Below are 94982 nucleotides of genomic sequence, written 5' to 3'. Positions count from 1 at the left end.
GGCGCGCCCCGCGGCGGGGCGGGCGCGGGGGGGGGGGGGCGGCCCTCCCGCGCCCCGGCCCCCGCCCCCCCCCCCGCCCCCCCCCCCCCCCGCCCCCCCCCGCCCCCCCCCCCCCCCCCCCCCCCCGGCGAGCGGGGCGACCGCCCGCCGGGCGCCGGGTCAGGCGGGGACGGCCACCGGCCCGGTGGCGACCGCGGCGGAGGTGGCGACCGCGACGTCGGTCAGCTGCTCGGCCAGCGCGCGCCCGTGGGCGGCGGGGCCGTCGGGGCCGAGCAGGCCGCCGGAGAGGTACATGCCGTCGATGACCAGGTGGACCTGGGCGGCGAGGTCCTCGCCGAAGCCGGGGGCGACCTGCTCGGCCAGCCGCTCGAGGCGGGCGTGCAGCTCGAACTTGTAGTCGGCGGCCGCGCTGCGGGCCGGGTGCGCCGGGTCGTCGTACTCGCTGCTGACGTTGGTGAACGGGCAGCCGCGGAAGCCGGCGCGGGTGACGTCGGCGTCGACGTACTCGACGACGGCGAGCAGCGCGGCGCGCGGGTCGTCCTCGTGCAGCAGCAGGAGCTCGTCGATGTGACCGAGCACCGTGGCGGCCTTGCGGGCCAGGTAGGCGCCGACCAGCTCGTCCTTGCTCTTGAAGAGCCGGTAGACGGTCATCTTGCCCAGGCCCGTCTCGCGGACGAGCTCGTCCATGCCGACGCTGCGCGAGCTGCGGGCGGAGAACAGCCGCTCCGCGGTGTCGAGGACGATCGCCTCCCGCTCCGCGCGGCTGCGGCGGACCGGGGAGGGGCTGTCGGCGTCGGCGTCGGCGTCGGCGAAGGAGAGGGCGGCGGCGGTCACACGGGGGATCGTGCCGCCTGCCGTGACGGATCAGTTCGCGGCACGCCGGGCACCCGGCACGGCTGCGCGCTCGTGGGTGCCGAGGGGCGAACGCGCAGGTCGGGGCGGTGGTGAACGGTGGGACCGCTGTGACGACGCGTCCGGTGCGACGTCAGGCGCGGCGGGTGCGGCGCGGGTTGGCCAGCAGTCGGACGACGCGCTCGGCGGCCGTCCGGTCGGCGCCGGACCCCGGGGCCGGCGGGGTGCCGGGGGCGTCGTCGGGGGTCCGGTCCTCGGGCTGCACCTGGTCCATGCGGGCCAGCCTGCCCCTCCCCGGCCTGCGGAGACAGCCCCGGACGGAGGCCACACCCACCCGGGCGGTGAGACGTGCGTCACCCCGGGGCGCGGCACGGCCGGGTCGCCGGGCCGCGCCGCGCCCCCGGGTGGGACGGGTCCGTCCGGTCAGACGTCGGGGCTCTCGGCGGGGCCGTCGCCCAGCGGCCGGCCCTCGGCGGGCTCCTCGGAACGCGGGGTGCGCCCGGCGTCCCCCTCGTCGCCGGGCGGGTCGCCCTCCGCGCGCTCGGGCGTGCGCGGCGGCCGTTCGGGCTCGGTCACGGCGTCCTCCTCGGGATGCGGCGGTGCGGTCGGGGAGGCCTTGCCCACCTGCGCGCCCGCCAACCCCGGCTCAGTCCACGCGGGTCGCCGCGGGCACCCGCGGCAGGACCGCCCGGACGGCGTCGGCGTCGGGCAGGGCGCCCCGCGCCCCCGGCCCGGTCGTCGACAGGGCCGCCGCCGCGACCGCCTCGCGCACCGCGCCGGCCAGGTCTGCGCCCCGCGCCAGGGCGGCGCCGAGCGCGCCGCACAGGCAGTCGCCCGCGCCGGTGGTGTCCACGGGCTCGACCGGCGGCGGCGCCTGCAGCAGCACCGGGCCGTCCTCCGGCACCACCAGCGCCCCCCGGGCGCCGAGGGTCACCACGGTGGCCGCCGCGCCGAGGGTGCGGGCGAGGGAGGCCAGCTCCGCCGGCGTCCGCGGCCCGGGGTCCGCGCCGGCCAGCTGCACCAGCTCGTGCTCGTTGGGCACCAGCACCGCCACCCGCCGCAGCAGCTCCGGCGGCAGCGGCTGCGGCGGCGCGGGGGTGAGCACGACGGTGCCCGACGCCGCGTCCGCGGCCGCCTGCACGGTGGCCAGCGGCACCTCGAGCTGCAGCAGCACCACCGCGGCCCGGTGCACGGCCGGCACGTCGACGTCGTCCGGCGTCAGCTCCCCGTTGGCCCCCGGGACGACGACGATGAGGTTCTCCCCGCTGCCGTCCTCGACCGGGATCGTCGCCGAGCCGGTCGGCTGCCCCGGCGTGGGGAGGACCAGCGCCGTGTCCACCCCGGCGTCGGCCAGCGCCGCCCGCTGCCGCTCCCCGGCCGGGTCGTCGCCCACCCGGCCGACCATCGCCACCCCGGACGCGGCCAGCCGCCCCGCGGCCGCCGCCTGGTTGGCGCCCTTGCCGCCCGGGGCGCGCACCGCCTCCCGCCCGACGACGGTCTCGCCCCGCCCGGGCAGCCGCCCGACCGCGACCAGCACGTCCTCGTTCAGGCTGCCGACGACGGTGACGGACACGGGCGACCTCCGGGAGCGCGGCGACGACGGCGCTCAGTCTGCGGGCCGCTCCCCCTCGTACCGCGGGCCGGGCTCCGAGGCGGTGTCCGCGCGCCGCGCCCACAGGGGCAGCCCGTACCAGGTGGCCGTCCCGACGAGCAGGACGCCGACCCCGGCGACGACGCCGGGCCCGCGGCCCAGGACGACGTCGAGGACGAGCAGCACGCCGGAGCTGATCGCCAGCACCAGCAGCGCCAGGCCGACCAGGAGCAGCCGGTCGCCGACCACGATGAGCACCGCCTTGCGCCGCCGGCGGAACACCAGCCGGTGGAAGGCGACCGGGGCGATGAGGGCGACCGTCGCCAGCGCCGAGGCCAGCAGCGTCACGGTGTAGACGGTGAGCTGGAAGCCGTCGAGCTCGGTGAACCGCTGGGTGAAGGCCAGGCCGAGCAGGAAGGCGAACAGCACCTGGACGCCGGTGATCGCGACGCGCAGCTCCTGCAGCAGCTCGGCGAGGTTGCGGTCGAGGACCTGGTCGAGGCTCTCCCCGCGGGCCGCGGCGTTCTGGGTCGCGGTGGAGACGTCGAAGCCGCCGGCGCGCCCGCGCGTCGTCGTCCTCCCGTTGCCGTCCTCGCCCGGCCCCACGTCCCCCGGGTACCCGGGACGGCGGCCGCCTACCCGGGCCCGTGCGCCGTTTCCCGAGGTCCGGCCCGCGGTACCGCCCGGGGAGGACCGACCGAGGAGGGGCCGTGGCCGAGGACGACCGGGACGCGATCAGGGAGGGCTTCGACGAGGCGGTCAACATGAGCGCCTCGGAGCTGGAGAGGTGGCTGGACACCGACGAGTCGCGGTCCGTGGGGCAGAAGAGCGGCGGGTCGGGGGAGTCCACCGGGCACGAGTCCGGCCGGCGGATCGTCGAGCTCCTGCACAAGGAGGAGGGCGACCTCACCGACGACGACTACGCGCACATGCGGAAGGTCCACGGTTACGTCCAGCGACACCTGGCCCAGGAGCCGGCGAAGGAGGACGTCGAGGACTCCAGGTGGCGGTACTCGCTGATGAACTGGGGCCACGACCCGCTGAAGAAGGGCTGACCCCGCCCCGTGCGCATCGACGACCCCCGCCGCAACGACCCGGCCCAGTACGACGACCTGGCCGACCAGTGGTGGGAGGTCTCGGGCGGCTTCGCCATGCTGCACTGGCTGGCCGCCCACCGGGCCCGGTACATCCCCCCGGCGCCGGCCCCCGGCGCCCTGCTGGTCGACCTCGCCTGCGGCGGCGGGCTCATGGCGCCGCACGCCGCCCGCCTGGGCTACCGGCACGTCGGCGTGGACCTGGGTGCCGCCGGGCTGGCGGTGGCCGCCCGGCACGGGGTGTGCGCCGTCCGCGGCTCGGTGCTCGCGGTGCCGCTGCGGGACGGGTGCGCCGACGTCGTCGTGGCCGGGGAGATCCTCGAGCACGTCGCCGACGACGTCGCGGTGCTCGCCGAGGCCGCGCGGCTGCTCCGCCCCGGCGGCACGCTGGTCATCGACGCCATCGCCGCGACCCGGCTGGCGGAGCTGATCGCCGTCCGGCTCATGGAGCGGGTCCCCGGCGGGCCGCCGCCGGGCATCCACGACCCCGCGCTGTTCGTCGACCGGCGCCGGCTGCTCGCCGCCGCCGACGGCCTCGGCCTGGACCTGCGGCTCGTGGGGCTGCGCCCGTCGGTGCGCGACCTGGTCGCCTGGCGGCTCGGCCGGCGCGACGTCGTCCGGATGCGGGAGCTGCCCACGACGGCGGTGCTGTTCGCCGGCCACGGCCGCCGGCGCGACGCTGCGCGTCCGCCGGGTGACGGCACGCCACCCGAGGAGCGCCGCACCGCCTCCGCCCGTACGGTCGGGGCGTGATCACCTCGCTGAGCAGCGCGTTCCCCCGGGAGCCCCGCGGGTGAGCGCCGCCGTGCTGACCGGCGCCGGGGCCGCCCTCCCGGCGACCCTCGACCAGGACGCGGCGTGGGAGGGCTTCTTCGCCCGGCACTACGAGGGCGTCCGCGCCGCCCGGCGGATCTGGGCCAGTGCCGGCGTGCGCACCCGGCACGCGGTGGCCAACCCGGTCGACGAGGACCTCAGCCGGTGGAGCACCGGCGCCCGGATGGCCCGCTACGTGGAGGAGGCGCTGCCGCTGGGGAAGCAGGCGGTCGCCGGGGCGCTCGACGACGCCGGCCTCGCGCCGGGCGACGTCGGCCTGTTCGCCGTCGCCACCTGCACCGGGTACGCCACCCCCGGGCTGGACATCCGGCTGGCCAGCGACCTGGGCATGCCCGCGGGCCTGCAGCGGCTGCTGGTCGGGCACATGGGCTGCTACGCCGCGCTGCCCGGGCTGGCCGCCGTCGGTGACTTCGTGACCGCGCGCTCCCGCCCGGCCGTGCTGCTGTGCTGCGAGCTGACCAGCCTGCACGTGCAGCCGGCCCAGCGGGACCTGGACCAGGTGGTCGCGCACGCGCTGTTCTCCGACGCCGCGGCCGCCGTCGTCGTCGAGCCCGGCGCCGGGCGCGGGCGGCGGCTGGCCGGCGTGGTCGCGCGCACCGACCCCTCCACGGCAGACCACATGACCTGGGACGTCACCGACCTCGGCTTCCGCATGGGCCTGTCCCCGCGGGTGCCCGACGTGCTGTCCCGGCACGTGGGCGACGTCGTCGCGGAGCTGCTCGACGGCGCGGGACTGCGGGTCGAGGACGTCGCCGGGTGGGCGGTGCACCCCGGGGGCCCGCGGATCATCGACGTCGTCCGTGACGAGCTCGGCCTCGCCGAGTCGCACGTCGCCGCGTCCCGCCGGGTGCTGGCCGAGCACGGCAACTGCTCCTCGGCGACCGTGCTGCTGGTGCTGCAGGAACTGGCCGACGTCGAGGGCCCGGTGGTCGCGATGGCCTTCGGTCCGGGGTTGACCCTGTACGCAGCGTTGCTCCTGCCGACCTGACCTCCCGGAACCGCCTGTTCCCGCACTACCCTCTGTGATCGCGATCACGATCGAGGAGGGGGTTCGGTCATGGTCACCGGTGCGTCCGTCCGCGTGTTCCTCGTCGACGACCACGAGGTGGTGCGCCGCGGCGTGGCCGAGGTCCTCGAGGACGACCCCGGGCTCGCGGTGGTCGGCGAGGCGGGGAGCGTCGCGGAGGCCCTGGCCCGCTGCCCGGCGGTCCGGCCCGACGTCGTCCTCGTGGACATGCGGCTGCCCGACGGCGACGGCGCCGAGCTGATCCGCCGACTGGCGGAGCGGCTGCCGGGCGTCCGCTGCCTGGTGCTGTCCAGCTACGCCGACGAGGCGGCGGTCGCCGCGGCCGCGTCGGCGGGGGCGGCCGGCTACGTCGTCAAGCAGGTGCGCGGCGCGGACCTGGTCTCGGCGGTGCACACGGTCGCGGGCGGCGGCACGCTGGGCGGCTGGCCGGGGCGGCGGCCGGCGGCCGGGCCGGACGGCGACCGGCGGCTGGCCGCGCTCACCGAGCAGGAGCGCACCGTGCTCATGCTCATCGGGGAGGGGCTGACCAACCGGCAGATCGGCGAGCGGATGGGCCTGGCCGAGAAGACGGTCAAGAACTACACCAGCCACCTGCTGGCCAAGCTGGGGCTGGAGCGGCGGACCCAGGCCGCGATCCTGGCCACCGAGCTGCGCGGCCGCCGGTCCTCCTGACCGGGGGCCGCGCGCTCAGGACCGCTGCGCCCGCCCCGGCACCGTCCAGCTCACCTGGGTGCCGGCCGGGCCCCCGGTCGCGGTCAGCCGCCCGCCGCGGCGCTCGGCCCGCTCGGCCAGGTTGGCCAGCCCGCTGCGGCGAGTGACCTCGGGCAGCCCGCGGCCGTCGTCGGTGACCCGGACGGACACCGGCGCGCCCGGCCCGTCCTCCCCGACCTCGACCGACACCTCGACCCGGCTGGCGCCCGCGTGCCGGACCACGTTGGTCACGAGCTCCCGCACCACCGCCAGCAGGTCGGTGGCCAGGCCCGCGGGCAGGCCGTCGAGGTCCCCGCGCAGTCGCAGCCCCGGCTGCACCGGGGAACCCTCGGTGGCCTGCCGCACGGCGTCGGCCACCCCCGCGGCCAGGCCCTCGGGGACGACGTCGTCGTGGAGGCCGAAGATCGCCGAGCGGATCTGCGCCAGCGTCCCGTCCAGCTCGTCGACGCTGCGCCCGATGCGGCGGGCGGCGTAGGGGTCGACGTCCTCCAGCGTCCGGCCGATGCGGTCGAGCGTCAGCGCCGTCGCGTAGATCCGCTGGACGACGTGGTCGTGCAGGTCGCGGGCGATCCGGTCGCGGTCGGCCTGCACCTGCAGCCGGCGCTCGCGCCGCTGGCTGCGCGCCAGCTCCAGTGCCAGCCCCGCCTGACCGGCGAACGCGGACAGCGCCTCGAGGACCTCGGCGTCGAACGGCTCGCGGTCGGCGCGGCGCAGGCAGACCAGGGTCCCCAGGGCCGGGCCGAGCGGGGCGATGACCGCGGAGCGGGCGCCGCGGACGAGCTCGACGGCGACCTCGGCGTGCCGGCCCAGCACGGGGTCCGCCGCGACGTCCTCCACCAGCTCCCCCAGCCCGGTGCGGTGCACCCGGCCGACGTGGGTGTCCTCCAGCGGGACCCGCACCCCGTCGAGCTCGCCGGCCATGTAGCCGGCCGAGGCCACGATGGTCAGCGCCTCGGGGTCGCCCTCCTGCGCCATGAGCAGCGCCCCGGCCTCGGCGTCGCTCAGCGCGACGGCCCGTTCGGCCACCGTCAGCAGCACCTCGGCCGGGTCCTCCCCCGAGAGCAGCTCGGTCGCCACCTCGGTGCCGGCCTGCACCCACGCCCGGCGGCGCTCGGCGGCCTCGGCCAGCCGCGCGTTCTCGATCGCCAGGCCCGCGGCGGCGGCCAGCGCCAGCACCGCCTCCTCGTCGGCCGCGGTGAAGGGGCCGCCGGTGCGCTTCTGGGTCAGGTAGAGGTGACCGAAGACGGCGTCGCGGACGCACACCGGCACCCCGAGGAAGGACTGCATCGGCGGGTGGCCGGCCGGGAAGCCGACGGAGGCGGGGTGGGACCCCAGGTCGTCGAGGCGCAGCGGCTCCGGGTGCTCGACCAGCAGGCCGAGGATGCCGGCGCCGGCCGGCAGGCGGTCGATGCCGCCGCGGGTCTCCTCGTCCATGCCGACGATGACGAACCGGTCCAGCCGTCGCCCGTCGCGGGTGAGGACGCCGAGCGCGCCGTAGCGGGCGTCGGCGTGCGCGACCGCCGCCTCGACGATGGCGTGCAGCGTGGCCTCGAGGTGCTCCCCGGCCGCGGCCGCCCGCACGCCGGCGGCGAGCGCCGGCGGTGCGCCCTCCGGGCCGGGCGGGGTCACGGCCCGTCCGGAGGGTCCCTGGTGTGCGCCGGGCTGGTCGCCCGCCGGGGGAGTCACGCCACGGGGCTCACGCACCGTGGGCGAGGCGGCGGGCGGGTGAGCGCGGCGTGACCTGCCGCAGGAGGGCGCGTCCCGATCCGTTCACCAGCACCAGGTCACCGCCGCGGCCGGCCCCGACCAGGGCCTCGAGCAGCGGCCGCTCCAGGGTGGCGATGCGGACGCGGCCGGTCACGCCGGTCTCGCCGATGGCGCGGACGACCTGGGCCTCGATCCGCTCGAGGGCCACGGCGCGGGCCTGCTCCGCGGCCGCGCGCTGTCCGCTCAGCGTCCGCTCCCCACCGTCGACGACGTCGACGGCGAGCACGGTCCCCTCGCGCCGGGCCGCCTCGCGCAGCGCCCACACGAGCGCGCCGTAGCCGGAGGCCGAGCCGTCGACGTGGACGACGAGCGAGGGGGCGGGGCGGCGGGACAGCTGGGGAACGAGGCGGACGGGCTCGACGGGCGGAACGGACCGGTCCCCGGGCGGAACTGGAGCGGTCGAATCTGCCATGTAGTGATCCTCGCGACACGCGGCGCATCCGGACAGGGACCAAGGGCCCGGTCAGCGCCTGCGGGCCCCCGTGACGACGGCGGTGCCGTCCTCCCCTGGGCCGTGGACGTCGGCCCGCAGCCCGGCGGCGGCGAGCACCGCGGCGAGCACGGGCGCCTGGTCATCCCCGGCCTCGGCCAGCAGGACCCCGCCCGCGGCGAGCCAGCCCGGGGCGCCCGCGGCCACGCGGCGGTGCACGTCGAGGCCGTCCGCGCCCCCGTCGAGCGCCGTCCGCGGCTCGTGCAGGCGGGCCTCGGGCGGCAGGAGGGGCAGCGCCGCGGTGGGCACGTAGGGCGCGTTGACCACCAGGACGTCGACCCGTCCGCGCAGCCGCTCCGGCAGCGCGCCGAACAGGTCACCGCCGTGCACCTGCCCGCCCACGGGCGCGAGGTTGCGCCGGGCGTGGTGCAGCGCGGCGGGGTCGACGTCGGCGGCGTGCAGCTCGGCCAGCTCGACGGCGGTGGCCAGCGCGAGGCCGACCGCGCCGCAGCCGCAGCACAGGTCCACCGCGACCGGCGCCCGCCCGTGCCGGTCCCGGGCCGCCCGCGCCACCTGCACCGCCCGCTCGACCAGGGCCGCGGTGCGCCGGCGCGGCACGAAGACGCCGGGGCCGACGGAGACCCGCAGGCCGCAGAACTCGACCTCGCCGAGCACGTGCTCCAGCGGCTCCCCGGCCACCCGCCGTCCGGCGAGGGCGTCGAGCTGCTCCGGGGTGGCCGCGGCGGCGGTGAGCAGGCGCGCCTCGTCCTCGGCGAAGACGCACCCGGCGGCGCGCAGCCGCGCGACGAGGTGGTCGGATGCCGCGGGGGAGGGCTCCGCGCTCACCCCCGGCCTCCGCGGGACGGGTCCACGGGCAGACCCTGGCACGGCCGCCGGTGCGCGGCCGTGCCGGGCGGTCAGCGCGGGGACGCGGCCGGGACGTCCTCCCCGGCGGCGCGGGGCACGGGGGCGGCCCGCAGAGCGGCGCCCGGGGAGTCCGGCCGGCGGCGCTCGGCCCCGGTGGCCGCCTCCTCGTGCGCCGCGGCGGGCAGGGGGCGGCCGAGGTGGTACCCCTGCCCGTACCCGACGCCGAGCCCGCGGAGCGCGGCCAGCTCGTCGGCGGTCTCGATGCCCTCGGCCACGAGGTCCAGGCCGAGCGTCTGGCCCAGCTGCACGATCGCGCCGATGACGGCGTGGTCCTCCGGGCTCGTGGCCACGCCGTCGACGAAGGACTTGTCGATCTTGAGGACGTCGATGGGGAACCGGCGCAGGTAGCCCAGGGACGAGTAGCCGGTGCCGAAGTCGTCGAGGGCGAGCCGGACGCCGAGGTCCTTGACCTCCTCCAGCTTGCCGGTGGTGGCGGCGGCGTCCTGCACGAGCAGCGACTCGGTGATCTCGAGGGTCAGCCGCCGCGGGTCCAGGCCGGAGCGGTCCAGCGCCTCGGCGACGTCGCCGACGAGGCTGGGGTGCTGGAACTGGCGCACCGACACGTTGACGCTCATCCGCGGGCCGCTGCCGTCCGGGCGCTGCCACGCGGCGGCCTGGCGGGTGGCCTCCCGGAGCACCCAGCGGCCGATCGGGACGATCAGGCCGCTGTCCTCGGCCAGCGCGATGAACCGCGCCGGCGGCACCAGCCCGTGCGTGGGGTGCTGCCAGCGCACCAGGGCCTCGTAGCCGCTGGTCGTGGCCGACGCCAGGTCGACGATCGGCTGGTAGTGGAGGACGAGCTCCTGCCGGTCCAGCGCCTGGTAGAGGTCGGCGAGCAGGCGCTCGCGCTCGAGGTGGGCGGCGTGGTGGCTGGGCTGGAAGGTCTCGTAGCGCCCCTTCCCGCCGGACTTGGCCACGTACATGGCGATGTCCGCCGCGCGCAGCAGGCCCAGGCCGCTGGCGGCGCAGGTGGCCGAGGTGGCGATGCCCATGCTGACGCTGGCGCGGACGGCGCGGTCGGCGACGTGGACCGGCTGGGCGAGGGCGGCCAGCACCCGTTCGGCCACCTGGGGCGCCAGCTCGCCGCTGCGCGCGCCGCTCATCAGCACGGCGAACTCGTCGCCTGCCAGGCGGGCGAGCGTGTCCTCGGGGCGCAGGCAGCCGCCGACCCGCTGGGCGACCACCCGCAGCAGGGCGTCGCCGCCGTCGTGGCCGAGGTTGTCGTTGACGGTCTTGAGGTTGTCCAGGTCCAGGAACAGCACCGCCGCGGCGGTGCCGGTGGCCCGCTCGCGCGCCTCCGCCGCGCGCAGGCGCTCCATGAACAGCGCCCGGTTGGGCAGGCCGGTCAGGGGGTCGTGGAAGGCCTGCACGCGCAGCTGGTCCTCGAGCTCCTTGCGGTCGCTGGTGTCGCGCGTGGTGAGCACGATGCCGCTGACGGCGGGGTCGTCGAGCAGGTTGCGGGCGGCGGTGTCGGTCCAGCGCCAGGAGCCGTTGCGGTGCCGCATGCGCGCGGCCGGCCAGGTCGCCGGCGGCTCCCCGGCGACCACGCGGGCGAGGTGCCCGCGGAAGACCTGCACGTCCTCGGGGTGGACCAGGTCGTGGACGTCGGTGCCGATCAGCGTCCCCGGCGGATAGCCGAGGACCCAGCCCACCGACGGCGTCTGGTACGTGACGGTGCCCGCGGGATCGACGACGGTGATGACGTCCGAGGCGTTGCGGACCAGCGACCGGAAGTGCTCCCCCGCCTCGAGGGCGTCGAGGAGGCTGTTGAAGGCGCGGGCGGTCTCGCCGAGCTGGTCGTCGGAGTCCACGGTGATCCGCTGCGAGGTCGAGTGCGACCAGTCCCCGGTCCGGCTGGCGTGCGAGATGGTCTGCGCCACCGAGTGCAGGTGGGTGCTGAGGACGGCCAGCCGCCCGCCGACCAGGCACCGGCACAGCGCGTAGCTCAGCCCGCCGACCAGGAAGCCGGCACCGAGGCAGGCCGCCCGGAACACCGGGCGGTCGGCGTACTGGGCCGGGACCCCGAGGCCCGTGGCGAAGGGCGGGAACACCAGCCCGACCGCGATGCCGAGGCCGACCATCCACACCGCGAGGTCCCAGAACACCCGCGAGGTGAGACGGAAGCCCCGCGGCCGTCGCCGGTCGCCGTCGACCCGGAGCTGGAAGGCACTCATGCCCAGGACGTCGTCACCGTGCCCGGGCGCTTGAGGCCGGTGCCCGGAGATCACCCTCAGGGGGGTGCGCGGGCAGGAGGCGCGGCGCCGGACTCGATTCCGGCCGAACCGTGCCGATGGGGATCCCATGCGACTGGTTCCCGACACCTCCCCGGGCCGGCTCGTCGGCGAGGACGTCCGCGTCCCGACGGCCGGCGGGGGGCTCACCCGCTACGTCGACCTCGACGCCGCGGCCACCAGCTCGTCGTCGGTCCGGGTGGCCCGCGCGGTGCAGGAGTTCCTGCCCCGCTACTCGAGCGTGCACCGCGGCGCCGGCGCGAAGTCCCGGTACACCAGCGCCCGCTACGAGGCCGCCCGCGAGACCGTGCTCTCCTTCGTCGGGGCGGACCCCGCCACGCACGAGGCCGTCTTCGTCCGCAACACCACCGAGGCGCTGAACACGCTGGCGTTCCGGCTCGCGCTCGAGCCGGACGACGTGGTGCTCACCACCGCGGTCGAGCACCACGCCAACCTCCTGCCGTGGCGGCGCGCCGCGCGGCTGCGGGTGGTCGAGGTCGGCGCCGGGGGGACCTTCACGGCCGAGGACGTCGTCGCCGCGCTGGACCAGCGCCCGACCCCGCGCGTCCTGGCCCTCACCGGCGCCTCCAACGTCACCGGCTGGCTGCCCGACCTGGCCGCGATCACCGCCGCCGCCCGGGAGCGCGGCGTGTTCGTGGTGGTGGACGCCGCCCAGCTGGCGCCGCACCGGCCGATCGACGTGACCGCCCTCGGCGTCGACGCCCTCGCCCTGTCGGGGCACAAGGCGTACGCGCCCTTCGGCGCCGGCGCGCTCGTCGCCCCGCGGAGCCTGCTCGGCCGCGGCGAGCCGCTGCTGGTCGGCGGCGGCGCGGTCCGGGCGGTCTCCTTCGACGACGTCGTCTGGGCCGGCGCCCCCGACCGGGACGAGGCCGGCTCGCCCAACGTCGTCGGCGCGGTCGCCCTGGCCGCCGCGGCCGAGGAGCTGGCCGAGGACTGGCCCGGCCTGCTCGCCCACGAGCGCGCCCTCACCGCCGCGCTGGACGCCGAGCTCGCGACGGTCCCGGGGCTGCGCCGCCTCGGCCCGGCGACGGGGGACCGGCTGCCGGTGGCGGCCTTCCTCCTCGACGGCCTCCCGCACGGTCTGGTGGCCACCCGGCTGTCCGCGGAGTTCGGGATCGGCGTGCGCAGCGGCTGCTTCTGCGCCCACCCGTACATGGCCCGCCTGCTGGAGCTGAGCGAGGAGCAGGTCCGCGCCTTCCACGACGCGGCCCGGGCCGGCGAGGTCCGGCTGCCCGGCGCCGTGCGCGCCAGCGCCAACCGCGGGACGACCCTCGACGACGTCGCGGCGCTCGGGGCCGCGCTGCGCACCGTGGCGGCGACGCCGGAGGAGAGCGCCCGCTACCGCGTCGACGAGCGGGGCGAGTACCTGCCCGGCGACGCGCGGACGCCGGTCCTGCTGGGGGCATGACCCTGTGCCGCGTCCGGCAGCTGCCCGTGCGGCGGACGCCGGTCGTCCGCTGCCGCCCGTGGCGGCGCCGGGCAGCTCAGACGCGGTCCAGCAGCGAGCGCAGCGGCGGCGGGACCGCCGCGGGCTCCAGCCGCTCGACGAGGGCGTGCGCGTAGCGGGCCTTGCGCCCGCTGGTGGTGCCGAGGAAGCGGCGCAGCTGCGCCTCGGCCGGCCGCCCGCGCTGCGCCGGCTGCCGCCGGAAGGTGGCCAGCGCGTGGGCCTCGCGGTGCTCGGCGACGGCCGCCTCGACCCCGGCCGTCCCCACCGCCCGGATCAGCTCGTCCTCGAGGTCGGCGACGCAGGCGAAGAACCCCGCCGCCGCCGGGTCGGGCACCCCGAGCGCCCGGCGGACGACGTCCCGCTCGGCGTGGTCGTAGAGGCCGGCCACGCGGACGCCGGGACCGGTCGCGGCGAGGTGGCGGCGCACGGCGTGCACCCCGCCCATGGCGACGACGTCCACGCCCTCGGCGGCCAGGTGCCGGCCCCGGCCCCGCGCGGCGGCCAGCACGGCCTCGCGGTCACTGACCCCCTCGACGAGCACCACGGTGCGGAGGACGGGCGGGAGCGGCACGGGCGGACGGTCCCACGCGGGGGGCGGGGAGGCCACCGGGTTGCCGGGCGGAGCGGAGGAGAGCGGGTGACGGGAATCGAACCCGCACTGTCAGCTTGGGAAGCTGATGTTCTGCCATTGAACTACACCCGCGAGGGCCTGACGGCCGGACGCCAGCGTAGCAAGGACGGCCGGATCGGTCGGCAGGCCGGGGGTCAGCCGGCGGGCCGGGGGCTGCGGATGGTCACCGTGGTCCCCTCCGGGCCCGGCACCGCGGTGATGTCGGCGAACGCGCTCATGAGCATCGACCCGCGGCCGCGGTCCATGCTCGACGTCCGCTCCTTCCACTGCCCGTGGTCGCGCACCGCGATCTCCACCGCGCCGTCGTCGACGGCCACCCGGACGTCCACGTACGGCTCGCGCGGGTCCTGCGCGTGCTCCACCGCGTTGGTGGCGGCCTCGCAGGCGGCCAGCACGAGGTCGTAGACGCGGTCCTCGTCGAGGCCGGCGTCGGTGAGCAGCGCCCGCAGCCGGCGGCGCAGCGGCGGGATCGCCGCCGCGCTGGAGGGGAACCGCCAGGCCGTCGTCGTCGCGCCCGGGAGGTGCGCCGGGGCCGGCGCCGCGGGGACGGCCGGGACGACGTCGGCGGCACGGGGGTGCGGCGGCGCGGGAGCGGGGACGGCCGGGGCGGACGGCGACGGCGCGGCCGGGGGCGCCGGCTCCCGCCGTCCCCGCGCGCGCTCGAGGACCGCGCGCAGCCGGCCGAGCAGCTCCGCGGACTCGAAGGGCTTGGGCAGGTAGTCGTCGACGCCGGCGTCGAAGCCCTCGACGGCGGCCTCCTGGCCGGCCCGCGCGGTGAGCATGACCACCGGGACGGCGCGCGTCCCCGGGTCGGCCCGCAGCGCGCGCAGCAGCCCGAACCCGTCCAGGCGCGGCATCATCACGTCGGTCAGGACGACGTCGGGGAGCACCCGGGCGACGTCGTCCAGGGCCGCCTCGCCGTCGGCCGCCGTCCGCACCGTCCACGACGGCGACAGCAGCCGGGTGAGGTAGGCGCGCATGTCGGCGTTGTCGTCGACCACGAGCACGGTGCCCAGCGGGTCGGACGGCGGCGTGGGCCGGCGCGGGTCGTCGTCCCACGGGGTGAGCGCGGCCGCGCGGACCGCGGGCGCCGACGCGGGCGGCGGGGTGTCGGTGTCGGGCTCGCCGAAGGGCAGTCGCACGGTGAAGGTGCTCCCGGTGCCGGGCTCGCTCTCCGCCGACACGGTGCCGCCGTGCAGCGCGACCAGCTCGCGGACCATCGCCAGGCCCAGGCCGGTGCCCTCCCGGCTGCGCGCGGGGGAGCCGGCCACCCGGTGGAACCGCTCGAACAGCGCCGGCAGCTCGGCGGCGGGGATGCCCACGCCGGTGTCGGCCACCCGCAGGACCACCGCGTCGTCCTCGGCGCGCAGCGAGACGGTGATGCCGCCGACGAAGGTGTACTTGACCGCGTTGGCGACCAGGTTGAGGACGACCTTCTCCCACATCCCCGGGTCCACCGCGGCAGGGCGGGGCAGCGGCGGGCAGTCGACGTCGAGGGTCAGGCCGGCCCGCTCGGCCGCGGCGCGCAGCACGCCGGCCAGCTCGGTGGTGCAGGCGGCGAGGTCGGTGGCCACCCGCACCGCCGCGGTGCGCCCGGCCTCGATGCTGACGAACTCGAGCAGGTCGTCGACCAGGCGCTTGAGCCGCTGGCCGTTGCGCAGGGCGAGGGCGAGCTGCTCGCGCACCGGCTCCGGCAGCTCCCCGCCGGACGCGGCGAGCGCGTCGGCGATCGGGGCCAGCAGCAGGGTCAGCGGGGTGCGCAGCTCGTGGCTGACGTCGGAGAAGAACGTCGTCTTGGCCCGGTCCAGCTCGGCCAGGGCCTCCGCGCGGGCGCGCTCGGCGGCGTAGGCCCGCGCGTCGGTGACCGCGCCGGCGACCTGCGCGGCCAGCAGCTGGTGGAAGGTGCGGTGCTCCTCGTCCAGCGCCCGGTTGGGGCTGACGCCGACCAGCAGCGCGCCCACCGTCTCGCGGCCCGCCCCGCCCGACAGCGGCAGCGCGACCGCCCGCTCCACCTCGTCGCCGAACGGACCGCCGGGCACCTGCAGGGCGGCGACGTCGACCGCGCCGAGCTCGGCCGCCGCGCCCACCGCGGCCGGCAGCGCCGCGGCGTCGACGCCCGCGGTGGCCACCCGGTGCAGCCGGCCCTCGTCGTCGGCCAGGTAGACCGCGGCCAGCGGCACGTCGAGCGGGTCGGCCTCCAGCGCCCCGCACACCCGGACGGCGAGGTCGCGCTCGTCCTCGCGCCGGCCCGCCGCGGTGGCCACCCCGTGCAGCAGCCGCTGCCGCCGCTCGGCCACCACCTGGCGGGTCACCTCGGTGCACACCGCGTGCATCCCGGCCACCTCGCCGTCGTCCCCGAACGCGGGGGCGTGCGAGACGGTGAAGTAGGTCTCCTCGCGGTAGCCGGCGCGCTCGAGCAGCAGCAGGAGCTGGGGGATCCACGAGGCCTCGCGGGTGGCCATGGCCCGCTCGACCGGCTCCTGCAGCGCGGCCCAGCCCTCGGCGAGGGTGATCCGCAGGTCGTCGCCGATGGCGCTGGGGTGCTTCGCGCCGATGAGCGTGGCGTAGGCGTCGTTGTAGAACTGCGTGTACTCCGGACCCCAGGTCAGGATCATGGGGAACCGGGAGGCCAGCACGGTGCGGACGGCGTAGCGCAGGCTCGCCGGCCACGTCTCCACCGGGCCGAGCGGCGTCGTCGACCAGTCGAAGGCGGCCATCAGCCGCCCGTTCTCGCTGCCGCCGGCGAAGACGTCCTCGGTGCCGGGACCCGGCGCGACGTCGCGGACCCGACCGCCCACGACGGGTTCGGCAGCCACGCACACCTCCCGGCACAGCCGTGCGGACGCGCGGGCGGGACCGCCGCCACCGCGTCAGGACCTCGGGAGCCGAGCTGCTCCCCGCTGCTCGCACGGTACATCCGTGACCTGGGACCCCACCGGCGGTGCCGGGGTCAGCGCCGCATCTCGGCCAGGAACCCGGTGGCCTCCGAGCGCAGCCGCTCGGCCATCTGCGACAGGCCGGTGACGTCGGTGTCCGCGGTGCCCAGCGACGCCGAGCCGTCGACCGCCGCGGCGATCCCGTCGACCAGGCCGTTCATGTCGGTGACCGTGGTGCCGACCGAGCCGATGACGGCGGTGACGTCGTCGCAGGCCGCGCGGATCGCCTCGACCTGCGCGGTCACCCGCTCGGTGGCCTGCGCGGTCTGGTCGGCGAGGTCCTTGACCTCGGAGGCGACGACGGCGAAGCCCTTGCCCGCCTCCCCGGCGCGGGCGGCCTCGATGGTGGCGTTGAGCGCCAGCAGGCGGGTCTGCGCGGCCACCGACTCGATCAGGGCGATGACCTCGCGGATCTCGGCCGAGGTGCGGGTCAGGGAGGCGAGCGTGCCGGTCGCGTTGCCCACCTCGGCCGACGCCGCCGACGCCGCGCTGGTCAGCCCGGCGGCGGACGCGCTCATCTCCGTGGCCGCCGTCGCGACCTGCTCGCTCATCGCCAGCACCACCGACTCGAACGCGTCGGCCAGCCGCAGCCGCGAGGTCTGCGCCTCGGTGACCCGCCCGGCGGTCTCGCGCATGGCGTCGCGGGCGGTGTTGATGTCGGTGGCCGCGTGCCGGTAGGCGCCGTGCAGCCCGGTGCGCAGCACGCTGCGGTGGAAGCGGCCCTCGGCGGCGGCGGCCAGCGCCGCCCGGGACTCGCGCACGAACGCGTCGCTGACGTCGAGCGCGCGGTTGACGCCGTGCCGCAGCGCGACCAGCTCCGGCACGGCGTCCGAGCCGTCGACCGGCACGGCGCGGGCCTCCAGGTCGCCGCGCGCGGCCGCCTCGCAGGTCTCGGTCAGCCGCCGCACGAACGCGCGGTAGACCTCGAGCTCCGCGGCGTCGGATCGGGTGCGGGAGCGGGCCATCTCAGTCCTCCTCCTGGGCGACGACCGACCACACGAAGTCCTCGTAGGACGCCGCGTGCTCGGCGATCAGCCGGTCGAACAGCTCGGACGACGCCGCGACGGCCGCGCGGGCGTTCGGGTGCCGCCGCTCCTCGGCCAGGAGGCGCTCGTAGATCGGGCGGACGCGGTCCACCGCCCGCCGGGAGGGCCGGCGGCGGTTGGAGTGGTAGCCCACGACCGACCCGTCGGCGCCGTAGGACGGCGTCACGTGCGCCAGCACCCAGTAGTGCGCGCCGTCGGCGGCCAGGTTGTTGATGTAGGCGAACAGCTCCTGGCGGGCGGCGAGGGTGTCCCACAGCAGCCTGAACACCGCGCGCGGCATCTCGGGGTGCCGGATGAGGTTGTGCGGCTGCCCGATGACCTCGTCGAGGGAGTAGGCGCCCACCCGCAGGAACACGTCGTTGGCGTACGTGATCACCCCGCGCGGGTCGGTCTTGGAGACGATGAGCTCCTCGGCCGCGAAGGTCCGCTCCTCACCCGTCGGCCGCACGGCGAGGCGGCCGGCGCGCGGGGCGGTCCGGGGGTGGGTGTCCAGCACGCGGTGTCCTCCTGCGTCCGGTGGGTCGTCCCGGCAGGTATCGGCAGGATCCGTCCGGACGCGACCCGAGAGGGGCGCTCCGGGACCTTGGTCCCGCGGGAAGCGGGGGGCGCGCCGGGCGGCCTCCCTAGACTCCGCGCCATGCTGCTGTCCGACCGCGACATCCGCGCCGCGATCGCCGAGGGGCGTCTCGGCATCGAGCCGCACGACGCGGGGCTGGTGCAGCCCTCGAGCATCGACGTCCGGCTCGACCGCTACTTCCGGGTGTTCAACAACGCCCGCTACACCCACATCGACCCCGCCCAGCAGCAGGACGACCTGACCACCCTGGTCGAGCCCGACGGCGACGAGCCGTTCGTCCTGCACCCCGGCGAGTTCGTCCTCGGCTCCACCCTCGAGGTCGTCACCATCCCCGACGACCTCGCCGCCCGGCTGGAGGGCAAGAGCTCGCTCGGGCGTCTGGGCCTGCTCACCCACTCCACGGCGGGCTTCGTCGACCCCGGCTTCTCCGGCCACATCACGCTGGAGCTGTCCAACGTGGCCAACCTGCCGATCACGCTGTGGCCGGGCATGAAGATCGGCCAGCTGTGCCTGTTCCGGCTCACCGGCCCGGCCGAGCACCCGTACGGCTCGGCGGTGTACGGCTCCCGCTACCAGGACCAGCGCGGGCCGACGCCGTCGCGCTCGTTCCGCAACTTCACCCGCGCGGAGACCCGGCGGCCGCAGGGCTGACGGCCGCGGGGGACCAGCCGGGCACCTCGTCGTCGACGAACCGGTCCCGGGTGACCAGCCACCCGGTGACCGTGAGCCCGACGGTGGCGACGGCGACGAGCACGAACATGCCGGTGTAGCCGCCGGTCGCACCGCGCAGCACGCCGACCAGCAGCGGCCCGGCGCCGGCCAGCACGTAGCCCCAGCCCTGGGTGACCGTGGACAGCGCCGCCGTCGTCTCCGGCGTCCGGGCGCGCAGCCCGATCAGCGCCAGCACCATGCTGAAGGTGCCCATGCCGACGGCGAGCACGCTCATCCACAGCCACGGCAGCGTGCGCGGGGCCAGCCACAGCCCGGCCCAGCCGACGACGTAGCAGGCCATGAAGCCCAGCAGCAGCGGCCGCTGCCACCGCTGGCGGACGGTGAGCGACGGGGTGACCGCGTTGACCGGGATGACGACGACCGAGTTGATCCCCAGCAGCAGCCCGGCGGTGGCCGCGCTCAGGCCGGAGTCGCGCAGGTACTGCGCCGACCAGCCCATGACGACGTAGGCCTGCGTCGCCTGCAGGCCGAAGAAGGCGGCCAGGGTGAGCGCCAGCGGGCTGCGGGCCAGCGGCGCCATCCGCACCGCGCGGTGGGTGCCCCGGCCCGCGCCGGGCGAGCGCGGGGCGAGGAGCCACGGCACCGCGGCGACCAGCGCCAGCAGTGCCCACACGCCGATCGCCCACCGCCAGCCGCCCGGGCCGACGGCGGCGGCGATCGGCGCGGTGGAGATCGCCGCGACGGCGCCGCCGATGGCCATGGACGCGCTGTAGGCGCCCACCAGCAGGCCGGTGCGCTCGGGGAACCAGCGCTTGACCAGGCCGGGCAGCAGCACGTTGCCGAGCGCGCCGCCGACCATCGCCAGCACGGTGCCGGCGACGAACAGCGGGAACGAGTCGACGACCGCCCGCAGCACCAGCCCGGCGGCCATGGTGAGCAGCGCGCCGGCCAGCACGTGGGCGTCCCGGAACCGCGCGGCCAGCGGCGGCCCGGCGAAGCCGATCGCGGCGAAGCACAGCACCGGCAGCGTCGTCACCACACCGGCCGCGGCGCTGGAGACGCCCAGCCCGCGCTCGAGCTCCTCGAGCACCGGGCCGACGGTGGTCACCGCCGTCCGCAGGTTCGCGGCGGTCAGCACGATGGCGACCCCGACGAGCGCGAGACCGCGCCGTCGCTCGCCGGCCGTCGGGATCGGGGGAGCGTCGTCGGCCGTGCGGGTCACCCGTCGATGGTCCCCCGCGCGCCGGCCCGACCCCGAGGCGGGTGCACAGGCCAACCGTTCAGGTGCGCAGGCCCGTGCGCGGCGTCGGCTCGAAGCGCGGCAGCACCTGGGGGACCCGCCGCCACAGCACCCGCTGCAGGAGCAGGGTGGTCACGGCGGCCAGCAGGATGCCGGCGAGGTTGATCCCCAGCTGCAGGGCCGCGCGCCAGAACTCGGCGCCGCCGCCCAGGGCCAGCGACACGGCCATGTCCGCGGCGGCGGGGACCGTCGTCACGGAGATGAAGACGCCGACCAGCGCCCCGCTCTTCGCCGACGTCAGGGACAGCACGCCGGCGATCCCGGCCAGGACCGCCACCACCACCGACCAGTGGTCCGGCGCGGTGATGAACCCGGTCTGCGGGCGGTCCACGGCGAGCACCTCGGGACCGACCCACCCCAGCCCGCGGGCGGCGAGCGCGGCCAGCGCGGTGACCGCGATCGCCAGGGCGAAGCCGACGACCAGCGCGCGGACCGCCGCCCGGGCGACCCCGCGCCGGCGGGCCACCAGGGCGACGGCCAGCCCCGCCAGCGGGCCGAACTCCGGGCCGAGCACCATCGCGCCGATCACCAGGATCGCCGAGTCGTTGACGATCCCGATGCCCGCCAGCAGCGTCGCGATGGTCAGGAACGACAGGTACGCCACCGACAGCGACGAGTCCGCCGCCGTGGTCCGCACCACCTGCTCCCAGACGACGGCGTCCGAGCCGTCGCCCGGCGCGGCCTCCTCCGCCCGCTCGGCGACGGCGGAGACGGCGGTGTCCACGGCCTCGATCGCGATGCCGCCGTCGCGGTCGACGTGCAGCTCGCGCAGCGCCCCGACGAGGGCGTCGGCGGACTCGCGGGCGACGTCGGCGAGGACCAGGTCGCCGGGCGGCTCGACCGAGGCGCCGGGCAGCACGGCCAGGTGCGCGGTCCCGGGGCAGCGGACGAGCAGGTCGCGGACGGCGCCGGTCCGGTCGGGCGGGACGGTCACCCGCAACTGCAGCAGCACGCGCGGTGTTCTACCGGAGGACCTCCCCCCGGAGACGACGGACGCCGCCGGCGAGGGGGTGCCTCGCCGACGGCGTCCGTCGGGGTGGTGCGGGACCGGGCGGTCAGGCCTGGCCGTGGCCGGTGGCGGCCGAGCCGGTGCCCGCGACGTCGTCGTCCGCGGTGCCGACCTCGGCGCCGTGCTCGGTGCCCGGGGCGCCGACCGGCGCCATCGAGCGCAGCAGGATCTGGCTGACGTCGAGGACCTCGACGTGCTCGGCGGCCTCGCCGTTCTGCTTCTTCGCCGTCAGGGCGTCCGACAGCATCGTGATGCAGAACGGGCACGCGGTGGAGATGACGTCCGGGTCGAGGCCGAGGGCCTCCTCGGTGCGCTCCACGTTGATCCGCTTGCCGATCTTCTCCTCCATCCACATGCGCGCGCCGCCGGCGCCGCAGCAGAAGCCGCGGTCCTTGCAGCGGTGCATCTCCTGGGTGGAGAGGCCCTGCACGCTGTCGAGGATCTCCCGCGGCGGCGTGTAGACCTTGTTGTGCCGGCCGAGGAAGCACGGGTCGTGGTAGGTGACCTTGCGGTCGACCGGGGTCACCGGGGTGAGCCGGCCCTCCTCCACCAGCTGGTTGAGCAGCTGCGTGTGGTGGACGACCTCGTACTCGCCGCCGACCTGCGGGTACTCCCGGCCGAGCGAGTTGAAGCAGTGCGGGCAGGTCGTGACGATCTTGCGGGTGCCCGGCACCCGGCCCTCGAAGACGCCGTTGAGGGTCTCGACGTTCTCCTGGGCCATCATCTGGAAGACGAACTCGTTGCCCATGCGGCGGGCCGGGTCGCCCGAGCACGTCTCCCCGGAGCCCAGGACGGCGAACTCGACGCCGGCGGTGTGCAGCAGTTCCGCGACGGCCTTGGTGACCTTCTTGGCGCGGTCGTCGATGGCGCCGGCGCAGCCGACCCAGAACAGGTACTCGACGTCGTAGGGCAGCGGGCCGTCGGCCATGCGGACCTCGAAGTCGACCTCCTTGATCCAGTCCTCGCGGGTGCTGGGGCTGACGCCCCAGGGGTTGCCGCGGTTCTCGAGGTTGCGCAGCATCACGCCGGCCTCGGACGGGAAGTTCGACTCGATGAGCACCTGGTAGCGGCGCATGTCGTCGATGTGGTCGATGTGCTCGATGTCCACCGGGCACTGCTCGACGCAGGCGCCGCAGTTGGTGCAGCTCCACAGGACGTCGGGGTCGATGACCCCGCCCTCCTCGAGGGTGCCGACCAGCGGGCGGTGCGCCTGCGCGTCGTTGGTGCCCTCGATGCGGGCGTAGCCGGAGGCCCAGACCTGCTCGTCGCTGGGCTTCAGGACGTCGTAGTCGGGCGCGGTCTCCGACGCGGTCTTCTCACCGAGCAGGTACGGGGCCTTGGCGTACAGGTGGTCCCGCAGGTCCATGATCACCATCTTGGGAGACAGCGGCTTGCCCGTGTTCCAGGCAGGGCACTGGCTCTGGCACCGCCCGCACTCGGTGCAGGTGGTGAAGTCGAGCATCCCCTTCCAGGTGAAGTCCTCGATCTTGCCGCGACCGAAGACGTCGTCCTCGCCCGGGTCCTCGAAGTCGATCGGCTTGCCGTTCGAGGTCATGGGCTGCAGCGGGCCGAGGGCCGGGGCGCCGCTGGTGCCCTCGCGCTTGAAGTAGATGTTGAAGAAGGCGCTGAACCGGTGCCAGGCCACGCCCATGTTGAGGATCCGGCTGATGACCACCAGCCAGGTCAGCGAGACGACGATCTTCACGAACGCGACGGTGCTGAGCAGGTCGGGGCTGTCGGGCAGCACGGTGGCCAGCAGGCCCGAGAACGGGTGCGACCAGGCCGGCGCGTCGGTGAGGTCCGAGGAGATCTTCAGCGCGCGGATCAGCAGGATGCAGACGCCGACGGTGAGGACGACGGCCTCGACGAAGTAGCCGCGGCCCTCGTTGGAGCCGGCGAAGCGGCTGGTGCGGCCCTGCCGGCGCGGGTGGTCCTTCTGGCGCCGGTAGATCAGGTACAGGATCCCGACGATCGTGCCGGTGCCGATGACGTCGGCGAAGAGGTTCCACAGGCTCCACTCGCCGATGAGCGGCAGGTGGAAGGCCGGGTTCCAGACCTCGCCGAAGGCCTCGACCAGTGTGAGGAACAGGCCGTAGAAGCCGACGAAGACGAACCAGTGGGCGGCGCCGATGGCCGACCACTTGAGCATCCGGGTGTGGCCGAGCGACTCGACCACGAGCGTCTTCAGCCGCGGGCCGACCGGCCCGTTCCGGCTCGAGTCCGGCTGGCCGGTGCGGATGATCCGCACCATGGCGCGGACGGCCCGGTAGGCGAGGACGACCGAGACGATGAGGAACAGCACGCTGATCGTGCCGAACACGATCTGCAGGGGGCCCGTCATGATTCCCTCTCCCCACGCCACGCGGCGTCGGTTGACTCCGTCCGCACCGGACGACGAGAAGGGTCCCGCCGCCGTCTCCGGCCCTGGGGACCGGGGGCGGATCACGCGCGGGCGGCAGTGCCCACGCAGCCCAGCACGATAGCCGGGGTGCGCTCAGGTTACTCGGCAGTAACCAGAGGCGCGGAGCCCCGATCCGGGGCGGCCCGATGGTGCTCTCCGCCCACCGGTCGGCGTCCTGACGTGCGGTTTCGTGACGCGCCGGTGTCGCTGGAACACGACGAGGGCGTGTTTCCGGACGGGTTCCGGCCGGCCGGTGAGTGCCGGGGCTCCCGCCGCCGGGACACGCCGCGGTCACCGCGTCCCGGGCCTGATCCGCGCACGCCCCACCACCGACCTCGCCGTGCGGTGCCCGACCCCCCTGCGGCGCGAGGTCGGGCACCGCGCGGTGAGGACGGGCGGGCGGGGACGCCACTCGACGTCGAGCACCCCTCGGGAACACGGCCGGGAGGGCTGCCGTTAGGGTGGGCAGGAAAGTTGAGCGGACCCCGCGCAAGGCAGGCGGTCCCTCGACCGACCCCCACGACACCCAGCACCACCCGAGCACACGGAAGAGGAGCCAGCTCCATGGCACGAGCGGTCGGCATCGACCTCGGCACCACCAACTCCGTCGTCACCGTCCTGGAGGGCGGCGAGCCGACGGTCATCGCCAACAGCGAGGGCTCGCGCACCACGCCCTCGGTCGTCGCGTTCGCCAAGAACGGCGAGGTCCTGGTGGGCCAGTCGGCCAAGAACCAGGCGGTCACCAACGTCGACCGCACCATCCGGTCGGTCAAGCGCCACATGGGCACCAACTGGCAGACCGGCGAGATCGACGGCAAGAAGTACACGCCGCAGGAGATCAGCGCCCGCATCCTGCAGAAGCTCAAGCGGGACGCCGAGACCTACCTGGGCGAGCCGGTGACCGACGCCGTCATCACCGTCCCCGCCTACTTCGAGGACGCGCAGCGCCAGGCCACCAAGGAGGCCGGTGAGATCGCGGGCCTCAACGTCCTGCGCATCGTCAACGAGCCGACCGCGGCCGCGCTGGCCTACGGCCTGGACAAGGGCGAGACCGAGCAGACGATCCTCGTCTTCGACCTCGGTGGCGGCACGTTCGACGTCTCGCTGCTCGAGATCGGCGAGGGCGTCATCGAGGTGAAGGCCACCGCCGGTGACAACCACCTCGGCGGTGACGACTGGGACGAGCGGATCGTCAAGCACCTGGTGCAGACGTTCAACGCCCAGAACGGCATCGACCTGTCCAAGGACAAGCTGGCCATGCAGCGCCTCCGCGAGGCCGCCGAGAAGGCCAAGATCGAGCTGTCTGGCGCGCAGTCGACCAACGTCAACCTGCCCTACATCACCGCCGGCGCCGAGGGCCCGCTGCACCTCGACGTCACGATGACCCGCGCCGAGTTCCAGCGGCTCACCCAGGACCTGCTCGACCGCACCCGCGCGCCGTTCAACCAGGCAATCCGCGACGCCGGCGTCTCCGTCGGCGAGATCGACCACGTCGTCCTGGTGGGTGGCTCGACCCGCATGCCGGCCGTCACCGAGCTGGTCCGCGAGCTGACCGGCGGCAAGGAGCCCAACAAGGGCGTCAACCCGGACGAGGTCGTCGCCATCGGCGCGGCGCTGCAGGCGGGTGTCCTCAAGGGCGAGGTCAAGGACGTCCTGCTGCTCGACGTCACCCCGCTGTCCCTCGGCATCGAGACCAAGGGCGGGATCATGACCAAGCTCATCGAGCGCAACACCACGATCCCGACCAAGCGCTCCGAGATCTTCACGACGGCCGACGACAACCAGCCGTCCGTGCAGATCCAGGTCTTCCAGGGCGAGCGCGAGATGGCGATGTACAACAAGAAGCTCGGCATGTTCGAGCTGACCGGTCTGCCGCCGGCGCCCCGCGGGGTCCCGCAGATCGAGGTCGCCTTCGACATCGACGCCAACGGCATCGTGCACGTGTCCGCGAAGGACCTGGGCACGGGCAAGGAGCAGTCGATGACCATCACCGGCGGCTCGGCCCTCCCCAAGGAGGACATCGAGCGGATGATGCGCGACGCCGAGGCCCACGCCGAGGAGGACAAGCGCCGCCGCGAGGAGGCCGAGACCCGCAACCTCGCCGAGTCGCTGCAGTACCAGACCGAGAAGTTCCTCGCGGAGAACGGCGAGCGCATCCCGGCCGACAAGAAGGAGGAGCTCGGCGAGGCCCTGACCGAGCTGCGCTCCGCCCTCGGCGGCTCGGACATCGCCGCGATCAAGTCGGCGCAGGAGAAGGTCGCCCGCGTCTCGCAGGAGGTCGGCGGCGCGCTCTACGCGCAGCAGGCCCAGGCCGGTGCCGGTGACGGCGCCGGTGCCGCCGGTGCCGCCGGTGCCTCCGGTGACGGGTTCGGCGCGTCGGCCCCGTCCGGCGACGACGACGTCGTCGACGCCGAGATCGTCGACGAGGACTCCGACCGCCGATGAGCCAGGGGGACGAGCAGCCGCGGGTCGTGATCCGGGACAAGCGGCGGATCGACCCCGTCAGCGGTGAGGTGCGGACGCCGGCCGGCGAGCAGCCGGCCGGCGTCCCGCCCCGCCCGGCTCCGGCACAGACACCGGCCCACCCATCGCCAGGGGAGCAGATGACCGAGAACCAGACCGCCGTCCCGGAGGCCCCGGCCGCGCCGGTCGGCGACAGCGCCGCGGACGGCGACCTGTCGCGCCAGCTGGCCGAGCGCACCGAGGACCTGCAGCGGGTCACCGCCGAGTACGCCAACTACCGGCGGCGGGTCGACCGGGACCGGCAGCTCGTCGTCGACCAGGCGGCCGAGCGGTTCGCCGCCCAGCTGTTCCCGATCGTCGACGACATCGAGCGGGCCCGGGACCACGGCGACCTGACCGGCGCCTTCAAGGTGGTCGCCGACCGCGTGCTCGGGCTGCTCGACGGCCTGGGCGTGGAGGCCTTCGGCGTCGCGGGCGACCCGTTCGACCCGGCGCTGCACGAGGCCGTCCTGCACGACACGTCCGACCAGGTCGCCGTGCCGACCGCGACGACGGTCCTGCGGCAGGGTTTCCGCCGGGGCGAGCGCGTGCTGCGCACGGCCATGGTGTCCGTGACCGAGCCGGCGGGCGGCGCGGCCGCCCCCGAGCAGGAGGCGGCCGGCGGCGGCGTGCCGGGGGAGACCCCGGCCGCCGGCTGACCGGTCGCCACCAGACGCAGAGAGGAGGCGTCCGATGAGCACCCGGGACTTCATCGAGAAGGACTACTACGCCGCGCTGGGCGTCTCCCAGGGCGCCGACGCCGCGGAGATCAAGAAGGCCTACCGCAAGCTCGCCCGCGACCTGCACCCGGACAAGAACCCGGGCAACACGCAGGCCGAGGCACGCTTCAAGGAGGTCTCCGAGGCCTACGACGTGCTGTCCGACCCCAAGCGGCGGGCCGAGTACGACGACGCCCGCCGGCTGTTCGGCTCCGGCGGCGCCGGGGCGCGCGCCGGGTTCCCCGGGGGCTTCCCCGGTGGGGCCGGCGGCGGTCAGCCGTTCGACCTGGGCGACCTCTTCGGCGGCGCCGGGGGCGCCGGGACGCGCGGCGGGGGCGGCGGGCTCGGCGACCTGTTCGGCAACCTCTTCGGCGGTGGCGCGCCGGGCTCGGCCCGGGCCCGCTCCCAGGCGGCGTCCGGGCCGGCCCGCGGGCAGGACGTCGAGACCGAGGCGACCCTCTCGTTCGAGGAGGCCGTCCTCGGCGTCACCGTGCCGCTGCGGATGCAGAGCCCGGGCACCTGCCCGACCTGCGCCGGCAGTGGCGCCCGCCCCGGCACCGCGCCGCACACCTGCGAGGTGTGCGGCGGCGCCGGGGTCACCAGCCGCAGCCAGGGCGCGTTCGCCTTCTCCGAGCCGTGCCGCAACTGCCGCGGCACCGGCCAGGTGGTCGACGACCCGTGCCCGACCTGTCAGGGCGACGGCGTCACCACCCAGACCCGCACGATCACCGTGCGGATCCCGGCCGGCGTCAAGGACGGGCAGCGGATCCGGCTGGCCGGCAAGGGCGCGCCCGGACGACGCGGCGGACCCGCCGGCGACCTGTTCGTGGTCGTGCACGTCAGCGAGCACGAGCTGTTCGGCCGCAAGGGCGACGACGTCACGATCACCGTGCCGGTCACCTTCCCGGAGGCGGTCCTCGGCACGACGCTGACCGTGCCGACCCTGGACGGCAACGTCACGCTCAAGGTGCCCGCCGGCACCGCGAGTGGCCGCACGCTGCGGGTCCGGGGGCGGGGCGTGCCCGGCCGCGGCCGCACCGGCGACCTGCTGGTGACCGTGGAGGTCGCCGTCCCGAAGCGGCTCTCGGCCGAGGCCGAGCGGGCGGTGAAGACCCTCGACGCCGAACTGGGTGACCCGCGCCCGCAGATCACCGCGGCCACCCAGCGCAACGCCGACCGCGGGAGCACCCGGTGAGCGCCGCGGGGACCGAGGGCCGCGACCGCGCCGACGCGAGCCGCGCCGTCGCCGACGACGCACCGGTCTTCGTCATCTCCGTGGCCGCGCAGCTGGCCGGCATGCACGCCCAGACGCTGCGCCAGTACGACCGGCTCGGCCTGGTCACCCCTGGCCGCACGGCGGGCGGCGGGCGGCGCTACAGCCCGCGCGACGTCGCGCTGCTGCGCGAGGTCCAGCGGCTGTCCCAGGAGGACGGCGTCAACCTGGCCGGCATCAAGCGGATCATCGACCTGGAGTCCCAGGTCGAGGCGCTGCAGCAGCGGGTGCACGAGCTGGTCGCCGAGCTCGAGGAGTCCGAGCACCGGCGGATCGCCGCGGAGACGGCGATGCGCAGCGGCTACGGCCGCGACCTGGTCGGCACCGACCTCGTGCCGGTGCGGCGGCAGAGCACGGCCGCGCTGGTCGTCTGGCGCCCGAGGGAGCCGCAGCGGTGAGCGGGAACCCCGGCGGCGCCGTCGTCGTCCAGGGAGACGTGACCAGCACGCGCCAGGAGCAGCACGAGTCCTTCGTGCGGCTGGAGCGCGAGATCGGCCTGCTGCTGCGCCGGTCGCGGGCCATCTCGGCCCGGCTCGCCCGCGAGCTGCACCCCGACCTCGACGGCGCGGCCTACGGCCTGCTCGCGCTGCTGGCCGACGCCGGCCCGCTGCGCGCCAGCGACCTGGTCGCCCGGCTCGGCCTGGACAAGAGCACGGTCAGCCGCCAGGTGGCCTCCCTGGTCGCGCTCGGCATGGTCGACCGCGAGCCCGACCCCGCCGACGGGCGGGCGCAGGTCCTCACCCCGTCGCCCGAGGGCGCGGCCCGGCTCGCCCGCATCCGCGACGCCCGCCGGGAGCGCTGGGAGGCCGACCTGTCCGGCTGGCCGGCCGAGGACGTCGCCCAGCTCGGCGAGCTGCTGGCCCGGTTCAACCGGCTCGGTGAGGCCCGCGAGGCGGGGGACGCCGCGGTTACCGCGACCTGACCCGCCCTCCCGCTCCACCTCCGACGGCGCCCGGACCCCTGCGGTCCGGGCGCCGTCGTCGTCTGCGGGGAACACGCCGGGCGGGTGTGCGGTTGTAGACAGCAACCAACTGGATGTATGGTTGTGGTCTGCAATCACCTGGTCCACGAGGACGCCATGCCCATCACCTCCCAGACGCGCGAGCGGCTCACCGCCGGCATCGCGCGCCTCGTCCGGGCCGGCCGGCACGTGTCCGGCCGGGCCGCGGACTCCGTCTACGGGGGGCTGCCCTCCTTCGGCTGGGCGCTGCTCGTCCCGCTCCAGCGCGACGGCGAGCAGCGCTGCAGCGCGCTGGCCGTGCAGGCCGGCGTCGACGTCTCGGTCGCCAGCCGTCAGGTCGCCGCCCTCGAGCGGGCCGGCCTCGTCGAGCGCAGGCCCGACCCGGACGACGGCCGCGCCAGCCTCATCCGGGTCTCCGCCGCCGGCGTCGCCGCCCTGGCCCAGACCCGCGCGCTGCGCTCGGAGTGGGCCACCCGGGCCCTGGCCGGCTGGGACGAGGCCGACGCCCACCGGCTCACCGAGCTGCTGGAGCGGCTGGCCGACGACCTCGACCGCGCCGCGCCATCGGCCGCGGTCCGCGCCTCCTCCGCCGGCTCCCCGCACGCCGTCGGGGCCGCCTCGTGACCGCCACCCGCCCGTCCGGGCCGCCGTCCACACCCGCACCCGCACCGACCAGGAGCACCGTGACCGCCACCCGCGAGCCCGCCGTCGCCGCCCCAGCGGCGGAGGCGCCCGCCGAGCAGCAGGGCCGCATGACGCACCGGCAGATCCTCGAGGCCCTCTCGGGGATGTTGCTGGCGATGTTCGTGGCGTTCCTGTCCTCGACCGTCGTCTCCAACGCCCTGCCCACGATCATCACCGACCTGCGGGGCAGCCAGAGCCAGTACACCTGGGTCGTCACCGCGACCCTGCTCGCCTCGACGGCGTCCACGCCGATCTGGGGCAAGCTCGCCGACCTGTTCAGCAAGAAGCTGCTGATCCAGATCTCCATCGTGGTCTTCATCGTCGGCTCGATGCTCGCCGGCCTGTCCCAGTCGGTGGGCACGCTCATCGGCTGGCGCGTGCTCCAGGGCCTGGGCCTCGGCGGCCTGCAGGCGCTGGTGCAGATCGCGATGGCCGCGATGATCAGCCCCCGCGAGCGCGGCCGGTACTCCGGCCTGCTCGGCGCGGTCATGGCCGTGGCCACCGTCGGCGGCCCGCTGCTCGGCGGCCTGCTGGTCGACACCAGCTGGCTCGGCTGGCGCTGGTGCTTCTACGTCGGCGTCCCCTTCGCCGCCGTGGCGCTGGTGCTGCTGCAGCGCACGCTGCACCTGCCGGTGACCCGGCGCCGGGTCCGCATCGACCACCTCGGCGCAGCCTTCCTCACCGCCGGCGTCTCCGGGCTGCTCATCTGGGTCACCCTCGCCGGCGACCGGTTCGCGTGGGCCTCGGTCGAGACGGCGCTGTTCCTCGCCGGCAGCGCGCTGGCGATCGTCGCGTTCGTGGTGACCGAGCTGCGCGCGGCCGAGCCGATCGTCCCGCTGCGGCTGTTCCGCGACCGGACGACGACCCTCGGCATCCTGGCCAGCGTCGCGATCGGTGTGGCGATGTTCGGGTCGACCGTCTTCCTCGGCCAGTACCTGCAGATCTCCCGCGGCTACTCGCCGACGGCGGCCGGCCTGCTGACGATCCCCATGGTCGGCGGCCTGCTGGTCTCCTCCACCGTCTCGGGCATCCTCATCACCCGCCACGGCCGGTGGAAGCGGTTCCTGGTGGCCGGGTCGCTGCTCGTCGTCGCCGGCTTCGGGCTGCTGGCGACCATCGACCACGAGACGGACATGGTGCTGCTCGGCGTCTTCCTGTTCGTCCTCGGCGTCGGGATCGGCATGACCATGCAGAACCTGGTCCTCGCGGTGCAGAACACCGTGGCCGCGAGCGACCTCGGTGCGGCGTCGTCGGCGGTGGCCTTCTTCCGCAGCCTCGGCGGCACCATCGGCGTCTCGGTGCTCGGCGCGGTGCTCAGCAACCGGGTGACCGACCTGATCACCGCCGGCCTGCCGCCGGAGGCGGCCGCGGCCGGCAGCGGCTCGGGCAGCATCGGCCTGGCGAGCCTCGCGGACGCGCCGCCGGCCGTCCAGGAGCTCATCCGGGTCTCCTACGGCGACGCGACCGGCCGGATCTTCCTCGTCTCCGCGGTCATCGCGGTGGTCGCCGTTGCGGCCGTCCTGCTCATCCGCGAGGTGGCCCTGCGCACCGAGAGCGGCGAGGAGCGGCTGGCCCGCGAGCCCCGCCCAGCGCTCGCCGACGACGAGGCGGTCGGCACCACCCGCTGACAGAACGGACGACGGCCCGCTCCCCGGCAGGGGAGCGGGCCGTCGTGCAGTGCGGTCAGGACTCCAGCTGGGCGTCCAGCGTGATGTCGACGGCGGCCAGCGCCTTGCTGACCGGGCAGCCGACCTTCGCCGCCTGCGCAGCCTTCTCGAACCCGTCGGCGTCGAGGCCGTCGACCTCGGCGCGCACGGTGAGCTTGATCCCGGTGATCGTGGCGCCGCCCTGGAGGCCGAGCGTGACGTCGGCCGTGACCTCGAGCGACTGCGGCGTGCCGCCGGCCTTCGCGATCTCGCCCGACAGGGCCATCGAGAAGCAGGCGGAGTGGGCCGCGGCGACGAGCTCCTCGGGGCTGGTGGAGCCACCGGCCTCGTCGGAGGTGCGCTTCGGCCAGCTCACGTCGAAGGTGCCGAGCTTCGAGCTGGACAGCTCGACCTGGCCGGATCCGTCCTGGAGGGTGCCGTTCCAGGCGGTGCGGGCGGAGCGGGTGGGCATCGGGCTGCCTTCCGGTCGGAGGGCGCGACGGCGTCGTCTCGCCGGCGCGCGGGACCCCGCGGCCCTACCCCGGTGGGTTGGGGGCAACCCACCGGCGCGGGTCACACCCCGCGCGGCGCCTCGGTGACCCGCTGGGTCAGCACGTTGAGCGTCTGCTTGAGGTCGGAGAAGGACTCCACGTCCAGGTCGAGCGCGCAGATCATGTCCTGCGAGATGGCGAAGGCCCTGTCGCGCAGGGCCCGGCCGGCGTCGGTGAGGGCGATGGCCACCGACCGCTCGTCCTCGACCCGGCGGTGGCGCGTGACCAGCCCGGCCGCGGTGAGCCGCTTGAGCAGCGGGGACAGGGTGCCGCTGTCGAGCGCCAGGCGGGCGCCGAGCTGGCCGACGGTCTGGTGGTCCTCTTCCCAGAGCAGCATCATGACCAGGTACTGCGGATAGGTGAGCCCGAGCTCCTCGAGCATCGGGCGGTACCGGGCGGTCATCGCGCGGGAGGCCGCGTACAGCGCGAAGCACAGCTGGTCGTCGAGCGCCACGCTCGGGGCGGGGAGGTGCGAGTCCCCGTGCGTCGTCGTCATGACCAGAGTGTAGGGACAACCTGGTCGCGTGGCATGCAGTTGTGTCGGGTGTCAACCCCTCCGGTGCACCTGTTCGGCCACCTCCTGCACCATGACGCAAGTTGAGCGGAACAGACTCAACCCCCGGTCCGTTGGACCGGTCGACAGCGACCCGCGCCGGGAACCCCCGGCGCGCCCAGGAGAGGACCGACCGCACCCACCATGGAGAGCAAGCTGACCACCCGTTCGCAGGAGGCGTTCGCGGCCGCCCAGCGGCTGGCGGTCGACCGGGGGCAGGCCGCGCTGGAGCCCCTGCACCTGCTCGTCTCGCTCCTGCAGCAGACCGACGGCATCGCCGCCCCGCTGCTGACCGCGGTCGGCGCCGACCCGGCCGACGTCCGGGCCAAGGCCGAGGCCGCCCTGCGCCGCATGCCCAGCGTCCGCGGCGCCACCGTCGCCGCGCCGTCGCCGTCGCGCGAGCTGCTGCGGGTGGTCAACGCCGCCGGCGAGCAGGCCAGCGCGCTGGGCGACGAGTACGTCTCCACCGAGCACCTGCTGGTCGGCCTGGCCGGCTCCGAGGGCGAGGCCGGCACCGTGCTCACCAGCGCCGGCGCCACCCGCGACGCGCTGCTGGCCGCCTTCCGCACGGTGCGCGGCAACCGCAAGGTCACCACGGCCGACCCCGAGAGCACCTTCCAGGCGCTGGAGAAGTACGCCGTCGACCTCACCGAGCGCGCCCGCGAGGGGAAGATCGACCCGGTCATCGGCCGGGACACCGAGATCCGCCGCGTCGTGCAGGTGCTCTCCCGCCGCACCAAGAACAACCCGGTCCTCATCGGCGAGCCCGGGGTCGGCAAGACGGCGATCGTCGAGGGCCTGGCCCAGCGGATCGTAGCCGGCGACGTCCCCGAGAGCCTCAAGGGCAAGCGGCTGATGGCGCTGGACCTGGCGAGCATGGTCGCCGGCGCGAAGTACCGCGGCGAGTTCGAGGAGCGGCTCAAGGCCGTCCTGCAGGAGATCGCCGAGTCCGAGGGGCAGGTCGTCACCTTCATCGACGAGCTGCACACCATCGTCGGCGCCGGGGCCACCGGCGACTCGGCCATGGACGCCGGCAACATGATCAAGCCGATGCTCGCCCGCGGGGAGCTGCGCATGGTCGGCGCGACCACGCTCGACGAGTACCGCGAGCACATCGAGAAGGACCCGGCGCTGGAGCGCCGCTTCCAGCAGGTCTTCGTCGGCGAGCCCTCGGTCGAGGACACCATCGGCATCCTGCGCGGGCTCAAGGAGCGCTACGAGGTGCACCACGGCGTCCGGATCACCGACGCCGCGATCGTCGCCGCCGCCACCCTGTCGGACCGGTACGTCACGGCCCGCTTCCTCCCCGACAAGGCGATCGACCTGGTCGACGAGGCCGCCAGCCGGCTGCGCATGGAGATCGACAGCCGCCCGGTCGAGGTCGACGAGGTCGAGCGCGCCGTGCGCCGCATGGAGATCGAGGAGATGGCGCTGGCCAAGGAGGACGACCCGTCGTCCCTCGACCGGCTGGCCGCGCTGCGCGCCGACCTGGCCGACCGGCGCCAGGAGCTCGCCGAGCTGACCGCGCGCTGGCAGCAGGACAAGAGCGCGATCGTCCGCATCCAGCAGCACAAGGAGGAGCTGGAGCGGCTGCGCACGGAGTCCGAGCGCGCCGAGCGCGACGGCGACCTCGCGCGCGTCGCCGAGCTCCGCTACGGCCGGATGCCGCAGCTGGAGAAGGCGCTCGCCGCGGCCGAGGACGAGGTCGCCGCCCAGGCCTCCATGCTCAAGGAGGAGGTCGGCCCCGACGACATCGCCGAGGTCGTCCAGGCATGGACCGGCATCCCCGCCGGCCGGCTGCTCGAGGGTGAGACGGCGAAGCTGCTGCGGATGGAGGACGAGCTCGGCAAGCGGGTCGTCGGCCAGCCCGACGCCGTCCGCGCCGTCTCCGACGCCGTCCGCCGGGCGCGGTCGGGCATCGCCGACCCCGACCGGCCCACCGGCTCGTTCCTCTTCCTCGGCCCCACCGGCGTCGGCAAGACCGAGCTGGCCAAGGCGCTGGCGGAGTTCCTGTTCGACGACGAGCGGGCGATGGTCCGCATCGACATGAGCGAGTACTCCGAGAAGCACTCGGTGGCCCGGCTGGTCGGCGCCCCTCCGGGCTACGTCGGCTACGAGGCCGGCGGCCAGCTCACCGAGGCGGTCCGGCGGCGGCCCTACACCGTCGTGCTGCTCGACGAGGTGGAGAAGGCCCACCCCGACGTCTTCGACGTGCTGCTGCAGGTCCTCGACGACGGCCGGCTCACCGACGGCCAGGGGCGGACGGTGGACTTCCGCAACACCATCCTCATCCTGACGTCGAACCTCGGCTCGCAGATGATCGCCGACCAGTCGCTGCCGGAGGAGGCGCGGCGGTCCGCGGTCATGGACGTCGTCCGGTCGCACTTCAAGCCGGAGTTCCTCAACCGCCTCGACGACGTCGTGGTGTTCCGGGCGCTGGGCAGCGAGGAGCTGGCCGGGATCGTCGAGATCCAGGTGGGCGTGCTCGCCCGCCGGCTGGCCGCCCGCCGGCTGACGCTGACCGTCACCGAGGCCGCCCGCGAGTGGCTGGCGCTCAACGGGTTCGACCCGGTCTACGGCGCGCGGCCGCTGCGCCGGCTGGTGCAGTCCGCGATCGGCGACCCGCTGGCCCGCGCGCTGCTGGCCGGGGAGATCCGCGACGGCGACGAGGTCGTCGTCGACGCGCCCGACGACCTGGCCGAGGAGGGCCTCACCGTCCGCCGCGGCTGACGCAGGACCCTGGCACGGCCTCCCTGCAGGAGGGCCGTGCCGGCACCGCACCGGGCCCGCCGTCCCCTCGGGGCGGCGGGCCCGTCGTGTCCCCGGGGCGGCACGCCGCGGGGCGCCGCACACGGCACGGGCACGATGGCGACAGCGACGCCGAGGGAAGAGAGGGACCACGTGACCGAGGAACGGGGAGGACGACACCCGGGCTACGGGAACGCGCCGTCGGCGCCCGGTGCCGAGCCCGCGCCGCCGGCCGAGCGGCCCGTGGCGGTGCGGGTGGGGATCGGCGCGTTCATGGCCGCGCTGATCCTCGGCCTGGTGTCCTCCGTGGTCACGCTGGCCGACGTCGACGGGGTCGTCGCGCAGGTGCAGGCCGCGTCGGGGGCGGACGTCCCCGAGTCGACGGCGCGGACCGCGTTCTGGGTCGGCGCGGGCTTCGGGGCGCTGCTGGTGGCCCTGGAGGCGCTGGTCATCCGGTTCGCCTGGACCGGGCGCAACTGGGCGCGGGTGGTGCTCCAGGTCCTCGGTGCGGTCAACGTCCTCGGCGGGCTGTCCGGCCTCACCGGTCCCGGGACGACCGGATCGGGCTTCCTCGGGTCGCTGTCGGTGTTCATCACCCTGATCAGCGCGGTGGGGCTCGTCGCGCTCGCCGTGCGGCCGGCCTCCGAGTGGTACCTGGCCGAGGGGCAGCGCCGGCGGGAGCGGGCGCGCTGACTCCCGGCCGGGCACCCGGCGCGCCCGAGGGTGGTCGGACGGTGGCTGGTCGATCATCATGCCCCGGGCGACCGCCACGGGAGAGGACGGACATGACCGCAGGACAGGGCCCGCAGGGCTGGGACCGGCCGGGGCAGGACCCCTACGGCCAGGGTCCGTACGGCCAGGGTCCGTACGGCCAGGGTGCGTACGGGCAGAGCCCCTACGGGCAGGGCGCCCACGGGCAGGGCGTCCACGGCGGGTACGCGTCCGCGCCCGCGGCGCCCGACGGCTTCGGGGCGCCCGCCCCGGTCGAGCGCCCCGCGGCGGTCCGGCTCGGCATCGGCGCCTGGGTCGCGAGCCTGGTCCTCGGTCTGCTCGGCGCGATCGTCACGTTCGCGCAGTTCGACGAGGTCGTCGACCGGGCGCTGGTCGACGCCGGGCTGGACCCGGCCGAGTACGGGGGCGTCTCCGGCGTCGCGAGCGCCACGGTGGTCACGGTCGGCATCGTCTTCAGCCTCGTCCTGCTCGGCCTGCAGGCGCTGTTCCTCTGGTTCGCCTGGACGGGGCGCAACTGGGCGCGGGTCGTGCTCTGGGTGTTCGGTGGCCTGGCCGTCGTCGGGGGCCTCGTCTCGCTGGCGGGGCCGTCCGTCGGCGGGCTGACCACCGTGCTGAACCTGGTGCAGACGCTGCTCGTCGTCGTCGCCGTCGTCGCCCTGGCCCAGAAGCCGGCGAGCGCCTGGTACCGCCACCAGGGCTGGCGGCGGGCCCAGGGACGCTGATCCGTCGCGCGATCTGGTGTCGTTCCCCTTTCGTTACCTCCGGTGGTGAACCGCTCGCCCGGCCGGGCCGAACGCCGGACGTGACCACCACCGAGCAGGCCCCCGCGCCGGCCACCGGACCGGACGGGGCCGCCCGCCCCGCCGGCCGCGGCCTGCGCCGGCCGCTCGCCGCGCTCGCCGGGCTGTCGGCCGCCGCGGTCGCGCTGGGCGTGGCCGAGCTGGTCGCCGCGTTCGTGGGGCCGGCGTCCTCGCCGGTCGTGGCGGTCGGCGACACGGTCATCACCCTGGTCCCCGAGCCGGTCAAGCAGTTCGCCATCGCGACGTTCGGCGAGCACGACAAGGTCGCCCTCGTCGTCGGCACGCTGGTCGTCGTCGCGCTGTACGCGGTGCTCGTCGGGCTGGTGTCGCTGCGCTCGCGGCGGGCCGGCGTGGCCGGGATCGCGCTGTTCGGTGCCATCGGCGCCCTCGCCGCGGCCACCCGGCCGGCAGGCGGCCCGCTCGACGCGCTGCCCTCCGTCGTGGGCGCGGGGGCCGGCGTCGCCGCCCTCCTCCTGATGGTGGCCCCCCTGACCGCGCCGGTCGCCGCGGAGCGCCCCGCGGCCGGGAGCGACGGCGCCGGCCTGGACCGCCGCCGCTTCGTCCTCACCGGCGGCGTCGCCCTGGGCGCGGCCGCGGTCACCGGCGTCGGCGGGCGGCTGCTGCAGCGCCGCTTCGACGTCAGCGGCGCCCGCGGCGACCTCACCCTGCCGACGCCGTCGTCGCCGGCCGCCGCGCTGCCCCCGGGCGCCGACCTCGCCGAGCGGGTCGAGGGGCTGACGCCGCTGTTCACGCCCGGCCGCGACTTCTACCGGGTGGACACCGCGATCACCGTCCCGCAGATCCGCCCGGCCGAGTACCGGCTCGAGCTGACCGGGATGTTCGACTCCCCGCGGACGTACACGCTGGCCGACCTGTTCGACCGCGACGACGTCATCGAGCGCGACGTCACGCTCACCTGCGTCTCCAACGAGGTCGGCGGCGGCCTGGCCGGCACCGCGCGCTGGACGGGCATCCCGCTCGGCGCCTTCCTCCGCGAGAACGGTGTCTCCGACCGCTCCGACCAGCTGGTCTGCCGCTCGGCCGACGGCATGACGATCGGTGCGCCCACCCGCTCGGCGCTGCAGGTCGAGGACGCGATGATCGCCTTCGGGATGAACGGCGAGCCGCTGCCGGTCGAGCACGGCTTCCCGGTCCGCATGCTCATCCCCGGGCTGTACGGCTACGTCTCGGCCTGCAAGTGGATGACCTCGATCGAGGCCACCACCTACGACGCCTTCGACGCCTACTGGGTCGAGCGCGACTGGGCGGCCCAGGGCCCGGTCAAGGTGGCCTCCCGGATCGACACCCCGGCCCCGCTGCGCCGGTTCCCCGCCGGGCGGCGCCCGATCGCCGGCGTCGCCTGGGCGCAGACCCGCGGCATCTCCCGCGTCGAGGTCCGGGTGGACGACGGCGAGTGGCTGGAGGCCGAGCTCGCCCCGGCGGTCGACGCCGACCTGTGGCGGCAGTGGCAGCTGACCTCCGACTTCGCCCCCGGCTCCTACCAGCTCACCGTCCGGGCCACCACGGCCGACGGCGAGGTGCAGACCGAGGAGCGCGCCCGGCCGTTCCCGAACGGGGCCAGCGGCCTCCACTCGATCCGGGTGATCGCGACCTAGCGGCTCCCGCCCCGCGGGGCGGCACCCGGCACACCCACCAGAGCCCGTCTCGGCCACCCGGCCGCAGACGCCTCTCCCGACCCCTCGAACGGGCCGGGGGACCATGGACCGACGACCGAGGAGCACACACCGTGAAGAGCACCCTGACCCGTGGCCTGCTGCTGGCCTCCGCCTCGACCCTCGCGGTCACCCTGAGCGCCTGCGGCTCGGAGGACACCAGCGCGGCCTCCGACAGCTCGCCCTCCGACAGCACCTCGTCGTCCTCGGACGGGAGCTCGGACTCGATGGGGAGCAGCAGCCCGACGGTCGAGCCGGCCTCCGACGAGCCCTTCGGCGCCGCCTGCTCCTCGGTCCCGGCCGACGGCGAGGGCAGCTTCGCCGGCATGACCGACGACCCGGTGGCCACCGCGGCCAGCAACAACCCGGTCCTGTCGACGCTGGTGCAGGCGGTCACCCAGGCCAACTTGGTGGACACGCTGAACACCACCGACGACATCACCGTCATCGCGCCGGCCAACCCGGCGTTCGAGGCCCTCCCGGCCGACCAGCTGCAGGCCGTGCTGGCCGACCAGGCGATGCTGACCCAGGTCCTGACCCACCACGTCATCCCGGGCCGGCTCTCGCCCGACCAGCTGGCCGGCACGCACACCACCGTGGCCGGCGACGAGGTCACCATCGAGGGCTCGGGCGAGAGCTTCACCGTCGCCCAGACCGTCACCGGCACCCCGGCCTCGGTGATCTGCGGCAACGTGCAGACCGCCAACGCCACCGTCTACATCGTCGACCAGGTCCTGGCGCCCGCCGCCGGCTGACGAAGGGCCCCGCTGCCCCCACGCCTCGCAGGCTCGGCGCGGGCCCCTGCAGCGGGGCCGACCTGTCGATCGGTCACCGGCCCGGTTCCCTCGCGGGAGCCGGGCCGGTGCCGTGCGTAGGGTCGTCGCCATGGAGAAGGACCCCGTTCCCCCCCACCCCTCGTCCCTCGGGGCGGGCCCCTGGAACGGGGCCGCCCGGCCCGACCGCGATCGCCTGCTCGAGCTGGTCGTCGACCTCGCCGTCGTCCACGGGCGGGTCACGCTGTCCTCCGGGCGCGAGGCCGACTGGTACATCGACATGCGCCGGCTGACCCTCCACCACGAGGGCGCGCCGCTGGTCGGCCGGGTGATGCGCCAGCTCACCCGTGACCTGCGCTACGACGTCGTCGGCGGGCTCACCCTCGGCGCCGACCCGGTCGCCACGGCGATGCTGCACGCCGCCGCCGGCGGTGAGGGCTTCCTCGACGCGTGCGTGGTCCGCAAGGCCGGCAAGGCGCACGGGCTGCAGCGGCGGATCGAGGGGCCCGACGTCGCCGGGCGGGCGGTGCTCGTCGTCGAGGACGTCTCCACCACCGGCAGCAGCCCGCTGACCGCCGTCGAGGCGCTGCAGGAGGCCGGGGCCGAGGTCATCGCCGTCGCGGTGGTCGTCGACCGCGGCGGGCGGGCCGCCGTCGAGGCCGCCGGCCTGGAGTACCGCGCCGCCTTCGAGCTGTCCGACCTCGGCCTGTCGTAGCCGCGCACTCCCGCGGAGAAGCGCGGGACATCTCCGCGGACGTGCCCGGGATCGGCCGTACGGTGTGGCGGTGACCACACTCGCCACCGCGTGGGTCGACGAGCTGGCCGCCGCACTCGGCCGCGACGGCGTCCTCACCGACCCCGACGTCACCGCCGCCTACGCCCGCGACCAGGCGATGCTCGCCGAGGCCGGCACCCCCGCCGCGGTCGTGTTCCCCCGGTGCACCGACGACGTCGCCGCGGTCATGCGGGTCGCCTCGCGGCACGGCGTCCCGGTCGTGCCGCGCGGCGCGGGCTCGGGGCTGGCCGGCGCGAGCAACGCCGTCGACGGCGCGATCACCATGGTCATGACCCGCATGGACGCCGTCCTGGAGGTCAGCGCCGCCGACCGGCTCGCCGTCGTCCAGCCCGGCGTGGTCAACAAGCAGCTGCGCGACGCCGTCGCCGGCGCCGGGCTGTTCTACCCGCCGGACCCCTCCAGCTACGACTGGTGCACGATCGGCGGCAACCTGTCGCAGAACTCCGGCGGCCTGTGCTGCGTGAAGTACGGCGTCACCACCGACTACGTGCTCGGCCTCGAGGTGGTCCTCGCCGACGGGCGGGTGCTGCGCACGGGGCGCCGCACGGTCAAGGGCGTCGCCGGCTACGACCTCGCCCGGCTGTTCGTGGGCTCGGAGGGCACCCTCGGCGTCATCACCGAGGCCACGCTCGCGCTGCGCCCCGCGCCGCAGCAGCCGGTGACCCTGGTGGCCACCTTCGCCACCACCGCGCAGACCGGGCAGGTGGTCGAGCGGGTGGTCACCTCCGGGCTGGTGCCCAGCCTGCTGGAGGTCATGGACAACACCTGCATCTGCGCCGTCGACGACCTGCTGCACGCCGACCTCGACCGGGGAGCGCACGCCCTCCTCGTCGCGCAGTCCGACGCCGGGGGAGAGGCGGCGCTCGCCGAGATCGAGGCGCTGGCGCGGCTGTGCCGCGAGGCCGGCGCGGAGCTCGTGCACACCACCGCCGACCCCGCCGAGGGCGACCTGCTGCTCGCCGCCCGCCGGATGGCGCTGCCCGCGCTCGAGCAGCTGGGCAGCACGCTCATCGACGACGTCGCCGTGCCCCGCTCGCGGATCGCCGAGTTCCTCGACGGCTGCGACGGCATCGCCGTGCGGCGGGGGCTGACCATCGGCGTCGTCGGCCACGCCGGCGACGGCAACATGCACCCGACGGTCTGCTTCGACCCCACCGACCCCGACCAGCGGGCGCGGGCGTTCGCCGCCTTCGACGACATCCTGGAGCTGGGCCTGGCGCTGGGCGGCACGGTCACCGGCGAGCACGGCATCGGCTCGATCAAGGTCGAGTGGCTGGAGCGCGAGATCGGCGAGGTGTCGCTGGACGTGCACCGCCGGATCAAGGACGCCCTCGACCCGGCCGGCCTGCTCAACCCCGGCAAGGTGCTGCGCCGCCGCGGCTGAGACGGGGGCCTGTCGGGGGTTCCGCGCCCGGGAGATACTGACCGCCGACCAGCGTCGATCGACAGGAGTGCCCCGATGCCCATCGCGACCCCCGAGGTCTACGCCGACATGATCAGCCGGGCGAAGGAGGGCGGCTTCGCCTACCCGGCCATCAACTGCACCTCGTCGGAGACGATCAACGCGGCCCTCCGCGGGTTCGCCGACGCCGGCAGCGACGGCATCATCCAGTTCTCCACCGGCGGCGCGGAGTTCGGCTCCGGCACCCGGGTCAAGGACATGGTCACCGGCGCCGTCGCGCTGGCCGAGTTCGCGCACGTCGTCGCCGAGAAGTACCCGGTCAACGTCGCGCTGCACACCGACCACTGCCCCAAGGACAAGCTGGACTCCTACGTCCGGCCGCTGATCGCGCTGTCGAAGGACCGGGTCGACGCCGGCCAGGCGCCGCTGTTCCAGTCGCACATGTGGGACGGCTCGGCGATCGACCTGGAGGAGAACCTCCAGATCGCCGAGGAGCTGCTCGAGAAGACCGCGGCGGCCAAGATCGTGCTCGAGCTGGAGATCGGCGTCGTCGGCGGCGAGGAGGACGGCGTCGCCCACGAGATCAACGAGAAGCTCTACACCGCCCCCGGCGACTTCGTGGCCACCGCCAAGGCGCTCGGCCTCGGGGAGCGCGGCGTCTACCTGCTCGCGGCGACCTTCGGCAACGTCCACGGCGTCTACAAGCCGGGCAACGTCAAGCTGCGCCCGGAGGTCCTCAAGCAGGGCCAGGAGGTCGTGTCGCAGGAGTTCGGCCTCGGCGACGGCGGCAAGCCGTTCAACTTCGTCTTCCACGGCGGCTCGGGCTCCCTGCAGTCGGAGATCCGCGAGGCGCTGTCCTACGGCGTCGTGAAGATGAACGTCGACACCGACACCCAGTACGCCTTCACCCGGCCGATCGCCGGGCACATGTTCAGCAACTACGACGGCGTGCTCAAGATCGACGGCGAGGTCGGCAACAAGAAGACCTACGACCCCCGCAGCTACCTCAAGGCCGCCGAGACCGGCATGGCCGCCCGCGTCGTCACCGCGTGCGAGGACCTGCTGTCGGCCGGCCAGTCGCAGGGCGCCTGAACCGTGACCCACGCGCACCAGAACCTGCTCGGCGAGCCGCCGGCCACGCTGCTGCCCGGCGACCCCGAGGCGGAGGCCGCGCTGGCGGCCGGCACCGACCCCGCCGAGGTCGCCGCCGGCCACCCGCGGGCCAGCGCGGCCTGGGCGGCGCTGGCCGAGGCCGCGCTCGCGGACGGCCGCACCGTCGAGGCCTACGCCTACGCCCGCACCGGCTACCACCGCGGCCTGGACGCGCTGCGGAAGAACGGCTGGCGGGGCCACGGCCCGGTGCCGTGGTCGCACGAGCCCAACCGGGGCTTCCTGCGCTGCGTCACCGTGCTCGCCCGGGCCGCCGAGGCCATCGGCGAGACCGACGAGCAGGAGCGCTGCACCCAGCTGCTGCGCGACTGCGACCCCTCGCTCGCGCCCTGACCCGGTCTCCTTCCCCGGGGCCCGGCCCGGCTCACCCACGGTCACCGTGACGGGTGAGGCCGTCCCGTCACCGCTGCGTTCACCGGGCGGGGCGGCCTCACCGGGAGCACACTCCGTGACCAGCGCGCCTGTGAGGTGCGCCCGTCACCTGGAGGTGGGCCGTGGCCACACTGCTCTGGATCCTCGCCGTCGTCCTCGTGGTCGCCGGCATCTTCGCGATCATCCGAGGGCAGTTGCTGTGGGGGATCGTGCTGATCGTCGTCGGTCTCCTCGTGGGGCCCGGCGGGGTGAGCATCTTCGCCTGACCCGGCCCCGGGCTCGGCGGCCTAGCGGTCGCCGAGCTCGGGGTGCAGTTCCTGCAGGCGGGTGGTCAGCGCGGTGAGCTCCTCGCCGCCGGCCATGAGCCGGGTCAGGTCGTCGGCGTCGACGTCGGCGCGGGTGAGGTCCCCGGCCACCTGCCCGCGCGCCAGCAGCAGGAAGCGGTCACCCACCAGGTGCGCGTAGCGCGGGTTGTGGGTGACGACGACGACGGCGAGCCCCTGCGCCCGCGCGCCGAGCACCGCCTGCCCGACCAGCGTGTGCTGGGCGATGGTCATCGGCTCGGTCGGCTCGTCGATCACCAGCGCCCGCGAGCCGTAGTGCACCGCCCGCGCGATCGCCAGGCTCTGCCGCGACCCGGGCAGCAGCGTGTTCACCGGCTGGTCGGGGTCGATGCCGGTGACGCCGATCCGCTCCAGGGCGCGCACGGTGGTCTCCCGGGCGGCGTCGACGTCCAGGCGGCGCAGCGGCCACGGCCGGCGGGTCGGCTCGGCGCCCAGGCACAGGTTGCGCCACACCGGCAGCAGCGGCGCGACGGCGAGGTCCTGCCAGACCGTGGCGATCCCCGCCGCCCGCGCCGCCCGGGGGCTGCGGAAGTGCACCGCGACGCCGTCGAGGAGCAGCTCGCCCTCGTCGTGCCGGCGCAGCCCCGACAGCACCGACACCAGCGTCGACTTGCCCGCGCCGTTCTCGCCGAGCACGCAGGTGATGCGGCCGCCCTCCAGCGCGACCGCGACCCGGTCCAGCGCCGGCACGCCGCCGTGGCGGACGCTCAGCCCGCGCAGCTCCAGCACCGGTGGCACGGCGGTCACGAGCGCGGCGCGGCCCGCAGCCGGCCGCGCACCACCCCTCCCACCAGCAGCGCGACCAGCAGCACGACGCCGAGCAGCGCCTGCGACCAGCGCGGGTCCCACCCGGCGAGCTCCACGCCCTCGCGGGCGGCGGCGTAGAGCAGCGCGCCCACCGCGGCGCCGGCCATCGACCCCTGGCCGCCGGTGAGCAGGCAGCCGCCGATCACCGCGACCACCACGTAGTCGATGGCGCTCACCAGGGCCGGGGTGGCGCCGACGCTCGCGGCCGGCACCAGCGCCAGCGTGCCGAGCAGCCAGCCCGCCGTCGCGGTGAGCGCGTACAGCACCAGCGTCGTCCGGCGGACCGGCACGCCCAGCTCCCGGGCCGCCCGGCGGGAGCCGCCCATCGCCAGCACCTCGTTGCCGAACCGGGTGCGCCACAGCAGCCAGCCGGCGCCGGCGGTGGCCGCCAGCCACCACAGCAGCGACACCGGGAAGGTGCCGCCGCCCACCTCGGCGGTGGCGCCGAACACCGCGGACGCCGAGGACCAGCCGGGCGCCTCGTCCAGGCCGCTGATCCGCGGCGCGCCCACGACGAGCGGCACGGCGGACAGGGTGGTGCCCTGCAGCACCAGCGCGGTGGCCAGGGTGACCAGGAAGCTCGGCAGCCCGGTGCGCACCACCAGCCAGCCGTTGACCAGCCCGACGGCGAGCGCCGCGGCCAGCGACGTCGCCAGCGCGGGCCAGATGCCCCACTCGGCGGGGCCGGCGAGCAGCGCGGTGAGGACGGCGCTGCCGAGGGTGACGGTGCCGATCGACAGGTCGAAGTGGCCGCCGACCAGGAGCAGGCCCACCGCCACCCCGCCGATGCCGAGCAGCGCCGCGGCGTCGAGGACCCCGCCCAGCCCGGCCGGGGTGAGCAGGTCGGGCGTCCGGAGCCCGAACAGGACGAGGACGATCGCCAGCCCGAGGACCGCGATGAGGCTGGGCCGGGCGAGGGCCCGGTCGAGCAGCCGCCGGCGCGGCGGGGCGACGCGGAACGCGGGCAGGCGGTCGACGGTCACCGGGCCACCGGGGGGAACGGTCGCAGGAGGGCCTCCTCGGTCTGGAGCCCCTCCAGTGTCCACGACGGCGGCACGCCGGCGAGGCGGGCGCGGGCTACGGGCGCAGCCGCCAGCGCACCCGGTCGTCGGCGTACCAGGTCCAGCGGGAGACCGGCCGCGGGTAGGGGACGCCGTCGCGGGTCACCTGGGCCGGGTCGCTGGCCAGCTGCAGCGCGCGGCCGGAGCTGCGCCGCGGCGGGCGCATCAGCTGCGGGGAGACGACCACGCGGATGGTGTCGACGGCGGTCCAGTCCGGCCGCACGTCGATCCGCGCGACCAGTCCGTCGGCCACCTTCGCGTCGTCGTGGTGGGCCTGCACGCCCAGCCGCGCGGTCAGCGGCAGCAGGCCCCTCTCGGCGGCCTCGTAGCGGCCGTGCTGCAGCAGCACCCCGCCGTGGTCGTCGCGGACCAGCGACAGCTCGCGCTCGCCGCCGCTGCCGATGCCCAGGTCCCGGGCCAGCCCTCGGGAGGAGCTGTCGTCGGCGGGGTCCCAGGACACCGGGACCTCCGCCGCCCGGCCGGCGGCGTGCAGCACGGCCAGCACGCCCGCGAGTGCCGGCACGGGGCCGCGCACCAGCAGGGAGTCCGCGTCCGGGGCCTCGGCGAGGACGGCCCGCTCGGGCGCCCGTCCGGGCGCGAGACCGCGCAGGTCGAACTCGACGAGGGGCATGCCGATACCCTGCCACCTGCCAGCCGGTCGACCGCCGGTGACGAGTCCCAGGGGAGACGACAGCGAGATGCCGGCAGTCGTGCTGATCGGTGCCCAGTGGGGCGACGAGGGCAAGGGCAAGGCCACCGACCTGCTCGGGGGGCGCGTCCCCTACGTGGTGCGCTACCAGGGCGGCAACAACGCGGGGCACACCGTCATCACGCCCGACGGCGAGCGCTACGCCCTGCACCTGATCCCGTCGGGGATCCTCACGCCGGGGTGCACCCCGGTCATCGGCAACGGCGTCGTCGTCGACCCGCAGGTCCTCATCGGGGAGCTGGCGGGGCTGGAGGAGCGCGGGGTCGACACCTCGCGGCTGGTCATCTCGGCCGACGCGCACCTGATCATGCCCCACCACCGGGCACTCGACCGGGTCACCGAGCGGTTCCTCGGCAAGCGCAAGATCGGCACCACCGGCCGCGGCATCGGCCCCGCCTACGGCGACAAGGTGGCCCGCACCGGCATCCGGGTGGCCGACCTGCTGGACCTGTCGATCCTGCGGCAGAAGCTCGAGGGCACCCTGGTCGAGAAGAACCAGGTCCTGGTCAAGGTCTACAACCGCAAGGCCATCGACGTCGACGAGGTGGTCGAGGAGTACGCCGGCTACGCCGAGCAGCTCAAGGGCCGCATCGCCGACACCCGGCTGATGCTCGCCAACGCGCTCGACGCCGGCGAGTGGGTGCTGCTGGAGGGCTCGCAGGGCACCCTGCTCGACGTCGACCACGGCACCTATCCGTTCGTGACGTCGTCGAACCCGACGGCGGGCGGCGCGGCGACCGGCAGCGGCATCGGCCCCACCCGCATCTCCCGGGTGGTCGGGATCCTCAAGGCGTACACGACCCGCGTGGGCTCGGGCCCGTTCCCGACCGAGCTGTTCGACGCCAACGGCGAGTACCTGCGCAAGCAGGGCGGTGAGGTGGGCGTGACCACCGGCCGCGACCGGCGCTGCGGCTGGTTCGACGCCGTCGTCGCCCGCTACGCCAGCCGGGTCAACGGGATCACCGACTACTTCCTCACCAAGCTCGACGTCCTGTCCGGGCTGGAGACGGTGCCGATCTGCGTCGCCTACGACGTCGACGGCGTCCGGCACGAGGAGATGCCGATGACCCAGACCGGCTTCCACCACGCCAAGCCGGTCTACGAGGAGATGCCGGGCTGGTTCGAGGACATCCGGCACTGCCGGTCCTTCGACGAGCTGCCGGCCAACGCCCAGGCCTACGTCCGCCGGCTCGAGGAGCTCTCCGGCGCGCGGATCAGCGTCATCGGCGTCGGCCCCGGCCGCGACGAGAACGTCGTCGTCCACGACCTGATCGACTGAGCCGAGCCGGGGACGGCACTGTCGCGAGCCGCACTGCGAGGCGGCAGGAGGAGTGGGGGCCGGAGGCTCCCGCGATCGAGCGCCGGGAGGGGCTCAGCGAGGCCCCCTTCCGGGTCCCGCCCCGAGCATGCGAGGGGTGGGGAGAAGGGGGTCCTTCCGGGCACCTGGCCGCGGTGCGGTCCGGTAGGACCGCGAGGTGCTACGCGGCCTCGGGGAGGGCCTGCTCCAGCTCGGCGCGCGCGGCGACGACGACGTCGGGGTTGTCGGTGATGATCCCGTCGACCCCGAGGGCGAGCAGCAGCCGCGCGGCACCGAACGCGTCGCCGGCGGCGGCCGGGTCCTCGCTGCTGCGCAGGTGCAGCGGGAGGAACTCGTTCTCCGCGGCCAGCGTCCACGGCACCACCGTGAGGCCGGCGGCGTGCGCGCGGGGGAGCAGGTCGGACACGCCGGTCATCCGCTGCTCGGCGTCGCGCAGCAGGACGTCGTCGACGCACGGCGCGATGCCCTGCGCGTAGGTGGACACCGCGCGCAGCCCGGCGTTGGTGAGCAGGTGCTCGTCACCGGCGTCGGTGTCGACCAGCTGGTACATGGTCGGGCCGTCGTCGCCGAGGTCGGCGCGCAGCCGGCGCAGGGCGGCGGCGTCGAAGGACTGCACGACGACGGTGCCGTCCGGCGCGGTGGCGTCCAGCCGCCGCAGCTCGGCGGCCACCAGCTCGATCATCGGCTGCCCGCGCTCGGCCGACCAGGTGGGCTTCTTCAGCTCGGCGAGCACGCGCACCGGGCGCAGCGGCGTCGACCGGCGGCGGGCGATCTCGACGACCTCCTCCAGGGTGAGCACCCCGAACCGGCCGTCGTAGGCGGTGTTGAGCGGGCGCAGGTCCGGCCGCCGCTCGACGGCGCGCAGGGTGCGCAGCTCGGCGAGGGTGAAGTCCTCGGCGAACCAGCCGGTGCGCCGCTTGCGACCCACCCGGCGGGTGGTGCAGCGGTCGGCGAACTCCGGCCGGGTGGCGACGTCGGTGGTGCGCGACAGCTCGTTCTCGTGCCGCGCGATCAGCGCGCCGTCCTTCGTGACGACGATGTCGGGCTCGATGAGGTCGGCACCCATGTCGATGGCCAGCTCGTAGCTGGCGGCCGTGTGCTCCGGTCGGTAGGCGCAGGCACCGCGGTGCCCCACCACGAGAGGACGGGAGGACCGGGCCACGGCGGGAGTCGCAAGCGACTCGATCGCGTGCATGCCATCCAGAACACCCGACCGAGGTGTCGGGATGGCGAACGCGGACTGGCGAGTCTCTGAGAATTGGGAGGACACCGCGCTGACCTGCGCGGGACCATCCGCCCCGTGACACATCTCTCAGGGATCGGCTGGTCCCGGGCGCGTCTCGAGCAACTCCCCCCGGGGACCCAGCCCGGACGGGTGGCGCGGGTCGACCGCGGCCGGCTGACGGTGCTCACCGCGGACGGCGAGCGGCGGGTGCACCCGGCCGCCGCGCTGTACGACCCCGACGGTGTGGCGGCGCCCGCGGTCGGCGACTGGGTGGCGCTGCGCGGGGAGCTCGCCGTCGCGCTGCTGCCCCGCACCTCGGCGTTCACCCGCACGGTCGCGGGGCGCACCTCCGCCGCGCAGGTCGTCGCCGCGAACCTGGACCTGGTCCTCGTCGTCGACGCGCTCGCCGGCCCCACCCGGGCCCGCCGCGTCGAGCGCTACCTCGCCGTCGCGTGGGGGAGCGGGGCGACGCCGGTCGTCGTCCTCACCAAGGCCGACCTGTGCGACGACGTCGCCGCCGCGGTCTCGGCGGTGGCCGAGGACGCCGTCGGCGCGGACGTGCTGGCCGTCAGCGCGCGCACCGGGGCGGGCCTGGACGCGCTGCGGGCGCTGCTCGGCCCCGGCGTGACGGCGGCGATGGTGGGGCCGTCCGGTGTGGGGAAGTCCTCGCTGGCCAACGCGCTGGCCGGCCGGGAGGTGGCGCCCACCCGGGAGATCCGGGAGGCCGACGGCCGTGGCCGGCACACCACCACCTCCCGCGAGCTGCACGTCCTGCCCGGAGGCGGCCTGCTCGTCGACACCCCCGGCATGCGCGAGCTCGGCCTCTACGACGACGAGGGCGTGGACACCGCCTACGCCGACGTCGCCGACCTGGCCGCGCACTGCCGGTTCCGGGACTGCGAGCACCGCACCGAGCCCGGGTGCGCCGTCGCCGCGGCCATCGACGAGGGCCGGCTCGACCCGGCCCGCCTGCTGGGCTGGCGCAAGCTGCAGGCCGAGGCGCGCCGCCAGCTGCTGCGGGCCGACGCCCGCGCCCGCGCCGCCGAGCACCAGCGGGTCAAGGCGCTGCACCGGGCGTACCGCACCCAGCCGAACCGGGTGCGGTAGCCGGCCCCGTCCGGGGCACCGCCCCGAGCGTGCGAGGGGTGGGGAGGACGGGGTCCTTCATGGGTAGGGTCGCGCTCCGTGCGCGTGCTCGTGATCGGCTCCGGTGCCCGGGAGCACGCCCTGTGCGTCGCTCTGCAGTCCGACCCCGCGGTGACCGCGCTGGCCTGCGCGCCGGGCAACGCCGGCACCGCCCGCATCGCCGAGCAGGCCGCGGTCGACGTCGCCGACCCGGTCGCGGTGGCCGCGCTGGCCACCGGCTGGGCCGCCGACCTGGTCGTCGTCGGACCGGAGGTGCCGCTGGTCGCCGGCGCCGCCGACGCCGTCCGCGACGCCGGCATCGCCTGCTTCGGCCCGTCGGAGCAGGCCGCGCAGATCGAGGGCAGCAAGTCCTTCGCCAAGCACGTGATGGCCGCCGCCGGGGTGCCGACCGCCCGCTCGTGGCCGGTCGGCGGGCCTGCCGAGCTGGAGACCGCGCTCGACGAGGCCGGCGCCCCGTACGTGGTGAAGGACGACGGGCTGGCCGCCGGCAAGGGCGTCGTCGTCACGACCGACCGGGACGCCGCCGTCGCCCACGGGCACCGGGTGCTCGACGCCGGGGGAGCGGTGCTGGTCGAGGAGTACCTCGACGGCCCCGAGGTGTCGCTGTTCGCCGTCACCGACGGGACGACGGTGTTACCGCTGCTGCCCGCGCAGGACCACAAGCGCCGCGACGACGGCGACGCGGGCCCCAACACCGGCGGGATGGGCGCCTACGCACCGCTGCCCTGGGCGCCGCCCGGGCTGGTCGACGAGGTGCTGGCCACCGTGCTGCAGCCGACCGTCGACGAGATGCGCCGCCGCGGCGAGCCGTTCAGCGGGCTGCTCTACGCCGGCCTGGCGCTGACCTCCCGCGGCGTGCGGGTGGTCGAGTTCAACGCCCGCTTCGGCGACCCGGAGACAGAGGTCGTGCTGCCGCTGCTGGAGACGCCGCTCGCCGGGCTGCTGCACGCCGCGGCCACCGGCGCCCTCGCCGACCACCCGCCGCTGCGCTGGCGGTCGGGGGCGGCCGTCACGGTCGTGGTCGCCGCGGCCGGCTACCCCGAGGCACCGCGCACGGGCGACCCGGTCACCGGCGCCGACGGCGAGGGCGTGCTGCACGCCGGCACCGCCGTCGACGCCGAGGGCACCGTCCGCTCGGCCGGCGGGCGGGTGCTCGCGGTGACCGCGACCGGCGCCGACCTCGCCGCCGCGCGGCAGGCCGCCTACGAGCGGGTGGCCGCCGTCCGGCTGGCCGGCGCGCACTGGCGCACCGACATCGCCCTGGCCGCCGTCGAGGGCCGGATCTCGGTGCCGGGGTGACCGATCCCGCCGAGGCGGTGTGGAACCGGGCCTGCGACCCGTCCGCGCCGGCCACCCACCCCGGGGACGCCGCGCTCACCGCCGTCCTCCTCTGCCACGGGATGGCGATGAACGGCGGGCTGCTGCACGCGGTGGAGGGCCTGGAGCCCGAGCAGCTCGGGCGTGCCGTGGCCGGCCTCCGCCTGCTCGGGCTGGAGGAGGCCGCGGACGCCGTGGAGGACGTCGCCCGGCAGGCCGCCGGGCTGCGGGAGGACGACCTCGACGCCGCCGAGCGGCTCGAGGTCGAGGCGGACCGCCGCTACGCCGCCGCGCTGCCCGAGTGGGACGACACGATCGAGCGGGCCTTCCGGGAGCACCTCCGACGCTCCCCCGGGGCCTACGCGCCCCTCTAGCCGCGGACCCCGACCGCCGGGCGGGCCCGCTCCGGGCGCGGCTCGGGCGGCCGCGGGCCGTCGTGCCGCCGCGACAGGTAGGTGCCGGCGACGTTCGCGCAGGCCACCACCGGCACCGCGATCAGCGCGCCGAAGATCCCGGCGACCAGCAGGCCGGCGGCGATCGCCAGCACGACCGCCAGCGGGTGCACGTGCACCGCCTTGCCCAGCAGCAGCGGCTGCAGGACGTGCCCCTCGAGCTGCATGACCAGGACGACGATCGCCAGCGCGATCAGCGCCTTGATCGGGCCGACGGCGACCAGCGCGACCAGCACCGCGACCGAGCCGGCCAGGAACGAGCCGATGATCGGGATGAACGCGCCGAGGAACACCAGCGCCGCGAGCGGGATGACCAGCGGCACGCCGAGCACGGCCAGGCCGATGCCGATGCCGACGGCGTCGACCAGGGCCACGACGACGGTCGCGCGGACGTAGGAGATGAGCGTGCGCCACGACCGGCGGGCGGCCTCGTCGAGGTAGGCGCGCGAGTCGCGGGGGAACAGGCCGACCAGCCACAGCCAGATGGACCGGCCGTCCTTGAGGAAGAAGAAGAGCGTGAACAGCGCCAGGACGATGCCGGTGAACACCTCGCCGACCGTGGCGGCCGTGGTCAGGGCGCCGGTGGCCAGCGTCTCCTGGTTGGACACGATGGCGTCCTGGGCGGTGGTCACGGCGTCGTCGATCTGCCGCTGGGTGACCGGGAAGGTCTCGACGACGAAGTCGCGGATCTTGTCCAGGCCCTGGCTGACCTGGTCGGCGAGGTCGGAGAAGCCGGCGCTGAACCGCTCGACCACCAGCGTGATGATCCCGGAGACGACGGCCAGCCCGACCAGCAGCATCGCCATCGCGGCCAGCGACCGCGGCCACCCGCTCCGGATGAGCGAGGCCGCGCCCGGCTGCAGCAGCGCCGCGAGCAGCAGCGCGACCATCACCGGGACGATGACCACCGCGACGTAGGCCGCCGCGTAGAGCAGCACGTACAGCCCCGCGAGGACGGCGATCAGCCGCCACGACCAGGCCGCCGCCGTGCGCAGCGCGCCGGGCACCGCGGCGTCGCCCTGCGGGGCCTCGCGGCCCGGGCCCAGCAGCCGGCGGCCGCGCTCGGCGGCCCGGTGCGGGCGCCCGCCGTCCGGGGGGCCGCTCACCCCGCCCGGGGCCAGCGGCCCGTCGAGGTCGGGGGCGCCGGGCTCGGGGCTGCCCAGCGGCGGCTCGCCGTCGGCGAGCGGGTCGGCGGGGCCGCGGTCGGCCTCCTCGTCGGGCACCTCGTCGTCGTGCACGAGGATCGCCCGGTCACCGTCCCGCTCGGGCCACGCGTGCGGGTCCCGCTCGCCCGCCGCCCGGATGCGCTCGCGCGCGCGGGCGACCAGGGAGCCGGCCTGTCGCAGCATCGGGGTCCTTCCGCGGTCGGTGGGGGCCGTTCTCGATCACGCTAGCGCTGCGGGAGGATGCTCCCGTGCTTCGACGACTCGACCGGCTGCCGGGGGTACCCGCGTGATCGACCGCTACACGCTCCCCGAGATGGGCCGGGTCTGGAGCGACGAGCACAAGTACGAGCTGTGGTGCCGGGTGGAGACGCTGGTGCTGGAGGCGCACGCGGCCGCCGGGCGGGTCCCGGCCGACGTCGTGGAGCCGGTGCGCACCGCCCCGCCGCCGACCGCCGCCCGGGTCGCGGAGATCGAGGAGACGACGCAGCACGACGTCATCGCCTTCCTCACCGCGTGGGCCGACAACACCGAGCCGCGCTCGGCGGCGGCCTACGTGCACCACGGCATGACGTCGTCGGACCTGCTCGACACCGCGCTCGCGGTGCAGCTCACCGAGGCCACCGACGTGCTGCTGGCCAAGGCCGACCGGCTGGTCGCCGCGCTGCGCCACCACGGCCTGGCGCACCGGGAGACCCTGCGGGTCGGGCGCACGCACGGCGTGCACGCCGAGCCGGTGGTGTGGGGGCACCGCGTGGCCGACCTCGCGTTCGCCATGGCCCGCTCCCGCGACCGGCTGCGCGCGGCGCGTGAGCGGGTCGGCGTCGTCGCCATCTCCGGCGCCGTCGGCACGTACTCGCTGATCGACCCGTCGGTGGAGGTCACCGTCGCCGAGGCGCTCGGGCTGCGCCCGGCCGACGCCTCCACCCAGGTGGTCATCCGCGACTCGATCAGCGAGTGGGTCGCCGCGCTGGCGGTGATCGCCACCGTCTGCGAGACGATCGCGCTCGAGGTCCGGCACGGGCAGCGCACCGAGGTGCGGGAGCTGTCGGAGGCCTTCGGCTCCGGCCAGAAGGGCTCCAGCGCGATGCCGCACAAGAAGAACCCGATCCGCTCGGAGCGCATCGCCGGGCTGGCGCGGGTGGTGCGCGCCGCCGTCGTCCCGGTGATGGAGGGCATCCCGCTGTGGCACGAGCGGGACATCTCGCACTCCTCCACCGAGCGGGTGTTCCTCCCCGACGCCGCGGTCACCACCGACTACCTGCTGCACCTGACCACCGGCCTGGTGGAGAACCTGGTCGTCGACGTCGACCGGATGCGGGCCAACCTCGACCTCACCGGCGGGCTGATCTACACCTCCGCCGTGCTGCTGGAGCTGGTCGAGTCCGGGCTCTCGCGCGAGGACGCCTACGCGCTGGTGCAGGGCGCGGCGATGGAGACGTGGAACTCCGGGACGCCGTTCCGGTCGACGCTGCGGTCCCGCGCGGACGCCTCCGGCGTGACGCTGGACGAGGCGCGGCTGGACGAGATCTGCCGCCCCGAGGGCTACGTGCGCAACCTCGGCCCGCTGTTCGACCGGCTCGCCGCGCTGTCGTGACCGTCGACCTGCCCCTCGTCGCGCGCGGCAAGGTCCGCGAGGTCTACGACGCCGGGCCCGGCCGGCTGCTGCTCGTGGCGTCGGACCGGATCTCGGCCTACGACCACGTGCTGCCGACGCCGATCCCGGACAAGGGGCGGGTGCTCACCCAGCTGTCGGTGTGGTGGTTCGAGCAGCTGACGCCGGTGCTCTCCTCGTTCGGCGCCACCCACCACCTGGTGTCGGCCACGGACGTGCCGGCCGGCGTCGCCGGGCGGGCGATGCTCGTGCGGCGGCTGGACATGCTGCCGGTGGAGTGCGTGGCCCGCGGCTACCTGTCCGGCTCGGGGACCAAGGAGTACGAGCGCACCGGCGCGATCGTCGACGTCGTGCTGCCCCCGGGGCTGGTCGAGGGCTCCCGGCTGCCGTCCCCCGTGTTCACGCCGTCGACGAAGGCCGAGGTGGGGGAGCACGACGAGGCGATCGACTTCGCGCGCGTGGTGTCCCTCGTCGGGGCCGCGCGGGCGGAGGAGCTGCGCGAGCTGACGCTGGCGCTGTACCGGCGGGGCGCGGAGGTCGCCGCGGAGGCGGGCATCCTGCTGGCCGACACGAAGTTCGAGTTCGGGCTGGATCCCTCCGGCGAGGGGCTCGTCCTGGGCGACGAGGTGCTCACCCCCGACTCGTCGCGCTTCTGGCCGGCGTCGTCGTGGGCGCCGGGCGCGCCGCAGCCGTCGTTCGACAAGCAGTACGTCCGCGACTGGCTGACCGCCTCGGGCTGGGACCGCGTCTCGCCCCCGCCGGAGCTCCCCGACGACGTCGTCGCCGCCACCCGCGAGCGCTACGTCGCCGCCTTCGAGCAGCTGACCGGCACCTCCTTCCGCTGATGCGGACGCGCTCGGGCATCGGGTACCGCGCCGGCGGGTCCGGCGGGGACCTGCTCCTGCTGCTGCACGGGCTGGGTGCGACCGGCGCGGTGTGGGACCGGCTGCTGCCGCTGGTCGAGCGCGGCTGGCCCGGGTCCTGGGCGGTCCCCGACCTGCGCGGGCACGGCCGCTCCGTGGCCGAGCCGCCCTACGGGTACGCGGTGCACGCCGCGGACGTCGCGTCGGTGGCGGCCGACGTGGGCGCCGCGCGGGTGACCGTGCTCGGGCACTCCTTCGGCGGCGTCGTCGGCGCGGTGCTCGGGACCGGCTGGTACGGCGTCGACGTCGTCCGGGTCGTCGCGGTCGGGGTGAAGATCGACTGGACGCCCGACGAGGAGGCCGGCGCCCACCGGATGGCCGCCCGCCCGCCGCAGGTGTTCCCGACCGCCGCCGACGCCGCCGCGCGGCACCTGCGGCTGGCCGGGCTGACCGGGCTCGTGGACCCGTCCTCCGAGGTGGCGCTCGCCGGGGTCCGCGAGGTCGACGGCGGGTTCGCCCCGGCGCTGGACCCGCGCGCGTTCGGCGCCGTCGGCCCGCCGGTCGAGGAGGTCCTGTCGCGCGCGGTGGCGCCGCTGCGGCTGGCCGCGGGCTCGGCCGACCCGATGGTCGGTCTCGACGCGATGCGGCGGGTCGACCCGGACGCGGTGCTGCTCGAGGGCGCCGGCCACAACCTCCACTGGGAGGCCCCCGAGGCCGTCTGGCGCCTCGTCGCCCCCTGAGCCCCCTCGCCCCCTCTCCCCCGTCGAGATCACGTGATCTCGCCGCTCCGGGGGCCCGTGCGTGCCGAGATCACGCGATCTCGACGGGGCTGTGGACGGTGTGAGCGGACAGCTGTGATCCCGCGGCAAGGTGCCGCGGTGCCCAGTCGACGCCGTCAGCGCATCACCGGACCCACGACCCGCGCCGCTGCGCACGCGGCCGGGCTCGGCGACCGGCACCTGCGCCACCCGGCCGTGCAGCGGCTGTCACGCGACACCTACCTGCCGCGTGCCTTGGTGGACGACGTCGGCGCGCGGGTCGCCGCGGTGCTGATGACCGCCCCGCCCGGTGCCGTCCTCAGCCACCGGACCGCTGCGGACCTGTGGGGTCTCCGGCTCCCGCTGCAGGACCTCGCCGACCGGCGCGTCGACCTGACCGTGCCGGGAGCCACCCGCGCGGAGAGCCGCCGCGACAGGCGGGTGCACCGGCTGCCCTTGGCCGGCGACGAGGTGACGTACCGGTGGGGGCAACCGGTCACCACGCCGTCGCGCACGTGGCGCGATCTGGCCGGGGTGCTCGAACCGCCGGCCCTGCTGGCGGCGACCGACCAGCTCCTCGGTGGCCTGTGCTCGACCGCCGACCTCGAGCGTCAGCTCGCCCGCCGGCCGACGGGCCGGGGCGCGGCCCGAGCCCGGAGGGTGGTACCCGTCGCCGACGCCCGGTCCGAGTCACCGATGGAGTCGGTGCTGCGCTGGCTGTTGCACCAGGCCCGGACACCCACTCCGGTGGTCCAGTACGAGATCCGTGACGCGGCTGGGTTCGTGGCGCGCGTCGACCTCGCGTGGCCTGATCACCGCGTCGTCGTCGAGTTCGACGGCGACGGACACCGCGACCGCGACGTGTTCGTGAACGACCTCCGACGCCAGAACCGCCTGGTCGCCGCCGGCTGGACGGTCCTCCGGTTCACCTCCGCAGACGTCCTCGGCCGGCCGGACGAGGTCATCGCTGCCATCCGCGCGGCACTGCGCTGACGAGATCACGCGATCTCGACCGTCATCCGGCCCGCGACCCGGCGAGATCACGTGATCTCGCCGGGCAGAGGCCCCCACGGTGGCGAGATCGCGTGATCTCGACCGCGGGGAGAGCGCCGATCTCGCGGGGACGGGCGGGCCGGGTGCGGGAGCCCGGTACGCTCGGGAGCCGTGCCGCAGGTGGTCGTCGACGTCGTCCTCAAGCCGGAGATCTCCGACCCGCAGGGGCAGGCGGTGCTCGGCGCGCTCGGCCGCCTCGGCCACACGCAGGTCACCGGGGTCCGCCAGGGCAAGCACTTCGTCCTCGATGTCGAGGGCACCCCGGACGAGGCAGAGCTGAAGCGGATCGCCGAGACGCTGCTGGCCAACCCCGTCATCGAGGACGTCGAGCTGCACCTGCCGGGGGCCTGAGCCGTGCGCATCGGGATCATCACCTTCCCCGGCTCCCTCGACGACGTCGACGCCGCCCGGGCGGTGCGGCTGGCCGGCGCCGAGCCCGTCGTCCTCTGGCACGCCGACCACGACCTCAAGGACGTCGACGCCGTCGTCCTGCCCGGCGGCTTCTCCTACGGCGACTACCTGCGCGCCGGCGCCATCGCCGCCCGCGCGCCGCTCGTGCAGGACGTCGTCGACCGGGCGCGGCAGGGCATGCCGGTCCTCGGCATCTGCAACGGCTTCCAGGTGCTCTGCGAGGCGGGGCTGCTGCCCGGCGCGCTCACCCGCAACAGCCACCTGCACTTCCGCAACCGCGACCAGCGGCTCCGGATCGAGCGGGCCGACACCGCGTGGACGTCGGCGTACGCCGAGGGTCAGGAGATCGTCGTCCCGGTCAAGAACGGCGAGGGCCGCTACGTGGCCGCGCCGGCCGAGCTCGAGCGGCTCGAGGGCGAGGGCCGGGTCGCCGTCCGGTACGTCGGCGGCAACCCGAACGGCAGCCTCCGCGACGTCGCCGGGGTCACCAGCGAGGACGGCCGGGTCGTCGGGCTCATGCCCCACCCCGAGCACGCCGTCGAGGACCTCACCGGGCCGTCGACCGACGGGCTCGGCTTCTTCACCAGCGTCCTGAAGGCGGTCGTCAGCGCATGACGCAGGGTCTCTCCGACCTCGACACGGGCCCCGGCCCGCTGGCCAACCGGCTCGACACCGTCGCGCTCGCGGAGAGCACCCCGGACGTCGAGCAGCCCTTCGCCGAGCTCGGCCTGAAGAGCGACGAGTACGCGCGGATCCGCGACATCCTCGGCCGCCGGCCCACCACCGCCGAGCTGGCCATGTACTCGGTCATGTGGAGCGAGCACTGCTCCTACAAGAGCTCGAAGGTGCACCTGCGCCGGTTCGGCGACCTGCCGCGCAGCGAGCACCTGCTGGTCGGCATCGGCGAGAACGCCGGCGTGGTCGACGTCGGCGACGGCTACGCGGTCACCTTCAAGGTCGAGTCGCACAACCACCCCAGCTACGTCGAGCCCTACCAGGGCGCGGCCACCGGCGTCGGCGGGATCGTCCGCGACATCCTCACCATGGGCGCCCGCCCGGTCGCCGTCATGGACTCGCTCCGCTTCGGCCGCGCCGACGCCCCCGACACCGCCCGCGTGCTGCCCGGCGTCGTCGCCGGCGTCGGCGGCTACGGCAACTGCCTGGGCCTGCCCAACATCGGCGGCGAGCTGCTGTTCGACGAGTGCTACGCCGGCAACCCGCTGGTCAACGCACTGTGCGTCGGCGTCATGAAGCACGAGGACGTCCGGCTGGCGAAGGCCGAGGGCGTCGGCAACAAGGTCGTCCTGTTCGGCGCCCGCACCGGCGGCGACGGCATCGGCGGCGTGAGCGTGCTGGCCAGCGAGACCTTCGACCAGGAGGGCCCGGCCAAGCGCCCGAGCGTGCAGGTCGGCGACCCGTTCACCGAGAAGCTGCTCATCGAGGCCTGCCTGGAGATCTTCGCCGCCGACCTGGTCACCGGCATCCAGGACCTCGGCGGCGCCGGGCTGTCCTGCGCCACCTCCGAGCTGGCCAGCGCCGGCACCGGCGGCATGCACGTCGACCTCGACCGCGTCCCGCTGCGCGACAGCACCCTGACGCCCGCCGAGATCCTCATGAGCGAGTCGCAGGAGCGCATGTGCGCGATCGTCGAGCCGGACAAGGTCGAGGCCTTCCTCGCCGTCTGCCGCAAGTGGGACGTCCTCGCCACCGTCATCGGTGAGGTCACCGACGGCGACCGGCTCACCGTCGACTGGCACGGCGAGCGCATCGTCGACGTCCCGCCGCGCACCGTCGCCCACGAGGGCCCGGTCTACGAGCGGCCGATGCAGCGCCCCGCCGACCTCGACGCCCTGCAGGCCGACGACCCGGCCGCGCTGCCCCGCCCGGCCACGCCGGAGGAGCTCACCGCGCACTGGCTGGCCGTCGTCGCCAGCCCCGACGGCGCGGACAAGACCTGGGTGACCGAGCAGTACGACCGCTACGTCCGCGGCAACACGGTGCTCGCCCAGCCCGACGACGCCGGCGTGGTCCGCATCGACGAGGACACCCACCGCGGCATCGCCCTGGCCCTCGACGGCAACGCCCGGTTCGCCCGGCTCGACCCCTACACCGGCGCCCAGCTCAACCTGGCCGAGGCCTACCGCAACGTCGCCGTCACCGGCGCCCGGCCGCTGGCGGTCACCAACTGCCTGAACTTCGGCTCCCCGGAGGAGCCCGAGGTCATGTGGCAGTTCGCCGAGGCCGTCCGCGGCCTGGCCGACGCCTGCCGCGACCTCGGCCTGCCGGTCACCGGCGGCAACGTGAGCCTCTACAACCAGACCGGCGACGTCGCCATCAACCCCACCCCGGTCATCGGCGTCCTGGGCGTCCACGACGACGTCCGCACGCGGATCCCCACCGGCTGGCGGGCCTCCGGCGAGACGGTGCTGCTGCTCGGCGAGACCCGGCCGGAGTTCGGCGGGTCGGCCTGGGCCAGCGTCGTCCACGGCCACCTCGGCGGCCGCCCGCCGGCCGTCGACCTCGAGGCCGAGCGCACCCTCGGCGAGCTGCTCGGGGCCCTGGGCCGCGAGGGCCTGGTCACCTCCGCGCACGACCTCGCCGACGGCGGCCTGGCGCAGGCGCTGGCCGAGTCCGCGCTGCGCTACGGCACCGGGGGCACGCTGCGGCTCGGGGACGACGCGTTCACCGCGCTGTTCAGCGAGTCCGGCGCCCGCGCCGTCGTCACCACCACCGACCCCGAGGCGGTGCGCACCACCGCCGAGTGGGCCGGCGTCGCGGTCACCGAGCTGGGCACCACCGGCGGCGACGCGCTCACCGTCGAGGGCGTCGGCGAGCTGCCGCTGGCCGAGCTCCGCGCGGCGTGGACGGCCACCCTCCCGGCGCTGTTCGGCACCCCGGAGGCGACCGTGGGCAGCGTCCCGGCGGGCACCGTCCCCACCAGCTGATGCCCGCGCAGCAGCCGATCCCCGCCGAGGAGCTGCGCGCCGCCGTCGACGCCGTCCGCCCCTGGCTGGCCGGGGAGGCCGAGCAGCCGGCGCGGTCGGTGCTGGGCGCGGCGGTGAAGACCACCGCCCGGTGGCTGGCCCAGCAGGTGCCCGGCCGCTCGGTGGAGCTGCGGGTGCCGCCGCACGTCGCCGTCCAGCTGGTGCCCGGGCCGCGGCACACCCGCGGCACGCCGCCGAACGTCGTCGAGACCGACGCGGCCACCTGGCTGCGGCTGGCCACCGGCGAGCTCGGCTGGGCCGAGGCGGTCGCCGGGGGCCGGGTCAGCGCCAGCGGCAACCGGGCCGACCTCTCGGCCCACCTGCCGCTGCGGCCGCTCAGCCGGTGAAGAGCGTCAGCGCGGTCTTGACCGTCTGGTACAGGCCGTAGGCCAGCGGGACGCCGACCAGCGTCCACGCGAACGCGATCAGCCCGGTGGGCGTGTGCACGGGCTGCTGCCCGTCGGACGAGGTCGTCTTCGACAGCGGCGTGCTCATCGGGCGGCGCTCCGTTCCGGGGTCGAGGGGGTGGTCGGGGCGGCGTCGCGGCGCGGCTCGTGCCACTTGCTGGCCACCGGCCGCACCAGCAGGTTCGCGACGAACCCGACGGCGAGCAGGCCGACCATGATGAACAGCGCCGGCCGGTAGTTGGCGGCCACGAGGCTGCCCGGCTCGCCCTGGGTGTCCAGGACGCTGTTGACGATCAGCGGCCCGGCCACGCCGGCCGCCGACCACGCGGTGAGCAGCCGGCCGTGGATGGCGCCCACCTGGTAGGTGCCGAACAGGTCGCGCAGGTAGGCCGGGACGGTCGCGAACCCGCCGCCGTAGAACGAGATGATCACCGCGGCGAGCAGGACGAACACCCACGTGGCGCTGCTGCCGACGGTGGCCAGCGCGACGTAGAGGACCAGGCCGACGCCCAGGTACACCATGTAGATCGGCTTGCGGCCGATGAAGTCCGACGTCGAGGACCACACGAACCGGCCCGCCATGTTGAACAGCGACAGGACGCCGACGAAGCCGGCGGCCGCGGTCGCGGCGACGGTCGAGGTGTCCCCGCTGCGGAAGAAGTCCTGGATCATCGGCGCGGCCTGCTCGAGGATCCCGATGCCCGCGGTGACGTTGCAGAACAGCACGGTCCACAGCAGCCAGAACTGCGGCGTCCTGATCGCGTTGTTGGCCGAGACGCTCTCGGTGGTGACCAGCGCCTTCTGCTTGACCGTGGACGGGTCGAAGCCGGCCGGCTTCCAGCCCTCGGCCGGCACCCGGACGATGAACGCGCCGAACATCATGAAGACGAGGTAGACCGCGGCGAAGGTGAAGAACAGCGCGGCGACGGCGCCGCCGTTGGGCACGGTGCCCGCGGTGCCGTCGTAGCTCGGGTCGTACCAGCTCATCAGCTGCCGGGACAGCGGCGAGGCGATGAGCGCGCCGCCGCCGAAGCCCATGATCGCCATGCCGGTGGCCAGGCCCGGCCGGTCGGGGAACCACTTGATCAGCGTGGAGACCGGCGAGATGTAGCCGATGCCCAGCCCGATGCCGCCGATCACGCCGTAGCCGAGGTAGAGCAGCCACAGCTGACGGGTCTCGATGCCCAGGCCGCCGACGAGGAAGCCGGTGACCCAGAAGCACGCCGACACGAACATCGCCGCGCGCGGGCCGTTGCGGTCCACCCAGGTGCCGAACAGGGCGGCCGAGAGGCCCAGCATCACGATCGCGATGGAGAAGACGATGCCGATCGCCGTCTGGGTGGTCCCGAAGTCCTCGACCAGCGCGGTCTTGTAGACGCTGGTGGCGTAGGCCTGCCCGATGCACAGGTGCACCGCCAGCGCCGCCGGCGGGATGAGCCACCGGTTGAAGCCAGGACGGGCGACGATGCGCTCACGGCGCAGGAAGCCGGGTAGCGCCACGGGGGACCTCCACAGGGACGACGACTGTGGGGAACGCTACGGCCGGGTTCGGGAACCTGCCCGTCGGGGCGGGGTTCCCGGCCAGCGGGAGCAGCGGGCGCGGACCCCGCGGGGCCGCCCATAGGCTCCCGGCATGGCCTACGAGGTGAGGGGCGTCGTCGCCCGCAGCAAGGGAGCACCGGTCAGCGTCGAGACGGTCCTGGTGCCCGACCCGGGGCCGGGCGAGGCGGTGGTCGACGTCGCGGCCTGCGGGGTCTGCCACACCGACCTGCACTACCGCCAGGGCGGCATCAACGACGACTTCCCGTTCCTGCTCGGCCACGAGGCCGCCGGGACCGTCGCCGCCGTCGGCGAGGGCGTCACCGACGTGGCCGTGGGCGACTTCGTCGTCCTCAACTGGCGGGCGGTGTGCGGGCAGTGCCGCGCCTGCCGCAAGGGCCAGCTGCAGTACTGCTTCAACACCCACAACGCCACGCAGAAGATGACCCTCGAGGACGGCACGGAGCTGTCCCCGGCGCTGGGCATCGGCGCCTTCGTGGAGAAGACGCTGGTCGCCTCCGGGCAGTGCACGAAGGTCGACCCCGAGGCACCCGCCACCGCCGCCGGGCTGATCGGCTGCGGCGTCATGGCGGGCGTGGGCGCGGCGATCAACACCGGGGCGGTGCAGCGCGGCGAGTCCGTCGCCGTCTTCGGCTGCGGCGGCGTCGGGGACGCCGCCATCGCCGGGGCGCGGCTGGCCGGCGCGACGACGATCGTCGCCGTCGACGTCGACGACCGGAAGCTGGAGTGGGCCAAGGGGTTCGGCGCCACCCACACCGTCAACTCCCGGCAGACCGACGCCGTCGAGGCGATCAAGGGCCTCACCGGCGGGTTCGGCGTCGACGTCGCCATCGACGCGGTCGGCCGCCCGGAGGTGTTCGAGCAGGCCTTCTACGCCCGCGACCTGGCCGGCCGCGTGGTGCTGGTCGGCGTCCCGACCCCGGACATGCAGCTCACCCTGCCGATGATCGAGCTGTTCGGCCGCGGCGGGGCGCTGAAGTCCTCCTGGTACGGCGACTGCCTGCCGTCGCGGGACTTCCCGATGCTGGTCGACCTCTACCGGCAGGGCCGCTTCCCGCTCGAGGACTTCGTCTCGGAGACCATCGGCATCGACGACGTCGAGGCCGCCTTCGAGAAGATGCACAAGGGCGAGGTGCTGCGGTCGGTGGTGGTCTTCTGATGGCCGCCCGCATCGAGAGGACCGTCGTCTCCGGGGTGTTCAGCCTCGACGGGCAGGACTTCGACGTCGACAACAACGTCTGGCTCGTCGGCGACGACGACGAGGTGCTGGTGATCGACGCCCCGCACCGCGCCGAGCCGATCGTCGAGGCGGTCGGCGGGCGGAAGGTGACGGCGATCGTGCTCACCCACGGGCACAACGACCACATCACCGCCGCGGTCGACCTGCGCGAGGCCACCGGCGCGCCGGTCTGGTTCCACCCCGCCGACCGGGTGCTGTGGGAGATGGTCCACGAGAGCGCCGAGCCCGACGAGGCGCTGGCCGAGGGCACCCGCTTCCGGGTCGCCGGCACGTCGCTGACCGCGCTGCACACCCCCGGTCACTCGCCGGGCAGCACCTGCCTGCACGCGCCGGACCTCGCCGCCGTCTTCACCGGCGACACGCTGTTCCACGGCGGCCCCGGCGCCACCGGACGCAGCTTCAGCGACCACCCGACGATCGTGCGGTCGATCCGCAGCAAGCTGCTGACCCTGCACGGCGACACGGTGGTGCACACCGGGCACGGCGAGGACACCCGCATCTCCGCCGAGATCGGCACCGTCCGGTAGGGGCGCCGGCCCGGCGTCACGCCGGGCCGGCGTCGCCCCCGGCGGGGGTCCCGTCGCTGCCGGACCCTGCCGCCGGGGTCTCCGGCGTGCCCGACCGCTCCAGGCGCTGGCGGATCGCGGCGACGTTGAGCGCCAGGTCCTCCAGCGCCTCGACGGCGCGCGTGGCGAGGGCGAACGTGAGGTTCTCCCGCCGCTCCTCGGCGCTGGGCTCGTGCCGGCGCTGCCGCGTGTCGCGGTCGGTCGCCCGCCGCCACGGGTCCTCGTCCTCGCCGCTGTCGCCGCCGCGCGAGGGGTCGAACAGCCCGCGCAGCATCCGCTGGGCCATCTCCAGGAAGTCGTTCGGGTCGGGCCGGTCGCTGCTCATGTCGGTTCCTCTCAGGGTGGGCCGTCCGTCAACGCGCCGGACCCCGGCCGGGGTTCCGCGCGCCCGTGGCACACGCCGGACCTGCGGGCATCGCAGCCGGGTGGTCACGATCACGGCTCGGACAGGAGGTACCCCCGGAGGCGCCGGTACGCTCGTCGGTGTGCCTCGCGGTGACGGACGGCTGACGCACGACCTCGACCCCCATGCTCCCGGTCCCCAGGACGCCTGTGGCGTCTTCGGCGTCTGGGCACCGGGGGAGGAGGTCGCGAAGCTGACCTACTTCGGCCTGTACGCCCTCCAGCACCGCGGTCAGGAGGCGGCGGGCATCGCGGTCTCCGACGGCGCGTCGGTGGTCGTCTACAAGGACCTCGGCCTGGTCAGCCAGGTGTTCGACGAGTCCACCCTGGGCAGCCTGCGCGGCCACCTCGCCGTCGGGCACACCCGGTACTCGACCACCGGCGCCTCCACCTGGGAGAACGCCCAGCCGACGTTCCGCACCACCGACGCGGGCACCGGCCTGGCCCTGTGCCACAACGGCAACCTGGTCAACACCGCGGAGCTGGCCAGTCGGGCCGCGGACGCCGGCGTCCCCGGCGCGTTCACCGCCAGCACCGACTCCGACCTGGTCACCTCGCTGATCGCCGCCCGGCCCGACATGAGCGTCGAGGCCGCGGCGATGGAGGTGCTCCCGCAGCTGCGCGGTGCGTTCAGCCTCACCTTCATGGACGAGGACACCCTCTACGCCGCCCGCGACCCGCAGGGCGTGCGCCCGCTGGTCCTCGGCCGGCTCGAGCGCGGCTGGGTGGTGGCCAGCGAGACGGCGGCCCTCGACATCGTCGGCGCCTCGGTGGTCCGCGAGGTGGAGCCCGGCGAGCTGCTGGCCATCGACGAGAACGGCCTGCGCAGCCAGCACTTCGCCCCGGCCGAGCCCAAGGGCTGCGTCTTCGAGTACGTCTACCTGGCCCGCCCCGACACCACGATCGGCGGCCGCAGCGTGCACGCCGCCCGGGTCGAGATCGGCCGCCGGCTGGCCAAGGAGCAGCCCGCCGACGCCGACCTGGTCATCCCGGTCCCGGAGTCCGGCACGCCCGCCGCCGTCGGCTACGCCGAGGCCAGCGGCATCCCCTACGGGCTCGGGCTGGTCAAGAACTCCTACGTCGGCCGCACGTTCATCCAGCCGTCGCAGACCATCCGGCAGCTGGGCATCCGGCTCAAGCTCAACCCGCTGCGCGACGTCATCCGCGGCAAGCGGCTGGTCGTCGTCGACGACTCGATCGTGCGCGGCAACACCCAGCGCGCGCTGATCCGCATGCTGCGGGAGGCCGGCGCGGTCGAGGTGCACGTGCGCATCTCCAGCCCGCCGGTGAAGTGGCCCTGCTTCTACGGCATCGACTTCGCCAGCCGCGCCGAGCTGATCGCCAACGGCCTCGACGTCGACGGCGTGCGCGCCTCCATCAACGCCGACTCCCTCGGCTACGTCTCCGAGCAGGGCCTGGTCGCCGCCACGGAGCAGCCGGTCAACCGGCTGTGCACCGCGTGCTTCACCGGCCAGTACCCGATCCCGCTCGGCGAGTCCGGGGTGCTCGGCAAGCACGTCCTCGAGGGCAGTCTCCCCGCGGGCGTGGCCCGCACCCCCATGCCGCGGGTCGACGACGCCGGGCGCGCCGTCACCGGCTGGACCGGCCAGCAGGCCGGCAGCCCCGCGGTGCCCGGCGGCGCCGACGACGCCCTGCGCCGTCCGTGAGCGGGGGCTTCACCTACGCGGACTCCGGCGTCGACATCGACGCCGGCGAGCGGGCCGTGGACCTCATGCGGACGGCGGTCGAGCGGACCCGCCGGCCCGAGGTGGTCGGCGGCCTGGGCGGCTTCGCCGGGCTGTTCGCGCTCGACACGACCCGCTACCGGCGCCCGCTGATCGCCTCGTCCACCGACGGCGTCGGCACCAAGATCGCCCTGGCGCGGCAGCTGGACCGGCACGACACCGTCGGCATCGACCTGGTCGCCATGGTCGTCGACGACCTCGTGGCCTGCGGCGCCGAGCCGCTGTTCCTCCAGGACTACGTCGCCTGCGGCAAGGTCATCCCCGAGAGGATCGCCGCGATCGTCACCGGCATCGCGGCCGGGTGCGAGCTGGCCGGGGCCTCGCTGGTCGGCGGGGAGACCGCCGAGCACGGCGACCTCATGGCCGCCGACGAGTACGACCTGGCCGCCACCGCGGTCGGCGTCGTCGAGGCCGACGCGGTGCTCGGGCCCGAACGGGTCCGCGACGGCGACGTCGTCGTCGCGATGGCCTCGAGCGGGTTCCACTCCAACGGCTACTCGCTGGTCCGCCGCGTGGTGTCCGCCGCCGGGCTCGACCTCGCCGCCACCCCCGCCGGGCTGGACCGCCCGCTGGGCGACGCGCTGCTCGAGCCCACCCGCGTCTACGCGCTCGACTGCCTGGCGCTGGTGGCGGAGCTCGGCGTCGACGGCGTGCACGCGTTCGCGCACGTCACCGGCGGCGGGCTCGCCGGCAACACCGCGCGGGTGGTGCCCGACGGGCTGGAGGCGGTGCTCGACCGCGGCACCTGGTCGCTGCCGGCCGCGGTGTCCCTGCTCGAGGAGCACGGCGTGCCGCGCGAGGAGTCCGAGCGGGCGTTCAACTGCGGCGTCGGCATGGTCGCCGTCGTCGCCGCCGAGGCGGCCGAGCGGGCGGTGGGCCTCCTGACCGGCCGCGGGGTGCCGGCCTGGGTGGCGGGCACCGTCGGCACCGGCGGGACCGGCGCGCGGCTGGTGGGGTCCTACCGCTGATCACGGCACGCACCGCCGCCCCGCGGGGGACGGCGGTGCGTCGTGTCGATCAGATCGGCGGGGAGCCGACCCTCAGCGACTGGCTGCCCAGTCGTCCTCGGAGTCGTCGTCCGCCCATCGGTCGGTGTACTCGTCCTCGTCGTCGTCCTTCGCCGCCGGAGCGGCGTAGGGAGACGGAGTAGAACCCGCCAGCTCGCGCTGAAGCGCGGAGAGGTCGGTGTTCGGTGAGCTGTACTTGAGCTCACGGGCCACGCGTGTCTGCTTGGCCTTCGCTCGGCCGCGCCCCATCGGCTCGACCCCCTCATAACGGAGAACGGGAGCCCAGCTCACGGGCTGGACGGCCCGCGTGGCGACCCCGACTGAGTGACTGTGTCTTGAGCAAGACTACGACACGGATCGACCCCCGGCACGGGTCTCCCCCCGCCGTCCCCCGACGGGGGGCGTGGTACGGGCCACGGCCGGCGCCGACTCCTGCAACGGTGCTCGGCGAGGGGACGGCGGGGCCGACGCCGTCAGATCCGGTACGGGCGGTAGGAGATCTCCGCCCGGCCTGGCGGGCCGGTGCTGGTGGCGGTGCCCCAGAGGTCGGCTGAGCCCCGGTCCGGAGGTCGTGTGCCACCAGGGTCTGCCGATCCGGGTCCGCTCGGCCAGGGCACGCGGGCCCCCTGCCCGGACGCCCGCCGGTCGTCAGCGGGGCAGCCGGATGGTGGCCAGCCGGCCCACCGACGCGATGCGCTGCTCGGCCAGCCGGTCGGCGGCGACGGCGGGGGAGACGCCCTCGGCCGCGGCGGTCTCGAACACCCGCAGCGCGACGTCGAAGATGCCGGCCGCCTTGGCCTCGGCGCGGGCGAAGGAGAAGCCGTGCCGCTCGTCCTCGACCTGGATGACGCCGCCGGCGTTCACCAGGTAGTCGGGGGCGTAGAGGATCCCGCGCGCGGTCAGCTGGTCCGGGATGCCCTCGTGGGCGAGCTGGTTGTTCGCGCCGCCGCAGACCACCTCGGCCTGCAGGGCGGCGACCGTCGCGTCGTCGAGCGCGCCGCCGAGGGCGCAGGGCGCGTAGACGTCGGCCGGGCAGCGCACCAGGGTCGCGGTGTCGGCGACCGCCTCGACGCCGGGGTGCCGGGTGAGGACCCGCTGCACCGCGGTGGGGTCGACGTCGGTGACGAGGACGTCGGCGCCGTCGGCCACCAGCCGGTCGACCAGCCAGCCGCCCACCTTGCCGACGCCGGCGACGGCGACGGTGCGCCCGGACAGCGTCGGCTCGCCCCAGCGGTGCTGGGCGGCGGCGCGCATGCCCTGGAAGACGCCGAACGCGGTGAGCACCGAGGAGTCCCCGCAGCCGCCGTACACCTCGGAGCGGCCGTGGGCGAAGCGGGTCTCCCGGCCGACGAGGTCGAGGTCGGCGTTGGTCGTGCCGACGTCGCACGCGGTCAGGTACCGGCCGCCGAGGGCCTCGACGAACCGCCCGTAGGCCCGCAGCAGCGCCTCGGTCTTGTCGGTGCGCGGGTCGCCGATGACGACGGCCTTGCCGCCGCCGAGGTCGAGGCCGGCCAGGCTGTTCTTGTAGGTCATCGCCCGGGCCAGGCGCAGCGCGTCGGCGACCGCCTCGTCCTCGGTGGCGTAGGGGTGGAAGCGGGTGCCGCCGAGCGCGGGGCCCAGCGCCGTCGAGTGGACGGCGATCACCGCCCTCAGGCCCGAGGCCGGGTCGGAGCAGAAGACCACCTGTTCAGCGCCGGAGCCGAAGACGTCCACGACCGCCGAGCCTAGAACGTGCGGAAGTGCCGTCCGTCACCCCCGAGGGGGTCTCAAGTCCGCCGCCCGGGATGTCGACAAGTGCTGTGACGGATGTCGGTGACTGTGTCGTGCGGTCACGGTGTGACTTCCGTGCCGCGTGTTGCCACTGTGGCGCGTGTCCGCCGGACGACGCTGACGCCGCACCTGCACCACCCCCTCTTCCCCAGGGAGCGCCCGATGCCGCAGTGCCGTCCCGCCCGGACCCGCGGCCGCCGTGGCGGCGTCCGCGCCGCCCTGGTCGGCCTGCTCTCCTGCGCGGTCCTGCTCGGCACAGCCGGGCCCGCGCTCGCCGTCCCGCCACCGCCGCCGAACCCGAGCGACGGCCAGATCGCCGACGCCCGGGCGGCCCAGGACGCCGCCGCCGCCGAGGTGGGCCGGCTCGCCGCCGAGGTGGCCGCCGCCGAGAGCGAGCTCGAGCGGCTCGGCGTGCTGGCCGAGGCCGCGGGCACCGCCTACCTCGCCGCGGAGGAGGCCCTCGTCCAGGCCCAGGCGGCCGCCGCCCAGGCCGCCGCGGACCTGCAGGCCGCGACCGACGCCGTCGACGCCGCGATCGACCGCATCGCCGGGTTCGCCCGCGACAGCTACGTCAACGACCCCACCCTGGCCACCGCGTCCGCGCTGCTGGACTCCGCCGGCCCCGGCGAGCTCGTCCAGCGGGCCGCGCTGCTGGAGTACGTCGCCGACACCCAGGTCGACGTCCTCGAGGAGTTCGAGGTCGCGCGGGTCCGGCAGGCCAACGCCGAGTCCGCCGCGCGGGCCACCCGGGACGCGGCCGCGGCGGCCGAGCAGCAGGCCGCCGACGCCAAGGCCGCGGCCGACGCGCAGGTGGCCGCGCAGCAGACCGCCGTCGCCGCGGCCGAGGCGAACAAGGCCACGCTGGACCAGCAGCTGCAGGCGGCGCAGATCCACCTGCTGGAGCTGCAGGGCGCCCGGGACGCCTACCAGGAGTGGCAGCGGCAGAAGGCCGAGGAGGAGGCCGCCGCGGCCGCGGCCGCCGCCCGGGCCGCCGAGGAGGCCGCGGCCGCGGCCGCCGCCGCCCGCGCCGCGGCGGCGTCGGGCACCCGGACCGCCGCCGCCTCCGAGGTCAGCGGGTCCGGCTACGTGAAGCCGACCTCGGGCCGGACCTCGAGCTGCTTCGGCGCCCGCTGGGGCGTCCTGCACGGCGGCGTGGACATCGCCGCCCCGATCGGGACGCCGATCTACGCGGCCACCTCCGGCGTCGTCGTCCGGCACGGCCCGGCGACCGGCTTCGGCCTGGCCGTCTACATCCGCGGCGACGACGGCGCGGTGACGGTGTACGGCCACGTCGACGTCGAGTACGTCGGCACCGGCGAGCGCGTGGTCGCGGGCGAGCTGATCGCCGAGGTCGGCAACCGGGGCCAGTCCACCGGCCCGCACCTGCACTTCGAGGTCCACCCCTCGGGCGCCCTCCACGGCGGCCAGGTCGACCCGGTGCCGTGGCTGCGCGCCCGCGGGGTGTCGATCAGCGGCTGCTGATCGGAGGACCCCGTCCCCACCCCTCGCCGGCTCGCGGCGGACCCCTGCAGGGGGCGAGCACGACGACGGCCCGCCCCCGAGCGGGGAGCGGGCCGTCGTCGTGCTGCCGACTAGCTGGTGGGGGCGGCGGCGCCGCAGTTCTGCTCGCCGAACTGGGCGACCTTGGTGGCCTCCGGGCCCTGCGCGACGGTCACGAACTCCTGGGCCGCGGTCTGCAGCTGGGCCTGGCCGTCGGGGGTGGTGAGGTCGACGGAGTTGGCGGTGTCGGAGAAGGCCTGGACGGCGTCGCCCACGACCTGCCAGTCGCCCGCGATCTCGGCCGGCGGCTGCACCGAGTCGAACGCGGCGGCCGCCTGCTGCAGCAGGCCGGGCAGCTGCTCGGGCGTCGCGGCCGAGAGCTGGTTGCCGAGCTCCTCGTACTGCGCGGCCTGCTCGCAGAACGCCGCGACGGCGGGGTCGTCGCTGGGGCCGGAGGGGCCGCTGGGGCTGCCGCTGGACTCGGCGGAGCTGGAGGTGCTCGCGGCGGTGGACTCGGCGGTCTCCTCGCTGCCCGACCCGTCGGAGCCCCCGCAGGCGGTGAGCACGACGGCCGCGGCCGCGGCCACGACGGCGGAGCGGGACAGCTGCGCGATCGATCGCATGCCCGGAGGCTAACGGCCGGGCGGGCGGTCCGCGTGCGGGCGCGGGCTACCGTGCGGGCGTGCGCGCCCCCGCCGACCCACGCGTCACCTGGGACCTCCCCGCCCCCGGCGGGCTGCCGCGGACGGCGGACCTCGAGCCGCTGGTCACCCGCGTGCTGGCCCCCAACGCGTCGGGCATGACCCTCGACGGCACCAACACCTACCTCGTCGGCGCGCCGGGCAGCGGGCAGGCCGTCGTGGTCGACCCCGGCCCCGACGACCCCGCCCACCTCGCCGCGGTGGAGGAGGCGCTGGCCGCCCGCGACGCGCGCTGTGTCGCCGTCCTGGTCACCCACCACCACGGCGACCACGCCGAGGCCGCGCGGCCGTGGGGGACCCGGTTCGGCGCGCCGGTCGCCGCGGCCGACGCCGCCGTCGCGGGGCCCGGCGGGCGGGTGCTCGAGCCGGGGGAGCGGCTGCGCCTGGCGGGCACCGCGCTCCACGTCGTCCCGACGCCCGGGCACACCCCCGACCACCTGGCCTTCCGGCTGGAGTCCGGGGCGGTGCTGGTCGGCGACCACGTCCTGGGGCGCGGCACGTCGGTGGTCACCCACCCGGAGGGCGACGTCGTCGCCTACCTGGAGTCGCTGCGGCGGGTGCACGACCTCGGGCCGAGCGCGCTGTACTGCGGGCACGGGCCGGAGCTGACCGAGGACCCGGGCGCCGTCCTCGACTTCTACCTGGCCCACCGCGCCTTCCGGGAGTCGCAGCTGCTGGCCGCGCTGGTCCGCGGGGCGGGCACCGTCGACGCGGTGGTGGCCGACGTCTACGCCGAGGTGCCGCGGGCGCTGTGGCCGGCGGCCGCGCAGTCGACCCGCGCCACGCTGGCCAAGCTGGCCGCCGAGGGGCACGTCGTCGTCGAGGGCGAGCGGGTGCGCCTGCCGTGAGCGGGGTCGCCGTCGTCCGGGCCGCCGACAGCGAGCGCGACCAGCGGCGGGCCGCGGCGGCGCTGCGGGCGGCCGGGCTGCGGCGCGGCGACCGGCTGCTGGTGTCGGCGGCGTCCTCCCCGGCGCTGCTGGCCGTCGTCCTCGGGGCGCTGCGCACCGGGATCGTGCCCGTGGTGCTCGACCCGGCGCTGCCCGCCGCCGAGCGGGCCGCCCTCGCCGCGGACGCCGACCCCGCGCTCGACGCCGGCAGCGACCCCGCCGCGCTGCTCACCGGTGACGACGAGGCCGGCCTGGCCGAGGTGCCGCTGGCCCGGCCGATGCACTACACGTCGGGCACCACCGGGCGGCGCAAGGGCGTGTGGTCCGGCGTCCTCGACGACGGCGACGCCCGGGCGCTGGCCGCCGAGGAGATCGACCTCTGGGGCTTCACCGCCGCCGACCGGCACCTGGTGCTCTCGCCCCTGCACCACTCGGCGCCGCTGCGGTTCGCCGTCCACACGCTCCTGGCCGGCGGCGAGGTGCTGCTGCCCGGCCCGTTCGACGCCGCCCGGGCGGCCGCGGCGGTCGGCACGCTCGCCCCCACGACGACGTTCTGCGTCCCCACCCACCTGCGCCGGCTGCTCGCCCGCGACGACGTCGACTGGTCCTCCTTCCGCGTCCTCGCGCACGCCGGCGCGCCCTGCCCCGAGCTGCTCAAGCGGGCGGTGCTCGACGCGCTGCCGGCGGGCAGCGTCTGGGAGTTCTACGGCTCCACCGAGGCCCAGTTCACCGTCTGCTCCACCGACGACTGGCTGGCGCACCCGGGCAGCGTCGGCCGCGCGCGGCCGGGCCGGCGGCTGGAGACCGACGAGCGGGGCCAGCTGTGGTGCGCGGTGCCGCGGTGGGCGCGGTTCGAGTACTGGCGCGCCCCGGAGAAGACCGCGGCGGCCTGGCGCGGCGACCGGGTCACCGTCGGCGACCTCGGCCGGGTCGACCCCGACGGCACCGTCTGGCTCGACGGCCGCCGCGAGGACCTGGTCATCTCCGGCGGGGTGAACGTCTACCCGGCCGAGGTCGAGGCGGTCCTCGACGCGCACCCGGACGTGGTGGAGAGCGCGGTGGTCGGCGTCCCCGACGAGGAGTGGGGGCAGCGGGTGGTCGCCGCCTACGTGGGCGCCGCCGACCCCGCCGACCTCGGCGCCTGGGCCCGCGAGCGGCTGTCCCCGGCCAAGCGGCCCAAGAGCCTGCACCCGGTGGGGGAGCTGCCGCGCACCTCCACCGGCAAGGTCCGGCGGCTGGACCTGCCGGGGGTCCTCGGCCTGTGAGCTGGGACGTCGTCGTGGTGGGCGCCGGCTCGTCCGGCTGCGCGCTGGCCGCCCGCCTCGCCGACGCCGGCCGCCGGGTGCTGCTGCTCGAGGCCGGCGCCGACCACCCCCGGCCCGCCGACTTCCCTCCCGACCTGCGCGACGCCGCCACGCTGCGCGCCACCGTGCCGGGGCACCCGGCGAACTGGTCGTTCACCACCGAGCTGACCCCGGGCACGACCGCCCCGCTGCCGCGCGGGCGGGTGGTCGGCGGGTCCAGCGCCGTCAACGGCGGCTACTTCGTCCGCGCCACCCCCGCCGACCACGCCGGCTGGGCCGCCGCGGGCAACGACCTGTGGAGCCTCGCGGCCACGCTGCCGGCCTGGCGCCGGCTCGAGGACGACCGCCAGTACGGCGACCGGCCGGGGCACGGCCGCGGCGGCCCGCTGCCGGTCACCCGGCCCTCCGGCGGCTCGCCGCTGACCGCGGCGCTGGCCGCGGCGGCCAGGGAGCTCGGCGTCCCGGAGGAGCCGGACAAGAACGCCGGCGGCCCGCCCGGCTACGGGCCGGTGCCGTTCACCGTCGACGGCGGCCTGCGGGTCAACGCGGCGATGGCCTACCTGTCCCCGCGGCGCGGGTCGCCGCGGCTGGCCGTGCGCGGCGGGGTGCGGGTGCGGCGGGTGCTCGTCGAGCGCGGCCGCGCGGTGGGCGTGGACACCGACGCCGGCCCGGTGCGCGCCGCCGAGGTGGTGCTGGCCGCCGGCGCCGTCGGCTCGCCGCACCTGCTGCTGCTCTCCGGGATCGGCCCGGCCGCGGACCTGCGCGCGCACGGCCTCGGCGTCGTCGCCGACCTGCCCGGGGTGGGTGTCGACCTGTCCGACCACCCGCTGGTGTCCCTGCCCTGGGTCCCCGTGCCCGGGCTGCCCGAGGGCGACTGGCCGCTGCCGCTGCACGGGTCGCTGAACGCCACCTCCTCGGACTCGCCCGTGCCCGGCGACCTGGAGGTGCTGCCCTGGCTGCGGCCCTGGGGGCGGGTGGTCCCCGGCGGCGGCGGGGACCACCGCACGCTGTCGCTGGCCGCCGGGCTGTACCGCGAGGAGAGCCGCGGCCGGCTGTCGCTGGTCTCGGCCGACCCGGCGGCGCCGCCGCGGATCGAGCACCGGTACCTGGCGACCGCGGCCGACCGGCGGCGGCTGCGCGAGGCGGTGCGCCTGGCCGACAGCCTGCTGCGCACCCGCGCGCTGGCCCCGCTGGTCGCCGCCCGCCCCGGCCCGCCCGCGGACGTCCTCGCCGACGACACCGCCCTCGACGGCTGGGTCCGCGCGCACCTCACGACGGCGGTGCACCTGGCCGGCAGCGCCCGGATGGGCCCCGACGGCGACCCGGGCGCCGTCGTGGACCAGCACCTGCGGGTGCGCGGCGTCGCGGGGCTGCGGGTGGCCGACACGTCGGTGCTGCCGGAGGCGCCCTCCCGCGGGCCCGCGGCGACCGCGGTGCTGGTCGGCGAGCGGGCCGCGGAGCTGATGACCGGCGCCTGACCCGGTGCGACGCCGGTCACGTCCTCGGTAGCGTCCCGGTTCCCGGACGGCGTCGTCCGGGACGTCCAGAGGAGGACCCGTTGCCCCAGGTGCAGACCGTCCGCGGCCCCGTCGACACCGCCGACCTCGGCCCGACCCTCATGCACGAGCACGTGTTCGTGCTCAACGCCGACGTCCAGCAGAACTACCCCGACGAGTGGGGCAGCGAGGACGACCGGGTCGCCGACGCGGTGCGGAAGCTGACGAAGCTGGCCGGGACCGGCGTGCGCACCATCGTCGACCCCACCGTCATCGGCCTCGGCCGGTACATCCCGCGCATCCAGCGGATCGCCGAGCAGGTCGACCTCAACATCGTCGTCGCGACCGGCTGCTACACCTACGACGACGTCCCGTTCTTCTTCCACTACCGTGGCCCGGCGCTCGACGCGGCCGTCGGCGCCGAGGTGCCCGACCCGATGGTCGACATGTTCGTCGGCGACATCACCGACGGGATCGCCGGCACCGGGGTCCGGGCGGCGTTCCTCAAGTGCGCCATCGACCACCAGGGCCTCACCCCCGGCGTGGAGCGGGTCATGCGCGCCGTCGCCAAGGCCCACCGCGCCACCGGCGCCCCGATCACCGTGCACACCCACCCGGGCAGCCACACCGGACTGGAGGTGCAGAAGGTCCTCGCGGACGAGGGCGTCGACCCGGGCCGGGTCGTGCTCGGGCACAGCGGGGACACCACCGACGTCGACCACCTGTCCGAGCTCGCCGACGCGGGCTTCGTCCTCGGCATGGACCGGTTCGGCATCAACCTGGACACGACCTTCGAGGCCCGCGCCGACACGCTGGTCGAGATGTGCCGCCGCGGCTACGCCGACCGGATGGTGCTCTCGCAGGACGCCTCCTGCTACATCGACTGGCTGGCGCCCGGCGTCATGGACCTCCTGCCGCAGTGGCACTACACGCACATCCACGACGACGTCCTGCCCTACGTGCGCGAGCGCGGCGTCACCGAGGAGCAGATCACCACGATGCTGGTGGACGTCCCGCGCCGGTACTTCGAGAACACCGGGACCTACTGAGATGGCGCTGCACCCCTTCGACGAGGCGGGGGTCGAGCGCGACGCGGCCGGCGTCAAGCACTACACCGACCTGCCGGCCTCCGTCGTCGCGATGCTGCGGGCCTCGGTCGAGCGCGACCCGGACGGCGAGGCGGTCGTCGAGGTCGACGGCCCCCGGCTGACCTTCCGGCAGCTGTGGGACGGCGCGGCGCGGGTCGCCGGCGGGCTGCGGGAGGCCGGCGTCGGCCGCGGCGACCGGGTGGCGATCCGGCTGGGCAACGGCGCCGACTGGGTCCTGGGCTTCTTCGGCACGCTGCTGGCCGGCGGCGTCGCGGTGCCGGTGAACACCCGGTTCACCGAGCCCGAGGCGCAGTACGTGGTCGACGACAGCGGCGCGCGGGTGGTGCTGGCGCCGGGGGAGCCGCTGCCCGACGGGGCGCCGTACGCGGAGGAGGGGCTCACCCGGTCCGACCTCGCGGCGATCTTCTACACCTCGGGGACGACCGGCTTCCCCAAGGGCGCGATGACCAGCCACGAGAACTTCCTGACCAACACGGAGAACGCCCGCCGGGTGGTCGGGCTGGGCCGGCACGACCCGACGCTGCGCAACCTGGTCAGCGTGCCGCTGTTCCACGTCACCGGCTGCAACAGCCAGCTGCTGCCGGCGCTGGAGGGCGGCGCGGCGGCGGTGGTCATGCCGGCGTTCGAGGTCGGCCGGTTCCTGCGGGTCATCCCGGAGGAGCGGATCGCGGTCGTCACCTCGGTGCCCGCGGTGTTCTGGCTGGCGGTCAACCAGCCGGCCTTCGCCGACGTCGACGTGGGCGGGGTCCGGTTCGCCACCTACGGCGGGGCACCGATCGCGCCGGAGCTCGTCGCGCGGATCAAGGAGGCGTTCCCCGCGGCGCGGGTGGGCAACGGGTTCGGGCTGTCGGAGACGTCGTCGATCTCGACGTTCCTGCCGCACGAGTACGCCGGCACGCACGCCGACTCGGTGGGCTTCCCCGCGCCGGTGGTCGACCTGCGGCTGGAGGGCGTCGACCCCGCCACCGGCGTCGGGGAGCTGCTCATCCGCGGCGCCAACGTCGTCCAGGGCTACTGGAACAAGCCGGAGGCGACCGCGCAGGCGTTCACCGACGGCTGGCTGCACTCCGGCGACCTGGCGCGCATCGACGACGACGGGTTCACCTACGTCGTCGACCGCGCCAAGGACATGATCAACCGCGGCGGCGAGAACGTGTACTGCGTCGAGGTGGAGAACGCGCTGGCGGCCGCGCCGGGGGTCTTCGAGGTCGCCGTCGTCGGGGTGCCCGACCCGGTGATGGGGGAGAAGGTCGGCGCCGTCGTCGTGCCGGTGCCCGGCACCGAGCTCGACGTCGAGGCGTTCCTGGCGCACGCCCGGGAGCACCTGGCCGACTTCAAGGTGCCGCAGTTCGTGTCCGTGCGGACGGCGGTGCTGCCCCGCAACCCCGGCGGCAAGGTGCTCAAGCCGGTGCTGCGCGCCGAGTCGCAGTGGGAGCCGGTGCGGCGCTGAGGGGGCGGGTCGTCCCGGCGGCGCGCCGTCCGCAGCCGCCGGGACGCCGGACCAGGGGCCCGGTCAGCGGACCGGGCGGATCTCCGTCGTCGTGGTGATCGGCGACCACGCGTCGGGGTGCGGGCGGCCGGCGTCGGCCACCCAGCCGGCCGCGCGCTCACCGGGCCGCGGAGCGGTGCGGGGAGCGGGCCGGGAGCTCAGGGCGACGATCAGGGCGAGCAGCAGGAGCAGCCCGGCGAGGACCCCGCCGGTGACCAGGAGCGTCGTGAGCACTGACTGACCGTATGCGGCGGACTGCTCCGTGTCACAGGCAAGGAACGACGGACATCCCGGCCGGCCACCGGCAGGTCCTGCCGGTTGACGAACGACACGTGCACGGCCCGGGGGCGCGGGTAGGGCAGCGGCGTGCACGACCTCGCGAGGCTGGCCGGACGACTGGCCGCGGTGCCGCTGGGCGCCCTGGCGCGCCGGCGCCGTGGCAAGCCGATGCACCCCCGCGGCGCCGTCGTCGCGGCCGTCCTGGAGCGGACCGGCGTCCCCGGCTCCTGGGGCGTCCCGTGGCTGGACGAGCCGGCGCGCGAGGCCGCCGTCGTCCGGCTGTCCCGCGGGGCGGGCCTGCCCGCCCCGCTGCCCGACCTGCTGGGTCTCGCGGTCCGCCTGCCCGACGGCGGCCGGCCCGTGGACCTCCTGCTGTCGAGCACCGGCTCCGGCCGCTGGACGCGGCTCCTGCCGGTGCTCCGGGTCGACGCCGCGACCACCTACTCGTCGATCATGGGCTACCGCTCGGCCGCGGGGACGCTCCGGCTGGCCGCGGTCCCGGACCGGCCGGAGGCCCTGCCGTCGGACCCGGCGCCGGTCGCCGCCGCGGCCCCCGGGACGACGTTCCGGCTGGTGGTCGCCCGCGGCGCGGGCGCGTGGGTGCCGTTCGGCCGGCTGACCCTGGGGGACCCGGCCGACGGCCTCGACCCCGACCTGCGCTTCGATGCCGTCCGCCACCCGCCGCCGGGGCTGCTCGCCGACGGCCCGATGGCCCGGTTCCGGGCCCCGGCGTACGCCGCCGCGCGGGAGGGCCGCAGCCGCCCCGGGTGAGCCCCCATGGGGTGACGCACGCCACCTGGTGAGTTCCCACACGGTTGTGCGGCACCATCCTGGGGTATCGGAACTCACCGGAGTTCACCGAGGAGCACCGCCCCTGCCGTCGCAGTGCTCGACCGCAGGAGGAGTGGCCGCCCGAGTGATGCACGCACTCCCGACGTCCGCGTCGCCCGCGCGGATCCGCGTCGCCACGGTGCCGCACGCCGATCCCTACGTCGACGCCGTGCTGCCCGCCTCCGCGGTGCGGGTGGGTCCCGACCACGACCCGAGCCCGTGGCTGGACCCGGCGTACCTCACCGCGCACGCCGGCCTGGTCGACGTCGTGCACGTGCACACCGGCTACGGGCACCTGCACGAGGACGAGGTGGTCAGCTGGACCGAGGCGCTGCGCCGCACCGGCGTGCCACTGGTCGTCACCGTGCACCAACTGCGCGACCCCGACCGGCCCGAGCGGCACCGGCACGACGCCCACCTGGCCGCGCTGCTGGCCACCGCGGAGGTCGTCTTCACGCTGACCCCCGGCGCCGCCGACGAGATCGCCGAGCGTTTCGGGCGGACGGCGATCGTCGTCGCCCACCCCTCGGTGGCTGCGGCCGACCCGGACACCGGCGCCGAGCGCGGCCTGGTCGGGCTGGCGCTCGGCATCCCGGGGGCCACGGTCACCGACCCGGTCGGGATGGTGCGGGCCGCGCTGTCGGGCGCGGTCTCCGGCGGTGGGCGGCTGCGGGTGTTCCTCGACCCCGGGCAGTCGCTCGCCCTCGACCCGGACCTGGCCCGCGCCGAGGGGCTGGAGGTGGTCGTCCGGGACCCGGCGCGCTGGGCCGTGCAGCTGCAGGAGCTGCACGTGGCGGTGCTGCCGCAGCGCTGCGGCACGCACTCGCGGGACCTGGAGGTGTGCCGCGACGTCGGCACCCGGGTGGTGGCGCCCCGCTGCGGGTGGTTCGCCGACCAGTGGTCCGAGGTCGTCGCCTACGGCAACGACGAGGAGTGCGGCTTCGACCCGGTGTCACTCGGCGTGGCGGTCGGTGCGGCGCTGACCCGGCCGATGCCCCGCCCCGCCGACCGCGGCTGGCGGGCGGAGCAGCGCGCGGCGGTGCGGGCCGTGCACGAGCAGGTCTACGACCAGGTGGTGGCCGACCGCGCCGTCCGGGTCTGAGGCGTCAGGGCCGGACCAGGTCGGTGATCCACAGGCCGGGCAGCACCTCGCGCTCGGCCACCTCGGTGAACCCGGCCCGGGCGTAGAGGCGGCGGGCCGGGGTGTTGTCGCGGCCGGTGGAGACGGTGACCGGGCGCCGCCCGGCCCGCTCCAGCACGGCGGCGACCAGGGCCAGCCCGGTGCCGCGGCGCGCGTGCGCGGGGTCGACGACGAGCCGGTCGACGTCGACGCCGTGCCCGGTGTCCCGCCAGCCGAGGGCGCCGAGGACGGTCGTGCCGTCGCGGGCGACCAGCCAGGACAGGCCGGCGGCCCGCAGGGCGGCCAGGTCCTCGTGCAGGGCGGGGATGCGGTCGTCGCCGATGAGCCGCGCCTCGACGGCGTAGGCGGCGTGCTGGACCTCGAGCAGGCGGGGCGCGAGGCGGGCGTCCCGGGCCGGGTCGCGGGCTTCGACGACCACCGGGCTCCGGAGGGGAGAAGAGTGTGTGGGCAGGGGCGGGGTCGAACCGCCGACCTCTCGCTTTTCAGGCGAGCGCTCGTACCGACTGAGCTACCTGCCCCTCCCGGTGACGCTGCACCGGGGAAGCGACCCTGACGGGACTCGAACCCGCGACCTCCGCCGTGACAGGGCGGCGCGCTAACCAACTGCGCTACAGGGCCTTGCTGGTACTGCTGGTGGTGCGTGCCCCCAACGGGGTTCGAACCCGTGCTACCGCCTTGAAAGGGCGGCGTCCTGGACCGCTAGACGATGGGGGCTCGTGTTCGCCGGGGGCAGGGAGAACGATACACGGCCCCCGGAGGGCCCCTGACACCACCCCTCGGCCAGGCGTGGCGGGCCCGCCCGGGGCCGGCCGGCTGTCACGATCCGCGGGTGTCCCGCCGCGCCCCCGCTCCCGTCCCCGCCCTGCTCGCCGCGGCGCTCCTGCTGACCGGCTGCGGCGGGGAGCAGCGGCCGGCGGCGGGCGCGTCCCCGACCGCGGCGCCGTCCTCCGCGACCTCCTCCGCCGACGGGTCCGCCTCGCCGACCGGGACCGGCGACGGGGACGCCGGCACCGCCGCGCCGTCGTCCCCCGCCGACACGCGGCCCGACACCGCCGACGCCTCCGCCGACGCGTCGGTGACCGTGCGCGACGTGCGCACCGGCCGCCACGACGGCTTCGACCGCGTGGTGTTCGAGGCCGGCGGCACGGGGACGCCGGGCTGGGACGTCCGCTACGTCGACGTCGCGAGCTCGCAGGGCAGCGGCGAGGAGGTCGAGGTGGCCGGCGAGGCGGTCCTGCAGGTGACGATCACCGGCGCCGGCTACCCCTACGACACCGGCGTCGAGGAGTACGCGGGCCCCGACCCCCTGCCGGGCGAGGGCACCGCCACGGTCACCGAGGTGGTCTTCGACGCGACCTTCGAGGGGACGACGGTCGCCTTCGTCGGCACCCGCTCGCAGGCGCCGTTCCGGGTCTACGCGCTCGAGGACCCGACCCGGGTGGTCGTCGAGGTCGCCGACGCCGGGTGAGCTGTCAGCCGAGGCTGGCGGTGAGCTCCACCGTGTCGCCGGACACGCTGGTGCACTCCAGCGACAGGCTCCCGGCGTTCACGGACTCGCCCGCCCCGCAGGAGACGCTGGCCCCGGCGACGTCGATCGACGCCCGCCCGTCCTGCACGCTCCCCAGCGTCACCGTCGTCCCCAGGACCTCGACCTCGCTGCCCTCCCCGTCGAGCGTGATCGTGCAGGTCGACCCGGAGCAGGAGAAGCCGTTCGAGGTGAACGAGCAGCCGGCGACGGGAACCAGGGCGAGCGCCCCGGCGAGGACACCGGCGGCCAGGCGGGGAGTCGGAGCCATGGCGCGAGCGTAGGACGGGCGGCTCAGTCCGTCGGGGAGGCCGGCGTCCCGGCGCCGGTGCCGTCCTCGGTGCCGTCGGCGGGGACGTCGTCGGCGGTCCGCTCCGGGACGACGGTGCGCACGATCGTCGCCTCGGTCTCGCCGAGGCCGCCGAGGGTGATGTCGTCGTAGGCGACCAGCGCGCCGCTGTCCGGGTCGAGGTAGAGGACCGTGCAGGTCAGCGGCTCGGGGTACTCGCCCTGCAGGCCGCGCAGGCCGGCGCCGCCGGTCGACCCCTGCACCATGAGCAGCGTCCCGCCGTCGAGGGTCTCGACCTCCCGCTCGTGGGTGTGCCCGGCCAGGACCAGCGGGACGACGCCGTCCAGCGGCGCGGCCTGCCCGGGGTCGTGCACCATCGCGATCGCCGGCGTCTCCGCCTGCTCCTCGGCGACCTCCGCGAGGTCCTCGCCGGTCTGCTCCAGCGACTCGCCGTCGCCGGAGGCGTCCTTGTCGGGGGTGAACCGGGGGTCCCGGGCGCCGACCACGGTCAGGCCGGCGACCTCCGTCGCCGAGTCGTCGAGGACGGTGGCGTTGGGCTGGGAGGCGACCAGCGCGGCGGTGGTCGCCGAGTCGTGGTTGCCGCGGACGTACACGTAGGGGACGCCGAGCGCGCCGATGGAGCCGATCAGCCGGTTCTCCGGCTCGCTGCCCCAGTCGGTGATGTCGCCGGTGTCGAGGACGGCGTCGACGTCGAACTGGTCGGCCACCTGCGCCACCAGGTCGAAACCCGCCGGGTTGAGGTGGATGTCGGAGACGTGCAGCAGCGCCACGGTGTCGGTGGGCCCGCCCGGCGCCGGCAGCGCCGACAGCGCGGAGTACAGCGTGCCGACGTTGGTGACCAGCTCCTCGAGCGACTCCCGGTAGGCGCTGAACCGGGCGACGATGTCCTCGGCGCTGCCGATCAGGCTGGTCGCGTTGACCAGCAGGCCGGTGTAGGTGGGCTGGGACAGCGCCTCGGGCCGCCAGGTCGCCGCGCCCAGGCCGGCGGTGCCGGCGAGCAGCACCACGGAGACCCCTGCCGCGACCAGCGGCTCGCGCCAGCGGCGGTAGAGGAGCAGGGAGGCGACGGCGGCGCCGCCCACCCCGGCGGCGGCCGTGGTCCAGGCCAGCCGGACGACGGCGTCCTGCAGGTCGGCGCTGACCCGGTCGACCAGGCCGTCGAGCCGGGCCGGGTCGCTCACCAGCTCCTGGATGCGGGACTCGTCGACGCGGCGCAGCTGCACGTCCAGGCCGAGCGGGCCGTCGTAGGCGTCGACCTCCAGCGTGCCGAGCGGCGGCACCTCCACGGTCGCGCCGCCGCCGGTGGGGGTGAGGGCGAGACCGGCGTCGAACGGGCCGATGGGCGCCTCGACGCGGCCGAGCAGCAGGATGCCGAGCAGCGCGCCGGCGGCCGCGACGGCGAGCCGGACCGCCCAGCGCCCGGCGACCCGTGCCGGACGCCTCCAGCGCCCGGGCGCCCGCGTCGTCGGCTCGCTCATCCCGTCGAGGCTAGTTCCGGGGCCACGCCCCTGCTCGGGACGGCGACGGCCGGCCGGGAGGGGCCCCGGCCGGCCGTCGCGGTGTGTCCGTGCAGGTCAGGCGACCAGCTTCGCCGTCACCTCGGCCAGGCGGCGGCCCTGGTAACGGGCCGCGGCGAGCTCGGCGTCGGACGCGGTGGCCGACTTGCCGCCCGAGGCGTTCGAGACGCCGTAGGGGTTGCCGCCGGCCTCGAACAGCAGCGGGTCGGTGTAGCCGGGCGGCACGATCACCGCGCCGAAGTGCGAGAAGACGTTGAAGAACGTGAGGATCGTCGACTCGTTGCCGCCGTGGACGTTCTGCGCGCTGGTGAACGCGGTGGCGCCCTTGTTGGCCAGCTTGCCGGTGAACCACAGGCCGCCGAGCGTGTCGATGAACTGCTTCATCTGCGAGGAGGGCGTGCCGAAGCGGGTGGGGCTGCCCAGCGCGTAGCCGTCGGCCCACTCCAGGTCGGCCGGCGTGGCCTCCGGGACCTCGCTCGCGGTGGCGTCGACGTGCGCCCGCCACAGGGGGTTGCTGTCGATGGCCTCCTCGGGGGCCAGTTCCGGGACCCGGCGCAGGCGCACCTCCGCGCCCGCCTCCTCGGCGCCCTCGGCCAGGGCGCCGGCGAGCTGGTGCACGTTCCCGGTGGACGAGTAGTAGATGACGGCGATCTTCGCCACGGTTCCCTCGGCTCTCGTGTCGCGTACGCGGTCTCGTGGTTGCACGTTCAACCACTGTCGGGTTGTGTGCTCGCGACACGCGCGCGTCAAACACGCGGCGGGGGACCGGGCCGGGGGATCAGGCGGGCTGCGGGCGGAAGACCCAGCGCAGCGCCAGGAAGCGCAGCGTCCCGATGGTCGCGGTGACCAGGGCGATGACCGCCAGCTCGGCGACGACGGCAGGCTCGCTGACCGTGGCGTTGAACCAGCTCAGCGCCAGGCTGGTGGCCACCATGCCGGCGATCGCCAGCGCGCCGCCCTCCCACTGCGCGGCGAACCAGCCGACCCGCTCACCGGCGCGGAAGGTCAGCCGCCGGTGCATCTCGTTGGCGAGCATCGACGACAGCGCCGAGCCGACGACGTTGGCCTGCACGCCGCCCAGGTCGCGCAGCAGCCAGAACAGCAGCGCGTAGACGGCGCTGGAGAACCCGCCGACCATCACGAAGCGCGCGAACTGACCCAGGGCCCGGTCGGAGCGCACCAGGGTGTTCAGGCTCGCGGCGAGGTCGGCGACGACGTCCACGACCGCGGGACGGTGCAGCAGCGACGGGCACGTCACGGGCGCACCTCCTCGCTGGTCACGGCGTCGTCGGGGATCACTGTGCAGGATCCTCCTGACACTTACCTGGGTGCGACCGCATTACTCCCTGCGGGTCGCTGTGCCGGGTGTGCATCCGCTCACGCCGGGTCCCCGCAGGCGCTTCCCAGGGGGCTGCCAGGGACCTGCGTCACGGTCGGGGCCATGAGGCCGCTGCTGTCCGCCGCCCTCGCCGTGGCGCTGGCGGTCGTCGCCGCGCTCACGCTGCTGCCCACCGGCGACGGGGGCTGGTCCTGGGGCTCGCCCGCCGTCGAGGCGCACTGGTACCTCGCCGGCCTAGACTCGCGCGCGACGGTCCGGCAGCTGCTGGGCAACCTGCTGCTGCTGACGCCGGTCGCCGCGGTGGCCGTCCTCCGCTTCCCGGCCCTGCGCCGGCCGGCCCTCCTCGCGGGCGCGGCCGTCGCCGCGGGCGCGGCGATCGAGGTGCTGCAGTGGCTGCTGCCGCTCGGCCGGGTCGTGTCGCCGCTGGACGCGCTGCTCAACGCGGCCGGTGCGCTCGCCGCGGGACTCCTCGTGACCGCGCTGGTCAGCACCGTGACCGGTGGCGTCAGGGTCGCCCGGCGGGGGTAGGAGCCCGCGCATGAGCCTGATGGGGATCCTCGACCGACTCGCGGACGTGAGCACCTTCGACCGGGCCATCGAGCAGGCCCGCACGGCGGTGCAGGCGGTCCTGCGGCCGGCAGCGCTCAAGGACGCGCTGCACGGCACCTGGCTCGGTCACCCGCTGCACCCGGTGCTCGTGCAGGTCCCCGTCGGGAGCTGGACCTCGGCCGGCCTGCTCGACGCCGTCCCACCGCTGCGGCCGGCGGCCACCGTCCTGATCGCCACCGGGGTCGCCGTCTCGGTGCCCGCGGCGATGTCCGGTGCGGCCGACTGGTCGGAGCAGGAGGTCGGCGTCCGCCGGCTGGGCGCGCTGCACGCCGTGTCCAACGTGGCCGCGCTGAGCCTCTACGTCGGCTCCCTGGTCGCCCGGGCCAAGGGGCGCGGCACGCTCGGCCGGGTGCTCGCCTACGCCGGGCTGGGCATCGCCACCGGGTCCGCGGCGATCGGCGGGCACATGTCCTACGCCCAGTCCTCGGGCGCCTCGCACGCGGCGACGGCGGCCCGCGCGCTGACCTCCGACTGGATCGACCTCGGCCCGCTCGACGACCTGCCCGAGGGCCGGCCCGCGCTGCGCACCGCAGGCGGCAGCGGAGTGGCCGCCCCGCTGGCCGCCGTCCGCCGGGGCGGGCGGGTCGACGTCTTCGTGGGCGCCTGCTCGCACCTGGCCGGGCCGCTGTACGAGGGCGCCGTCGAGGAGGTGCGCGGGCACGAGTGCCTGGTCTGCCCGTGGCACGGGTCGGCGTTCGACCTGGAGAACGGGGAGCCGCGGCGCGGGCCGGCGGCCAACCCGCAGGAGAAGCTCGAGGTGCGGATGGAGGCCGGCCGGGTGATGGCGCGGCTGCCCTCCCGCCACCAGTAGCCCGCCGCCCTACGCTCGCCGCATGCGGCGGACGGCGGCGGTGCTCGCCGTGCTGCTGTGCGCCGCGTGCGGCTCCGCCGGCCCGTCGGCCGCCGAGCCGGCCTCGCCGGTGTCGCCGTCGTCCACGCCCGCTCCCGGGCCGGCCGTGCCGCCGGTGCCCGGGATCGAGGCGGAGGCGGTGGAGCTGCGCACCGACGCGGCGCTCGGCGGGCAGGTGCAGGTCCGGGTCACCGACACCGGCACCGAGCCGTTCACCGTCACCGCCGTGGCGATCGACTCGCCCGGCTTCGCGCCGCTGCCGGGCCGGGCGGTCACCGCCGCCTACGCGCCCGGCCGCACCATCGACCTGCCCACGCCCTACGGCGAGGTGGTGTGCGACCGGGCCGCCGCGCCCGCCGCGGCGCGGCTCACCGTCGTCCGGCCCGACGGGCGCACCGAGACCCTGCGCGTCCCGCTGGCCGCCGGGACGCTCGGCCGCATCCACGACGAGCGGTGCGCCGTCCGCGCCGTCCTCGCCGTCGCAGGGGTCGCCGTCACCGGGCTCACCTCGGACGGGAACGCCGTCGCCGGGTCGCTCGTGCTGACCCGGGCCGGCGGCGACGACCGCCCGGTGACCGTGACCCGGCTGGAGGGCAACGTGCTCTACGACGTCGCTGCGGACCTGCCGCGGACCCTGGAGGCGGGGGAGCCGACGCTGGAGGTCCCGGTCGAGTTCACGATGGCGCGCTGCGATCCGCACGCGCTGGCGGAGGTCAAGCAGCCCTACCTGTTCGTGCTCGGGCTGCAGGCGGGCGACGACGACGAGGTGCCCGCGGACCTGCCGCTGGACCAGGCGCAGCGCGACGTCCTCTTCGGGCTGGTCGCCACCGCCTGCTGAACCTGGAAGGGACCGGCCCGGCTGTCCCGGGGGGAACGGGACGGCCGGGCCGGAGTGCTCGCGCGCGGTCGTGACCGGCGCGCTGGGGATGACCGTAGGTAGTGGCCTCCGGTGCCACGATCCCCTGAACGGGTGCACGTCCCCGAGTGAGTGGCACCTCACGGTGACGCACGGTTGCCGAAGGCGTGCGGTGGGCACCTCGACCGGGTGTTCCTCTTCTTCTCCAACCGCCTGGGCTGCCTGGGGTCCCTGCTCGTGTCCGCGGTGCTGACCCTGGTCGTGCTGCTGGTGCTCGACGTGCTGTGACCGGCGCCGAGGTCCTGGCCCGCCGGCGGCCGGGGCGGACCGGGCCCAGGGCCGGACCGCGCTCGCGGCGGGTGGAGGAGGCCGACGGGCGGTAGCCGCCGGCCGGTGACGGGGTGTGCACCGGGGGACCGCAGGCTGCTGCGCAGCGCCGCAGGGTGGGGCGCGACCGGCGTGTCCGGGAGGGGTGGTCCGGGCGACCGCCACAGGATCGGCGCTCTCGGAACCCCCGGCGTGCACGGACGTGCGCCGACGAGATCGGAGGGCACGATGCAGGACCCGACTCCCCGACGAGCCCAGCCCGACCAGCGGCGCCGCCCCGGCCTGCGCGAGATCCCCGCCGTCCGGAGAGGTGAGGAGGACGAGCGCAGGGCCCCGGCACGGGCCGCGCGCACCGACGCCTGAGCCACGACGACGCGGCGCGCCGGTCAGACCCGCCGGTCGCGCCGCGTCCTCCGGTCAGGTCCCGGGGCGAGGGGCTGCGCCCGCCGGCGCCCAGGGCATCCGCGCGCGGCCGGCCCGCGCCAGGGCGGCGGCGCCCGCGCCGAGCGCGGCGGTGACCAGCGCCGCCGACGCCGTCGGCGGCAGCCGGCGGTCCAGGAGCCGGATCAGCAGCGCCGTCGCGCCGCCGGCCGCCATCGAGCCGAGCAGGGCCGAGCCGCCGAGCAGGCGCACGCCCTCCCGCGAGTCGCGGTAGGGCCGCGTGACCTCGTCCCGGACCCGCTCGACCTCGCGGTGCACCGCCGCGCCGATCTCCTCGGTCAGCGGCTGCAGCAGGTCACGGCCGGGAAGTCCCGGGATCTGCGACGTCATGGCACCCTCCCCGGTCCCGACGGTCGCGGTGCCTGCGATTGTCGCCCCGGCCGGGCCCACCGCGGGGCCCGGGCGTCCTACCGCTCGCGCTCCTCGTTCCCGCGGCCGGTGATCTTCTCGACGAAGCCCTCGATCTTCTCCGCGGGACCGCTGAGCTTCTTCTTCACGACCATCTTGGCGCCGCCCTCGAGGGTGTCCTCGAAGAGCCCGGGCAGGCCCCTGGGCTCGCTCTCGGGGTACAGGTCGAGCCGGTTCACCGCCTCCGCGAACCGCAGGTAGGTGTCCACGCTGGCGATGACGACGCGCGCGTCGACGGTCACCAGCTCGATGCCCAGCAACGCCACGCGCGCGTACGCATCGAGCACGATGCCCTTGTCCAGGACCACGTCGAGGACGTCGGCCAGGCCACTCGGGCGGGGCGCGCGGTTGACGGTCGACACGGTCATGAGCTCCCCCAGGTCTGCGGCTGCCTCCCACGATGGCCCGCCGCCCGCCGGTCCGCAGAGGATGCCGCCCCGGTCGCGCCATCCCGTCGTCGGGTGGTCGCGCTCCGTCACGGCGTCACTGACGGCCCCGGTGCGTGGTCGTGGGAGCCGCTCCGGCGGTCGCCCACCGGCGGGACGATGCCGGTGCCGCACCCCGCCCGCGGCCCCGCGCGGGCAGGCAGCGGATGGAAGAGGGTGCCGCCATGCCGGAGGGAACCCGACGCCGGGCCCAGCCACCCCAGCGCCGTCTGGACCGGACCCGCCAGGCCCCGCGGAGGGCCTCGAAGCCGCAGGCGACGGGGGGCGCAGGTCAGAAGGAGTCCTTCGGCACCCAGCTGTGGAAGGGCTTCCTCGACGGCCTGCGCCGCCGACGCTGACCTCCGGAGGCCGGTGGCCGCCCGCTCCGTCTGGGAGACTCGGCGTGCCGGGCCTCTAGCTCAACTGGCAGAGCAGCGGACTTTTAATCCGCGGGTTGTGGGTTCGATCCCCACGGGGCCCACCGTGCTGACCTGGGCTTGAGTGGTTGGGCGCAGGGCGCCGCCCGCGAGCCGGTGCCAGCGTGGTTGCCAGTTCATCCCCACAGCGCCTCTCCCATGCGCCGGGCGGCGTCCTCGGCGACCTCGGGAACGACGTGTGAGTACGTGCCGAGCGTGAGACTGATCTGCGAGTGGCCGAGGATCTCCATCGCCACCCGGGCCGGCACGCCCTGCTGCAGGAGCAGCGTCGCCGCGGTGTGCCGAGCGTCGTGCAGCCGGGCCTGGCGCACGCCGGCATCCGCGAGCAGTGCCCGCCATGCCCGGTGATCACTTCGGGGGTCGATCGGCCGGCCGTCGACTTGGCAGAACACCAGGTCGCTGTCCTGCCACAGCGACCCCGCGGCCATGCGCTCGGCAAGTTGGGCTGTCCGGTGAGCTCGCAGTGCATCGCGCAGCGGGCCAGGGAGAGCGATTGTCCGCCTGCCGGCCCGCGACTTGGGCTGCACGATCACCAGTCCTGCGCCCGGTTGTCGCTGCAACGCCTGACGGACGGTCAGGGTGCCGAGATCGAGGTCGACGGCGTCCCAGGCGAGGCCGAGCGCCTCGCCCTGTCGCAGGCCGAGGGCCAGAGCGACGGACCAGCGGGCAGCGTTTCGCCGTCCTCTGGCCGCCTCAAGCACCCGGCGCGCCTCCTCAGCCGAGAGCGGCCGGACCTCCTCGCGCTCCACGCTCGGCGCATCGATCAGGGCGCAGACGTTGCGCGCCACCTTGTCTCGCTGCATGGCGACCTTGAGTGCCCGCGACAGCACCCGGTGCGTCTGCAGGATCGACGCCGGCGCCAACCCCCGGGCCTGCAGGTCGCCGTACAGCTTCTCAACGTGCTCGGGTTGTAGACGGTCGAGCCTGTGGTGCCCGATGCCGGGCGCCAGCTGATTGACGACGAGCTGTCGGTACCGGACGAGCGTCGACGGACGAACCTGGCGGGCCGCGATCGTGTCGAGCCAGTGGTCGAGCCACTGGCCCACCGTGGCGGCCCGGCCGGCGGCTCCAGCAGTCCCCGCGTCGCGCTTGCGCTCGAGGTCGCGAACCTTCGCCACGACGTCGGCGCGCTTCGCGCCGGACACGTGCCGGCGGTCGCGCTTGCCGTGCTCCTTCAGGCCCATCGACACGTAGCCGTGCCACCGACCGTCGTTGCCCCTGTGAATGGATGACTCGCCACTCGCCGCCCGGCGGGTCACTTCGCACGCCCCTGCCGGCCAGGCGCCAACAGGCCGCGGCGTCGCGCCTCGTTGATCCAACGACGAGCCGTCGCCACCGGGACGCCGGCCTCCTCGGCCATCGCGACAGCCGGCTTGGCCGTATCGCGGACGAGGAGTAGGTAACGCATGGCGACGCGGCTGTAGAAGGCCGCCGGATCGCTCCTGTCCGGCCGCGCGAGCGGCTCGTTGACACTGGGCAGCCGTTGATCCGAGTTCCCGCTGAGTGCGTCGCGGAAGTCCGGAACGGGCTGAGTCTCCAGTCGCTCGACGAGCGGGTCAGGAGCGTCCTCCGCGCTCCGAGCGGCGGCGAGCAGGAGCGGTGAGCCGTTGATCGTCGCCTCGATCCGTCCGATGGGGACGTTCCGCAGGGCGGCCGATGTGATCCGCCCCTGTGAGGCGATCAGCAACCTGACGATCTCCACGCCCCCGCGGCCGTCGTCTCGGCAGCGGACGTAGTACGTCGGCCCGCCGCCCTCGCCGTACACGGCGATCCATCCATCCGGCGCCGGCGCCGTCAGCTCCATTCCCACGTCGCCGGACGCTAGCCGCCCGCCATGGGCCGCGCAAGTACGCCCGACACGCCGGTCGGTCACGCCCACTTGCGCGATGGAGCGCTCGTGGGCTACACAGTGGGGGCAGGCGAGCGAGTGGGCTCGCTTGCGCGGATGAAGGGATCACCTCCGTGCCGGAGCAGCTACTTTTCACCCCGGAGCGCGCGGCTGACCAGCTTGATCTTGGCCGCACCACCGTCTACGGCCTCATCGCGTCCGGCGAGCTGGACAGCGTCAAGATCGGTCGCTCCCGGCGGATCCCCGCCGACGCGCTGGTCGCGTACGTCGAGCGTCTCCGCAGCCGTGAGACCTCGGGGGCTGCGTGATCATGCCCCTCAACGAGACCGCCCTCGTCCTGTTGGCGCAGGACGAGGGCGTTGGCGAGAACTACGTGACTGCAGGTCTCGCCGCCGACGATACCGCCTCGGCGGTCCGCATGGCCTCCCTCGTTCGGGGTGCGCCGTGATGCCGCAGGCGCTTCCCTGGGCGCGCGAGCTGATCGCCAAGGCCGAGGGGTACACCGTCCCCGCCTACGGCTCAGCCGAGTGGGAAGCGCTGCCGGACGCACACCCCGCGAAGGTCGCCGCGTGCGTCCTCGCTGCGGAGACTCAGCGCACCTGGTGGGACCCGGCCGAGCACGCCCGACGGCTGCGCCTCGAGCTGGATGAGACCGCCCGCATCGCCGCAGAGGAGGCCGACCTCGACGCGACGTGGACGCCGGTGCTGACGCTGGCCGAACGCGAGTTGTATGCCGCCGGTCGGCCCAGCTTCGCCGAGTTGGCCGAGCGCCGCGGGGAACCCGAGAAGGCCGCCAGCGCCCGCCTACGGGCCCAGCAGTGGCGGGAGGTGGCCTGATGGGGGCCCGGCCGCTCCGGCTGTTCGAGGAGCCGCACCAGCGAGCGACCGTCCGCGTCGAGGTCGGGCGCCGCACCTGCTGGCTGTATGGCGCCGGCATCGCCCGGATGCTCGACGAGCTCGGCATTCCTCGCGCACGCGACTGGCATCCGGATCGCAGGGGCGTGCTCATGTGCCCCGTCGATCGGGCCGGCGATCTCCTGGCGCTCCTTGAGCACCGGGACCGCCGGGTGGTCGAGCTGACCACTGTTGATCGGTGACGCGGCGTCTGACCGTCCGCGACCGCTGGTACCGCACGGTGATCCGCTGCCACGAGGTGAGTGGGTCCTGCCGGGAGCTGCTGGCGTACATCGCCGTCTGCCACATGACCGACCTCGGGCACGTGAAGGTGCCCCGGGCCGAGCTGGCGGCGGCGCTGGACATCGCCGAGCAGCGGGTGACCGTCCGCATCGGGGAGGCGGTCAAGGCCGGCCTGCTCGCGCGGACGGGCGGCGGCAAGAACGGCCAGACGATGCAGTACGCGGCCAGCTTTCCCGGCGGTCAGGTTGCCGCATCACGACACCCTCGACTCGGAGTTGAGGTATCGGGAAAACGACACCCTCAGAACGACACCCAGGAACAGGGGTCTGGGTGTCGTGATGCGGCACTCATACGTGCGCGCGCGCTACTTCCGGAACCCGCGGCACCCAACCCGCACCGGCCGTCAGCCGCGCCGAGCGATGACCACGACGTCACCGCACAAGCCAGCACTTACGGGAGTGACGACCCACTCCCGGTAATCGCCTACCTCACGTCTCGAGGACGGAAGTCCGCATGACCACCGAGTCCCGCACCTGGTACGCCCGCATCTGCTGCCCCGTCTGCTACGGGCCCGTTCGGGCCCCGCTGCACGCCAAGGAGGGCCGCTGTCCCGGTTGTCGGCCCAAGCGCCAGCACTCCCAGCCGCGACCCATCCACCCGCGGACCAGCTTCGAGCGGTTCGTCACCAACCACCTGTGCGTCCCAGTGACCCGCCGCAGCCCGAGTCAGACCTCACCGGACGGGCCCAGCCGCGGCACGGGCCTGCGCACGCCGGACGGAAGGGCGCGAGTGCAGACCTCCGCGCGACGACCGCCCTGCTCCGGCTGCGGCACCCCCTCCACCTGACCTGACCGAAAGGACCCACCTCCATGTTCGAGATCCGCAACCCCCTCTCCTTCTCCGCCACCCTGTTCGCCGGCGCCGAGGACAACCGCTGGACCCTGCCGGCCAGCCTGCTCGAGGCCCGCGACGCCGTCGTCCGCCTCGACGGTCTCGCCGCCCAGGCCTGGGACCAGGCGCCCGAGCAGCCGCACGCCATCCGCGACCGCGTCGCCGCCCAGATCGCCGCCGGCGCCGACGTCGACCTCGGCCCCATCCACACCGCGCAGCAGGCCGTCACCGACCACGACGAGCGCATGGCGCTCATCCGCCGCGCGCAGGAGATCGCCAGCAACCGACTCGCCGGCGAGCTCCACGACCAGGCCGGCACCGTCATCGCCGACCACCTGCAGCCCGTGCACGCCGAACTGGTCGACCAGCTCAAGCGGGACTTCGCCACCATCGCGCACATCCCCGCCGACGCGCCGCTGTCGGTCGTGCTCACCCAGCCCAAGCCGGTGCGCGAGGCGGCCATCCGCATCGACACCGCCGTCGCCGAGTACGACACCATCCGCGCCGCGTACAGCCTCGCCCGCAAGCTCGGCACCCAGCGCGAGACCAACGACGGCTACGGCTTCTTCTTCGAGATCCGTAACACCGAGCAGGTCTGGCCCGGCATCACCGGACTGTTCGCCGTCACCCCGAGCGACATCCCGTGGCCGACCACCAGCACCCGCGACCGGCTCGCCTGGTTCTTCGCGCACGACGCGCAGCCGTGGATGCCCACCGCCCAGGAGCAGGACCACCGCTGGCACGAGGTGTTCGGCGAGCGAGTCCGGCAGGCCGCCGCCAACCGTAGACACCTCGAGGCCTACCGGCACATGTTCGACGACGCGCGGCCGGCCCAGTCCGCCGCCGAGGCGGACGCGTGACCGCCCGGGCACGTGGGGGGTGGGCCCCGGCGTCTGCCCCCCGGATGACCGCCGGTGAGCTGTCAGCCACCGCGACGTATACCTGCGGGTCGATCTGCCCCCAGGAGGAGCTGTGAGGCGCCCCAGCGGGCTCTCAGCCCGCGGCCGGGCGTTCTGGGATCAGGCCGTCGACACCTACGAGCTGTCGGAGTCGGAGCTGTCGCTGCTGACGGAGGTGTGCCGGTTGCTCGACGAGTGCGAGGAACTGCGACAGGCGGTCACCCGGGACGGCACGACGGTCGCCGGGTCGGCTGGGCAGACACGGGTGCACCCGGCCCTCGGTGAGATGCGGCAGCACCGCCTGGCGCTGGGCAAGCTGCTGGCCCAGCTCGCGCTGCCTGACGAGGACGACGAGACGTTGGCGTCGCCGCTGCAGGCCCGCGGCCGACAAGGGGCGGCGAAGCGGTGGGCCGGTCATGTGAAGCGGGGCGCGTGATGGCCCGTCGCAAGGTCGCCTCGGCGCCGGTCGTGTTCACCGGCGCCGAGCCCCCCGAGGAACTACTGCGCATCCGATGGCGGCTGGCGGACCATCCGCGCGGCTTCGTCACCGCCGCGGAGATCGAGAACTTCCTACGGGCTCGGCGGCAGTGGCGCGAGGAGCGACCGTCGGTCCCGCTACCGCCCCTCGATGCGACGACCCGGGCCCGCATCGCGCAGCGGGGCGTCGACTCGGCACTTGTCGCAGCAGAGGAGGCGGCTCCTCAAGGTCCCCGGCCGCCGTACCGACGTCCGGGTCCGGTCGTCGACACGGGTCGGGTTTCCTACGTGAGGGGCGACTGACGCCGTGCCGACCGGTGGCTGCAGCACGACGAGCCCCCGCCAATCAGGGAGATGGCGGGGGCTCGTTCGTAATCCGGAGCGTCAGCGCGGATGGGTCTTCGTACGGCCGAGGGGCCTCAACAGGTCAGTCGATGGAGCAGTTCTGGTCGGCGTAAGCCCCGACGAACTCCAGCGCCTCCTTGCTCTCCTCGGTCTCCTCGAACTGCTCACCGTTCTCGTCGGCCTCCGCCGCCTGCTCGAAGTACTCCTGAGCCACCTCAACCGACTCCTTCAGCCGATCCGTCGGCGCGGCATCCTCGAGATCGTCAAGGAGCGGCAGCCCTTCCTCCGCGTCCTCCGCCTCATCAACCTGCTGAAAGACGGCGCAGAACTCCTCGACGGAACCACTGCTGCCGCAGCCAGCGAGCAACAGCGGGGCGGCCAGTACGGCGACGGCGGTGAAGAGGAGGCGAAGGCGCATGGGTTCTCACTTAGGTCTGTGCGGTGCGGTCGGGGCTCCTAGTTGACCCGGTCCGGCGGCGTATCGGAACGCTGCGGAGGCAATATCTCACCGAGAGTGGTGAGTCAGATCGCGCCGCGCTGAGTACTCATGCTCGCCGCCCACTCGAACCACACGACGCCGTGCCTGCCGACCGCCTCCTCCAGCCCCTTGACGACGATCGTCGACCAGTCCGGCGTGACGCCGTCCGCGGGGGCCATGAGCCGCAGCTGTCCGCGCACTTCGGCCGTCCCCGGCCAGGCCGACCAGGGCAGTGCCGGCTCGACTAGGGCCTGTCCTGCGGTTTGTGTGCGCCGACACTGCTGCTGCTGTCCCTAAGCGGCCCATTTAGGGACAGTAGGGCGAGTCCTCCCCACCTCGACCC

At 75.5% G+C, this 94982-nt stretch carries 99 protein-coding genes and 5 tRNA genes; 59 read left to right on the top strand and 45 right to left on the bottom strand.

Going from position 1 to position 94982, the window contains the following annotated elements; all coding sequences use genetic code 11:
• Positions 1 to 159: 159 nt before the first annotated feature.
• The 5 genes from ACI79L_RS10365 to ACI79L_RS10345 form a co-directional block, all read right to left on the bottom strand.
• Positions 160 to 834, bottom strand: a complete 675-nt coding sequence (locus ACI79L_RS10365; protein ID WP_456936704.1) for a TetR/AcrR family transcriptional regulator — start codon at positions 832 to 834, stop codon at positions 160 to 162.
• A 151-nt stretch (positions 835 to 985) separates the two neighbouring features.
• Positions 986 to 1126 carry a hypothetical protein gene (locus tag ACI79L_RS10360; RefSeq protein WP_456936703.1) on the bottom strand — a complete coding sequence of 47 codons (141 nt, stop codon included), beginning with the start codon at positions 1124 to 1126 and terminating at the stop codon, positions 986 to 988.
• A 149-nt stretch (positions 1127 to 1275) separates the two neighbouring features.
• Complete coding sequence (locus tag ACI79L_RS10355) at positions 1276 to 1428, bottom strand: hypothetical protein (RefSeq protein ID WP_456936702.1); 153 nt, start codon at positions 1426 to 1428, stop codon at positions 1276 to 1278.
• 70 nt (positions 1429 to 1498) lie between these two features.
• A complete protein-coding gene (locus ACI79L_RS10350; protein ID WP_456936701.1) occupies positions 1499 to 2425 on the bottom strand; it encodes a PfkB family carbohydrate kinase in 927 nt (308 codons plus the stop codon).
• 33 nt (positions 2426 to 2458) lie between these two features.
• The gene (locus ACI79L_RS10345; protein ID WP_456936700.1) at positions 2459 to 3049 is read right to left on the bottom strand and encodes a DUF6328 family protein; all 591 of its coding nucleotides are present in this window, start codon (positions 3047 to 3049) and stop codon (positions 2459 to 2461) included.
• Between the two features lie 104 nt (positions 3050 to 3153).
• Between ACI79L_RS10345 and ACI79L_RS10340 the strand changes: the two genes are divergently transcribed.
• From ACI79L_RS10340 to ACI79L_RS10325, 4 genes are all read left to right on the top strand, one after another.
• Positions 3154 to 3498 carry a DUF3140 domain-containing protein gene (locus tag ACI79L_RS10340; RefSeq protein WP_456936699.1) on the top strand — a complete coding sequence of 115 codons (345 nt, stop codon included), beginning with the start codon at positions 3154 to 3156 and terminating at the stop codon, positions 3496 to 3498.
• A 9-nt stretch (positions 3499 to 3507) separates the two neighbouring features.
• Positions 3508 to 4290, top strand: coding sequence for a methyltransferase domain-containing protein (locus ACI79L_RS10335; protein ID WP_456936698.1), 783 nt, complete (start codon positions 3508 to 3510; stop codon positions 4288 to 4290).
• Between the two features lie 40 nt (positions 4291 to 4330).
• Complete coding sequence (locus ACI79L_RS10330; RefSeq protein WP_456936697.1) at positions 4331 to 5359, top strand: type III polyketide synthase; 1029 nt, start codon at positions 4331 to 4333, stop codon at positions 5357 to 5359.
• A gap of 69 nt (positions 5360 to 5428) precedes the next feature.
• Positions 5429 to 6070 (top strand): response regulator transcription factor, encoded by a 642-nt coding sequence (locus ACI79L_RS10325; protein ID WP_456936696.1) that lies wholly within the window; start codon positions 5429 to 5431, stop codon positions 6068 to 6070.
• 15 nt (positions 6071 to 6085) lie between these two features.
• On the opposite strand, the gene ACI79L_RS10320 is transcribed toward ACI79L_RS10325, so the two are convergent.
• The 4 genes from ACI79L_RS10320 to ACI79L_RS10305 all read right to left on the bottom strand — a co-directional run bounded on the left by ACI79L_RS10320 (position 6086) and on the right by ACI79L_RS10305 (position 11407).
• A complete protein-coding gene (locus tag ACI79L_RS10320; RefSeq protein WP_456936695.1) occupies positions 6086 to 7738 on the bottom strand; it encodes a GAF domain-containing protein in 1653 nt (550 codons plus the stop codon).
• 67 nt (positions 7739 to 7805) lie between these two features.
• Positions 7806 to 8288, bottom strand: coding sequence for a universal stress protein (locus ACI79L_RS10315; protein WP_456936694.1), 483 nt, complete (start codon positions 8286 to 8288; stop codon positions 7806 to 7808).
• Positions 8289 to 8339: 51 nt separating this feature from the next.
• Positions 8340 to 9152, bottom strand: a complete 813-nt coding sequence (locus ACI79L_RS10310) for a putative protein N(5)-glutamine methyltransferase (protein ID WP_456936693.1) — start codon at positions 9150 to 9152, stop codon at positions 8340 to 8342.
• A 71-nt stretch (positions 9153 to 9223) separates the two neighbouring features.
• Positions 9224 to 11407 (bottom strand): putative bifunctional diguanylate cyclase/phosphodiesterase, encoded by a 2184-nt coding sequence (locus ACI79L_RS10305; protein WP_456936692.1) that lies wholly within the window; start codon positions 11405 to 11407, stop codon positions 9224 to 9226.
• A gap of 127 nt (positions 11408 to 11534) precedes the next feature.
• On the opposite strand from ACI79L_RS10305, the gene ACI79L_RS10300 reads away from it, so the two are divergent.
• On the top strand, positions 11535 to 12893 hold the full coding sequence (locus ACI79L_RS10300) for an aminotransferase class V-fold PLP-dependent enzyme (RefSeq protein ID WP_456936691.1): 1359 nt from the start codon (positions 11535 to 11537) through the stop codon (positions 12891 to 12893).
• A 76-nt stretch (positions 12894 to 12969) separates the two neighbouring features.
• Here the strand turns inward: ACI79L_RS10300 and ACI79L_RS10295 are convergent, their stop codons facing one another.
• The 5 genes from ACI79L_RS10295 to ACI79L_RS10275 all read right to left on the bottom strand — a co-directional run bounded on the left by ACI79L_RS10295 (position 12970) and on the right by ACI79L_RS10275 (position 18041).
• Positions 12970 to 13503 (bottom strand): TOPRIM nucleotidyl transferase/hydrolase domain-containing protein, encoded by a 534-nt coding sequence (locus tag ACI79L_RS10295; protein WP_456936690.1) that lies wholly within the window; start codon positions 13501 to 13503, stop codon positions 12970 to 12972.
• A 61-nt stretch (positions 13504 to 13564) separates the two neighbouring features.
• Positions 13565 to 13635: transfer RNA gene (locus ACI79L_RS10290), tRNA-Gly, on the bottom strand.
• Between the two features lie 62 nt (positions 13636 to 13697).
• Positions 13698 to 16379, bottom strand: a complete 2682-nt coding sequence (locus ACI79L_RS10285) for an ATP-binding protein (protein WP_456936689.1) — start codon at positions 16377 to 16379, stop codon at positions 13698 to 13700.
• A 134-nt stretch (positions 16380 to 16513) separates the two neighbouring features.
• Positions 16514 to 17464, bottom strand: coding sequence for a methyl-accepting chemotaxis protein (locus ACI79L_RS10280; RefSeq protein WP_456936688.1), 951 nt, complete (start codon positions 17462 to 17464; stop codon positions 16514 to 16516).
• A gap of 1 nt (position 17465) precedes the next feature.
• Complete coding sequence (locus ACI79L_RS10275; protein ID WP_456936687.1) at positions 17466 to 18041, bottom strand: PAS domain-containing protein; 576 nt, start codon at positions 18039 to 18041, stop codon at positions 17466 to 17468.
• A 141-nt stretch (positions 18042 to 18182) separates the two neighbouring features.
• Between ACI79L_RS10275 and dcd the strand changes: the two genes are divergently transcribed.
• Positions 18183 to 18773, top strand: coding sequence for a dCTP deaminase (gene dcd / locus ACI79L_RS10270; protein WP_456936686.1), 591 nt, complete (start codon positions 18183 to 18185; stop codon positions 18771 to 18773).
• Here dcd and ACI79L_RS10265 read toward each other — a convergent pair.
• From ACI79L_RS10265 to ACI79L_RS10255, 3 genes are all read right to left on the bottom strand, one after another.
• On the bottom strand, positions 18739 to 20016 hold the full coding sequence (locus ACI79L_RS10265; RefSeq protein ID WP_456936685.1) for a CynX/NimT family MFS transporter: 1278 nt from the start codon (positions 20014 to 20016) through the stop codon (positions 18739 to 18741). The two genes, dcd and ACI79L_RS10265, sit on opposite strands and share 35 nt — an antisense overlap.
• Positions 20017 to 20074: 58 nt before the next feature.
• On the bottom strand, positions 20075 to 21046 hold the full coding sequence (locus ACI79L_RS10260) for a DUF389 domain-containing protein (RefSeq protein ID WP_456936684.1): 972 nt from the start codon (positions 21044 to 21046) through the stop codon (positions 20075 to 20077).
• A 103-nt stretch (positions 21047 to 21149) separates the two neighbouring features.
• Positions 21150 to 23444 carry a heterodisulfide reductase-related iron-sulfur binding cluster gene (locus ACI79L_RS10255; RefSeq protein ID WP_456936683.1) on the bottom strand — a complete coding sequence of 765 codons (2295 nt, stop codon included), beginning with the start codon at positions 23442 to 23444 and terminating at the stop codon, positions 21150 to 21152.
• A 624-nt stretch (positions 23445 to 24068) separates the two neighbouring features.
• Between ACI79L_RS10255 and dnaK the strand changes: the two genes are divergently transcribed.
• From dnaK to ACI79L_RS10220, 7 genes are all read left to right on the top strand, one after another.
• Complete coding sequence (dnaK, locus tag ACI79L_RS10250; RefSeq protein WP_456936682.1) at positions 24069 to 25949, top strand: molecular chaperone DnaK; 1881 nt, start codon at positions 24069 to 24071, stop codon at positions 25947 to 25949.
• Positions 25946 to 26665, top strand: coding sequence for a nucleotide exchange factor GrpE (gene grpE / locus ACI79L_RS10245; protein ID WP_456936681.1), 720 nt, complete (start codon positions 25946 to 25948; stop codon positions 26663 to 26665). The genes dnaK and grpE overlap by 4 nt, the downstream gene beginning before the upstream one ends.
• 34 nt (positions 26666 to 26699) lie before the next feature.
• Positions 26700 to 27920 (top strand): molecular chaperone DnaJ, encoded by a 1221-nt coding sequence (gene dnaJ, locus ACI79L_RS10240; RefSeq protein WP_456936680.1) that lies wholly within the window; start codon positions 26700 to 26702, stop codon positions 27918 to 27920.
• A complete protein-coding gene (locus tag ACI79L_RS10235) occupies positions 27917 to 28396 on the top strand; it encodes a heat shock protein transcriptional repressor HspR (RefSeq protein WP_456936679.1) in 480 nt (159 codons plus the stop codon). Before dnaJ ends, ACI79L_RS10235 begins: the two co-directional genes overlap by 4 nt.
• Positions 28393 to 28920, top strand: coding sequence for a MarR family winged helix-turn-helix transcriptional regulator (locus ACI79L_RS10230; RefSeq protein ID WP_456936678.1), 528 nt, complete (start codon positions 28393 to 28395; stop codon positions 28918 to 28920). The genes ACI79L_RS10235 and ACI79L_RS10230 overlap by 4 nt, the downstream gene beginning before the upstream one ends.
• Before the next feature lie 156 nt (positions 28921 to 29076).
• Positions 29077 to 29583 carry a MarR family winged helix-turn-helix transcriptional regulator gene (locus ACI79L_RS10225; RefSeq protein WP_456936677.1) on the top strand — a complete coding sequence of 169 codons (507 nt, stop codon included), beginning with the start codon at positions 29077 to 29079 and terminating at the stop codon, positions 29581 to 29583.
• Positions 29584 to 29642: 59 nt separating this feature from the next.
• Positions 29643 to 31271 carry a DHA2 family efflux MFS transporter permease subunit gene (locus tag ACI79L_RS10220; protein WP_456936676.1) on the top strand — a complete coding sequence of 543 codons (1629 nt, stop codon included), beginning with the start codon at positions 29643 to 29645 and terminating at the stop codon, positions 31269 to 31271.
• A 55-nt stretch (positions 31272 to 31326) separates the two neighbouring features.
• Here the strand turns inward: ACI79L_RS10220 and ACI79L_RS10215 are convergent, their stop codons facing one another.
• Together ACI79L_RS10215 and ACI79L_RS10210 are read right to left on the bottom strand one after the other, a co-directional pair.
• Positions 31327 to 31761 (bottom strand): OsmC family protein, encoded by a 435-nt coding sequence (locus ACI79L_RS10215; RefSeq protein ID WP_456936675.1) that lies wholly within the window; start codon positions 31759 to 31761, stop codon positions 31327 to 31329.
• A 101-nt stretch (positions 31762 to 31862) separates the two neighbouring features.
• Entirely contained in the window at positions 31863 to 32336 is a 474-nt protein-coding gene (locus ACI79L_RS10210; protein ID WP_456936674.1) for a MarR family winged helix-turn-helix transcriptional regulator, read from the bottom strand.
• Between the two features lie 201 nt (positions 32337 to 32537).
• Here ACI79L_RS10210 and clpB point away from each other — a divergent pair, with 201 nt between their 5' ends.
• The 10 genes from clpB (at position 32538) to ACI79L_RS10160 (ending at position 43125) form a co-directional block, all read left to right on the top strand.
• Positions 32538 to 35123 (top strand): ATP-dependent chaperone ClpB, encoded by a 2586-nt coding sequence (gene clpB / locus ACI79L_RS10205; RefSeq protein WP_456927449.1) that lies wholly within the window; start codon positions 32538 to 32540, stop codon positions 35121 to 35123.
• Between the two features lie 171 nt (positions 35124 to 35294).
• On the top strand, positions 35295 to 35834 hold the full coding sequence (locus ACI79L_RS10200) for a hypothetical protein (protein ID WP_456936673.1): 540 nt from the start codon (positions 35295 to 35297) through the stop codon (positions 35832 to 35834).
• 92 nt (positions 35835 to 35926) lie between these two features.
• Positions 35927 to 36595 (top strand): hypothetical protein, encoded by a 669-nt coding sequence (locus tag ACI79L_RS10195; protein WP_456936672.1) that lies wholly within the window; start codon positions 35927 to 35929, stop codon positions 36593 to 36595.
• Between the two features lie 80 nt (positions 36596 to 36675).
• On the top strand, positions 36676 to 38289 hold the full coding sequence (locus ACI79L_RS10190; RefSeq protein WP_456936671.1) for a molybdopterin-dependent oxidoreductase: 1614 nt from the start codon (positions 36676 to 36678) through the stop codon (positions 38287 to 38289).
• 131 nt (positions 38290 to 38420) lie between these two features.
• A complete protein-coding gene (locus tag ACI79L_RS10185; protein WP_456936670.1) occupies positions 38421 to 39101 on the top strand; it encodes a fasciclin domain-containing protein in 681 nt (226 codons plus the stop codon).
• 130 nt (positions 39102 to 39231) lie between these two features.
• A complete protein-coding gene (pyrE, locus tag ACI79L_RS10180) occupies positions 39232 to 39834 on the top strand; it encodes an orotate phosphoribosyltransferase (RefSeq protein ID WP_456936669.1) in 603 nt (200 codons plus the stop codon).
• Between the two features lie 70 nt (positions 39835 to 39904).
• Positions 39905 to 41299 (top strand): FAD-binding oxidoreductase, encoded by a 1395-nt coding sequence (locus ACI79L_RS10175; protein ID WP_456936668.1) that lies wholly within the window; start codon positions 39905 to 39907, stop codon positions 41297 to 41299.
• Between the two features lie 75 nt (positions 41300 to 41374).
• A complete protein-coding gene (gene fbaA, locus ACI79L_RS10170) occupies positions 41375 to 42409 on the top strand; it encodes a class II fructose-bisphosphate aldolase (protein ID WP_387992097.1) in 1035 nt (344 codons plus the stop codon).
• 3 nt (positions 42410 to 42412) lie between these two features.
• Positions 42413 to 42820 (top strand): DUF3151 domain-containing protein, encoded by a 408-nt coding sequence (locus ACI79L_RS10165; RefSeq protein WP_456927456.1) that lies wholly within the window; start codon positions 42413 to 42415, stop codon positions 42818 to 42820.
• Positions 42821 to 42981: 161 nt separating this feature from the next.
• A complete protein-coding gene (locus ACI79L_RS10160; protein ID WP_456927457.1) occupies positions 42982 to 43125 on the top strand; it encodes a GPGG-motif small membrane protein in 144 nt (47 codons plus the stop codon).
• Positions 43126 to 43146: 21 nt separating this feature from the next.
• Here the strand turns inward: ACI79L_RS10160 and ACI79L_RS10155 are convergent, their stop codons facing one another.
• The 3 genes from ACI79L_RS10155 to ACI79L_RS10145 form a co-directional block, all read right to left on the bottom strand.
• Positions 43147 to 43950 carry an ATP-binding cassette domain-containing protein gene (locus ACI79L_RS10155; protein ID WP_456936667.1) on the bottom strand — a complete coding sequence of 268 codons (804 nt, stop codon included), beginning with the start codon at positions 43948 to 43950 and terminating at the stop codon, positions 43147 to 43149.
• Positions 43947 to 44993, bottom strand: a complete 1047-nt coding sequence (locus tag ACI79L_RS10150) for an ABC transporter permease (RefSeq protein WP_456927459.1) — start codon at positions 44991 to 44993, stop codon at positions 43947 to 43949. The genes ACI79L_RS10155 and ACI79L_RS10150 overlap by 4 nt, the downstream gene beginning before the upstream one ends.
• Before the next feature lie 94 nt (positions 44994 to 45087).
• Positions 45088 to 45702, bottom strand: coding sequence for a hypothetical protein (locus ACI79L_RS10145; RefSeq protein WP_456936666.1), 615 nt, complete (start codon positions 45700 to 45702; stop codon positions 45088 to 45090).
• Positions 45703 to 45769: 67 nt separating this feature from the next.
• On the opposite strand from ACI79L_RS10145, the gene ACI79L_RS10140 reads away from it, so the two are divergent.
• The gene (locus ACI79L_RS10140; RefSeq protein ID WP_456936665.1) at positions 45770 to 47059 is read left to right on the top strand and encodes an adenylosuccinate synthase; all 1290 of its coding nucleotides are present in this window, start codon (positions 45770 to 45772) and stop codon (positions 47057 to 47059) included.
• Positions 47060 to 47258: 199 nt separating this feature from the next.
• Here ACI79L_RS10140 and ACI79L_RS10135 read toward each other — a convergent pair whose 3' ends face one another.
• Positions 47259 to 48236, bottom strand: a complete 978-nt coding sequence (locus ACI79L_RS10135) for a glycerophosphodiester phosphodiesterase family protein (RefSeq protein ID WP_456936664.1) — start codon at positions 48234 to 48236, stop codon at positions 47259 to 47261.
• A 237-nt stretch (positions 48237 to 48473) separates the two neighbouring features.
• Here ACI79L_RS10135 and rsgA point away from each other — a divergent pair, with 237 nt between their 5' ends.
• The 3 genes from rsgA to ACI79L_RS10120 all read left to right on the top strand — a co-directional run bounded on the left by rsgA (position 48474) and on the right by ACI79L_RS10120 (position 51160).
• Positions 48474 to 49430, top strand: coding sequence for a ribosome small subunit-dependent GTPase A (rsgA, locus tag ACI79L_RS10130; RefSeq protein ID WP_456936663.1), 957 nt, complete (start codon positions 48474 to 48476; stop codon positions 49428 to 49430).
• 78 nt (positions 49431 to 49508) lie between these two features.
• Positions 49509 to 50768: a phosphoribosylamine--glycine ligase gene (purD, locus tag ACI79L_RS10125; RefSeq protein WP_456936662.1), complete on the top strand. Its 1260-nt coding sequence runs from the start codon at positions 49509 to 49511 to the stop codon at positions 50766 to 50768.
• Complete coding sequence (locus tag ACI79L_RS10120) at positions 50765 to 51160, top strand: DMP19 family protein (RefSeq protein ID WP_456936661.1); 396 nt, start codon at positions 50765 to 50767, stop codon at positions 51158 to 51160. The genes purD and ACI79L_RS10120 overlap by 4 nt, the downstream gene beginning before the upstream one ends.
• On the opposite strand, the gene ACI79L_RS10115 is transcribed toward ACI79L_RS10120, so the two are convergent.
• On the bottom strand, positions 51157 to 52587 hold the full coding sequence (locus ACI79L_RS10115; RefSeq protein ID WP_456936660.1) for an AI-2E family transporter: 1431 nt from the start codon (positions 52585 to 52587) through the stop codon (positions 51157 to 51159). The two genes, ACI79L_RS10120 and ACI79L_RS10115, sit on opposite strands and share 4 nt — an antisense overlap.
• 103 nt (positions 52588 to 52690) lie before the next feature.
• On the opposite strand from ACI79L_RS10115, the gene purB reads away from it, so the two are divergent.
• From purB to ACI79L_RS10075, 8 genes are all read left to right on the top strand, one after another.
• Positions 52691 to 53998, top strand: a complete 1308-nt coding sequence (purB, locus tag ACI79L_RS10110) for an adenylosuccinate lyase (protein ID WP_456936659.1) — start codon at positions 52691 to 52693, stop codon at positions 53996 to 53998.
• Positions 53995 to 54861 (top strand): phosphoribosylaminoimidazolesuccinocarboxamide synthase, encoded by an 867-nt coding sequence (locus ACI79L_RS10105; protein WP_456936658.1) that lies wholly within the window; start codon positions 53995 to 53997, stop codon positions 54859 to 54861. Before purB ends, ACI79L_RS10105 begins: the two co-directional genes overlap by 4 nt.
• On the top strand, positions 54861 to 55619 hold the full coding sequence (locus tag ACI79L_RS10100; protein WP_456936657.1) for an alpha/beta fold hydrolase: 759 nt from the start codon (positions 54861 to 54863) through the stop codon (positions 55617 to 55619). The genes ACI79L_RS10105 and ACI79L_RS10100 overlap by 1 nt, the downstream gene beginning before the upstream one ends.
• Before the next feature lie 138 nt (positions 55620 to 55757).
• Entirely contained in the window at positions 55758 to 56630 is an 873-nt protein-coding gene (locus tag ACI79L_RS10095; RefSeq protein ID WP_456936656.1) for a DUF559 domain-containing protein, read from the top strand.
• A gap of 171 nt (positions 56631 to 56801) precedes the next feature.
• The gene (gene purS, locus ACI79L_RS10090) at positions 56802 to 57041 is read left to right on the top strand and encodes a phosphoribosylformylglycinamidine synthase subunit PurS (RefSeq protein ID WP_456936655.1); all 240 of its coding nucleotides are present in this window, start codon (positions 56802 to 56804) and stop codon (positions 57039 to 57041) included.
• Between the two features lie 3 nt (positions 57042 to 57044).
• Complete coding sequence (purQ, locus tag ACI79L_RS10085; protein ID WP_456936654.1) at positions 57045 to 57716, top strand: phosphoribosylformylglycinamidine synthase subunit PurQ; 672 nt, start codon at positions 57045 to 57047, stop codon at positions 57714 to 57716.
• Positions 57713 to 60046, top strand: a complete 2334-nt coding sequence (gene purL / locus ACI79L_RS10080; RefSeq protein WP_456936653.1) for a phosphoribosylformylglycinamidine synthase subunit PurL — start codon at positions 57713 to 57715, stop codon at positions 60044 to 60046. The genes purQ and purL overlap by 4 nt, the downstream gene beginning before the upstream one ends.
• Complete coding sequence (locus ACI79L_RS10075) at positions 60046 to 60432, top strand: sterol carrier family protein (protein ID WP_456936652.1); 387 nt, start codon at positions 60046 to 60048, stop codon at positions 60430 to 60432. Before purL ends, ACI79L_RS10075 begins: the two co-directional genes overlap by 1 nt.
• Here the strand turns inward: ACI79L_RS10075 and ACI79L_RS10070 are convergent.
• Positions 60422 to 60580, bottom strand: a complete 159-nt coding sequence (locus tag ACI79L_RS10070) for an MFS transporter small subunit (protein WP_456927475.1) — start codon at positions 60578 to 60580, stop codon at positions 60422 to 60424. The two genes, ACI79L_RS10075 and ACI79L_RS10070, sit on opposite strands and share 11 nt — an antisense overlap.
• Positions 60577 to 61992, bottom strand: a complete 1416-nt coding sequence (locus tag ACI79L_RS10065) for an OFA family MFS transporter (RefSeq protein WP_456936651.1) — start codon at positions 61990 to 61992, stop codon at positions 60577 to 60579. The genes ACI79L_RS10070 and ACI79L_RS10065 overlap by 4 nt, the downstream gene beginning before the upstream one ends.
• Before the next feature lie 133 nt (positions 61993 to 62125).
• Here ACI79L_RS10065 and ACI79L_RS10060 point away from each other — a divergent pair, with 133 nt between their 5' ends.
• On the top strand, positions 62126 to 63211 hold the full coding sequence (locus tag ACI79L_RS10060) for an S-(hydroxymethyl)mycothiol dehydrogenase (protein ID WP_456936650.1): 1086 nt from the start codon (positions 62126 to 62128) through the stop codon (positions 63209 to 63211).
• Positions 63211 to 63819: an MBL fold metallo-hydrolase gene (locus tag ACI79L_RS10055; RefSeq protein ID WP_456936649.1), complete on the top strand. Its 609-nt coding sequence runs from the start codon at positions 63211 to 63213 to the stop codon at positions 63817 to 63819. The genes ACI79L_RS10060 and ACI79L_RS10055 overlap by 1 nt, the downstream gene beginning before the upstream one ends.
• A gap of 16 nt (positions 63820 to 63835) precedes the next feature.
• Here ACI79L_RS10055 and ACI79L_RS10050 read toward each other — a convergent pair whose 3' ends face one another.
• Positions 63836 to 64183, bottom strand: a complete 348-nt coding sequence (locus tag ACI79L_RS10050; RefSeq protein WP_456936648.1) for a hypothetical protein — start codon at positions 64181 to 64183, stop codon at positions 63836 to 63838.
• Between the two features lie 160 nt (positions 64184 to 64343).
• Between ACI79L_RS10050 and purF the strand changes: the two genes are divergently transcribed.
• Positions 64344 to 65927, top strand: coding sequence for an amidophosphoribosyltransferase (gene purF / locus ACI79L_RS10045; protein WP_456936647.1), 1584 nt, complete (start codon positions 64344 to 64346; stop codon positions 65925 to 65927).
• On the top strand, positions 65924 to 66973 hold the full coding sequence (gene purM, locus ACI79L_RS10040) for a phosphoribosylformylglycinamidine cyclo-ligase (RefSeq protein ID WP_456936646.1): 1050 nt from the start codon (positions 65924 to 65926) through the stop codon (positions 66971 to 66973). The genes purF and purM overlap by 4 nt, the downstream gene beginning before the upstream one ends.
• A gap of 72 nt (positions 66974 to 67045) precedes the next feature.
• Here purM and ACI79L_RS10035 read toward each other — a convergent pair whose 3' ends face one another.
• Positions 67046 to 67261, bottom strand: coding sequence for a DUF3073 domain-containing protein (locus ACI79L_RS10035; protein ID WP_456936709.1), 216 nt, complete (start codon positions 67259 to 67261; stop codon positions 67046 to 67048).
• Positions 67262 to 67660: 399 nt separating this feature from the next.
• Entirely contained in the window at positions 67661 to 68725 is a 1065-nt protein-coding gene (locus tag ACI79L_RS10030; RefSeq protein WP_456936645.1) for a Glu/Leu/Phe/Val family dehydrogenase, read from the bottom strand.
• 219 nt (positions 68726 to 68944) lie between these two features.
• Here ACI79L_RS10030 and ACI79L_RS10025 point away from each other — a divergent pair, with 219 nt between their 5' ends.
• A complete protein-coding gene (locus tag ACI79L_RS10025; protein ID WP_456936644.1) occupies positions 68945 to 70264 on the top strand; it encodes a M23 family metallopeptidase in 1320 nt (439 codons plus the stop codon).
• Between the two features lie 110 nt (positions 70265 to 70374).
• Here ACI79L_RS10025 and ACI79L_RS10020 read toward each other — a convergent pair whose 3' ends face one another.
• The gene (locus tag ACI79L_RS10020) at positions 70375 to 70905 is read right to left on the bottom strand and encodes a hypothetical protein (RefSeq protein ID WP_456936643.1); all 531 of its coding nucleotides are present in this window, start codon (positions 70903 to 70905) and stop codon (positions 70375 to 70377) included.
• Between the two features lie 59 nt (positions 70906 to 70964).
• Between ACI79L_RS10020 and ACI79L_RS10015 the strand changes: the two genes are divergently transcribed.
• The 5 genes from ACI79L_RS10015 to ACI79L_RS09995 all read left to right on the top strand — a co-directional run bounded on the left by ACI79L_RS10015 (position 70965) and on the right by ACI79L_RS09995 (position 77229).
• The gene (locus ACI79L_RS10015; protein ID WP_456936642.1) at positions 70965 to 71831 is read left to right on the top strand and encodes an MBL fold metallo-hydrolase; all 867 of its coding nucleotides are present in this window, start codon (positions 70965 to 70967) and stop codon (positions 71829 to 71831) included.
• The gene (locus ACI79L_RS10010; protein WP_456936641.1) at positions 71828 to 73135 is read left to right on the top strand and encodes a class I adenylate-forming enzyme family protein; all 1308 of its coding nucleotides are present in this window, start codon (positions 71828 to 71830) and stop codon (positions 73133 to 73135) included. Before ACI79L_RS10015 ends, ACI79L_RS10010 begins: the two co-directional genes overlap by 4 nt.
• Positions 73132 to 74652 carry a mycofactocin dehydrogenase MftG gene (gene mftG, locus ACI79L_RS10005; RefSeq protein WP_456936640.1) on the top strand — a complete coding sequence of 507 codons (1521 nt, stop codon included), beginning with the start codon at positions 73132 to 73134 and terminating at the stop codon, positions 74650 to 74652. The genes ACI79L_RS10010 and mftG overlap by 4 nt, the downstream gene beginning before the upstream one ends.
• An 89-nt stretch (positions 74653 to 74741) precedes the next feature.
• Positions 74742 to 75719 carry a phosphotriesterase family protein gene (locus tag ACI79L_RS10000; protein WP_456936708.1) on the top strand — a complete coding sequence of 326 codons (978 nt, stop codon included), beginning with the start codon at positions 74742 to 74744 and terminating at the stop codon, positions 75717 to 75719.
• Between the two features lies 1 nt (position 75720).
• On the top strand, positions 75721 to 77229 hold the full coding sequence (locus ACI79L_RS09995; RefSeq protein ID WP_456936639.1) for a class I adenylate-forming enzyme family protein: 1509 nt from the start codon (positions 75721 to 75723) through the stop codon (positions 77227 to 77229).
• A gap of 63 nt (positions 77230 to 77292) precedes the next feature.
• Here ACI79L_RS09995 and ACI79L_RS09990 read toward each other — a convergent pair whose 3' ends face one another.
• A complete protein-coding gene (locus tag ACI79L_RS09990; RefSeq protein WP_456936638.1) occupies positions 77293 to 77502 on the bottom strand; it encodes a hypothetical protein in 210 nt (69 codons plus the stop codon).
• Between the two features lie 132 nt (positions 77503 to 77634).
• Between ACI79L_RS09990 and ACI79L_RS09985 the strand changes: the two genes are divergently transcribed.
• A complete protein-coding gene (locus ACI79L_RS09985) occupies positions 77635 to 78318 on the top strand; it encodes a phosphodiesterase (protein ID WP_456936637.1) in 684 nt (227 codons plus the stop codon).
• A gap of 148 nt (positions 78319 to 78466) precedes the next feature.
• On the top strand, positions 78467 to 79480 hold the full coding sequence (locus tag ACI79L_RS09980) for a hypothetical protein (RefSeq protein WP_456936707.1): 1014 nt from the start codon (positions 78467 to 78469) through the stop codon (positions 79478 to 79480).
• A 4-nt stretch (positions 79481 to 79484) separates the two neighbouring features.
• On the opposite strand, the gene ACI79L_RS09975 is transcribed toward ACI79L_RS09980, so the two are convergent.
• The 4 genes from ACI79L_RS09975 to ACI79L_RS09960 form a co-directional block, all read right to left on the bottom strand.
• Positions 79485 to 79937 (bottom strand): GNAT family N-acetyltransferase, encoded by a 453-nt coding sequence (locus ACI79L_RS09975; protein ID WP_456936636.1) that lies wholly within the window; start codon positions 79935 to 79937, stop codon positions 79485 to 79487.
• A 26-nt stretch (positions 79938 to 79963) separates the two neighbouring features.
• Positions 79964 to 80037, bottom strand: a tRNA-Phe gene (locus tag ACI79L_RS09970).
• A 26-nt stretch (positions 80038 to 80063) separates the two neighbouring features.
• Positions 80064 to 80137 (bottom strand) — tRNA-Asp (locus tag ACI79L_RS09965).
• A gap of 23 nt (positions 80138 to 80160) precedes the next feature.
• Positions 80161 to 80233: transfer RNA gene (locus ACI79L_RS09960), tRNA-Glu, on the bottom strand.
• Between the two features lie 115 nt (positions 80234 to 80348).
• Between ACI79L_RS09960 and ACI79L_RS09955 the strand changes: the two genes are divergently transcribed.
• Positions 80349 to 80987: an AMIN-like domain-containing (lipo)protein gene (locus ACI79L_RS09955; RefSeq protein WP_456936635.1), complete on the top strand. Its 639-nt coding sequence runs from the start codon at positions 80349 to 80351 to the stop codon at positions 80985 to 80987.
• Between the two features lie 4 nt (positions 80988 to 80991).
• Here ACI79L_RS09955 and ACI79L_RS09950 read toward each other — a convergent pair whose 3' ends face one another.
• The 4 genes from ACI79L_RS09950 to ACI79L_RS09935 form a co-directional block, all read right to left on the bottom strand.
• The gene (locus ACI79L_RS09950; RefSeq protein ID WP_456936634.1) at positions 80992 to 81315 is read right to left on the bottom strand and encodes a hypothetical protein; all 324 of its coding nucleotides are present in this window, start codon (positions 81313 to 81315) and stop codon (positions 80992 to 80994) included.
• Between the two features lie 23 nt (positions 81316 to 81338).
• Complete coding sequence (locus tag ACI79L_RS09945; protein WP_456936633.1) at positions 81339 to 82832, bottom strand: metallophosphoesterase family protein; 1494 nt, start codon at positions 82830 to 82832, stop codon at positions 81339 to 81341.
• Positions 82833 to 82928: 96 nt separating this feature from the next.
• Complete coding sequence (wrbA, locus tag ACI79L_RS09940; protein WP_456936632.1) at positions 82929 to 83531, bottom strand: NAD(P)H:quinone oxidoreductase; 603 nt, start codon at positions 83529 to 83531, stop codon at positions 82929 to 82931.
• Positions 83532 to 83649: 118 nt separating this feature from the next.
• Positions 83650 to 84129 carry a GtrA family protein gene (locus ACI79L_RS09935; RefSeq protein ID WP_456927499.1) on the bottom strand — a complete coding sequence of 160 codons (480 nt, stop codon included), beginning with the start codon at positions 84127 to 84129 and terminating at the stop codon, positions 83650 to 83652.
• Between the two features lie 183 nt (positions 84130 to 84312).
• Between ACI79L_RS09935 and ACI79L_RS09930 the strand changes: the two genes are divergently transcribed.
• From ACI79L_RS09930 to ACI79L_RS09915, 4 genes are all read left to right on the top strand, one after another.
• Positions 84313 to 84738, top strand: coding sequence for a VanZ family protein (locus tag ACI79L_RS09930; protein WP_456936631.1), 426 nt, complete (start codon positions 84313 to 84315; stop codon positions 84736 to 84738).
• Positions 84739 to 84748: 10 nt separating this feature from the next.
• Positions 84749 to 85630: a Rieske 2Fe-2S domain-containing protein gene (locus ACI79L_RS09925; RefSeq protein ID WP_456936630.1), complete on the top strand. Its 882-nt coding sequence runs from the start codon at positions 84749 to 84751 to the stop codon at positions 85628 to 85630.
• Positions 85631 to 85652: 22 nt separating this feature from the next.
• A complete protein-coding gene (locus tag ACI79L_RS09920; RefSeq protein ID WP_456936629.1) occupies positions 85653 to 86507 on the top strand; it encodes a hypothetical protein in 855 nt (284 codons plus the stop codon).
• Positions 86508 to 86681: 174 nt separating this feature from the next.
• A complete protein-coding gene (locus ACI79L_RS09915) occupies positions 86682 to 86813 on the top strand; it encodes a hypothetical protein (protein ID WP_456936628.1) in 132 nt (43 codons plus the stop codon).
• A 456-nt stretch (positions 86814 to 87269) separates the two neighbouring features.
• Here the strand turns inward: ACI79L_RS09915 and ACI79L_RS09910 are convergent, their stop codons facing one another.
• A complete protein-coding gene (locus tag ACI79L_RS09910) occupies positions 87270 to 87623 on the bottom strand; it encodes a phage holin family protein (RefSeq protein ID WP_456936627.1) in 354 nt (117 codons plus the stop codon).
• 77 nt (positions 87624 to 87700) lie between these two features.
• On the bottom strand, positions 87701 to 88069 hold the full coding sequence (gene gvpJ, locus ACI79L_RS09905) for a gas vesicle protein GvpJ (RefSeq protein WP_456936626.1): 369 nt from the start codon (positions 88067 to 88069) through the stop codon (positions 87701 to 87703).
• A gap of 465 nt (positions 88070 to 88534) precedes the next feature.
• On the opposite strand from gvpJ, the gene ACI79L_RS09900 reads away from it, so the two are divergent.
• Positions 88535 to 88607, top strand: a tRNA-Lys gene (locus ACI79L_RS09900).
• Positions 88608 to 88679: 72 nt separating this feature from the next.
• Here ACI79L_RS09900 and ACI79L_RS09895 read toward each other — a convergent pair.
• The gene (locus ACI79L_RS09895; RefSeq protein WP_456936706.1) at positions 88680 to 89747 is read right to left on the bottom strand and encodes a tyrosine-type recombinase/integrase; all 1068 of its coding nucleotides are present in this window, start codon (positions 89745 to 89747) and stop codon (positions 88680 to 88682) included.
• A gap of 71 nt (positions 89748 to 89818) precedes the next feature.
• Entirely contained in the window at positions 89819 to 90373 is a 555-nt protein-coding gene (locus tag ACI79L_RS09890; RefSeq protein ID WP_456936625.1) for a hypothetical protein, read from the bottom strand.
• 152 nt (positions 90374 to 90525) lie between these two features.
• On the opposite strand from ACI79L_RS09890, the gene ACI79L_RS09885 reads away from it, so the two are divergent.
• The 6 genes from ACI79L_RS09885 to ACI79L_RS09860 all read left to right on the top strand — a co-directional run bounded on the left by ACI79L_RS09885 (position 90526) and on the right by ACI79L_RS09860 (position 93775).
• A complete protein-coding gene (locus ACI79L_RS09885) occupies positions 90526 to 90720 on the top strand; it encodes a helix-turn-helix domain-containing protein (protein ID WP_456936624.1) in 195 nt (64 codons plus the stop codon).
• A 136-nt stretch (positions 90721 to 90856) separates the two neighbouring features.
• Entirely contained in the window at positions 90857 to 91249 is a 393-nt protein-coding gene (locus ACI79L_RS09880; RefSeq protein WP_456936623.1) for a hypothetical protein, read from the top strand.
• Entirely contained in the window at positions 91249 to 91509 is a 261-nt protein-coding gene (locus ACI79L_RS09875) for a hypothetical protein (protein WP_456936622.1), read from the top strand. Before ACI79L_RS09880 ends, ACI79L_RS09875 begins: the two co-directional genes overlap by 1 nt.
• A complete protein-coding gene (locus ACI79L_RS09870; RefSeq protein ID WP_456936621.1) occupies positions 91506 to 92066 on the top strand; it encodes a hypothetical protein in 561 nt (186 codons plus the stop codon). Before ACI79L_RS09875 ends, ACI79L_RS09870 begins: the two co-directional genes overlap by 4 nt.
• 352 nt (positions 92067 to 92418) lie before the next feature.
• On the top strand, positions 92419 to 93300 hold the full coding sequence (locus tag ACI79L_RS09865; RefSeq protein ID WP_456936620.1) for a hypothetical protein: 882 nt from the start codon (positions 92419 to 92421) through the stop codon (positions 93298 to 93300).
• A gap of 112 nt (positions 93301 to 93412) precedes the next feature.
• Positions 93413 to 93775 (top strand): P27 family phage terminase small subunit, encoded by a 363-nt coding sequence (locus tag ACI79L_RS09860; protein WP_456936619.1) that lies wholly within the window; start codon positions 93413 to 93415, stop codon positions 93773 to 93775.
• Positions 93776 to 94243: 468 nt separating this feature from the next.
• Here the strand turns inward: ACI79L_RS09860 and ACI79L_RS09855 are convergent, their stop codons facing one another.
• Complete coding sequence (locus ACI79L_RS09855) at positions 94244 to 94579, bottom strand: hypothetical protein (protein ID WP_456936618.1); 336 nt, start codon at positions 94577 to 94579, stop codon at positions 94244 to 94246.
• Positions 94580 to 94683: 104 nt separating this feature from the next.
• Complete coding sequence (locus ACI79L_RS09850; protein ID WP_456936617.1) at positions 94684 to 94839, bottom strand: hypothetical protein; 156 nt, start codon at positions 94837 to 94839, stop codon at positions 94684 to 94686.
• Positions 94840 to 94982 lie beyond the last annotated feature (143 nt).

The sequence above is a fragment of the Geodermatophilus sp. SYSU D00684 genome (assembly GCF_054050455.1).
The sequence above is the reverse complement of the archived record's forward strand: the minus strand, read 5'-3'. Positions and strand labels throughout refer to the sequence as shown.

Bases quoted from the DNA above. Each gene is read 5' to 3' on its own strand.
- ACI79L_RS10360 (WP_456936703.1), bottom strand. From the start codon at position 1,126: ATGGACCAGGTGCAGCCCGAGGACCGGACCCCCGACGACGCCCCCGGC.
- ACI79L_RS10325 (WP_456936696.1), top strand. From the start codon at position 5,429: ATGGTCACCGGTGCGTCCGTCCGCGTGTTCCTCGTCGACGACCACGAG.
- ACI79L_RS10315 (WP_456936694.1), bottom strand. From the start codon at position 8,288: ATGGCAGATTCGACCGCTCCAGTTCCGCCCGGGGACCGGTCCGTTCCG.
- ACI79L_RS10305 (WP_456936692.1), bottom strand. From the start codon at position 11,407: ATGAGTGCCTTCCAGCTCCGGGTCGACGGCGACCGGCGACGGCCGCGG.
- ACI79L_RS10300 (WP_456936691.1), top strand. From the start codon at position 11,535: ATGCGACTGGTTCCCGACACCTCCCCGGGCCGGCTCGTCGGCGAGGAC.
- ACI79L_RS10280 (WP_456936688.1), bottom strand. From the start codon at position 17,464: ATGGCCCGCTCCCGCACCCGATCCGACGCCGCGGAGCTCGAGGTCTAC.
- dcd (WP_456936686.1), top strand. From the start codon at position 18,183: ATGCTGCTGTCCGACCGCGACATCCGCGCCGCGATCGCCGAGGGGCGT.
- ACI79L_RS10255 (WP_456936683.1), bottom strand. From the start codon at position 23,444: ATGACGGGCCCCCTGCAGATCGTGTTCGGCACGATCAGCGTGCTGTTC.
- dnaK (WP_456936682.1), top strand. From the start codon at position 24,069: ATGGCACGAGCGGTCGGCATCGACCTCGGCACCACCAACTCCGTCGTC.
- grpE (WP_456936681.1), top strand. From the start codon at position 25,946: ATGAGCCAGGGGGACGAGCAGCCGCGGGTCGTGATCCGGGACAAGCGG.
- dnaJ (WP_456936680.1), top strand. From the start codon at position 26,700: ATGAGCACCCGGGACTTCATCGAGAAGGACTACTACGCCGCGCTGGGC.
- ACI79L_RS10225 (WP_456936677.1), top strand. From the start codon at position 29,077: ATGCCCATCACCTCCCAGACGCGCGAGCGGCTCACCGCCGGCATCGCG.
- ACI79L_RS10215 (WP_456936675.1), bottom strand. From the start codon at position 31,761: ATGCCCACCCGCTCCGCCCGCACCGCCTGGAACGGCACCCTCCAGGAC.
- ACI79L_RS10210 (WP_456936674.1), bottom strand. From the start codon at position 32,336: ATGACGACGACGCACGGGGACTCGCACCTCCCCGCCCCGAGCGTGGCG.
- clpB (WP_456927449.1), top strand. From the start codon at position 32,538: ATGGAGAGCAAGCTGACCACCCGTTCGCAGGAGGCGTTCGCGGCCGCC.
- ACI79L_RS10195 (WP_456936672.1), top strand. From the start codon at position 35,927: ATGACCGCAGGACAGGGCCCGCAGGGCTGGGACCGGCCGGGGCAGGAC.
- pyrE (WP_456936669.1), top strand. From the start codon at position 39,232: ATGGAGAAGGACCCCGTTCCCCCCCACCCCTCGTCCCTCGGGGCGGGC.
- fbaA (WP_387992097.1), top strand. From the start codon at position 41,375: ATGCCCATCGCGACCCCCGAGGTCTACGCCGACATGATCAGCCGGGCG.
- ACI79L_RS10145 (WP_456936666.1), bottom strand. From the start codon at position 45,702: ATGCCCCTCGTCGAGTTCGACCTGCGCGGTCTCGCGCCCGGACGGGCG.
- ACI79L_RS10140 (WP_456936665.1), top strand. From the start codon at position 45,770: ATGCCGGCAGTCGTGCTGATCGGTGCCCAGTGGGGCGACGAGGGCAAG.
- ACI79L_RS10115 (WP_456936660.1), bottom strand. From the start codon at position 52,587: ATGCTGCGACAGGCCGGCTCCCTGGTCGCCCGCGCGCGCGAGCGCATC.
- ACI79L_RS10100 (WP_456936657.1), top strand. From the start codon at position 54,861: ATGCGGACGCGCTCGGGCATCGGGTACCGCGCCGGCGGGTCCGGCGGG.
- purL (WP_456936653.1), top strand. From the start codon at position 57,713: ATGACGCAGGGTCTCTCCGACCTCGACACGGGCCCCGGCCCGCTGGCC.
- ACI79L_RS10075 (WP_456936652.1), top strand. From the start codon at position 60,046: ATGCCCGCGCAGCAGCCGATCCCCGCCGAGGAGCTGCGCGCCGCCGTC.
- ACI79L_RS10070 (WP_456927475.1), bottom strand. From the start codon at position 60,580: ATGAGCACGCCGCTGTCGAAGACGACCTCGTCCGACGGGCAGCAGCCC.
- ACI79L_RS10060 (WP_456936650.1), top strand. From the start codon at position 62,126: ATGGCCTACGAGGTGAGGGGCGTCGTCGCCCGCAGCAAGGGAGCACCG.
- ACI79L_RS10055 (WP_456936649.1), top strand. From the start codon at position 63,211: ATGGCCGCCCGCATCGAGAGGACCGTCGTCTCCGGGGTGTTCAGCCTC.
- ACI79L_RS10050 (WP_456936648.1), bottom strand. From the start codon at position 64,183: ATGAGCAGCGACCGGCCCGACCCGAACGACTTCCTGGAGATGGCCCAG.
- ACI79L_RS10035 (WP_456936709.1), bottom strand. From the start codon at position 67,261: ATGGGGCGCGGCCGAGCGAAGGCCAAGCAGACACGCGTGGCCCGTGAG.
- ACI79L_RS10025 (WP_456936644.1), top strand. From the start codon at position 68,945: ATGCCGCAGTGCCGTCCCGCCCGGACCCGCGGCCGCCGTGGCGGCGTC.
- ACI79L_RS10020 (WP_456936643.1), bottom strand. From the start codon at position 70,905: ATGCGATCGATCGCGCAGCTGTCCCGCTCCGCCGTCGTGGCCGCGGCC.
- ACI79L_RS09995 (WP_456936639.1), top strand. From the start codon at position 75,721: ATGGCGCTGCACCCCTTCGACGAGGCGGGGGTCGAGCGCGACGCGGCC.
- ACI79L_RS09980 (WP_456936707.1), top strand. From the start codon at position 78,467: ATGCACGCACTCCCGACGTCCGCGTCGCCCGCGCGGATCCGCGTCGCC.
- ACI79L_RS09950 (WP_456936634.1), bottom strand. From the start codon at position 81,315: ATGGCTCCGACTCCCCGCCTGGCCGCCGGTGTCCTCGCCGGGGCGCTC.
- ACI79L_RS09945 (WP_456936633.1), bottom strand. From the start codon at position 82,832: ATGAGCGAGCCGACGACGCGGGCGCCCGGGCGCTGGAGGCGTCCGGCA.
- ACI79L_RS09930 (WP_456936631.1), top strand. From the start codon at position 84,313: ATGAGGCCGCTGCTGTCCGCCGCCCTCGCCGTGGCGCTGGCGGTCGTC.
- ACI79L_RS09925 (WP_456936630.1), top strand. From the start codon at position 84,749: ATGAGCCTGATGGGGATCCTCGACCGACTCGCGGACGTGAGCACCTTC.
- ACI79L_RS09920 (WP_456936629.1), top strand. From the start codon at position 85,653: ATGCGGCGGACGGCGGCGGTGCTCGCCGTGCTGCTGTGCGCCGCGTGC.
- ACI79L_RS09910 (WP_456936627.1), bottom strand. From the start codon at position 87,623: ATGACGTCGCAGATCCCGGGACTTCCCGGCCGTGACCTGCTGCAGCCG.
- gvpJ (WP_456936626.1), bottom strand. From the start codon at position 88,069: ATGACCGTGTCGACCGTCAACCGCGCGCCCCGCCCGAGTGGCCTGGCC.
- ACI79L_RS09895 (WP_456936706.1), bottom strand. From the start codon at position 89,747: ATGGGCCTGAAGGAGCACGGCAAGCGCGACCGCCGGCACGTGTCCGGC.
- ACI79L_RS09875 (WP_456936622.1), top strand. From the start codon at position 91,249: ATGGGGGCCCGGCCGCTCCGGCTGTTCGAGGAGCCGCACCAGCGAGCG.
- ACI79L_RS09865 (WP_456936620.1), top strand. From the start codon at position 92,419: ATGTTCGAGATCCGCAACCCCCTCTCCTTCTCCGCCACCCTGTTCGCC.
- ACI79L_RS09855 (WP_456936618.1), bottom strand. From the start codon at position 94,579: ATGCGCCTTCGCCTCCTCTTCACCGCCGTCGCCGTACTGGCCGCCCCG.